Annotated in this window: 109 protein-coding genes and 4 tRNA genes (2 of these 113 only partly in view); 33 read left to right on the plus strand and 80 right to left on the minus strand. The window is 51.7% G+C overall.

Annotated elements, in window-relative coordinates:
- The 4 genes in view from recG to WFK81_RS09805 are tightly spaced (at most 58 nt apart) and all read right to left on the minus strand, a layout consistent with a single transcriptional unit that may run on beyond the window.
- On the minus strand, positions 1–1,231 hold the 5' portion of the coding sequence (gene recG, locus WFK81_RS09790; RefSeq protein ID WP_336786220.1) for an ATP-dependent DNA helicase RecG. Its footprint begins 824 nt before the window's first position; only the first 1,231 of its 2,055 coding nucleotides appear in the window; it begins with the start codon at positions 1,229–1,231; the stop codon falls past the left edge of the window.
- An 11-nt stretch (positions 1,232–1,242) separates the two neighbouring features.
- Complete coding sequence (locus tag WFK81_RS09795; RefSeq protein ID WP_336786221.1) at positions 1,243–2,097, minus strand: DegV family protein; 855 nt, start codon at positions 2,095–2,097, stop codon at positions 1,243–1,245.
- A gap of 24 nt (positions 2,098–2,121) precedes the next feature.
- Positions 2,122–3,921: a DAK2 domain-containing protein gene (locus WFK81_RS09800; protein WP_336786222.1), complete on the minus strand. Its 1,800-nt coding sequence runs from the start codon at positions 3,919–3,921 to the stop codon at positions 2,122–2,124.
- Between the two features lie 58 nt (positions 3,922–3,979).
- Positions 3,980–4,339, minus strand: a complete 360-nt coding sequence (locus WFK81_RS09805; RefSeq protein ID WP_015845316.1) for an Asp23/Gls24 family envelope stress response protein — start codon at positions 4,337–4,339, stop codon at positions 3,980–3,982.
- A gap of 300 nt (positions 4,340–4,639) precedes the next feature.
- Here WFK81_RS09805 and rpmB point away from each other — a divergent pair, with 300 nt between their 5' ends.
- Positions 4,640–4,828, plus strand: coding sequence for a 50S ribosomal protein L28 (gene rpmB / locus WFK81_RS09810; protein ID WP_015845317.1), 189 nt, complete (start codon positions 4,640–4,642; stop codon positions 4,826–4,828).
- A 498-nt stretch (positions 4,829–5,326) separates the two neighbouring features.
- Here the strand turns inward: rpmB and spoVM are convergent, their stop codons facing one another.
- From spoVM to coaBC, 12 genes are all read right to left on the minus strand, one after another.
- Entirely contained in the window at positions 5,327–5,407 is an 81-nt protein-coding gene (spoVM, locus tag WFK81_RS09815) for a stage V sporulation protein SpoVM (protein WP_010345573.1), read from the minus strand.
- A 141-nt stretch (positions 5,408–5,548) separates the two neighbouring features.
- A complete protein-coding gene (locus tag WFK81_RS09820) occupies positions 5,549–5,839 on the minus strand; it encodes a hypothetical protein (protein ID WP_336786223.1) in 291 nt (96 codons plus the stop codon).
- A 5-nt stretch (positions 5,840–5,844) separates the two neighbouring features.
- Positions 5,845–6,489: a ribulose-phosphate 3-epimerase gene (gene rpe, locus WFK81_RS09825; protein ID WP_336786224.1), complete on the minus strand. Its 645-nt coding sequence runs from the start codon at positions 6,487–6,489 to the stop codon at positions 5,845–5,847.
- 5 nt (positions 6,490–6,494) lie between these two features.
- Positions 6,495–7,421, minus strand: coding sequence for a ribosome small subunit-dependent GTPase A (gene rsgA, locus WFK81_RS09830; protein ID WP_336786225.1), 927 nt, complete (start codon positions 7,419–7,421; stop codon positions 6,495–6,497).
- Positions 7,408–9,627, minus strand: coding sequence for a Stk1 family PASTA domain-containing Ser/Thr kinase (gene pknB, locus WFK81_RS09835; RefSeq protein WP_336786226.1), 2,220 nt, complete (start codon positions 9,625–9,627; stop codon positions 7,408–7,410). Before pknB ends, rsgA begins: the two co-directional genes overlap by 14 nt.
- On the minus strand, positions 9,624–10,394 hold the full coding sequence (locus tag WFK81_RS09840; protein WP_336786227.1) for a Stp1/IreP family PP2C-type Ser/Thr phosphatase: 771 nt from the start codon (positions 10,392–10,394) through the stop codon (positions 9,624–9,626). Before WFK81_RS09840 ends, pknB begins: the two co-directional genes overlap by 4 nt.
- A gap of 6 nt (positions 10,395–10,400) precedes the next feature.
- Positions 10,401–11,447 (minus strand): 23S rRNA (adenine(2503)-C(2))-methyltransferase RlmN, encoded by a 1,047-nt coding sequence (gene rlmN / locus WFK81_RS09845; protein WP_132306060.1) that lies wholly within the window; start codon positions 11,445–11,447, stop codon positions 10,401–10,403.
- Positions 11,448–11,545: 98 nt separating this feature from the next.
- A complete protein-coding gene (rsmB, locus tag WFK81_RS09850; protein WP_336786228.1) occupies positions 11,546–13,024 on the minus strand; it encodes a 16S rRNA (cytosine(967)-C(5))-methyltransferase RsmB in 1,479 nt (492 codons plus the stop codon).
- Positions 13,021–13,971, minus strand: coding sequence for a methionyl-tRNA formyltransferase (gene fmt, locus WFK81_RS09855; RefSeq protein ID WP_336786229.1), 951 nt, complete (start codon positions 13,969–13,971; stop codon positions 13,021–13,023). Before fmt ends, rsmB begins: the two co-directional genes overlap by 4 nt.
- Positions 13,972–13,975: 4 nt before the next feature.
- Positions 13,976–14,461, minus strand: coding sequence for a peptide deformylase (gene def, locus WFK81_RS09860; protein WP_127493429.1), 486 nt, complete (start codon positions 14,459–14,461; stop codon positions 13,976–13,978).
- Positions 14,462–14,494: 33 nt separating this feature from the next.
- Positions 14,495–16,996 carry a primosomal protein N' gene (priA, locus tag WFK81_RS09865; RefSeq protein ID WP_336786230.1) on the minus strand — a complete coding sequence of 834 codons (2,502 nt, stop codon included), beginning with the start codon at positions 16,994–16,996 and terminating at the stop codon, positions 14,495–14,497.
- Entirely contained in the window at positions 16,993–18,228 is a 1,236-nt protein-coding gene (gene coaBC / locus WFK81_RS09870; RefSeq protein ID WP_336786231.1) for a bifunctional phosphopantothenoylcysteine decarboxylase/phosphopantothenate--cysteine ligase CoaBC, read from the minus strand. The genes priA and coaBC overlap by 4 nt, the downstream gene beginning before the upstream one ends.
- Positions 18,229–18,434: 206 nt before the next feature.
- Here coaBC and WFK81_RS09875 point away from each other — a divergent pair, with 206 nt between their 5' ends.
- Positions 18,435–19,343, plus strand: coding sequence for a DnaJ domain-containing protein (locus tag WFK81_RS09875; protein WP_336786232.1), 909 nt, complete (start codon positions 18,435–18,437; stop codon positions 19,341–19,343).
- Positions 19,344–19,718: 375 nt separating this feature from the next.
- Here WFK81_RS09875 and WFK81_RS09880 read toward each other — a convergent pair whose 3' ends face one another.
- The 10 genes from WFK81_RS09880 to WFK81_RS09925 all read right to left on the minus strand — a co-directional run bounded on the left by WFK81_RS09880 (position 19,719) and on the right by WFK81_RS09925 (position 30,851).
- Entirely contained in the window at positions 19,719–20,459 is a 741-nt protein-coding gene (locus tag WFK81_RS09880; RefSeq protein WP_336786233.1) for a LutC/YkgG family protein, read from the minus strand.
- Positions 20,452–21,966: a LutB/LldF family L-lactate oxidation iron-sulfur protein gene (locus WFK81_RS09885; protein ID WP_336786234.1), complete on the minus strand. Its 1,515-nt coding sequence runs from the start codon at positions 21,964–21,966 to the stop codon at positions 20,452–20,454. Before WFK81_RS09885 ends, WFK81_RS09880 begins: the two co-directional genes overlap by 8 nt.
- Positions 21,963–22,691: a (Fe-S)-binding protein gene (locus WFK81_RS09890; RefSeq protein ID WP_336786235.1), complete on the minus strand. Its 729-nt coding sequence runs from the start codon at positions 22,689–22,691 to the stop codon at positions 21,963–21,965. The genes WFK81_RS09885 and WFK81_RS09890 overlap by 4 nt, the downstream gene beginning before the upstream one ends.
- A 28-nt stretch (positions 22,692–22,719) precedes the next feature.
- On the minus strand, positions 22,720–23,478 hold the full coding sequence (locus tag WFK81_RS09895) for a DeoR/GlpR family DNA-binding transcription regulator (RefSeq protein WP_336786236.1): 759 nt from the start codon (positions 23,476–23,478) through the stop codon (positions 22,720–22,722).
- Positions 23,479–23,779: 301 nt separating this feature from the next.
- Positions 23,780–23,992 carry a DNA-directed RNA polymerase subunit omega gene (rpoZ, locus tag WFK81_RS09900; protein WP_127493448.1) on the minus strand — a complete coding sequence of 71 codons (213 nt, stop codon included), beginning with the start codon at positions 23,990–23,992 and terminating at the stop codon, positions 23,780–23,782.
- Positions 23,993–24,009: 17 nt separating this feature from the next.
- Complete coding sequence (gene gmk / locus WFK81_RS09905) at positions 24,010–24,627, minus strand: guanylate kinase (protein ID WP_336786463.1); 618 nt, start codon at positions 24,625–24,627, stop codon at positions 24,010–24,012.
- Positions 24,628–24,640: 13 nt separating this feature from the next.
- Complete coding sequence (gene remA / locus WFK81_RS09910) at positions 24,641–24,901, minus strand: extracellular matrix/biofilm regulator RemA (protein ID WP_005548256.1); 261 nt, start codon at positions 24,899–24,901, stop codon at positions 24,641–24,643.
- Positions 24,902–25,216: 315 nt separating this feature from the next.
- Complete coding sequence (locus tag WFK81_RS09915; RefSeq protein WP_336786237.1) at positions 25,217–27,115, minus strand: bifunctional homocysteine S-methyltransferase/methylenetetrahydrofolate reductase; 1,899 nt, start codon at positions 27,113–27,115, stop codon at positions 25,217–25,219.
- 12 nt (positions 27,116–27,127) lie between these two features.
- Positions 27,128–27,961 (minus strand): diaminopimelate epimerase, encoded by an 834-nt coding sequence (gene dapF, locus WFK81_RS09920; RefSeq protein ID WP_336786238.1) that lies wholly within the window; start codon positions 27,959–27,961, stop codon positions 27,128–27,130.
- A gap of 115 nt (positions 27,962–28,076) precedes the next feature.
- Positions 28,077–30,851, minus strand: coding sequence for a calcium-translocating P-type ATPase, SERCA-type (locus WFK81_RS09925; protein ID WP_336786239.1), 2,775 nt, complete (start codon positions 30,849–30,851; stop codon positions 28,077–28,079).
- Between the two features lie 158 nt (positions 30,852–31,009).
- On the opposite strand from WFK81_RS09925, the gene WFK81_RS09930 reads away from it, so the two are divergent.
- Together WFK81_RS09930 and WFK81_RS09935 are read left to right on the plus strand one after the other, a co-directional pair.
- Positions 31,010–32,749: an Rqc2 family fibronectin-binding protein gene (locus WFK81_RS09930; protein ID WP_336786240.1), complete on the plus strand. Its 1,740-nt coding sequence runs from the start codon at positions 31,010–31,012 to the stop codon at positions 32,747–32,749.
- A gap of 437 nt (positions 32,750–33,186) precedes the next feature.
- Positions 33,187–33,771: a C40 family peptidase gene (locus WFK81_RS09935; protein ID WP_336786241.1), complete on the plus strand. Its 585-nt coding sequence runs from the start codon at positions 33,187–33,189 to the stop codon at positions 33,769–33,771.
- A gap of 66 nt (positions 33,772–33,837) precedes the next feature.
- Here the strand turns inward: WFK81_RS09935 and WFK81_RS09940 are convergent, their stop codons facing one another.
- From WFK81_RS09940 to WFK81_RS09980, 9 genes are all read right to left on the minus strand, one after another.
- Entirely contained in the window at positions 33,838–34,698 is an 861-nt protein-coding gene (locus tag WFK81_RS09940) for a PHP domain-containing protein (RefSeq protein WP_336786242.1), read from the minus strand.
- On the minus strand, positions 34,689–35,600 hold the full coding sequence (locus WFK81_RS09945; protein ID WP_336786243.1) for a selenium metabolism-associated LysR family transcriptional regulator: 912 nt from the start codon (positions 35,598–35,600) through the stop codon (positions 34,689–34,691). The genes WFK81_RS09940 and WFK81_RS09945 overlap by 10 nt, the downstream gene beginning before the upstream one ends.
- A gap of 101 nt (positions 35,601–35,701) precedes the next feature.
- A complete protein-coding gene (locus tag WFK81_RS09950) occupies positions 35,702–36,139 on the minus strand; it encodes a hypothetical protein (protein WP_336786244.1) in 438 nt (145 codons plus the stop codon).
- A gap of 261 nt (positions 36,140–36,400) precedes the next feature.
- Positions 36,401–36,664 carry a YlbG family protein gene (locus WFK81_RS09955; RefSeq protein WP_336786464.1) on the minus strand — a complete coding sequence of 88 codons (264 nt, stop codon included), beginning with the start codon at positions 36,662–36,664 and terminating at the stop codon, positions 36,401–36,403.
- A gap of 37 nt (positions 36,665–36,701) precedes the next feature.
- On the minus strand, positions 36,702–37,178 hold the full coding sequence (locus tag WFK81_RS09960; protein ID WP_336786245.1) for a YlbF family regulator: 477 nt from the start codon (positions 37,176–37,178) through the stop codon (positions 36,702–36,704).
- A 73-nt stretch (positions 37,179–37,251) separates the two neighbouring features.
- The gene (locus WFK81_RS09965) at positions 37,252–39,018 is read right to left on the minus strand and encodes a helicase-associated domain-containing protein (RefSeq protein ID WP_336786246.1); all 1,767 of its coding nucleotides are present in this window, start codon (positions 39,016–39,018) and stop codon (positions 37,252–37,254) included.
- 28 nt (positions 39,019–39,046) lie between these two features.
- On the minus strand, positions 39,047–40,711 hold the full coding sequence (locus WFK81_RS09970; RefSeq protein ID WP_336786247.1) for a DNA repair helicase XPB: 1,665 nt from the start codon (positions 40,709–40,711) through the stop codon (positions 39,047–39,049).
- A 124-nt stretch (positions 40,712–40,835) separates the two neighbouring features.
- Positions 40,836–41,258, minus strand: a complete 423-nt coding sequence (locus WFK81_RS09975) for a CBS domain-containing protein (RefSeq protein WP_336786248.1) — start codon at positions 41,256–41,258, stop codon at positions 40,836–40,838.
- A 59-nt stretch (positions 41,259–41,317) separates the two neighbouring features.
- Positions 41,318–42,499, minus strand: a complete 1,182-nt coding sequence (locus tag WFK81_RS09980; protein WP_336786249.1) for a M20 metallopeptidase family protein — start codon at positions 42,497–42,499, stop codon at positions 41,318–41,320.
- A 212-nt stretch (positions 42,500–42,711) separates the two neighbouring features.
- Here WFK81_RS09980 and WFK81_RS09985 point away from each other — a divergent pair, with 212 nt between their 5' ends.
- Positions 42,712–43,056 (plus strand): YugN family protein, encoded by a 345-nt coding sequence (locus tag WFK81_RS09985; RefSeq protein ID WP_336786250.1) that lies wholly within the window; start codon positions 42,712–42,714, stop codon positions 43,054–43,056.
- A gap of 3 nt (positions 43,057–43,059) precedes the next feature.
- Entirely contained in the window at positions 43,060–44,238 is a 1,179-nt protein-coding gene (gene ftsW / locus WFK81_RS09990; protein WP_336786251.1) for a putative lipid II flippase FtsW, read from the plus strand.
- Positions 44,239–44,304: 66 nt separating this feature from the next.
- On the opposite strand, the gene WFK81_RS09995 is transcribed toward ftsW, so the two are convergent.
- Positions 44,305–44,688 (minus strand): Asp23/Gls24 family envelope stress response protein, encoded by a 384-nt coding sequence (locus WFK81_RS09995; RefSeq protein WP_132306115.1) that lies wholly within the window; start codon positions 44,686–44,688, stop codon positions 44,305–44,307.
- A 182-nt stretch (positions 44,689–44,870) separates the two neighbouring features.
- Between WFK81_RS09995 and cax the strand changes: the two genes are divergently transcribed.
- Entirely contained in the window at positions 44,871–45,929 is a 1,059-nt protein-coding gene (cax, locus tag WFK81_RS10000) for a calcium/proton exchanger (RefSeq protein ID WP_336786252.1), read from the plus strand.
- A gap of 33 nt (positions 45,930–45,962) precedes the next feature.
- On the opposite strand, the gene WFK81_RS10005 is transcribed toward cax, so the two are convergent.
- From WFK81_RS10005 to WFK81_RS10025, 5 genes are all read right to left on the minus strand, one after another.
- Positions 45,963–46,250 carry a YlaN family protein gene (locus WFK81_RS10005; protein WP_127493480.1) on the minus strand — a complete coding sequence of 96 codons (288 nt, stop codon included), beginning with the start codon at positions 46,248–46,250 and terminating at the stop codon, positions 45,963–45,965.
- Positions 46,251–46,389: 139 nt separating this feature from the next.
- A complete protein-coding gene (locus tag WFK81_RS10010; RefSeq protein WP_127493482.1) occupies positions 46,390–46,632 on the minus strand; it encodes an HPr family phosphocarrier protein in 243 nt (80 codons plus the stop codon).
- Positions 46,633–46,733: 101 nt separating this feature from the next.
- Positions 46,734–47,849: an aminopeptidase gene (locus WFK81_RS10015; protein WP_336786253.1), complete on the minus strand. Its 1,116-nt coding sequence runs from the start codon at positions 47,847–47,849 to the stop codon at positions 46,734–46,736.
- 76 nt (positions 47,850–47,925) lie between these two features.
- Entirely contained in the window at positions 47,926–48,654 is a 729-nt protein-coding gene (locus WFK81_RS10020) for a hypothetical protein (protein WP_336786254.1), read from the minus strand.
- A gap of 118 nt (positions 48,655–48,772) precedes the next feature.
- Positions 48,773–50,722 carry a sensor domain-containing diguanylate cyclase gene (locus WFK81_RS10025; RefSeq protein ID WP_336786255.1) on the minus strand — a complete coding sequence of 650 codons (1,950 nt, stop codon included), beginning with the start codon at positions 50,720–50,722 and terminating at the stop codon, positions 48,773–48,775.
- A 365-nt stretch (positions 50,723–51,087) separates the two neighbouring features.
- Here WFK81_RS10025 and rpsD point away from each other — a divergent pair, with 365 nt between their 5' ends.
- Positions 51,088–51,687 carry a 30S ribosomal protein S4 gene (gene rpsD / locus WFK81_RS10030; protein WP_336786256.1) on the plus strand — a complete coding sequence of 200 codons (600 nt, stop codon included), beginning with the start codon at positions 51,088–51,090 and terminating at the stop codon, positions 51,685–51,687.
- A gap of 153 nt (positions 51,688–51,840) precedes the next feature.
- Complete coding sequence (locus WFK81_RS10035; RefSeq protein WP_336786257.1) at positions 51,841–52,614, plus strand: methyltransferase domain-containing protein; 774 nt, start codon at positions 51,841–51,843, stop codon at positions 52,612–52,614.
- Positions 52,615–52,704: 90 nt separating this feature from the next.
- On the opposite strand, the gene WFK81_RS10040 is transcribed toward WFK81_RS10035, so the two are convergent.
- Positions 52,705–54,240, minus strand: a complete 1,536-nt coding sequence (locus tag WFK81_RS10040; protein WP_336786258.1) for a flotillin family protein — start codon at positions 54,238–54,240, stop codon at positions 52,705–52,707.
- 28 nt (positions 54,241–54,268) lie between these two features.
- Entirely contained in the window at positions 54,269–54,799 is a 531-nt protein-coding gene (locus WFK81_RS10045; protein ID WP_336786259.1) for an NfeD family protein, read from the minus strand.
- Between the two features lie 442 nt (positions 54,800–55,241).
- Between WFK81_RS10045 and WFK81_RS10050 the strand changes: the two genes are divergently transcribed.
- Complete coding sequence (locus WFK81_RS10050) at positions 55,242–58,337, plus strand: transglycosylase domain-containing protein (RefSeq protein ID WP_336786260.1); 3,096 nt, start codon at positions 55,242–55,244, stop codon at positions 58,335–58,337.
- A 209-nt stretch (positions 58,338–58,546) separates the two neighbouring features.
- On the opposite strand, the gene acsA is transcribed toward WFK81_RS10050, so the two are convergent.
- A complete protein-coding gene (acsA, locus tag WFK81_RS10055) occupies positions 58,547–60,271 on the minus strand; it encodes an acetate--CoA ligase (protein WP_336786261.1) in 1,725 nt (574 codons plus the stop codon).
- A 237-nt stretch (positions 60,272–60,508) separates the two neighbouring features.
- Between acsA and WFK81_RS10060 the strand changes: the two genes are divergently transcribed.
- Complete coding sequence (locus WFK81_RS10060; protein ID WP_336786262.1) at positions 60,509–61,144, plus strand: GNAT family N-acetyltransferase; 636 nt, start codon at positions 60,509–60,511, stop codon at positions 61,142–61,144.
- A 27-nt stretch (positions 61,145–61,171) separates the two neighbouring features.
- Positions 61,172–62,347: an acetoin utilization protein AcuC gene (locus WFK81_RS10065; protein ID WP_336786263.1), complete on the plus strand. Its 1,176-nt coding sequence runs from the start codon at positions 61,172–61,174 to the stop codon at positions 62,345–62,347.
- A gap of 61 nt (positions 62,348–62,408) precedes the next feature.
- On the opposite strand, the gene WFK81_RS10070 is transcribed toward WFK81_RS10065, so the two are convergent.
- From WFK81_RS10070 to WFK81_RS10085, 4 genes are all read right to left on the minus strand, one after another.
- Positions 62,409–63,107, minus strand: a complete 699-nt coding sequence (locus tag WFK81_RS10070) for a 5'-methylthioadenosine/adenosylhomocysteine nucleosidase (protein WP_336786264.1) — start codon at positions 63,105–63,107, stop codon at positions 62,409–62,411.
- Positions 63,107–64,117, minus strand: a complete 1,011-nt coding sequence (ccpA, locus tag WFK81_RS10075; protein ID WP_336786265.1) for a catabolite control protein A — start codon at positions 64,115–64,117, stop codon at positions 63,107–63,109. Before ccpA ends, WFK81_RS10070 begins: the two co-directional genes overlap by 1 nt.
- Before the next feature lie 155 nt (positions 64,118–64,272).
- Positions 64,273–64,686 carry a hypothetical protein gene (locus tag WFK81_RS10080; RefSeq protein ID WP_336786266.1) on the minus strand — a complete coding sequence of 138 codons (414 nt, stop codon included), beginning with the start codon at positions 64,684–64,686 and terminating at the stop codon, positions 64,273–64,275.
- A gap of 116 nt (positions 64,687–64,802) precedes the next feature.
- Positions 64,803–65,219, minus strand: a complete 417-nt coding sequence (locus WFK81_RS10085; protein ID WP_336786267.1) for a VanZ family protein — start codon at positions 65,217–65,219, stop codon at positions 64,803–64,805.
- 56 nt (positions 65,220–65,275) lie between these two features.
- On the opposite strand from WFK81_RS10085, the gene WFK81_RS10090 reads away from it, so the two are divergent.
- Complete coding sequence (locus WFK81_RS10090) at positions 65,276–65,803, plus strand: type 1 glutamine amidotransferase domain-containing protein (RefSeq protein WP_336786268.1); 528 nt, start codon at positions 65,276–65,278, stop codon at positions 65,801–65,803.
- A gap of 34 nt (positions 65,804–65,837) precedes the next feature.
- Here WFK81_RS10090 and ptsP read toward each other — a convergent pair whose 3' ends face one another.
- The 5 genes from ptsP to WFK81_RS10115 all read right to left on the minus strand — a co-directional run bounded on the left by ptsP (position 65,838) and on the right by WFK81_RS10115 (position 72,069).
- Positions 65,838–67,586, minus strand: coding sequence for a phosphoenolpyruvate--protein phosphotransferase (gene ptsP / locus WFK81_RS10095; protein WP_336786269.1), 1,749 nt, complete (start codon positions 67,584–67,586; stop codon positions 65,838–65,840).
- Positions 67,583–69,469 carry a glucose PTS transporter subunit IIA gene (locus WFK81_RS10100; RefSeq protein WP_336786270.1) on the minus strand — a complete coding sequence of 629 codons (1,887 nt, stop codon included), beginning with the start codon at positions 69,467–69,469 and terminating at the stop codon, positions 67,583–67,585. Before WFK81_RS10100 ends, ptsP begins: the two co-directional genes overlap by 4 nt.
- Before the next feature lie 291 nt (positions 69,470–69,760).
- Positions 69,761–70,195, minus strand: coding sequence for a CoA-binding protein (locus WFK81_RS10105; protein ID WP_336786271.1), 435 nt, complete (start codon positions 70,193–70,195; stop codon positions 69,761–69,763).
- A 30-nt stretch (positions 70,196–70,225) separates the two neighbouring features.
- Positions 70,226–71,518 (minus strand): 3-phosphoshikimate 1-carboxyvinyltransferase, encoded by a 1,293-nt coding sequence (aroA, locus tag WFK81_RS10110; protein ID WP_336786272.1) that lies wholly within the window; start codon positions 71,516–71,518, stop codon positions 70,226–70,228.
- A 35-nt stretch (positions 71,519–71,553) separates the two neighbouring features.
- Complete coding sequence (locus tag WFK81_RS10115; protein WP_336786273.1) at positions 71,554–72,069, minus strand: shikimate kinase; 516 nt, start codon at positions 72,067–72,069, stop codon at positions 71,554–71,556.
- 146 nt (positions 72,070–72,215) lie between these two features.
- Here WFK81_RS10115 and WFK81_RS10120 point away from each other — a divergent pair, with 146 nt between their 5' ends.
- On the plus strand, positions 72,216–72,512 hold the full coding sequence (locus tag WFK81_RS10120; RefSeq protein WP_336786274.1) for a hypothetical protein: 297 nt from the start codon (positions 72,216–72,218) through the stop codon (positions 72,510–72,512).
- A gap of 10 nt (positions 72,513–72,522) precedes the next feature.
- Here the strand turns inward: WFK81_RS10120 and gndA are convergent, their stop codons facing one another.
- The 3 genes from gndA to WFK81_RS10135 all read right to left on the minus strand — a co-directional run bounded on the left by gndA (position 72,523) and on the right by WFK81_RS10135 (position 76,700).
- The gene (gene gndA / locus WFK81_RS10125; protein ID WP_248757717.1) at positions 72,523–73,935 is read right to left on the minus strand and encodes an NADP-dependent phosphogluconate dehydrogenase; all 1,413 of its coding nucleotides are present in this window, start codon (positions 73,933–73,935) and stop codon (positions 72,523–72,525) included.
- A gap of 268 nt (positions 73,936–74,203) precedes the next feature.
- Positions 74,204–74,800: a hypothetical protein gene (locus WFK81_RS10130; protein ID WP_336786275.1), complete on the minus strand. Its 597-nt coding sequence runs from the start codon at positions 74,798–74,800 to the stop codon at positions 74,204–74,206.
- A 184-nt stretch (positions 74,801–74,984) separates the two neighbouring features.
- Positions 74,985–76,700 (minus strand): proline--tRNA ligase, encoded by a 1,716-nt coding sequence (locus tag WFK81_RS10135; protein WP_336786276.1) that lies wholly within the window; start codon positions 76,698–76,700, stop codon positions 74,985–74,987.
- Positions 76,701–77,098: 398 nt separating this feature from the next.
- Between WFK81_RS10135 and WFK81_RS10140 the strand changes: the two genes are divergently transcribed.
- Positions 77,099–77,752: a DUF1054 domain-containing protein gene (locus tag WFK81_RS10140; RefSeq protein WP_336786277.1), complete on the plus strand. Its 654-nt coding sequence runs from the start codon at positions 77,099–77,101 to the stop codon at positions 77,750–77,752.
- A gap of 237 nt (positions 77,753–77,989) precedes the next feature.
- Here the strand turns inward: WFK81_RS10140 and WFK81_RS10145 are convergent, their stop codons facing one another.
- Positions 77,990–81,007: an efflux RND transporter permease subunit gene (locus WFK81_RS10145; protein WP_336786278.1), complete on the minus strand. Its 3,018-nt coding sequence runs from the start codon at positions 81,005–81,007 to the stop codon at positions 77,990–77,992.
- Positions 81,008–81,250: 243 nt separating this feature from the next.
- On the opposite strand from WFK81_RS10145, the gene WFK81_RS10150 reads away from it, so the two are divergent.
- From WFK81_RS10150 to WFK81_RS10160, 3 genes are read left to right on the plus strand one after another with little or no spacing between them, the layout of a single operon-like run.
- A complete protein-coding gene (locus tag WFK81_RS10150; protein WP_336786279.1) occupies positions 81,251–81,997 on the plus strand; it encodes an ABC transporter ATP-binding protein in 747 nt (248 codons plus the stop codon).
- Positions 81,994–83,013, plus strand: a complete 1,020-nt coding sequence (locus WFK81_RS10155) for an ABC transporter permease (protein WP_336786280.1) — start codon at positions 81,994–81,996, stop codon at positions 83,011–83,013. Before WFK81_RS10150 ends, WFK81_RS10155 begins: the two co-directional genes overlap by 4 nt.
- Before the next feature lie 55 nt (positions 83,014–83,068).
- Positions 83,069–83,728: a TetR/AcrR family transcriptional regulator gene (locus WFK81_RS10160; protein ID WP_336786281.1), complete on the plus strand. Its 660-nt coding sequence runs from the start codon at positions 83,069–83,071 to the stop codon at positions 83,726–83,728.
- 81 nt (positions 83,729–83,809) lie between these two features.
- On the opposite strand, the gene WFK81_RS10165 is transcribed toward WFK81_RS10160, so the two are convergent.
- Together WFK81_RS10165 and WFK81_RS10170 are read right to left on the minus strand one after the other, a co-directional pair.
- Positions 83,810–84,424, minus strand: a complete 615-nt coding sequence (locus WFK81_RS10165) for a YitT family protein (RefSeq protein WP_336786282.1) — start codon at positions 84,422–84,424, stop codon at positions 83,810–83,812.
- Positions 84,425–84,549: 125 nt separating this feature from the next.
- Positions 84,550–85,734: an MFS transporter gene (locus WFK81_RS10170; RefSeq protein WP_336786283.1), complete on the minus strand. Its 1,185-nt coding sequence runs from the start codon at positions 85,732–85,734 to the stop codon at positions 84,550–84,552.
- A 198-nt stretch (positions 85,735–85,932) separates the two neighbouring features.
- Between WFK81_RS10170 and WFK81_RS10175 the strand changes: the two genes are divergently transcribed.
- Together WFK81_RS10175 and WFK81_RS10180 are read left to right on the plus strand one after the other, a co-directional pair.
- Positions 85,933–87,402 carry an aminotransferase class I/II-fold pyridoxal phosphate-dependent enzyme gene (locus WFK81_RS10175; protein ID WP_336786284.1) on the plus strand — a complete coding sequence of 490 codons (1,470 nt, stop codon included), beginning with the start codon at positions 85,933–85,935 and terminating at the stop codon, positions 87,400–87,402.
- 110 nt (positions 87,403–87,512) lie between these two features.
- Positions 87,513–87,911, plus strand: a complete 399-nt coding sequence (locus WFK81_RS10180; protein WP_336786285.1) for a DUF1885 family protein — start codon at positions 87,513–87,515, stop codon at positions 87,909–87,911.
- Positions 87,912–87,983: 72 nt separating this feature from the next.
- Here the strand turns inward: WFK81_RS10180 and WFK81_RS10185 are convergent, their stop codons facing one another.
- The 3 genes from WFK81_RS10185 to WFK81_RS10195 all read right to left on the minus strand — a co-directional run bounded on the left by WFK81_RS10185 (position 87,984) and on the right by WFK81_RS10195 (position 89,376).
- Positions 87,984–88,304, minus strand: coding sequence for a DUF1292 domain-containing protein (locus WFK81_RS10185; RefSeq protein WP_127493555.1), 321 nt, complete (start codon positions 88,302–88,304; stop codon positions 87,984–87,986).
- Between the two features lie 115 nt (positions 88,305–88,419).
- Complete coding sequence (locus WFK81_RS10190; RefSeq protein ID WP_336786286.1) at positions 88,420–88,989, minus strand: stalk domain-containing protein; 570 nt, start codon at positions 88,987–88,989, stop codon at positions 88,420–88,422.
- A gap of 171 nt (positions 88,990–89,160) precedes the next feature.
- Positions 89,161–89,376: a hypothetical protein gene (locus WFK81_RS10195; protein WP_336786287.1), complete on the minus strand. Its 216-nt coding sequence runs from the start codon at positions 89,374–89,376 to the stop codon at positions 89,161–89,163.
- Positions 89,377–89,503: 127 nt separating this feature from the next.
- Between WFK81_RS10195 and WFK81_RS10200 the strand changes: the two genes are divergently transcribed.
- The gene (locus tag WFK81_RS10200) at positions 89,504–90,241 is read left to right on the plus strand and encodes an MBL fold metallo-hydrolase (RefSeq protein ID WP_442956049.1); all 738 of its coding nucleotides are present in this window, start codon (positions 89,504–89,506) and stop codon (positions 90,239–90,241) included.
- 156 nt (positions 90,242–90,397) lie between these two features.
- Positions 90,398–90,631 (plus strand): DUF3892 domain-containing protein, encoded by a 234-nt coding sequence (locus WFK81_RS10205; protein ID WP_336786288.1) that lies wholly within the window; start codon positions 90,398–90,400, stop codon positions 90,629–90,631.
- A 52-nt stretch (positions 90,632–90,683) separates the two neighbouring features.
- Here WFK81_RS10205 and WFK81_RS10210 read toward each other — a convergent pair whose 3' ends face one another.
- Positions 90,684–90,848, minus strand: coding sequence for a hypothetical protein (locus WFK81_RS10210; RefSeq protein WP_336786289.1), 165 nt, complete (start codon positions 90,846–90,848; stop codon positions 90,684–90,686).
- A gap of 153 nt (positions 90,849–91,001) precedes the next feature.
- Between WFK81_RS10210 and WFK81_RS10215 the strand changes: the two genes are divergently transcribed.
- The 5 genes from WFK81_RS10215 (at position 91,002) to WFK81_RS10235 (ending at position 94,747) form a co-directional block, all read left to right on the plus strand.
- On the plus strand, positions 91,002–91,205 hold the full coding sequence (locus WFK81_RS10215; RefSeq protein WP_336786290.1) for a DUF2524 family protein: 204 nt from the start codon (positions 91,002–91,004) through the stop codon (positions 91,203–91,205).
- A gap of 148 nt (positions 91,206–91,353) precedes the next feature.
- Positions 91,354–92,619, plus strand: coding sequence for a plastocyanin/azurin family copper-binding protein (locus WFK81_RS10220; protein ID WP_336786291.1), 1,266 nt, complete (start codon positions 91,354–91,356; stop codon positions 92,617–92,619).
- 10 nt (positions 92,620–92,629) lie between these two features.
- Positions 92,630–93,331 carry a cupredoxin domain-containing protein gene (locus tag WFK81_RS10225; protein ID WP_336786292.1) on the plus strand — a complete coding sequence of 234 codons (702 nt, stop codon included), beginning with the start codon at positions 92,630–92,632 and terminating at the stop codon, positions 93,329–93,331.
- 109 nt (positions 93,332–93,440) lie between these two features.
- Entirely contained in the window at positions 93,441–94,013 is a 573-nt protein-coding gene (locus WFK81_RS10230; RefSeq protein ID WP_336786293.1) for an RNA polymerase sigma factor, read from the plus strand.
- Entirely contained in the window at positions 94,010–94,747 is a 738-nt protein-coding gene (locus WFK81_RS10235; RefSeq protein WP_336786294.1) for an anti-sigma factor, read from the plus strand. The genes WFK81_RS10230 and WFK81_RS10235 overlap by 4 nt, the downstream gene beginning before the upstream one ends.
- A gap of 55 nt (positions 94,748–94,802) precedes the next feature.
- On the opposite strand, the gene WFK81_RS10240 is transcribed toward WFK81_RS10235, so the two are convergent.
- Both WFK81_RS10240 and WFK81_RS10245 read right to left on the minus strand, forming a co-directional pair.
- Positions 94,803–95,141 (minus strand): cupin domain-containing protein, encoded by a 339-nt coding sequence (locus tag WFK81_RS10240; RefSeq protein WP_336786295.1) that lies wholly within the window; start codon positions 95,139–95,141, stop codon positions 94,803–94,805.
- Positions 95,089–96,267 carry an acyltransferase family protein gene (locus WFK81_RS10245; RefSeq protein WP_336786296.1) on the minus strand — a complete coding sequence of 393 codons (1,179 nt, stop codon included), beginning with the start codon at positions 96,265–96,267 and terminating at the stop codon, positions 95,089–95,091. The genes WFK81_RS10240 and WFK81_RS10245 overlap by 53 nt, the downstream gene beginning before the upstream one ends.
- Before the next feature lie 167 nt (positions 96,268–96,434).
- Between WFK81_RS10245 and WFK81_RS10250 the strand changes: the two genes are divergently transcribed.
- The 5 genes from WFK81_RS10250 (at position 96,435) to WFK81_RS10270 (ending at position 99,578) form a co-directional block, all read left to right on the plus strand.
- Positions 96,435–96,507 (plus strand) — tRNA-Val (locus WFK81_RS10250).
- Positions 96,508–96,688: 181 nt separating this feature from the next.
- Positions 96,689–97,156 (plus strand): CBO0543 family protein, encoded by a 468-nt coding sequence (locus WFK81_RS10255; protein WP_336786297.1) that lies wholly within the window; start codon positions 96,689–96,691, stop codon positions 97,154–97,156.
- An 80-nt stretch (positions 97,157–97,236) separates the two neighbouring features.
- Positions 97,237–97,398 (plus strand): asparagine synthase, encoded by a 162-nt coding sequence (locus WFK81_RS10260; RefSeq protein ID WP_336786298.1) that lies wholly within the window; start codon positions 97,237–97,239, stop codon positions 97,396–97,398.
- Positions 97,399–97,578: 180 nt separating this feature from the next.
- Positions 97,579–98,496 (plus strand): cation diffusion facilitator family transporter, encoded by a 918-nt coding sequence (locus WFK81_RS10265; RefSeq protein WP_336786299.1) that lies wholly within the window; start codon positions 97,579–97,581, stop codon positions 98,494–98,496.
- Between the two features lie 131 nt (positions 98,497–98,627).
- On the plus strand, positions 98,628–99,578 hold the full coding sequence (locus tag WFK81_RS10270; protein WP_336786300.1) for an S-layer homology domain-containing protein: 951 nt from the start codon (positions 98,628–98,630) through the stop codon (positions 99,576–99,578).
- A gap of 68 nt (positions 99,579–99,646) precedes the next feature.
- Here WFK81_RS10270 and WFK81_RS10275 read toward each other — a convergent pair whose 3' ends face one another.
- The 6 genes from WFK81_RS10275 to WFK81_RS10300 all read right to left on the minus strand — a co-directional run bounded on the left by WFK81_RS10275 (position 99,647) and on the right by WFK81_RS10300 (position 101,784).
- Complete coding sequence (locus WFK81_RS10275) at positions 99,647–100,330, minus strand: uracil-DNA glycosylase (RefSeq protein ID WP_336786301.1); 684 nt, start codon at positions 100,328–100,330, stop codon at positions 99,647–99,649.
- 14 nt (positions 100,331–100,344) lie between these two features.
- Entirely contained in the window at positions 100,345–101,022 is a 678-nt protein-coding gene (rnhA, locus tag WFK81_RS10280) for a ribonuclease H (protein WP_336786302.1), read from the minus strand.
- A 145-nt stretch (positions 101,023–101,167) separates the two neighbouring features.
- Positions 101,168–101,256 (minus strand) — tRNA-Leu (locus WFK81_RS10285).
- 22 nt (positions 101,257–101,278) lie between these two features.
- Positions 101,279–101,355, minus strand: a tRNA-Ile gene (locus tag WFK81_RS10290).
- 36 nt (positions 101,356–101,391) lie between these two features.
- Positions 101,392–101,468 (minus strand) — tRNA-Met (locus tag WFK81_RS10295).
- 151 nt (positions 101,469–101,619) lie between these two features.
- Positions 101,620–101,784 (minus strand): hypothetical protein, encoded by a 165-nt coding sequence (locus tag WFK81_RS10300; RefSeq protein ID WP_336786303.1) that lies wholly within the window; start codon positions 101,782–101,784, stop codon positions 101,620–101,622.
- A 183-nt stretch (positions 101,785–101,967) separates the two neighbouring features.
- Between WFK81_RS10300 and WFK81_RS10305 the strand changes: the two genes are divergently transcribed.
- The gene (locus WFK81_RS10305; RefSeq protein WP_336786304.1) at positions 101,968–102,480 is read left to right on the plus strand and encodes a 2'-5' RNA ligase family protein; all 513 of its coding nucleotides are present in this window, start codon (positions 101,968–101,970) and stop codon (positions 102,478–102,480) included.
- Between the two features lie 81 nt (positions 102,481–102,561).
- On the opposite strand, the gene WFK81_RS10310 is transcribed toward WFK81_RS10305, so the two are convergent.
- From WFK81_RS10310 to carB, 9 genes are all read right to left on the minus strand, one after another.
- The gene (locus tag WFK81_RS10310) at positions 102,562–104,103 is read right to left on the minus strand and encodes an ABC transporter substrate-binding protein (RefSeq protein WP_336786305.1); all 1,542 of its coding nucleotides are present in this window, start codon (positions 104,101–104,103) and stop codon (positions 102,562–102,564) included.
- Between the two features lie 7 nt (positions 104,104–104,110).
- The gene (locus WFK81_RS10315; protein ID WP_336786306.1) at positions 104,111–104,995 is read right to left on the minus strand and encodes an ABC transporter ATP-binding protein; all 885 of its coding nucleotides are present in this window, start codon (positions 104,993–104,995) and stop codon (positions 104,111–104,113) included.
- Between the two features lie 6 nt (positions 104,996–105,001).
- Positions 105,002–107,917, minus strand: a complete 2,916-nt coding sequence (locus WFK81_RS10320; RefSeq protein ID WP_336786307.1) for an ABC transporter permease — start codon at positions 107,915–107,917, stop codon at positions 105,002–105,004.
- A gap of 1 nt (position 107,918) precedes the next feature.
- A complete protein-coding gene (locus tag WFK81_RS10325; RefSeq protein ID WP_336786308.1) occupies positions 107,919–108,992 on the minus strand; it encodes an efflux RND transporter periplasmic adaptor subunit in 1,074 nt (357 codons plus the stop codon).
- Positions 108,958–109,689: an ABC transporter ATP-binding protein gene (locus WFK81_RS10330; protein WP_336786309.1), complete on the minus strand. Its 732-nt coding sequence runs from the start codon at positions 109,687–109,689 to the stop codon at positions 108,958–108,960. Before WFK81_RS10330 ends, WFK81_RS10325 begins: the two co-directional genes overlap by 35 nt.
- Before the next feature lie 174 nt (positions 109,690–109,863).
- The gene (locus WFK81_RS10335) at positions 109,864–111,588 is read right to left on the minus strand and encodes a methyl-accepting chemotaxis protein (RefSeq protein WP_336786310.1); all 1,725 of its coding nucleotides are present in this window, start codon (positions 111,586–111,588) and stop codon (positions 109,864–109,866) included.
- Between the two features lie 176 nt (positions 111,589–111,764).
- A complete protein-coding gene (gene pyrE / locus WFK81_RS10340) occupies positions 111,765–112,412 on the minus strand; it encodes an orotate phosphoribosyltransferase (RefSeq protein WP_336772669.1) in 648 nt (215 codons plus the stop codon).
- Positions 112,413–112,415: 3 nt separating this feature from the next.
- On the minus strand, positions 112,416–113,141 hold the full coding sequence (gene pyrF, locus WFK81_RS10345) for an orotidine-5'-phosphate decarboxylase (RefSeq protein WP_336786311.1): 726 nt from the start codon (positions 113,139–113,141) through the stop codon (positions 112,416–112,418).
- 129 nt (positions 113,142–113,270) lie between these two features.
- Positions 113,271–115,343, minus strand: partial view of a carbamoyl-phosphate synthase large subunit gene (gene carB, locus WFK81_RS10350; protein ID WP_336786312.1) — the 3' portion only. The gene runs 1,146 nt beyond the window's last position; the window shows 2,073 of its 3,219 coding nt (coding positions 1,147–3,219); its start codon lies off the right edge, out of view — the gene reads right to left on this strand; it ends in the stop codon at positions 113,271–113,273.

Here is a 115,343-nt window from a genome sequence, read left to right on the forward strand (position 1 = left end):
GCACGTCGGGATTCATCCCTTTGCGGCGCAGAATACTCCGCTGATTCACCCCGAACCGGTGCTGCTCGTCCGTTACAACAAGCCCCAGGCTGCGGAAAAAGACATCGTCTTGAATAAGCGCATGCGTGCCGACCAGAATATCAATCATGCCCATCTGCAGCCCGGCAAGCACGTCGCGGCGCTTCTTCTCGGTCAAGCTGCCCGTCAGGAGAGCGACCTCTATGCCCGTATCCGCAAACAGCTTCTGAAGCGAGCGCAAATGCTGCTCGGCCAGAATCTCCGTCGGCACCATTAGAGCCCCCTGATGCCCGGCTTTGATCGTGCAATACAGCGCTATAGCCGCAACGACCGTTTTGCCGGATCCGACATCCCCTTGCAGCAGGCGGTTCATCGCCGCCGGTTGGCGCATGTCGGCCATAATCTCGTTAACAACCTTCTTCTGGCCGTCCGTCAGCTCGAAAGGAAGCGTAGCCGCAAAGTTGCGAATCGTCTCCCCGTTCACCTGATGAACAATGCCGTCCCCGCGTTTCCGCGTTAAAGAACGGTAAGCCTGCAGCTTCAGTTGAAAAAGAAACAGCTCCTCATAGACCATTCGCCGCCTGGCTTCCAACCCTTCCTTGACCTCACCAGGATCGTGGATCCGCTGTACGGCATCCCGCCTTGCCATAAGCCCGTGGCGTTCCACAAGCTCATGCGGCAGCACTTCCTCGATCATGGAGCCGTACTGAAGGAGTGCCTGCTTGATCGTCTTGCGCATCCAGGCCTGCGTAATCCCTCCGCCCACGGAATAGACCGGTTGAAGCGTGCCTGACTTCACCATGCCGGTAGACTTGTCCGCAAATTCGGATTCCGACACGGTCATCTGCAGGCGCTGCTGCTCCCATTTGCCCGTCAGCATAATTTCTCTGCCCGGGACAAGCTGGCTCTGCAGAAAATGACGGTTGAACCAGACAGCCGTCACCAGCATATGGTTAACCTCGACTTTGCAGGTCAAGCGCGATTTGTTTCTGCCGTACCGCTGCAAAATCCCGTTCCCGCGAATCGTTCCCTGCACCGTCACCTTCTCGCCGTCTTTGATCTCGGCAAGCTCCCGGATGCGGTAATCTTCATATCGAAATGGAAAATAATCCAGCAAATCGGCGACTGTCTGAACGCCAAAGGCGTGAAGCTCTTCTTCCTTCGGAGCGCTCACGCCTTTAATTTGCCGGACCGAATACTGTTCCAGCGTCATTGTTCTCTACCTCACACTCTGCGCATGAACACAGCCATCGTGCCGGGACCCACATGGGTTCCGATTACGGCACCAACGGTTGCGTATTCAACCCCTTGAACGTTGAAGCGAGCCTTGATCAGCTCGAGGAATTCCAAAGCAGCTTCCTTATTCGTGTTCCAGGCGATTGTGACAATAACGGGATCCTGGCCGCAGGCATCGCCAAGCATATCCATAATCCGCGCCATTGCTTTTTTTGTACCGCGCATTTTATCTACGGCATACACCATGCCGTCTTTGTCGAGCGACAGAATCGGCTTAATATTAAGAATAGATCCGATAAGAGCGGAAGCTTTGCCGATCCGTCCTCCTCTTTGCAAATATTCAAGCGTATCCACGAGAAAATACAGCTGGGTTTCCCGCTGCATCCGTTCGATTTCGGCCATAATCGCTTCTTTCGAAGCCCCTTCTCCAGCCATCCTGGCCGCAGCTACAACGCGCATGCCATAGGCGTAAGATGCCGTTTTCGAATCGATAACCGTAATATCCGGATCCCCGTCAATCATCGAGCTGGCGATAACGGCTGACTGGTAAGTCCCGCTGACCGCACCCGACAAGTGAATCGAAATAATGGACGCCCCGGGATCCTCCCGCAAAATGCGTTCGTATACTTCTTGATACTCCATCGGTGATGGCTGGGACGAAGTAGGCATTGCCGGCGATGCCGCTACCTTCTCGAAAAACTGCTCCGTATTAATCGTAACGGCATCATAGTAAGTCTCTTCCCCGAACAGAATTTTCAGCGGAACCATCTCAATGCCAAGCTCTTGCCTCAGCGCGAGTGGAATGTCCGATGCGCTGTCGGTCACGATGCGTATGTTCCCCATACGTCCCCTCCCAACTTATTATGGCTATTCCATAGCGAACAAATAAGGATATAAAGGCTGGCCGCCGGCATGAACCTCAAGCTCGATATCCGGGTATGCCTCTTCGATCCATTCGCATAATTCCGCGGTATCGGATTCTTTCGCATCCTCGCCGGTCAGAATCGTCAGCAGCTCGCCGCCCTCTTCGGCCATAGCCGCCATCAGCAGCTGGCAAGCCTCAAGCAGGGTTGGCTTGGAGGAGACAATCGTCTTCTCCTTAATCCCCATATAGTCGCCTTCTTGAATATCTACGCCGTCGATCGACGTATTCCTTACCGCCTGCGTCACTTGGCCGGATACGACCTGCTCCGCGGCGCTCCTCATCCATGCCGCGTTGCGCTCCGCCGATTCCTCTTCCTTGAAGGCAAGAATCGCGGCCAGGCCCTGCGGAATCGTTTTTGTCGGAATAACGGTCACCTGGCGTCCGCTCAGCTCTGCGGCTTGTTCAGCCGCGAGAATAATGTTGCTGTTGTTAGGCAGCAGATAGATATGCTCTGCCGGCAGCGATTCAATCGCGTTCACGAAATCCTCGGTGCTTGGATTCATGGTTTGCCCCCCGGACAATACGATATCCACCTCGTTGCTGAGGAAAATATTCGCGATGCCTTCGCCAAGCGCAACCGCAACGATGCCAAATGGCGCGAGCTCATGCAGCTGCTCAGGCGCTACCACCTGCGCAGCCGGTCCTGCCAGCAGCTCCGTCGACGAGATGTCGCCGGTCAACGCGTACTCGGGTACCGGCGCAAACGGCTCAGCCGCCGCTTCATGCTCAAGCAGGTCGCGGTGCTGTTCCCGCATATTCAGAATGTGAAAGTCCGTCAGCTCGCCGTAAGCCATTGCAAGGTTTAATACATCGCCAGGCTTGCGGGAGTGGACATGCACTTTGATAATATCGTCGTCGGCAATGACGAGAATCGAATCGCCGTCTTTTTCAAGCGCCTTCTTGAAAGCGTATTCATTAAAAAACGCTGCAGGTTTCCCGCTGATTTTGCGATTAATAAAGAATTCCATATCGTACAGGAACTCGATATCCTCTGTCGCCAGCTTCGATTGCGCGGATGCCGGGGCCGACGGTCTAATAACAGCCGATGCTCTGTTCGCCGCAGCTACTTCTTCCGGTGCCGCCGCTTCGGACGGGAAAGAAAATACCTTCTCCTGAATCGTACCGCTATGCGTCAAATGCTGAACAAAGCCCTCGTAAATAAAGACGAGACCTTGTCCGCCGGAATCAACGACGCCAACCTGCTTTAATACCGGCAGCAGATCCGGCGTGCGCTGAAGCGCTTCATTTGCCTTCGCATGAATCTCTTGCATCAGTTCAACGACATCGCTCGTTCTGCGGGCATACTGAACGGCATGCTTGGCCGCTTCCCTCGCTACCGTAAGAATCGTTCCTTCGACCGGCTTCACGACCGCTTTGTAAGCCATGTCGACGCCGTTTTGGAAGGCGGCGGCAATCTGCAGCGTCCCTGCTTCTTCCAGATTGGAGAGCGATTTGGCAAAGCCGCGGAATAACTGGGACAAAATAACCCCCGAGTTGCCCCTTGCCCCCATCAAAAGTCCTTTGGACAATGCTTCGGCAGCCTTTCCCAAATGGTCGGACGGCTTGTTCCGCAGTTCGCGAACCCCCGAGACAATCGTTAGATTCATGTTCGTACCCGTATCTCCGTCTGGCACCGGAAACACATTTAATGCATTAACCCGGTCTACATTTCTTTCTAAATATTCCGCACCGAGCAGTGCCATGGCGGTAAAATCAGATCCGTTAATGGAGCGCTTACTCAACGACAATTCCCCTTCCTAAAAAGAATTGCAAAAGCAATTCTAACTTCGTAAGCATTGACTACGTAGATACCCTTACGTCTTGAACAAATATATGGACCTGGTCCACTTGAAGACCAATTACATCATTTAGGACGTACTTAACCTTGTTCTGTATATTATGCGCCACTTCGGAAATTTTGGTGCCGTAGCTTACGATAATATGCAATTCGATATGGAGCTGTTCATTCTCCCGGCGCACCTCGACGCCCTTCGACATGTTCTCCCTGCCGAGCAGCTCGGCAATGCCATCCTTAAGCTGTTTGCGGGAAGCCATCCCGACAAGCCCATAACAATCCATGGCTGCAGAGCCTGCAATCACTGCAATGCAGTCATCATTCACAATTATCTGTCCAAGCTCGTTCTTAATCTGCAGTGGTATGGGAATACACTCCTTTACCGTAAATAATATGGACTAAGGATTATTGTACTATAAACCGGTTCATTATAGAAGGGCGCAAGGCAAAAACGATGACAAAATCCATCATTTCATGTACTTTTAAGTTGCTGATACAAAACAATTGTGATACGATAGTCAAGTATGTTTATGTGCAGGCTTGACCCAGTATTTTTTAATACAGCTTGTGCTAACAATGCAGCTAATGGTTCAAAAAGCAAACTCTAAGCGCATGCTTGCAGGAAAGCCCGCTTTCTTGCGGCACAAACTTAAGGAGGTGTACTCATGTCCCGCAAATGTTTCATTACTGGTAAATCGCCTGGTACAGGCAACCATGTATCCCACGCAAACAACAAAAACCGTCGTTCTTGGGGTGTAAACGTGCAAAAGGTTCGCATCTTGGTTGACGGCAAACCGAAACGCGTTTATGTCAGCACACGTGCACTGAAATCCGGCAAAGTAACTCGCGTTTAATTGACGGATTCCAACCGAGCGGTCTAGCGCAAACGGCTGACGCCGTCAATCTGGCGGCGCAGCGAACGTTTCGCTATGAAATATAAGCGTCGTATACTTGTTTATACTTTCTTATATTTAGACAAAAAGCACCTGAGCTCAGGTGCTTTTTCTTTGTTCATTTCTCCGGAATCGACCGCCCTCTGACAACGGAAATGGTGGAGCCGTTTCACTCTCCGGATCGGAACGCCTCCCGCCGCCTCTAAAATGGCGGGACCGTTCTGCCTTGAATTCTAAGGATTATAAGTTAACCTTTATAATCTCGCTTAGAATTCTACGGATCGGAACGCGTTTTGCTGCATATGGACAGCAAAACCGTTCCGCCTTGAATTCTAAGGATTATAAGTTTACCTTTATAATCTTGCTTAGAATTCTACGGATCGGAACGCGTTTTGCTGCGTATGGACAGCAAAACCGTTCCGCCTTGCCCACGATCGTTCGTTAAGCCGTGCATCGGACCTAGTTTTTTTGGAAGGTATTCAATATTGCTTTTACGAATCCGCCCAGAAATTTCGGCAGTTTGATCGTGTAAAATTTCATGCCCATCCCTCCTCAGACACGCTCATCGAAATTGGATGTGTACCAATAATAAACGCAAAAATGGCTACACGAACCTTCGTTCATGTAACCATCCTATGCGATGCTAAGCTGTCCTATTCCAAAGCGCCAGCTAGTATTCTATTAGCCCGCGGGCATCGGATTATCCCGCATATAGACCACGATTGCGATCACCAGGGCCGTAGCAAAATAAACGATTATTGCGGAAACGATAAAGGAAATCCGCGGCCCCCAGGTAGAGAAGCGCTTAAAGCATTTAATGGCGATATACAAAGCCACTAGGGAGCAGACATACTTAATAGGCGAGCTGATGGCCGTAAAAAGCCCCAGCAGAAGGCCTGCTGTTATCGCGTAAAAAGCGATCCAGAACAATTTCTTCCAAATGCTATCCTCTAACTCGAAATCTTCCTCCACACTCGTTACCGAAGCGCGGCAATCGCGGCCGCGCGATCCCTTTCCCCGAATACGGCATTGCCTGCAACAAGCACATTCGCACCGGCTTCTACAACCTGCTTGGCAGTAACGCTGTTAATACCGCCGTCCACTTGCACATGAACATGGCTGAGGCCGCGTTCGTTAAGCATTTTTCGCAGCTGGCGAAGTTTATTGAGCGACTCCTCGATAAAGGCTTGTCCGCCAAAACCAGGGTTAACCGTCATAATGAGAATCAGATCAACGTCCCCCAGAACATGTTCCAGAACCGACAACGGCGTGCTTGGATTAAGCGCAACGCCGGCAGGCAGGCCCAGATCCTTGATCTGCTGGATCGTGCGGTGCAGGTGTACCGTCGCTTCGGCATGAACCGTAATCCGGTCCGCTCCGGCGGCTGCATAGCTCGGAATCGACAGCTCCGGACGTTCGATCATCAGATGCACGTCAAATGGAAGCTTTGTAGCCGGACGTACGGCCGCGATAACCGGAGGACCGAAGGTTAAGTTCGGTACAAAATGCCCGTCCATAACATCGACATGAATCCAATCCGCTCCGGCTTCTTCAGCTGCTTTAATCTCGTCTCCAAGCCGGGCGAAATCCGCCGACAGGATCGATGGTGCGATAATTGCCATATGGTTTAGTACCTCCGCTTTCTCTCTTTCATTTCCGTCATAAACGTCAAATAGTTCTGATGGCGGCTAGGCGCAATCGTGCCCTCCTCCACCGCCTTCAGTACCGCGCAGCCCGGCTCATGCACATGGGTGCAGGCCCGGAATTTGCAGTCCGGCGCAAGCTGGCGCATCTCGCGGAAGCAGTACCCCAGATCCTCGATGCCAAGCTCCGTGAAATCAAGCTGGCTGAAGCCCGGCGTATCCGCCACGTAACCGCCGCCTATCTCGACGAGTTCCACGTGGCGCGTTGTATGCTTGCCCCGGCCAAGTCTGTTGCTGATCTCGTTGGTCTCGAGAGCAAGGCCCGGTACGAGAGCGTTAAGAAGCGAGGATTTGCCCACGCCCGATTGACCCGCAAAGACGGCTACATGCCCTTTAAGGCGGCCATGCAGCTCCTCAACGCCTACGCCTTGGCGCGAGCTTGTGCCGTATACTTCATAGCCTATAGCCGTGTATATCCGGTTCACTGCCGCAGCGGCGGCTATGGCTTCTTCCGTCTCCTCGCCGTCCTGCTCCAAGTCCTGCTTGCTTAAGCAGAGCACCGCTTCAATACCCGAATGCTCGATGTGCACAAGGAATTTGTCAAGCAGCTGCAAATTCAAGGTAGGCTCCGTCACGGAGAAGACAAGGATAGCCAGGTCTACGTTAGCGACAGGCGGCCGGATCAACTCGGAAGAGCGGGGCAGGAGTTCCTCTACCGTGCCCTCGCCGTTCTCCGTTAAACTGTACACCACGTCATCGCCGACTAGCGGCGTTAACCCTCTCTTCTTGAATACGCCGCGAGCACGGCATTGCACCGTTTGCTCCGGCGATTCCGCTTCATGCGGCAATACGTAATAATAACCGCTGAGCGCCTTGACGATTCTTCCCTTGGCTTCACTAGTGCTGCTCATCTGAAGTGCCTCCGTTGTCGTTGCTATCTGTCGGATCCGCGTTTGCCGGCTGATCCGGGTTTTCGGTTTTCTCTGCCGGATCGGTGCTGGTCGCCGTGTCTGTGTTATTACCGTTATTACCGTTATTGCCGTTGCCGGACCCCGGTATCGTGAGCGAAGAGGATTTCGAGCCTTGGGCCAGCTCCTCGTAAGTAATCGTGCGAGTATCCACAAATTGACCGTCCCGGTACACCGTCACTCTGGCTTCCGTATTAGGGGCCAGAATAACCTGGATAGGGAAGGACTGGGTATTTTGAATCTGTCGTTTGCCCCACTCGATATCTTGACCGGTAGCATCGGAATATACAATCCGGATTTCGCTTGTTTTCCCCGCTTCGGCAGGCGATATCGTAACGTTAAACGTATGGGTCTTCGCTTCCTTCGGCGGACCGGAGCTTACGCGGATCGTAACTTTTGATCCTTTAGGCACCGGATCGTTAGGCTTAAACTGATCCTGATCAATGACAAGTCCTTTGCTTTGCGAGTAGCTCGGCTCTTCCAGAATGTCGTCATCTTGCAATACCAGTCCGTTCGACTTCACGATATCCTTCGCTTCGGCAACCGTATGACCGATCAGATTCGGCATTGGAATCGTTTCGCGGCCTTTGCTCACCATAAATTTGACGGTCGCCGTCTTTGGATCAAATTCCGAGCCAAACTCCGGCGTCTGACTTATGATCGTTCCCGGATCCTGATCGCTGAATACTTCCTCCGAAGAAATCTGCTTAACAGGTACGCCGAGCGAGGTCAAATCGTCTTTGGCCTCCTGCAGCTGCTTGCCCTTATAGTCGGCTATTTTCTCCAGCACAGCGCCGTCGCTGACGGACAGCTGAATCCAAGAGCCTTTCTTCACCCGCATATTGGCCTTGTCCTGCGCAAAGACCTCACCGGCAGGCACATCGCCCATAAACTCATGAATAACGGGCTCCTTGACCCTAAGTCCTTTTTCCTCAATCATAGACCGAGCTACGTCCTCCTGCTTGCCAACTACAAAAGGCACGTCCACTTCCGGCACGTCAAGCTTGTTCAATAGAGCAAAGAAGCCCCATATAATCAAGCCTAAAATGACCAAAGTTACCGCTACGATCGTGGTTGGGCGCTTCCAGCCTTTAGGCTTTCCGCTGCCTTTCTCGTCTTTCCATTCCGTTTCCGGCTGACTTGATGCAGCCGCTGCCTTATTCGCCCGTTCAAGGAGAGGAGACGCTTCGACAGGCGGAACAGGCGTTAACTCGTACTGCGGTTCGTACTGCGGCACGGAGGTGAGCATATCGCCCCGTATCGCTGGCATCACCCGAGTCTCGTCGAGATCGCTGCCGCTTGTGAACGTCGCCTTCGGCTCGCCCAAGCGGCTTGGCTTAAGGCAAGTGTCCAGGTCGTGAAGCATTTCGCGGGCAGACTGATAGCGTTCATTCGGGTTTTTGCGCATCGCGCGCAAAATGACGTTTTCGACGCTCTGCGGGATATGAGGATTCACCTTCCTAGGCTCCTCGAACTCCTCCTGCAAATGCTTGAGCGCAACGCTGATCGGGCTTTCTCCGAAGAACGGAAGCTTCCCCGTCAGCATCTGGTAGAGCACAATGCCAAGGGAGTACAGGTCTGACTTCTCCCCCGTACTAATCCCTTTGGCATGCTCGGGCGAGAAATAGTGAACCGAGCCGACAACCGAGCCGGTCTGCGTAATCGTAGAGGAAGTTACGGCACGCGCAATTCCGAAGTCCGTTACCTTCACTCTTCCGTTCTTGCCGATCAAGATGTTATGAGGCTTAATATCGCGATGAATAATATGATTCTGATGGGCGTGCTCCAACGCATCGCAAATCTGCGCGGCAATCCTCACCGCTTCGTCGGCCTGCAGCGGCGCACGCTCATGAATGATTTCGTTAAGATTATGACCTTCGATATATTCCATTACGATGTAGTGGGTATCCTCTTCCTGCCCTACATCGTAAATGCTGACGACATTCGGATGAGACAGCGAGGCAGCCGACTGCGCTTCCCTGCGGAATCTCCGAATAAATTCTTCGTCATGGACGAATTGCTGTCTCAGAATCTTTACTGCGACATTACGGTTTAGCAGAATATCGTGCGCCTTATAGACAAGCGCCATGCCGCCTCCGCCAATTTTCGTTAAAATTTCATAGCGACCACCTAATTGATGTCCGATCACCCGTTGTCACCTCCTCGATAAGCAGCGCTTTCCTCCTGAAGCAGCACGACCGTAACATTGTCGTCTCCTCCGGCTTGCAGCGCCAATTGAATGAGGCGATCCGCTTTATCATCCAATCCCAGCCCTTCCTCACGAACCGTCTGCAGCATCTCATCGTCGCTGACCATATTGGTCAGACCGTCGCTGCACAGCAGCAGAACATCGTTATCGGACAAGGCTGCGGTATAAATATCTACCTCAACTTGCGCGTCCGTACCAACAGCACGCGTAATAACATTGCGGCGCGGGTGGTGCGCCGCTTCCTCCAGGCTGATCTGGCCGGATTTGACCAGTTCGTTGACGAGGGTATGATCCTCCGTCAGTTGCGCAATTCCATCTGCGGTAATAAGATAGGCGCGGCTGTCCCCGATATGCCCGATAATCAATTGCTGTTCCTTGTACAAGGCAGCAACGATTGTCGTTCCCATATTGTAGTACTGCTCGTTGCGCGATGCCATATCGTAGACGACGTCATTAGCCATAACGAGCGCCTGGCGAATCAGCATTTTCCCCTCTTGCATCGATAAATCCGCCTTCGACGCGCTCTTCTCGAGCATGTCTCTGAACGTATTAACCGCCAGCTGGCTCGCTACATCCCCCGCTTGATGACCGCCCATTCCGTCGGCGACAATCGCTAAAGTAATGCCGTTATCCAGCTGTCCTACCCACGAACGATCTTCGTTAATATGACGAATTCGTCCGACATCGCTTCGGTTTGCCGTAATCAACCGTGATCACCTCGTCGTGGACTCCATATGTTTCGCCCTCAATTGGCCGCATGCAGCCGCAATATCATGGCCTTGCTCCCTGCGGATCGTGCAATTGATTTTGTTCTTTTCCAGAATGCGCTGGAATTCGAAAATGTCATTGCGCGGCGTGCGTACATAGTTCCGCTCCGGCACGTGGTTAACCGGGATCAGGTTGACATGGCACAACATGCCTTGAAGCACGTCGGCAAGCTCCTGCGCATGCTCGGCCTGGTCGTTAACGCCCCCGATCAAGGCGTACTCAAACGTGATGCGGCGGCCGGTCTTCGCAATATGGTTGCGGCAGGCTGCCATTACATCCTCAAACGGGAAGCGGCGGTTAACCGGCATCAGCTTGGATCTGAGCTTGTCATTAGGCGCATGGATCGAGATAGCCAGATTGATCTGCGTATTCTCTTCCGTGAATTTATACATGCTTGGTACGATACCGCTTGTCGAAACGGTGATATGGCGCTGGCCGATATTCAGACCCTTCTCATGGATCATAATACGCAGGAAGGTCATCGTGGCGTCATAATTCTCGAATGGTTCGCCGGAACCCATAATAACGATGCTTGATACGCGTTCTCCGGTGGCATCCAGCATCTGCTGGGCCGTTACCACTTGCGCGACAATCTCGCCCGCGGTCAGATTGCGTTTCAGACCGCCAAGCGTCGAGGCGCAGAAGGTGCAGCCGATCCGGCACCCTACCTGCGTCGTTACGCAGATGCTGTTGCCGTAATCATGGCGCATGATAACGGTCTCGATCGCATGGTTGTCATGCAGGCCAAACAGGAATTTGACCGTGCCGTCCTTCGACTCGAATCTTGTAATCTCCGACAGCGTGACGAACTGGAAGGACTCTTCCAGCTTCTCGCGAAGCGGCTTCGGCAGATTGGACATCTCTTCAAAGCTCTTCACGCGCTTAACGTACAGCCAATCGAACAGCTGTCCGCCGCGGAAAGCCGGCTCGCCGTTCTCTTTCATCCAGTCTTGAAGCTGGTCGAGGTTATAGTCATAAATTATTGGTTTCATCTTCTTATTATCACACCTGACTCTGAAATAGCGCGCCCGCAATGCCGGCGCTGATGATTTATTTTACCACAAACGCCCATGCCGAGCCACAAGGGGCCCTACGGGCGTCTGCGAAGACGGGCAATAAAGAAACCGTCGCTGCCGTAGTGATGCGGAAGCAGCTGCGCTTGTCCGTCAAAGGAGCTGTCGACAATGCCTTTCTCGCGCAGCGGCTCCAGAGCCTCTTCCGGCCATTCCGCGTCAAGCCGGAATTCGGGATGCTCCTTCAGGAATGCCGCTACTTGCTCTTCATTCTCGGTGCTCTCAATCGTACAGGTACTGTACACCAGCGTTCCGCCAGGCTTAACCAGCCCTGCCACGGCCCCGAGCAGCCTCCGCTGAATCGCCGCAATCTCGGCGACGTCTCCGGCTGTTTTCGTCCACTTGATTTCCGGTTTGCGGCGAATAACCCCAAAGCCCGAGCATGGCGCATCCAGCAGCACCGCATCCATCGAAGCCGGAGCAAACCGCTCGCCGAGCTTGCCGGCGTCCTCCGTAATCGCCTCGATATTTTGAAGGCCTAGACGTACCGCCTGATCGACAATAAGCTGGCGTTTATGCGGATGAAGGTCGTTGGCATAGACCTTGCCTTTGCCGCTCATCAGCTCCGCCATATGGGTTGTTTTCCCGCCCGGCGCCGCGCAGCAATCCAGCACCTGCATGCCTGCTTGAGGCGCTACGACCTCGGCGACCAGCATGGAGCTCTCATCCTGCATGGTCCAGAGGCCTTCGCGGAAGCCTTCCGTATCGGCGAGGTTGCCGCCGCGGCGCACCACGATACCGGCAGGCGCAAGCTCTGATGCTTCAGCATCGCTTCCCTGTTCGGTCAGCAGGCCCAGCACTTCGTTACGGGAAGCGCGGAGAGGATTGACGCGAACGCTGGCATGCGGCGGCTCATTGCCCGAAGCGCAGATGGCTTCAGCCGTTTCCGCGCCGTAGGCTTTGACCCAGCGTTCAACCAGCCACTCCGGATAAGAATGTCTGACGGAAATTTGCACGACAGGATTCTTGTCCACGATGGCGTCAACCGTCAGTTCCGCACGGTTCCGGTCAATGCTGCGAAGAATGCCGTTCACCATGCCTGAAATTCCTTGATGTCCTCTGCGCTTTGCAATGGTTACCGCCTCGTTCACCGCAGCATGGGCCGGAATACGGTCAAGATACAGCAATTGGTAGGCGCTCATGCGCAATAGCTGATGCACCCAAGGCTCCAGCTTGCGAAGCCCTTTGGCCGCAAATTTGCCAAGCCAATGATCCAGCGTCAGCTGGCGCTGAATCGTTCCGTATACCAGCTCGGTTACAAGAGCAGCGTCCGCGCGCTGCAGCTGTGCTTCCTGCAGGACGCGGTTCAGCTGCAGGTTGCTGTACGCGCCGGTCTCCGCCACCTTCACCAGCGTGTCAAGGGCAAGTTCGCGCGGCGTGCGTACGCGTGCCGGGCGCTGTTCCTTGCCCCCCGCCTGTTGTCCGGGTCCGCGGCCCTTGCTTTTTCCGCCTGGCTTCCGCTTTGGATGCGATTGTAAAGATTCCCGTTCGCTCATGCCTCGTCACCGCCAAATACGGCGCCGGAAGACAGCCGTGCGCCCGGCAGCCAGTCCGCAATCGTCATAACCCGCTTGCCTGCGGGCTGAACTTCAAGCAGGCGAAGCAGCCCCGCGCCGGTTTGTACGTCAATCCCGGAGGTGCTTGCCGCAACTACGGTACCCGGAGCGGCGGATCCGTTACCGGCCTCGCCATTAGGCTTTGCGCATGCCCATACTTTAAACACTTCGCCGTTCAGGTATGTAAAAGCGCCAGCCATCGGAGATAATCCGCGCACCTGGTTGTAAATGCTGCGCGCCGGCTTGCTCCAGTCGATCCGCTCGTCCTCGCGCGTTAAGTTTGGCGCATACGTAGCCAGCTCGTTGTCCTGGGGCTCTGCCTTCAATTCGCCTGCAATTAAGGCAGGAAGCGTGCGTCCCAGCAATTCTGCGCCGGCTGCGCTCAGCTTCTCGAACAACGTACCCGATGTATCCTCGTCCGTGATCGGAACTTCAACCTTGCTGATCATATCGCCGGTATCGAGACCTTCCGCCATATACATAATCGTTACGCCGGTTACCGTCTCGCCGTTAATAATCGAGCGCTGGATCGGAGCACCGCCGCGGTAGCGCGGCAGCAGCGAGCCATGCACGTTAATGCAGCCAAGCGGCGGGATGTCGAGCAGCGCCTTCGGCAAAATTTGCCCGTAAGCGGCCGTAACAATCAGATCCGGCTGAAGCTCGGCAATAGCCGCAACCGCTTCGGGGCTCCGCATCCGCTCCGGCTGAAGAACCGGCAGGCCAAGCGCAAGAGCCGCTTCCTTCAGAGGAGGCGGCGTCAGTACGCGTTTGCGTCCTTTCGGGCGGTCCGGCTGCGACACGGCAGCGACTACGTCGTAGCCCTGCTCGATCAGAAGCCGCAGTGAAGGAACGGCGAATTCCGGCGTTCCCATAAATACGATACGCATTCCTTTACTCGCCGCCTTTTCTTTGTCTTGCCGTAATGTCATATACATTCTGCGCAATATCCGTAAACAGAATGCCATTCAGATGATCGATTTCATGCTGGAAAGCAACCGCAAGGAAGCCGCTTGCCTCTACCGTAAACGGATTGCCTTCCCCGTCCTGCCCGTTTACGACGATACGCTCGTAACGCTTTACGTCTCCGTTCAGGTTTGGGATGCTTAGGCAGCCTTCCGGACCAACCTGCTCGCCTTCTTTTTCCACGATAACGGGGTTAACCATCGAGATCAGACCCGTCTCGTCGCCGATATCCACAACAATAACGCGCTTCGAGATGCCGATCTGCGGAGCCGCAAGCCCTACGCCGTCCGCGTCATACATGGTTTCTGCCATATCCTTCAGAAGCTTTTGAAGATTGGAATTGAATTTCGTTACTTCCTTTGCCGTCTCCCGGAGCACCGGATCGGGTTCTTTCACAATAATACGAATGGCCATGGCCGTTACCTTCCTTTACAATCGTAATCTATTTTATAAAATGACTTGTGGGTCGACATCGATGCTGAACTGCACCTGCTTTGCCGGCGAGCCCTCCACAAAAGGCGCCATCGCATGCCTCAGCAGCGCGGGTACGTCGATGTTTCCACGATATTTTATCACACATTGAAAACGGTAGCGATCTTTCATTCTGGAAATGGGCGAAGCGACGGGCCCAAGAATATCCATCGCCCTCGGCAGACCGCCTTCAAGCGGGCCAAGAACACCCTCTTCCCCCGCTAATCCCCTAAGCCGCTCGGCAAACTGTTCGCTAACCGAAGACAACAGAGGCAGCTGTTCATGCGACATCGTCACCAGCACCAGCCGGCAAAAAGGCGGATAGCCCATCACGCTCCGGTGCTTCAGTTCTTCCCTCACAAATGCGGCATAATCATGATGCTGGGCGGTAAGGATGGCGTAATGCTCGGGAGAATAGGTCTGGATAACAACCTCTCCCGGCAGATGATGGCGCCCGGCGCGTCCGGCTACCTGCGTCAGCAGCTGGAACGTCCGCTCCGCCGACCGGAAGTCAGGCAGATTGAGCGACGTATCCGCGGCTATTACGCCAACCAGCGTAACGTACGGAAAATCGAGCCCCTTCGCGACCATCTGCGTGCCCAGCAGCACATCCGCTTTCCGCTCGCCGAATTGCTTCAGCAGCTTCTCGTGGGCATGCTTCTCGGAGGTTGTATCCACATCCATCCGGATCACCCGGATCCCCGGAAACAGCTTCGCCAGCTCTTCCTCCACCCGCTGCGTCCCCGTCCCGAAGTAGCGGATATGCTCGCTGCCGCAGGAAGGGCATTCCTTCGGCGCCAGCTCGGCATGACCGCAATAATGGCAGCGAAGCGCCCGCGATTTCTGATGGTAGGTGAGCGAAATGTCGCAATGAGGGCAAGCAGCCGTATACCCGCAGGAGCGGCACATCACAAACGTCGAATAGCCCCGCCGGTTAAGCAGCAGCACCGACTGCTCGCCGCGTTCCAGCCTCTCGGCCAGCGCGGCATGCAGCTTCCGGCTGAACATCGACCGGTTGCCGTCCTGCAGCTCGCCGCGCATGTCAATGACTTGAACCGGCGGCATCGGACGGCTGCCGACCCGCTCCGGCATGGGCAGCAGCGCGGATTCTTTACCGGGCGCAGGAGGGCGGCTGGCGGCGGCGAAGGATTCCAGCGACGGCGTCGCGGAGCCAAGCACAACCGCGGCCCCATGCTGCCTTGCGCGCCTTACCGCGACATCCCGGGCATGGTATTTCGGGCTTTCCTCCTGCTTGTAGGAGGATTCATGCTCTTCATCAATAATAATAAGCCCAATCCGTTCGAAAGGTGCAAAGATCGCCGAACGCGCACCAATAGCGACCTGTACGCGGCGGCTCCGGATTTTGCGCCACTCGTCGTAACGCTCGCCGTTCGACAGCCGGCTATGCAGCACGGCGACGGCTTCGCCGAAGCGTCCTTTGAACCGCTCCACCATTTGCGGCGTAAGCGAAATTTCCGGCACCAGCACAATCGCCTGCTTGCCTAATTCCAGACAATGCTGAATCGACTGCATATAGACCTCGGTCTTGCCGCTTCCCGTAACGCCGTGAAGCAGCAACACCTGCGGCTCGCCTCGGCTTACCGTGCCGGCAATCCGCTCATACACGTCCTGCTGTCCGGGCATAAGCGGCAGCGGCTGCGTCCGCTGGAAATCCCGGCCTGCGTACGGATCCCGTTCCTGCTCGACCTCATGAAGACCAAGCAAACCCTTGTCCGCAAGCGCCCGAACGCTGGCGGGCGAACCGCCTGCTTCCGCCAGCAGCGCCTGCAGCGGCATCGCCTCGCCGCGCTCCAGCATAAAGGCGAGCAGCTCCCGCTGCTTCCCTGCACGGGCCGGAAAGTTCTCCAGCGCTTCGCGCGCCGCAGCTTCGTCATCAGGCGGAAACACGGTCAGTACCTTGCGGATCGCCAGACGGTCGCGGATCGAAGTCTGCTCGTGAAGCAGCCCTTCGCGGAGCGCTTCCTTTATCGCCGCAGAATGGTCCGGATACCGCTGCTGAAGCGTCTCCAGCTTAAGCTGCTTCTGCCTGCCGATCCACGTCAGCATCTCCTCCGGCAGCAGCGCCGTCAGACCATAGTCCTCCGCCGAATAATCCGGATCATCGTTCAGGCTGATATACCGCTCCGCTTTCCCTTTCAGCGCGGCCGGAATCATAGCCTGAAGCGCTGTCGTCCAAGAACAGCAATATTTGTCGCTCATCCATTTGGCCAGCTCGATCAGATCGGGCAGCAGCGGCGGAACCGGATCAAGCAGCTCGGATACGGCCTTAAGCTTCATCGGATCCACATCCGCGGTCTCCGCAAGCTCAATAACGAACCCCTGCAGCGTCCTTGGGCCAAAAGGAACGCCTACCCGGCTGCCGACCTCAATCCAGCTCTCCATGCCGGCGGGCACTTTATAATCAAACGGCCGGTCCGTCTGGCGGCTCGGCACGTCTACGATCACTTTGGCAATCATTCTTGGCCCCGACCTCCGTTACGGGCGGCTACCTCCGTAAGGCGCTGGGCCGCAATCGTCAGAATGCGCTGAGCGGTCTCGCGCTTGGACAGCAGCGGCATCGCCTCAATTAATCCGCTTGGTCCGTACAGCTGTACGATATTCGTATCCCCGTTAAAGCCGGCGCCTTCCAGGCTGACATCGTTGCCGACGATCAGATCGGCATTTTTGCGCTTAAGCTTGTCCATGGCATACTTCTCCAACTGCTCCGTCTCCGCCGCAAAACCGATTAAGAGCTGATGGCTCTTCCGCTCGCCTAGCGTCTGCAATATATCCGTCGTTTTCTCGAGTTCCAGCGTTAAGGTATCGCCGGACTTCTTAATCTTCCGGCCATGTCTGGTCACCGGGCGGTAATCCGCTACCGCGGCCGATTTCACCACAATATCCGATTCGTCGAACCGTTCCAGCACGGCATCAAGCATTTGCTGCGCCGATTCTACCCGTACAACCTTTACGCCGGCCGGCGGATCAACGGATGTTCTGCCCGCGATAACCGTAACCTCGGCCCCCATCACCTTGGCGGCCTCCGCGATGGCAAAGCCCATTTTGCCGGAAGAATCATTCGTCAAATAACGGACCGGATCCAGACGCTCCATCGTGCCTCCCGCCGTTACCAGCACGCGCTTGCCCGCAAGCGCTCCATGCTCCTTCGCATTCAGCAGGGAATAAACCGCAATAACAATATCCTCCGGCTCCGCAAGTCGGCCTTTGGCTACGTAACCGCAAGCCAGCTGCCCCGTTCCCGGCTCGACGAACATCACGCCGCGGGATGCCAGGAGCTCCAGGTTGCGGACGACCGCCGGATGCTCGTACATATGCACGTTCATGGCCGGAGCCATCAATATCGGACTTGTTGCTGCGAGCAAGGTTGTGCTCAGCATGTCGTCGGCCAGGCCGTTTGCCGCTTTTCCAATAATATTCGCGGTTGCGGGCGCAATTACGACCAAATCGGCGCGATCCGCCAAATCAATGTGAGTAACGACCGAAGGGTCCTTCTCGTCAAACGTATCGATGTGCACCGGATGGCGGGACAAGGTCTGCAGCGTCAGCGGCGTAATAAACTTAGTTGCCGACTCCGTCATAATGACGTGAACCTCGGCCCCTGCCTGCACAAGCTTGCTGCAGAGCGCCGCGCCTTTATAGGCCGCAATGCCGCCGGTAATGCCTAGTACTATCGTTTTTCCTCTCAACATCCTGTTTCCCCCGATTTATGCTGTTAATCTATGTATTGACCGTTTAAGTGAGACCCATTCGCGCTTTTTCCTATCATACCATAGGTCATCCCAATTTGTAGCCTGCCCCGTTCCCAGATGGAGGAATGGAAATCTTCTATTCAAATCCGTATACTAGAGAGTAGCTATTATTTTTTTCTAATCCTAACAGAGGTGAGAGCAACTCCATGGACGAACTGAAACGAGCTTACGAAACGATGGGTCTTCCTGAAAACGCTTCGAAAGAAGAGGTCGATAAGCGTTATACCACCTTGATGCGACAAGCTCGGGCGAGACAAAGAGAGAACCCGGACGGAACCGACCAGGCTGACTTTGAGGAAGTAAATCGCGCCTACCGGTTTATCCTAGACGAGGACAACCGGAAAGCCAATGAGGCATTCAATCAGCAGGAATACGGCAAGTACAAAAAAATGGCCGGCTCCGCGGAAAAAGTAGACCATTTCTGGCGCTACTACAAGTTCCACGTGCTTGGCGGCATCATTGCCCTCATTCTTGTTATCGTTGGCATTAACAGCTATCTGGACCACCGGGCTGAGCAGGAGCGTCTCGCCAAGCTTCCGCCGGTAGACCTGTCCATCATGTTCCTTGGCGAATACTACATGAGCGACAGTACGGGCAAGCAGACCAAAGAAGCAGATATCGAAGAAGCGCTTCTTAAGCAGTTCCCGGAATTCAAGCGTTTTAAAGTCAACTTCACGTATGCGCCGCTGGATGCGAAGGATCAAATGGACATTGCTTCCCAGCAAAAAGCCATGGTCGTACTCGCGACGGAACGCCCGGACATCTACATTACGGATACGGCCGCGTTTAATTGGGTTGGCCCGCAAGGCGCGTTCATGAATTTGGACTCGCAGACGGCTATCACCAAGCTGCTTAAGCCGGAGGACAGCTTTAAGCAAAAGACGGAAGAGGATCCAACCGAGCATACGTATGGCGTAAAAATTTCCGGCAGCCCAATCATCGGCAATATTCCGATGCAAGCCAAAGACAATTATATCGCCAGCGTTCGCGAAGGTTCCAAAAACACCGAAAAAGCGCTTCAGTTCATCGAAAAATTCCTCGAGACCAAAAAGTAGGATAAGTAAAAAAGAAGGAGCAAGCTCCCAAGGGGTGCTTGCTCCTTTTATGTTTGAAGAAACCGGTTGACCAGATTTGCCCAGAAAAGCCCGTATGCTCATCAGACCGGACGCCATTAGCGCCGCGTCAAGCATACGGGCATTCCTCATGCTACTGCTCCAAAAAGGCTAACGAAACTACGTATCGTTATTTCGCCGAATTTTGGGGCTTTCGTATTCTAGCGAAACTACAGATCGCTATTCGCTGCTTTTTCTCCTCATTTGACCTCGAATAAGCCAAATAGCGTTACTACGTTTCGTTAGAATTCCGAATGCGGTTGTTTTTCGGCAAATAAGGATACTACGTTTCGTTAGAGGGGCGAGTCAACTCGCGTACTAACCAATCAGGAGAGCATAGACGACGCCGGGTCCGTGAACGCCAATCGTCAGGTCATTCTCGATATCGGCCGAACGGCTTGGACCGGAAATAAAGTGAATCCCGGCCGGCAGCTGCTCGCGTCCCGCTTCATCGAAATCGATCAAGATCTCGCCTAGCCGCGTCTTCAAGCGCTCAAGCGGGATCAAAACAAACAATACGGTCGGCAGCAAGCTTACCGAGCGGCCTTTATCCTTCGAGGACAACACGGTTACGGAGCCGGTATACGCGGCTGCATAGTCAGCCATTACAATACCGAAGTCCGATTCCGCCGCGCGCGCTCTCCAGTTCTCCTCCGCCTCGCTGTTCCATACGCGGACTTCCGCCCCGGACGCGGCAAGCGTCTCCTCGAGGCCAAGCCCGTTTAACTCCGGCTGATTTTGCCGGATGACGTATTTGGCGCCAAGCGCTTCCGCCTTCTCCGCGATAAACCGCTTAGCCGCCTCCATGTCGGCAACCCGCTCCACATGCCCGCCGGCTGCCTTGAAGTTCGCCTCGAACCGGTCCACCCGTTCCTCAAGCGGCCATTCGAACGCTTGCCAGAAATCCGGCGCGCCCCGGAACGGATGCTCCGGCGCCGAAGTCAACCGGGAACGTCCCAGCTTCTGGGCGATCCCGTTCATGAACGCCTCCTGCTTCCGCTTCGACTCTTCCGCCAGCTGCTTCAGCCATTCCTCATGGGAATCCGCCTGCTTAGCCATGACTGTTGCCTCCCTTGCTGTCTCTTCCTTGCACAATGGCTTCCATCCTGCTGCGCACGTCGGGAGCAAGCTCCTTCAATTCATGGCGCAGCTCCTGCTCTAGCGTCCCCCATTGGTCGCGGAACGACTTCTTCGGCAGGCTAGGCGTTACCCGGTACGTATTCCAGCCTTTAAGCGGTCCAAGCTTAAGACGAATGCCGCCATCCCGCACAACCAGCTTCTGCCCGAGCTTCCCAAGCTTTACAAGGCCGGCATAACGCTTCGAGCTGCCCATGACGGCGGCAAACCCCTTCATCCCGATCGACTCCGCCGCATTGCCATGCCCTTGCTCCTGCTTGCGCCGGCGCAAATAAATCAGCATCTCGTGAAGCGGAATTTTGACCGGACAAGCTTCGTAGCAGGCGCCGCACAAGCTTGATGCGTTAGCGATATCATCCCACTCCGCTACGTTTTTCTGCAGGGCAGGGGTCAGCACGGCTCCAATAGGACCGCTATAAGTACCGCCGTATGCATGCCCGCCGATGTGACGGTATACCGGACAAGCGTTTAGACAAGCGCCGCAGCGGATACAGTTCAGGAGCTCCTGGAACTCCGGGTCGCCCAGCTGCAAGGATCGTCCGTTATCGACGATAATAATATGCATCTCATCCGGTCCGTCCGCGTCAACTTCGCGTCTTGGACCGGTAATGCCGGACATGTAAACCGTCAGCTTCTGCCCTGTCGCCGATCGCGGCAGCAGAGTAGCCATAACCTCCAGATCCGCCCAGGACGGAATAATCCGTTCCATCCCCATCAGCGTTATCTGCGTCTTCGGAACGGTTGTAACCATCCGCGCGTTTCCTTCGTTCTCGAAAAGCACCATCGAGCCGGTCTCGGCAATCGCGAAATTGCAGCCGGTCATCCCGATATCCGCCTCCAGAAACTTTTCCCGGAGCTTCTTGCGCACAAATCCCGCAAGGATGGACGTATCCGGAGCAAGCGTCTCGCCGGCTTCCCGGGACAGAAGATCAGCCACCTGATAACGGTTCTTGTGAATAGCCGGGATAATAATATGGGAAGGCGTCTCGCCGGCCAGCTGAATGATATACTCGCCAAGATCCGTTTCAATGGCTTCAACGCCAATGGACTCAAGCTCATGATTCAAATGCAGCTCTTCCGTAACCATCGACTTTGATTTTACAACCGACTTCGCCTGCTTGCGCTGCGCAATCTCGAGAGACAGCTTTACCGCTTCTGCTGACGTCTCGGCAAAATGCACGTGCACGCCGTTCGCGCGCGCCTGATCCGCAAACATATTCAAATAGTAATCCAAATGAGCGATCGTATGAAGGCGGATTTGCCGTCCGCGCTCCCGCCAGTCATCCCAATTGCCATGCTCGGCGGAAGCCTGCTTTTTGCCGTTCCGAAGCCGTTCGGTCGTGAACTTGACCGCTTTGCGCAGAAACTCGTCGTTCAATGCCAATTCCGCGCGTTCTTTTACCGTTGAAGCTGTACCAGCCGTACTCATGCCTGCTTCACCCCTTCATACAAGAGCTCTGCCAAATGCATCACCTTTACCGGCTGATTGCGGTACTGCAGGTTGCCGGCAATATTCATCAGACAAGCCAGATCTAGCCCAACCAGCACCTCGGCTTCTGACTCCAGCACATGGTCCACCTTCTCGGTTACCATCGCGCCGGAAATATCGGCCATCTTCACCGCAAACGTGCCGCCAAAGCCGCAGCAGTCCTCCGCGAACGGAAGCGGAACAAGCTCAAGCCCCCGCACATGGCGCATAAGCTCCATCGGCTCCTCTTTAATGCCAAGCAGCCTGCTGCCATGACAGGAAGGATGGTACGTCACTTTATGCGGGAATACCGCGCCAACGTCTTTTACGCCAAGCACTTGAACAAGAAATTGCGTAAATTCGTAGGATTTGCTTTGGAGCTTCAAAGCCCGCTTATACATAACCGGATCCGCTTCAAACAGCTTGGGATAATGATGAATCATGCCCGTACAGGAGCCGGAAGGCGAGATCACGAAGTCGGAGTCTTCGAATGCATCGAGGATCGTCTTTGCGCTCTCCCGCGCTTCCTTCCAATAACCGCTGTTGAAGGCGGGTTGGCCGCAGCAGGTTTGTACCGTTGGAAAATGCAGCTGAATTCCGTACTTGGCCAGCAGTCTGACCATCGCCTCTCCCACTCGGGGATATATCGTGTCGCTAAGACAGGTGATAAATAATGAAACCTTCACCACGTCACCTCACAAACGTATCGATTCGTTAAACCATCGTAACCGGTATTGAACGCTCGGATAGCCCGAATGCAGCATCCTGGGAAAGCCGGCGGTCCGTAATAATGGCGTCAACCTCCGCCAGTTCGCCTACATGGGTAAACGCCTGAACGCCGAACTTGCTGGAATCCGCAAGCAGGATGACCTGCTCCGCAATGCCGAGCATCTTATGTTTAATGCGTGCCTGGAGTTCATTCGATTCGCTGATTCCGCGCTCCAGATGCACGCCCTTGCAGGATAAAAACAGCTTGTTTACATGATAGGTTTCGAGCGACCGTTCCGCGAGCGGCCCTACGTAAGACAAGGAACGCGAGGCCAGTATACCGCCGGTCGAGATCACTTCGATCTTCTCCTTATTGCTTAAGGCGACGGCAACTTTAATCGAATTGGTCAAAACAGTGAGCGGAATATCCGGCAGGATCGATGCCATATACCATGCCGTTGAGCTGGCGTCCAGCAAAATCCGGTCATTCGGCTTGATCAGCTTGACCGCTTCTTCCGCAATACGTCGTTTCTCGTCTGCATGCATAATTTCCCGTTCCGCTACCGGAGTCTCCGGCTGCGTATCCTTCACGCTGACCGCGCCGCCATGGGAGCGGCGAAGCCGCCCCGCCTGTTCCAGGCGGTCCAGATCCCGGCGGATCGTCTCCTCCGTGACCTGACAAAGCTCGCTCAGCTCCGATACCCGGATGCTGCCCCGCTCATTCACCAATCGAACTATCGTTTCGTACCGTTCCGCAACCAGCATAGCCTACCTCTTTCTCTTTCTTCTCAATTTTTCCATACCTATCGATATTTTAAGGCCAAGCTATTGATTATACAACGAAGGATAAGAACCAGAAGGACATGATGCAGGATTAACAGGAATCCCATAACTTGCGAGCCATTTTGTTTTCCCTCCGATTAGATTTGTTTTTGTTTGTTTATATGTTAACATGTTTGTTTATTTTTGAAAACTGTTATTTCAAACAAAAACGGACATGTCCGGAAACGAATAAAACAAAAAAATAGGATGAAGCTGATCAGCTCCATCCTATTTTCCATCAAACCTATTGTTGTTGTTTGTCCGCTGTTTGTTCAACTTGCACGATGTCGTGGAAGATTTCTTCCAGAGCAACACCAACAAATTTGCGGGATTTCGGGTTGCGAAGCTCGGATTTCTCACCGTTACGCAGCATACGCGCGCGTCTCGAAGCCGCAACTACAAGCGAATATTTGCTGTCTACTTTTTTCACCATTTCATCAATCGATGGATACAACATTGTTCTTCACCTCTCGCTCAGACTTTCTCGGTAGCAGCCGGCAGCTCTGCCAAATGGGAATAATACCGGTCTCTGCGGCAATGCTCCGCCACGATAATGCTTTGGATACGATGACATGCGGCATCAATCTCATCGTTAACAACCGCATAATCATAATGACGGATTAAGCTCATTTCTTCAACCGCAACCGACATCCGATTATTGATCGTATCCTGGGTTTCCGTTCCCCTGCCCGTAATGCGGGACTTCAGCTCGTCTAGCGACGGAGGAAGCAGGAAGACAAACACGCCTTCCGGGAACTTCTCTTTCACCTTTAACGCGCCTTGCACTTCAATCTCCAGAATGACGTCCTTGCCGCTGGCAAGCGTACTCTCGACGAAATCGCGCGGAGTGCCGTAGCAGTTGCCCACATACTCGGCATGCTCAAGGAGCGCGTCTTTGGCAATCATCTCCTGGAACTGCTCTCTCGTCTTGAAGAAATAATTAATACCATCGATTTCGCCTTGTCTTGGTTTCCGCGTCGTTGCCGATACGGAATAGACAAGCTCAGGCACCTTTTGGCGCAGAACGGAACATACCGTTCCTTTTCCTACGCCTGAAGGTCCGGACAATACAATCAACAATCCCTTATCCATATGACTCCCCGTGTTATTCGTCGTTATCGTCATCCTTGGTCGACAAGCGATGCGCAACCGTCTCCGGCTGCACCGCCGATAAAATGACATGGTCGCTGTCCGTAATGATGACAGCACGCGTGCGTCTTCCGTAAGTCGCGTCAATCAGCATATGTCTGTCACGTGCTTCTTGAATAATCCGTTTAATCGGTGCCGACTCCGGGCTAACAATTGAAATAATGCGATTGGCCGAAACAATATTGCCGAAGCCGATATTAATAAGTTTAATAGCCAAGTCAGGTTCCCCCTCCGGTCTTCCTCGTGCAACTCCCGTATAAATCATATATTTGTATAAAATGTATTGGACCCTGATGAATTGCTCCACCCTGCCAAATAACGACAGAACCATTGCACTATTGTTGACGAAAAAAGTCCGGAGCATACGTTCCGCGCCGCGTCTCCACGCCTGTTCCCGCTATTCCGGGGACACTGCCTGTCCCTGGAAAGATGCAGCCGGTCAAACAGGCAGCCCGATCCATTGTTATATAGTTTAATGGATTTTGCACAAACGAACAAGAGAAAACAAGAGAAATTGCGAAAACGGACTATTTTATCGTCTTTGCACTCCGGTTTTCGCCCATACGTAGTCCGTCAACTCCACCGCCATTTCGTAGAACATAAACGGTGTCATAAAGTAAATGCCCTTGAAATGACGGACAGCGGCATCAAGCAGCTCCCGGGAGATTCGAACGCCTTCCGCGCGCCCCGCCGCCCCTTCAAGTCCCGCCATCCGCTTCCGTACTTCATCGGATAATTGGATGCCCGGAACCTCGTTGTGCAGGTATTCGGCATTGCGCCCGCTCGCAAGCGGCATAATGCCGATGAACACCGGAACAGGCAAATGCTTTGTCGCTTCCGCGATTTTCTCCATGAGCGCCGGATCATAGACCGGCTGGGTCATGATATAATCCGCGCCGGATGCGATCTTTTTCTCCAGCCGCTGGACGGCCTTGTCCAAATGCTTGACGTTTGGGTTAAACGCCGCTCCAACGACGAAATTGGCCTTCTGCTTAAGCGGCTTGCCCGAGAAGGCGATACCGTCGTTAAGCTGCTTGGTCATTCGGATCATCTCGAAGGAGGTCAGATCGTACACCGAGCTGGAATCGGGCAAATCGCCGAAGCGCGCCGGATCGCCGGTAACCGCCAGCACGTGGTCGATTCCGAGCGCGTCCAGCCCCATCAGATGCGACTGCGTTCCAATCAGGTTGCGGTCCCGGCAGGCAATATGAACGAGCGGACGCAAGCCGATCCGGTCCTTCACCAGCGCGGCGAGCGCCAGGTTGCTCATGCGGGTCACGGCCAGCGAATTGTCCGCCATCGTAATGGCATCCGCTCCGCAGGCTTTAATGGCGGCTGCTCCAGCCATAAATTTCGCGATATCCAGATCGCGCGGAGGATCCAGCTCAACAATAACCGTATGCCTTACTTTTACGGTGTCGACCAGCGATGGTTCCGAAACAATCGGCGTGTCCGCCCGCTCCTCGGAAGCACTCTTCACCACCTCGGCCGTTTCCACCTCTATTACGATAACCTCCGCTTCCGGGAAGTCGGCAGCCGCAACGGCTGCCGCGCCGCTATGCGGGGCATAATCCTTCAAAGCCTTCGCCATCGCCGTAATATGCTCCGGCGTAGTTCCGCAGCATCCGCCAATGATTCGCGCGCCGCGGTCCGCGAATTGAAGAGCGGTCTCGGCAAAATAATCCGGTCCGGCCGAATACTTGTATTTGCCGTCGACATAATCCGGAATACCCGCGTTCGGGAAGATCGACAGCGGCAGCTCTACAGGTCCGCCAATCGAATCCACCGCCCGCATAATTCCGTTTGGGCCGCTCCGGCAGTTGAAACCGACGACATCGGCACCCTCATCCTTCAATATAGTGAAGGCATCCAGCAAGCCGGTGCCGTCCTGCGTGCGTCCGACATCCTCAGCGGCAAATTGGCAAATGACAGGCAGCTGGGTCAGCTTGCGGGCAAGTCCCAGTGCCAGGCGCATTTCGTCAAAATCGTAAAACGTTTCAAACAGAATTCCGTCCACGCCTTCGGCAAGCAAAGCATCCAGTTGACGCTCTAACGCATGGCTCACTTCGGATGTCCGCACATCCTTCAGCTTGCCCGCTCGAATCGAGCCAACGGCGCCAACCACGTAAGCATCCTCGCCGGCCGCGGCTCTCGCAATCCGCACACCGGCACGGTTAATCGCTTCCGTATCCGGCTCCAGGCCGTACTTGGACAGCTTGACCGGATTGGCCGAAAACGTATTGGTCTCGATGACGCGCGCCCCTGCTTCATAGTACCGGCGATGGACGCCTTCAATGACATCCGGACGGGTCATATTCAATTCTTCGTAAGAAACGCCGACAGGGAACCCCATCTGATACAGATAGGTTCCCATCGCGCCGTCCCCGGTCAAGATACGCTGCTTAAGCTTCGTTCTCAAATCGGGCTTCATATTCATTTCTCCCTATTCCCATTCGCCGCGGTATACTTCGGCTGCAGGTCCAGTCATATAAACATGATTATCCGCTTCGTTCCATTCGATCGTCAGGTCTCCGCCTTTGAGCGTTACAACCGCAGTGCGGTCCGTTAAGCCGTTCAGCACGGAGGAGACGACCGTTGCGCATGCGCCGGTACCGCAGGCCAGCGTTGGTCCCGCCCCGCGCTCCCAAACGCGCATTTCCGCATGTTCGCGGGAGGTTACGGTAACGAACTCCACATTGATTTTGCGCGGGAACATCGGATGCGTCTCGAGCTTTGGTCCCCAAGTCGCAAGATCAAAGTTGGCGGCATCCTCCACGTAGATCACGCAGTGCGGGTTGCCCATCGATACGGCCGTGAACCGGAATTCGCGGCCGTCCACTTCAATCGGGTGCTCGATGACGCGTTCTTCGTCAACCGTTGTAGGCACCTGCAGGCCGTTCAGAATCGGCTCGCCCATATCCACGCGAACCTGCTTCACTTTGCCGTCCGCTACTTGCAGTTGAACCGTCTGCGCACCGGCGCCAAGCGTTTCGATCGTTAATTCCTCTTTATCCGTAAGACCGTTGTCGTAAATGTATTTCGCCGCGCAGCGAATCGCGTTGCCGCATTGCTCCGCCTCCGAACCGTCGGAGTTGATGATGCGCATGCGGAAATCCGCCACTTCCGAAGGAAGAATGTATACCAGTCCGTCAGCGCCGATACCGAAAAACCGGTTGCACCGGTTTTTCGCCAGCTCTGCCACGTTATCCGGCAGCTGCCGCTCTCCGGCGATAACGATAAAATCATTCCCCAAACCATGCATTTTTGTAAATTTCATCATGGTGTTCCCCCTTTACTGCAGCCAATGGATAAAATAAGCTATCATTTTTCCTTAGCATACCGCAAAGCAAGGGGAAACGCTATTCATAATTCCGATCATCATTTGTACTTCATTACACGTTTTTGAACGCCATTTTTGCCGGTTTGCTTTTAGGCTTGCTTGTTCCAAGCACGCTGCCGATACCCATCAGGAAGGTTGGAATGCCGGCGGCCACAAAGACCAGGCACCATTCGCGGAAATTGAGCGGCACCGTCTTGAAGATCGGCTGAAGCATCGGAATGTAGAGCACCCCGATCATCAGGATCAAGGACGATAGAACGGCAAGCACCAGGTAACGGTTCTGGAACAGGTTGCGGTGGAAGATGGAACGCGAGCTGCGGCAGTCAAAGACGTGAATGAGCTGGGCCAGTACCAGCGTGGCAAAAGCAACCGTCTGCGCCTTGGTAAGCTGCTCCGCGGCCGTACCCGGAGCAAGCTTGAGCGTAATCCAGAAGGCGCCTAGCGTACATACTCCGATCAAAACGCCGCGGCTGATGATTTTCCATCCAAGCCGTCTTGCAAACACGCTTTCCTTGGCCGAGCGCGGCTTCTGCTGCATCAAATCCTTCTCCGCCTGGTCAACCCCCAGCGCCATTGCCGGCAGACCGTCCGTCACAAGGTTAACCCACAAGATCTGAATCGGTACGAGCGGAAGCGGAAGGCCCGCCATCATCGCCAGGAACATCGTCAGAATCTCGCCAACGTTGGACGCCAGCAGGTAACGGATGAACTTGCGGATGTTCTCATAGATGCTCCGGCCTTCTTCGATGGCCGACACGATCGTCGCAAAGTTGTCGTCGCTTAATACAAGCGCGGATGCTTCCTTGGAGACATCCGTCCCGGTGATGCCCATCGCAATGCCGATATCGGCGGCTTTAATAGCCGGAGCGTCATTAACGCCGTCGCCGGTCATGGCAACGACATGTCCTTTTCTCTGCAGGGATTTGACGATCCGGAGCTTATGCTCCGGCGATACGCGGGCGTAGACATAGACATTGTCGACATGCTTGTCGAGCTGATCGTCCGTCATATTTTCCAGCTGGCTGCCGCTGAGCGCTACGCCTCCGCGCGGCATGATGCCAAGCTGGTGGGCGATCGCTTCGGCGGTTAACTGATGATCGCCCGTTATCATAACCGTCTTGATGCCCGCTCTGCGGCAGGTCGCAATCGCATCGCGCACCTCGCGGCGCGGCGGGTCGATCATGCCGGTGAGGCCCACAAATACAAGCTGGCATTCCACGTCGCTTTCCGTCTCCGTCGGTTCGCCGCTGCGGATATCCCGGTAAGCAAGACCAAGCACGCGCAGAGCGTTTTGGGCCATCTCTTCCGCGGCGTCCGCGCATTTTTTCTTAAGCGTAGCGGTAAAAGGCACAACCTTGCCGTCCCATAACACGTAGCTGCAATGTTCCATCAGCATGTCGGAGGCGCCTTTCGTATACACAACCCGTCCGCCCTGATGCGAGACAAGAACGCTCATCCGCTTCCGTTCGGAATCAAACGGGAATTCCTTTTCCCTCTTATATAAGCCTTCCAGCGATTTTGCGGACATTCCCAGCTTGGCCGACAGTACGGTAAGCGCGCCTTCCGTCGGATCGCCTTTCAGCACCCATTCCTCTTGGGTCTCTTTGCTTTTCCGTTTCTTCGAATCCTGCTGCTCCGCCTGCGTAATGGTCGCGTTATTGCAAAGCGCCGAAATCTGAAGGAGACGCTTCAAGGCAATATCATGCTTCACATCCACCATGGAGCCGTCCTCGAAAGCAGCTCCAACCGGCTCATAACCTTCGCCCGTCACCTGGAGATGCCGTCCGCCCAGCCAAACGTTCGTGACGGTCATTTTGTTTTGCGTCAGCGTGCCGGTCTTGTCGGAGCAGATAACCGAAGTACAGCCTAACGTTTCTACGGAAGGCAGCTTGCGGACAATCGCCTTACGTTTAATCATCCGCTGTACGCCGAGGGCAAGGGCAATCGTAACGATGGCCGGAAGCCCTTCCGGAATAGCCGCTACCGCAAGACTGACTCCGGCAAGGAACATGCCGTAGGCAGGCTGTCCATGCAGAATGCCGGCAACAACAACCATAATCGTAAGTCCGATCGCAACGGCGATTAATATTTTGCCAAGCTGCTCCAGTCTGTGCTGAAGCGGCGTTTCCATCGACTCGGTCTGCTGAATGAGTCCGGCGATTTTCCCCATTTCCGTATCCATGCCGGTCCGGACAACAACTCCTTTGGCTGTTCCTCGGGTAAGCATGGTACCCATAAAGCCCAAATTCCGCTGGTCGCCAAGCGGCAGCTCGTCTTCATGAATCGCGGCGGCATGCTTGCCGACCGGCACCGATTCGCCTGTCAGGGCAGATTCCTCGGCATAGCAGCTATTCGCTTCAACGAGCCGGATATCGGCCGGAATGCGGTCGCCGCTCTCAAGCAGAATAACATCCCCGTTCACCAGCTCTTTGGCTGCAATCATCAGCTGCTGTCCGTCCCGAATAACCTTTGCCGTAGGCGCAGACAGCTCCTTGAGGGCGTTAAGCGACTTCTCCGCACGGAATTCCTGAATGAAGCCGAGTACCGCGTTAATCGCGATAATGGCCACAATCGTCACGGCATCCAAATATTCGCCCAAGAGCCCCGATATGAGAGTAGCGCCCATTAGCACAAGCACCATGAAATCTTTGAATTGATTCAGGAAAAGCACAACCGGGGAAATACGCTCGCCCTCCGCCAGCTCGTTCCGCCCGTTCTTCGACAGCCTGTCTTCTGCTTCCGATGCAGACAGCCCTTGCGCAAGCGAGCTGCCCAGCTTATTCGCCAGTTCGCCCGCTTCCATTTGGTGCCATTTCAATTGTTCCATTGTACGACTCCCTCCCGTATATGCCGAGCGCTCTCGGACAGCCTCTCAAGCCTAAATGTATTCGGACAAACTGCAAAATATCCCACTTAAAAGACTTAAGTTTTTGGTTTAACTATGGCATGATAGAGAAAGACATTGATAAAGGAGATACAACCCTCATGGCCTTAGACGGCATTGTTATTCACGCAGTAGTTGAAGAGCTTCAGCGCTGCATAGGCGCTCGCATTCATAAAATCCACCAGCCGACGGACAATGATCTCGTATTCAGCATCCGCGGCGCCGGGGCGCAGGGCAAGCTGCTCTTGTCCGCCAATCCGACGTATCCGCGCGTTCATTGGACGAATGCTTCTTACGTCAATCCGCTGGAAGCACCGATGTTCTGCATGCTGATGCGCAAATATTGCGAAGGCGCAACCATTGAAGCAGTGAAGCAAATCGGACGGGAACGGATTATTCATATCGACGTCCGGCACCGCGATGAGCTTGGCGATATTTCGCTCAAGACGATCGTTATCGAAATTATGGGACGGCACAGCAACATTATTTTGCTGGATCCCGCAACCGGGACGATTCATGACGGCATCCACCACGTCACGCCGGCCATCAGTACATACCGGATTGTTATGCCGGGCAGCAAATACACCGCCCCGCCCGATCAAGGGAAGACCGATCCGCTTGCCATTGCAAGCGAAAAGGATTTTCTGGCCGCGCTCGGGCAGCATGCGGATGACGGCAATGAAAGCCTGCCGCCCCAGCGGCAGCTTGTTCAGGCGTTTAGCGGACTTAGCCCTCTGCTCGCCAAAGAGATCGTATTCCGCGCGGAGAACGAAAGCAGCAGCCTCTGGAACAGCTTCCAGGCGCTTTTGAGCGATGTCCGGGCACATGTCTACGCGCCAACCATAGCGGTGGATTCCAATGGCAAATCCTACTTCTCCATAACTCCGCTGACCCATGTGCAAGGCTCTTCCGAGCTTTTTGGTTCAATCAGCGAATGCCTGGAAGCCTTCTATGGCGATAAAGCGGAACGGGATACGGTCAAGCAGCGGGCTTTGGACCTCATTCGGTTCGTTCAGAACGAGAAGGTCAAGAACGAGAAGAAGATCGAGAAGCTGAAGGAAACGGTCGAGGAAGCGCAAGACGCGGATAAATACCGCGTGCTGGGCGAGCTGCTCACTGCCTACATGCATCAGATCAACCGCGGAGACACATCCGTCGAGCTCATTAACTTCTATGACGAAGAGCAGGCAACGGTTACGATTGAGCTGGATCCGCAGCTTACGCCGTCGGACAATGCGCAGCGGTATTTCCGCAAATATACGAAGCAGAAGAACAGCATTGCCGTCGTCGAAGAGCAAATGGCGATCGCACAAGGCGAGATATCCTATATGGAAACGCTGCTGCAGCAATTGGATAATGCTTCGCTCGCCGATATCGAAGAGATCAGGGATGAGCTTGTGGAGCAAGGTTATCTTCGCAGCAGAGTGAAACGCGGACCGAAACGGAAAAAGCCGGCGCGTCCGACCTTGATTTGCTACACCTCCTCCGAAGGCGTCAGCATCTATGTCGGAAAGAACAATACGCAGAACGAATACTTAACGAACCGGCTCGCTTCCCCTTCGGATGTATGGCTTCATACGAAGGATATTCCGGGCTCCCATGTCGTGATCCGCGGAGGCGACTTTGGGGATGCCACCTTGGAGGAAGCGGCTATGCTGTCCGGCTATTACAGCCAAGCACGGGAATCAAGCCTGATCCCCGTGGATTATACGTTTATCCGCCATGTCCGCAAGCCAAGCGGAGCTAAACCGGGCTTTGTGATCTATGACCACCAGAAGACCTTGTTTATTACGCCCGATGAGCAGCGAATCAAAGCCATGCCATCCCGCAGCGTGAATTAAGCAAAAAGCAGTCCGTCCTCAACCTGAGGCGGGCTGCTTTTTTTGCATTTTTCTCTCTTAATCCTAAATTAGAAAACTTTAACGAGCATTAGTCGACCGTTAAACCCGATTTGGAATAACGCCCCAGCGCTCGGGATTCGCTAACCTTATTTTCCCTTCTCATGCGTAAATACATAAAAACAGTTGAATTTCATTTGTTTATATTCTTATTTCTTTATGTTTAAACAATTATTTTTATACTTTTTAGCATTTTTTGTTTTAAAGGACAATTAAGGATTTATAAAAAAATATTTATTTTATCCCTTGCCTATGAAATTGGTAACTTTTATCGGCTGACTACCCCGGTAGAAAGTCTTTAGTATTAAGGAGCCAAACAAAACTTGTACTGGCAGCTAATACGCTTTCAAGCACAAAACCAGACAGGGAGGAACTCATACATGAATAAAAAAGGGATTTTCAAAAAAGGGATCATCACTCTGGCAGGCGTTATTGCTTTAACCGGAGCTGTACAAGCCCCTGCATTCGGAGTAACCACTCCTAAAGCCGCAGCGGCAACTTCTACCCAAAGCTCGCAGCTTAGCAAATTGATTACAAAAGGCAAAACCCAGCTTGGCGTAAAATGGCGCTACGGCACGCAGAAAGCCGGTTACGGGTTTGACTGCTCGAACTTTACTTCCTGGGTGTACAAAACCACTCTTGGAATCAATTTCTCCAGCGCTTCCCGCACTCAGCGTTATAGCAGCAGTGTCGGCAAGCAAGTTATCATTGATTCCAAAAATAAATATAAGAACCTGAAGGTCGGAGATCTGCTGTTCTTCAAAAACTCGGCTGACCCTGGTGACGGAACGTTAAATCGTTCTACAAGCGGCGGCGGCGGTCACGTCGGCATTTACGCCGGCGTCGTGAACGGCAAGCATTATGTCCTCCAATGCGGCGGTGGACGAGGTAAGGTAACTTACGAGAAAATGGAAGGCACATGGTTTGCATCTTCGCTGGTTTACGCAAAAAGAATCGTAAATTAACCGGCAGATACAAAAAAAATAGCGGTGCAGGGATCTCTCCCCTTCATCGCTATTTTTCGTGACAATCTATCTATCCTTGCGAAGCTGGTTCAGCACCTCGGCATTAACGCTTCTGCTGCCAATCTCGCCATGGAATACCTCGCCTTGACGCTCCCCGTGGAAATCTGAGCCTCCGGTCATAATCAGTCCGTGTTTCCTTGCGAGCTCCGTGTAACGCTGTTCTTCTTCCGGTCCATGGTCGGAATGGAAAACCTCGATCCCTTGAACGCCCTTCCCGATCAGCTGCTCGACCAGATCATCCCGTCCATACAAGCCCGGATGAGCAATTACGCTGATTCCTTCCGCTTCGCGAATCCATTCGATGGCCTCAAACGGGTGGAGACGCGGAGGATTCACGTATGCGGCGCCGCCTTCACCCAAATACCGGTCAAATGCCTCTTGCATCGTGGCAACGGCGCCTTTTCGGATCAAAAGCTCCGCAATATGCGGCCGGCCAATCGTTTTCCCTTTGCCTTTACCGCCTCCGGCCAGCGACTGCTCGGCGGCAATTTGCCCGACCTCTTGCATCGTAACGGGAATCCCGAGCTGGACTAACCGTTCCACAATCATCTCATTCCGCGTACCGCGTGTCGCCCGCAGCCCGGCTAGGCGTTCCTGCCAAAGCTCGTTGCGCCAGTCCGGGTAATAGGCCAGCATATGAATGTCCCGCCCATCGGCAACGGTGCTAAGCTCTACTCCCGGCACCACGGTAATCCCCAGCTTTTGCCCCGCTTCAAGCGCTTCTTCCACGCCTGCCATCGTGTCATGATCGGTAATCGCAACGGCGGTTAGCCCCGCCGCCTTCGCGCGGGCAACAACAGCGGCAGGCGACAGCGTTCCGTCCGAGGCGGTCGTATGATTGTGCAAATCCGCTTTTCCTACAACCATTGCTGCAAATCCTTCTCTCTTAAAAAAGTGAGGAACGTAACCGCCGATATCGGCAGAAGGGTTGATTTCAAATAAATCGAATAAAACTGCCGTTTGAACCGGGCGTCCTCGATTGGCACCACATGAAGAAGACCCAGCGCTACCTCGTGTTTCACCGACGATTCGGAAATAAACGAGACGCCAAGTCCGGCTTCTACGGCCGACTTGACCGCGCCCGTGCTTCCCAGCTCCATCACAATCTTCAGGTCGGCAGGATCGATTTTTTTCCGTTTCAGCTGCTCCTCCATGACCAGCCTGGTTCCGGAGCCCTGTTCGCGGACGACAAACGGATATTCCGCCACTTCATCTAGCATAACCGTCGGACGTTTCGACAGCGGATGATCCTTCGGAACGATCAGCTTGAGCTCATCGCTCATTACCGCTTCCATCTGCATGTCCGGATGATTAACCGGGGCTTCGATTAATCCGAATGTCAGCTGATGGTTCAAAATTTCTTCGATGATTTGAGCGGTGTTCATCACCTTCATGCTAATCGCGATTTCCGGGAACGTTTGTCCGAACGGACCCAGCAAACGCGGCAAAATATATTCTCCAATCGTCAGGCTGGCCCCAAGCTGGAGTCTGCCCTTGAGCTGCTTGGTAAAGGCCGACATCGCCTGGTCGGTATCGCGGATCAGCTCGATGCTTCTCCTGGCATATGGCATCAGCGCCTTTCCCGCCTCAGTCAAGTCGATCCGTTTGGTAGACCGCTGCAGCAGCTTTGTCCCGAAATAGTCCTCCAGCGATTGCACCTGCATGGTCACGGCCGGCTGAGTCATATGCAGCGACTGAGCGGCGGCAGAGAAGCTGCCCCGTTCCGCTACCGTATAAAAAATATGCAATTGATGAAAATTAAGCGCCATCTGTCCGACCATCCTCTCTTCTTAGCGGTATTATACTACAAAAACAAGCAAAAAAGCGCAGCACCCTTCGAATAGGATGCTGCGCCCGGCGCGTTCTTCGATTATTTCCTTTTTCGGCTGTTTTTCACCAAAGTCATTCTTCTGGAGTGACGAAGCCATGAATAATATGATTTCAAATCCCGCAGTTCGATCGTCTCCGACATACGTCCTAAAAAGGTTACCACAATCATCTTGTGCAGCGGGTTGCCAAGAAGATCAATGTCTGATTCCGATGGGGCAAATTCGGCAACAAACACCAGATCGTCGTCAATCAGGTAAACATCCTCTTCATTCCGGTAATAAGGCTCAATTCGTCCTTGCTTCAGGCATTCCCATAAGAATTCGGCAATATCCTCGTAGCCCGTCTTCTCACTTTCAACCCGATCCACCCACCGGATCCTGGCATGGTTTGTAATAACGATGTCCGCCACTTTCTTATCGCCCAATTCGATATAAAAGGTTTCATAAGTGCTCCATCTTCTAGTCGTTTTGTCCTTCATCGCCACCACACCTCCACCTTGGGAACCAGGTCTTTTTTACCACTTTTATGTATAAGGATATTTTAACCATGATTGTCCGAGATTTCAACATTAAAATAAACTCAGCCCATAAATGTAATTATTTGTAAAACAATATAAAAGAAAGAAGATCGCCGTACAATGGTCTCTCTGTGTACCAGCGATCTTCCCGCAATTTTATTTAATTATAATTAACTTCCCTGCTTGAATTTCATAAATGTTCATGCTTATGAAATTCTAGTTCTACATGCTGTAGAATCTGGTCTTATCCTCGGCATCTTTTGTATATTCTGTCTTTAATTCGTTGCGGTAAGATCGTTCAACCTTGCGCACGAACGGCAGACGGCTTATTGTCTTTACCGCTTCCTCCGCGCGCTCTGCGTTCATATACATCACGACATAATGCATCTTGCGCGACATATAATGAACGGTTCCGTACTTTTCCAGCGTTCTGGCCGCTTTCAGATCGCTCACCCATATGATATAACCTGTCCGTTCCGGTAACAACATCTATTCCCTCCGTCGAGTCGAATCAAGCAAAGGTCTATCCGCAGCCGCCGCTACCGCAGCTGCAGGATCCGCCGCCTCCGCAGCCGCCCGTTTTCCCTTCATTGCTCGGCACCTTAATCGTATCGGATACCGATTCCGCAATCATGCGGGATACGTCATACAACATCGTATCTACAAGCTGCTCAGCCGTCTTGAACCGCTTAACCGCTTCAATCTGGTCCAGCTCCCGCTCGATTTGCTTCACTTTATCCTTAGCTGCATGATAATCCGGATGGAATCTGCCGAACCGCTCGCATTCCGCGAACAGCTCTTTCGCCTTGGCGAATTGCTTGGTCAGCACCTTCACCTGCTCGTCTTCCTGTACAGCTTCTTTCCAATATAGATAATCGGCTACCTCGGCCGATTGGTTAATAAAATCGCCCAGCTCGTAAGCGCACATCAACAGCGACGCCATATCCAGCGAAGAAACGCCGCTTGCACCATCGTAGGGCAGAACTGTGGTCGTTGGCATTTGTTCACCCTCTTTTCTTTTACACTTGCTTAGCATCTATCATATCATATTCATTCAATGAATAGATACAATTTTACACAAATCCACTCACTCCCGGCGCAACCAGCTTCATCCCTTCCCACATTTCCGGAGTCAAGCATACCTCGCGGCATGCCTCCGGTTCACGCAACAGGCCGGTGACAGCCCAGCCGCTCCCGCTCTTTTCCAGCCTCGCAGGGACAAATGCCACAACGTCCTCATTCATCCTTAATTGAACCGGGGCCTGCCAGCTCAAAGCCCTTTCCAGAATCTCAAGGCGCGTGGAGTGATGATAGGACCTTAACTGCTGCATCCAATTTATAGGTACCCGTTCAAGCTCGGGCAGAAACCGCTCTATCCTGAAATCCTCATGATTCATCAGCTCGCAGCCCGCAAATGCCCGTCCGGAACAACGAAGCGGGAACCCGCCTTGTTCTGATTGAAGTTCAAGCGGCAATTCGGGATACGCTTCTTCCGGAGGCTTTATATCCCCTTCCGCCTGTTTTTCCCAGTCCATAAGACTGGTTTCCAACAGTGGCGAGATTGGCACTCTGCCGGAAGCCGCTTGCAAAAAGGCTATAACCGAAGCAGCACTTCGTCCGTGAGTAATCGCCCGTTCCATTGAACCACGCGTTAATTGCCAAACGGATAGCTGATCATCGGTTCTTCTGTCTGCCACAAGCTCCAGCTCCCAACGGATACGGTACGGGCAGCCTGGAGGAACAAGCAAATCGCCGTTAGGTTCCACCATAACAGGCTCAGGCGTGAGTGCCGGACGTTGCTCTACATGCAAGAGAAGCGGTATCATGGTCCACCGGAACATTCTGCTTCCGCCTGCTCGCGCAAGCTCCATCCATCCGAAGCTGCGCAGCAAATCCAAGCAGGCGCCGCGGCTCTGGTCCCACTCCAAGTTGTTTATTTCAAGCATCGGAAACTGGTCTGCAATAACGGCTTCCGAATACCAGGTCCCCGGCTCAAGCCGCGTCAAAAGCGCCATGACATGCCACATCGCAGGCTTTTTCTCCAGAAGCTCAACGAGGCACACTTGAAATAATAAGGCCTCCCGCATATGCCCCCCTTCCGAGAACCAAGCAGCAAGCGTTTCTTCCTTCCACCTTAACCGCTTCCCTTCGTGAGCGAGTACGCCTAACTGCCTGCTAAGCGTCAGTACAAAGGAAACCGCAGGGCCGTAAGGATCGCTTTCCTCCTGCTGCCAGCCGGACTGAAGAAGACCCGAATCCGTAATCGAAACAGCTTGCATAAGCTTTGCGGTTGTTTTCTTCGGCAGAACTCCTTTTGCCGTCAGGCCAAGGCCGCTTAGGGCAAGCTCAGCCCAAACGGCCAGCAGCTGCCTTCCAAAAGGCTTGCCGGCCATATCCTCTTTCCGTTGCTCCCATAAGCCGCTTGTCGTATCTGCCGCAGGCAGATGGCCAAGCGGAAACAAATAGGGATGCCACAGCATAAAGCAATCACTTGGCATCGCATACAGCCGCTCTCCCCAGCCTTGACGAAGAGCAAACACAATGCCGGCGTTCTGCAGCTGAATCAGCCCGTACCGGAATTCGGCTCCCGACAATCCCTCCCGCAATGAAAAAAGCCGTTCCTCCGAGACTGGACCGGCTCCAAAGCAGCTATAAAACGCCCGCAAAACGGCAAAGCTTGCATCATCCATCCGGTCCACCGCTGCTTGAATGGAGCCCCTGTTGGTCACGGCTTCCTCCCAGTTTAATCCGCGCTCTCTTGCTTCAAACCACAAGGGAGACTTCATGAATTGCTGCTTCGCATCGTTTGCCAGCTTCTCCGACCATTGTTGTACAAACATGAAGAATTACCTCCCTTCCCTCATAGAGCTAATGTTTTTCTAGTTCATATTGGTAGCCTTGCTCGACCAGAAACATCTGCCGCCTTGCCGCATATTCCGTTTCGCTGGTGTCATCGGTCACAATGGTATAGAACCAGGCTTCGTTTCGGCCTTCCTTCGGCCTTAGAATACGGCCAATCCGCTGCGCTTCCTCCTGCCTAGAACCATAGCTTCCCGAGATTTGTATGGCTACGGCCGCATCCGGAAGGTCAACCGCAAAATTCGCCACCTTTGACACCGCCAGAACGGGGACATTTCCCGTCTTGAATTGCTCATACAAGCTTTGGCGCTCATGCTGCGGCAATTCCCCGGTAATGACGGGGACCTGAAGAGAATCCGCAATGGAATGAAGCTGATCGAGATACTGCCCGATGATAAGAGTCGGCGTTCCCTCATGCCGCTCCAGAAGCTGGCGAACAACCGGAACTTTGCCCGGGTTCTCCGCTGCAAGACGCAGCCGCGAGCGTTTCTCTGCGGAATGGTACAGCTCGGATATGCCTTGATCCATCGGCACGCGGATTTCCGTGCATTTGACGGATGCGATATGCCCCTCCGATTCGACGGTTTTCCATTGCAGCTCGAACTGCTTCGGCCCAATCAGGGAGAAAACATCCTCTTCACAGCCGTCCTCCCGAACCAGCGTTGCCGTCAGCCCAAGCCTTCTGGTCGCCTGGATATCGGCTGTCATGCGGAATACCGGGGCAGGCAGCAAATGCACTTCGTCGTATATGATGAGTCCCCAGTCCCGCTCCGAAAACAGCTTCATATGGCGAAACGAATCTTTTTTCGACTTGCGGTGGGTCAGAATCTGATACGTTGCAATCGTGACGGGGCGGACCTCCTTCGAAGCCCCCGTGTATTCGCCTACCTCCGAAGGCTGAAGGGTCGTCTTGTCCAGCAGCTCCTCTTTCCATTGTTGTACGCTGGTCGCATTGGAGGTAAGAATAAGCGTAGCGCTGTTCAGCCTTGCCAATGCCGCGATGCCCACAATGGTTTTGCCCGCTCCGCACGGCAGAACAATAACGCCGCTGCCGCCTTGAATCGTTCCTTCTTTATAAAAAAGGTCAACCGCCTGCCGCTGATAGTCCCTCAATCCGAAGGCTTTGCCGCTTTGCGTTACAGGTCTAAGCGACACGGACAAAGCTTCCCCCGTATGATAACCGGCCAAATCGATCACAGGAAAACCAAGCCGGATTAACTCCTGCTTTAGCTGGCCCCTGTATTCGGGATTCACCTCCCAAGAGCCGTTTTTTCCGCGTTCCTTTAGACACTCCGCAATGACTGAATGCCCTGCTAGTTCTTGCAGCAAATCATTATCCCCGAAGAGCAGGAGACGGCTTTCATTTAATTCAAGACGCAGCTTGCCGTACCGCCCCATCAATGTGCGGATATTCGTCTCCAATACGCCCGGGAGGCCATATCTGGCATATTTTTTTAAGGATTCGATTACCGAGGCTGCGTCCATGCCTGTCGATGCGGCATTCCATAAAGATAAAGAGGACATTTTATACGTATGCCAATTTCCCGGACGTTTCACGAGCTCGGCGAACAGAATCAGCTCCCTGCGCGCTTCCGCCGACAATGGATGCTCATAATCGAGCAGCACGGTCATATCCGACTGAATGATTAACGGCCCATCCTGACGTTCCAACATATCTTCTCCCCCCATGGTTATAGCGGTAAGCATTCACCTCCCAGTATGCAAAAATATCCAGTTTTTTATACGAAAAACGGGACTCCTTCGAGGTGCCGCACCCGAAAGAATCCCGTTTATTCATTTAATGTACATGCTCCGATATTTCATTAAGCGCCGCTCCGGCTTCGTGAATGAAGGCGTCGCGAATAGCGAGATCGCCAATCGCAACAACACCTACCAATTGACCGTTCTCAACGACAGGAAGACGGCGTATTTTATGCTTCGCCATTAATTCCGCTGCTTCATCCATCTTCGTATCTGGCGTAATGGTTAGCAGATCGGTTGTCATAACGGTCTCCACTGCCGTGGAGCCGGAATGCTTCTCCGCGTATCCCCGAACGACAAGGTCCCTATCGGTTACAGCGCCAATCAGTTTTGTTCCCTCTACAATAGGAATAAATCCGAAATCATGCTTTTTCATTAAGACGGCAAGCTCGTACAAATTGTCCTTTAAAGTTGCCGTGATACAAGGCGAGGACATAACCTCTTTGATCGATTTGTTCAAGGCAGAAACCTCCTAGGTCTGATTATATCCCTGTTTAGGATATCCCGCCTGAAGTAATGTCATTCCGCCGCAAAATCTTCCGCCATCTGAATAAGCAGCAGGGCGGAGTGAACCATGGCCCGCTCATCGATATCAAATCGCGGATGGTGATGGGCATAGACGACTCCCGTCTCTTCGTTGCCCGCTCCCACAAACATAAAGCAACCCGGCACCTTCTCCAAATAATACGAGAAGTCCTCTGCAACCATCATCGCCTCGGAACGAAGGGTATTCTCGGCTCCAAACAGCTCTCCGGATACCCGGAAGAAACGGTCCGCTTCCTGCTCGTCATTCACGACGGGCGGATAGCCGATACGCATTTGGTAATCGTATTTCGCCCCGTACATGCTGCAGGTATGCTTAATTAGCTGCTCAAGCCTTTCATGCGTAAGCTTTCGGGATTCCTCGTCAAACGTACGGACCGTCCCTTTCATCGCGCAGCGCTCTGCAATGACATTATTGGTCGTTCCGGCCTGGAATGAGCCAATTGTTACAACCGCAGGCTTCAACGGATCAACGTTGCGGCCAACAATGGATTGAACGGCCTGCACAAGAGCCGAGCCAATCACGATTGTATCGACCGTCTTATGCGGCATGCCGCCATGCCCGCCAAGTCCGATAATTTCCAATGTAAATTCGTCTGCGGCAGCCATAAAAGGTCCCGGCTTAGCGGCAGTCTGACCATACGGAATCGGCGACCACAAGTGAACCCCGTATATGGCGTCTACACCGTCCAATGCCCCTTCTTCAATCATGCGGATCGCTCCGCCCGGAGTCTGCTCTTCCGCAGGCTGGAATATTAACCGGCGCTCGCCGGCCAACTCAGCCTTATGCTGCTGGTAGTAACTAGCCACGGCAAGCAGCGCCGACGTGTGTCCGTCATGGCCGCAGGCATGCATCACGCCGGGAACCTTGGACCGGTAGTCGCATTCCTTCTCATCCTGAATCGGAAGTGCGTCGATATCCGCGCGAAGAGCTATGACAGGCCCCGGCAATTCCCCTTTTATCGTAACCAGCAGGCCATGTCCGCCAACGCCTTCGCGCACCTCGCAGCCGAAAGCTTTCAGCTGCTCTGCGATCCAGCGGGAAGTATGTACCTCCTGGAAAGACAGCTCCGGATTCTGGTGGAGATGTCTGCGCCACCGGACCATTTCCGGATAAAGCCGCTGCAGCTGCTCTTTAATATAGCCACTAGTCTTCAAAGGGCACACCTCCTATTTCCATCTATTCTAACAGAACGGCGCGGCGCGGCAAAGAGAAAGCATGGCTGTAGCCGAGAGTAAGTCTTGCGCTGACTGGGGAAACATACTATCATGGGAAAAGATGTACAAATGAGTTTTTGCGCGCTTGCGCAAAACTCGGCTTTGCCAGCCTAAACCTTACATTTTACAAGCAACTATAGGAGGAAATAACGATGATTATTGAAAACTCGGGTCTTAACGGCCTTCAAAGCGATCTGGCTCATCTGGACGAGTCTGCCGAGCAGCTTGGATTTGTACGTTGGCAGTGGGAGTACTATCGCGCTACATACGATCTGAAGCTGGAAGATCAGGCAACAAAATCGGAGTACTTCTTGCGCATCAACACTCGTGCGGTTGAAGGCAAGTTGGAAAATCCTCATGCGGTGCTTACAATCGAACACGTATACATCGGAAAAGCGACTTTCCCTCACGGCATGGAATATGAATCGCCAGTTCCGCAACCAATCATGACGATTGCGAATCAACGTCTTGAAAAGCTGAAACAGCTGCTTGCCTAATCGATGAAGAAGACACAGCAGAATGGCAGTCGTGGCAGACCGGACTTTCTGCTCCTTATTTTAACGCTGCTGCTTGTTGGATTTGGACTCGTCATGGTGTTCAGCGCAAGCTCGAACCTTGCCCTCACAAATCCTAAGTTCAACAATGATGCCTTTTACTTTACGAAGCGGCAGCTGGCATGGGCGGTTCTCGGCATCTTTTCTATGCTTTTCCTGATGAATCTCCCTTACCAGATTTTTAAACGGGGATTTCTACTGTTATTCATTCCCGTCTTGCTTATGCTGATGGTTGTACCGTTTACCGATCCCGTGAATGGCGCAAGAAGCTGGTTTCAAATAGGCTCTCTTGGCATTCAGCCGACCGAGCCCGCTAAGCTTGCTATCATTCTATACCTTGGAGCCCTAATCTCGAAGAAGGGCGAGAAGTTCCGTGATTTCAAGAAAGGACTTGTTCCGGTTATGGTTATCGTCGCCGTTATTTGCGGCCTTATTATGGCCCAGCCGGATTTAGGTTCCTGCATGGTGCTTGCCTCTTGCGCGATGATCATGATTATCGCGGGCGGCGCCAACTTGAAACAAGTAGCCGTTTCAGGCGGCGTTGCCTCAATAGGTGTCGCTATTCTGGCGGCTATCGGGATGGCTACCAATCCTAAAGGATGGGAATACCGGATCGCCCGGTTTACCGCTTATTCAGATCCTCTTGCTGATCAGCAGGGTTCCGGCTTCCAGTTGGTTTCTTCTCTGCAGGCACTTGGACACGGAGGTTTGACGGGAGCTGGCTTCGGGGAAAGCGTGCAAAAGCTGCATTACTTGGACTACCCTTATAATGACTTTATCTTTTCCGTCATTGCCGAGGAGCTGGGATTTATCGGTACAAGCCTGTTCCTCTTGTTCTACTTGCTCTTTCTCTGGCGGGCGCTTATCGTTGCTCTTCGCTGCCCCGATCCCTACGGGACGATTGTTGGAGTCGGGATTGTTGGTCTATTCGGCATTCAGGCCTTCGTTAATGTAGGCGGCGTAACCGGCGCAATACCGCTGACCGGCGTCACGCTGCCGTTTGTCAGTTACGGGGGATCCTCCCTGCTAGTCTGTCTGATGTGTATCGGAGTGCTTCTCAGCATCTCGCGGGAGGCCAACAAGCAGGACAAGCCAGAGCGCACGAAACGTTCTCATCACCATTAAGAAAACTAAAAAAGGCTGAACCCGTTAAAAGTAACGGTTCAGCCTTTTTTATGTAAGCTCCGCATCCTACTTCAAGCGCTGCTGCGGCTCTTCAGACGTTTCCTCTTCTTTGAATGCAACGCCTTCTACTTTCACATTAACTTCCACAACGTTAAGACCGGTCATATTCTCAACAGATTCTCTTACATTCAGCTGCAACTGTCTGCAGACCTCCTGAATCGGAATGCCATAATGAACGATAATGCGAAGATCGATTGCCGCTTCCAGCTGACCTACCTCGACGGATACACCTTTTTGCACGTTTTTACCGCTAAGGCGCTTCGCCAGTCCTTCGGAGATCCCGCCTGACATTCCGGCAATGCCTGGAGTCTCAAGTGCAGCGAGTCCTGCAATCGTTGCCACTACATCGTCTGAAATACGGATAATGCCTGTTTGAAGGTCCTCGTTCATTTTATTCCACTCCTCAATTTGCCATATAACTTCATTGTACTGGATGGCTCAATTTGAAGCAAGAAAGGAAGTATATCTATAATAGACCCATGCAATATTTCTTGGAAAAGTTTACATGGTTGCCTTTTTTCGTTATGATAAATAATGTTTTTTAGACCTATATTATTTAAGAGGTGGATTTGATGAGACAGAAACTGTTTTTCGGCGGATTAATTGTCATGTTTGCCTTGAGCGCCATCGGGCATTTCGCCCATTGGGACATGACGCTTCAATTTATCATTTCCGCTATCGCCGTCGTGTTTGTAGCGGGCTTTCTTGGCAAAGCGACGGAAAGTGTCGCCCATTACGCCGGACAAAGGCTTGGCGGGTTTCTCAACGCAACGTTTGGCAACGCGGCAGAGCTGATCATTGCGATCTTCCTCGTTAAAGAAGGCTTATTTGATACGGTTAAAGCGAGTATTACCGGTTCCATTATTGGCAACCTGCTGCTCGTCCTTGGACTTAGTCTTCTTGCTGGCGGCATTAAATTCAAACAGCAATTTTTCAATAATCAATTGGCCGAGCATAACGCAACGCTGATGATTATGGCTGTTATCGGTTTATTTGTACCGGCTGTCTTTGTTGGCGCCGAGCATTTCACGCTTAATAAGGACCATTTCCTCAGCATCACCGTTGCCTGTATTCTGATCGTTTCTTATCTGCTGTGGCTTGTGTTCTCGATGATCACCCATAAAGATGTTCTTGCGGATAAAGTCATGAATGCCGATCATGGCGAGGAGCCTATGTGGTCGAAAGGCGTATCCGTGATTATGCTCATTGTGGCGACGGTTATGGTGGCTTTCGTCAGCGAATGGCTCGTACATACTCTAGACAGCTTTACCAAAAAATTCGGTTTATCCGAGTTGTTTGTTGGTGCGTTCGTTATTGCGATTATCGGCAATGCGGCAGAACATAGCGCAGCGGTTATGCTGGCCCTCAAAAACAAAATCGGCGCAGCCGTCGAAATCGCCATCGGCAGCAGCTTGCAGATTGCGCTGTTCGTAGCTCCGGTGCTGATTCTAATCAGTGTATTTATGGGTAATACGATGGATATTATTTTCACTCCGATCGAATTAACTGCCATTGGGGTATCCGTCTTTATCGCGAAGTCCGTTTCCCGAGACGGAACAACCAACTGGTATGAAGGCTTCCTGCTTCTCATGGTTTATGTCATACTTGGCGTTGCCTTCTACCTCGTGTGAGAAAACAAAAAAAGAGTAGGCTCCAAACGGAGTCTACTCTTTATTATTTAACGCTTCATACAACTGAGCCAAGTTGCGTTCCAATCGGCTTAACATTTCTTTTCCGCTCTGCTCGGCGATCAATCCCGCGCGCACAGCAAAGTCAATCTCCCGCGAGAATCCATACATTTGCGTGTCCAAAACTTCCTCGTACAGCGGACATTGACGGGTTGTCAAGTTCTCCATCTGAACTTCGATAAGTTTTTCTATTTTACTCGCATCTTCCGTTAGGAGACGAAGCGCTTTTTCATGCAATTGAACCGTGACTTCCGGTGAAGACATCGTTTTCCCCCCTGTGCGTGTACCCGCCGTCGTCTATATCTTTTATATTAGACGAAAAAGAGCTAATACACAAGGACAAAACAAAAAAGCGCTTCTTCTATTCAGAAGAAGAAACGCTTTGTTTGTGACCATATCGGTCTTATTCGCTAATTACCGTTACATTCAAGTTATGTTTTGCGAAAATTTCTGCCATCTTTGCTTTCGCTTCTTCCGCATCAGGACCATGAACATGAAGCTCGTAAGCGTGTCCGCCTACCAGCGTCGTAAACAGTCCAAGAATGCTCTTAACATCGATATATTTGTTGTCGGCTTGCAGAACGATTGAGGAGCGGAATTGGCTAGCCGCTTGAGAAATTTCTACGATAGCTGCATTGTTGGACATGGGGAATCCCTCCAGTTAATTAGTAAAGCTTTCCTTGACATCATGATAACCCGAAATATATCATCCATCAAGAGAAAAGTTCAAAAACGCTTCATTTTCATTTATTTCAAATTTTCGGAATTTAGTCCTTCCAGCTCGGGAAGCACAAATACGCCGTCTTTGCGGATCAATACATCATCGAAATAAATCTCTCCGCCGCCGTATTCCGGACGTTGTATCAACACTAAATCCCAATGAATGGAGGAACGGTTTCCGTTATCCGTTTCTTCGTATGCCTGACCAGGCGTAAAGTGAAGGCTTCCTGCAATTTTCTCATCAAACAATATATCGTTCATCGGATGTAAAATATACGGATTAAAGCCGATTGCGAATTCGCCAATGTACCGTGCGCCTTCATCGCTGTCCAGAATTTCATTCAATTTCTTCGTGTCATTGCTGGTAGCGTTAATGATCTTGCCGTTCTCGAACGTAAACGAGATATTCTGGAACGTTGTACCGGAATAGACGCTAGGCGCATTATAAGTAATGACGCCGTTAACCGATTCCCGGACAGGCGCGGAGAACACTTCGCCGTCTGGGATATTGCGCTGGCCGGAGCATTTTTTGGCACCGATCCCTTTAATGGAGAACGTCAGATCCGTGCCCGGCGAAACGATCCGTACTTTGTCCGTACGGGACATCAATGCCTGAAGCGGATCCTGCGCGCGGTCCATTTTCGCATAATCCAGGTTGCATACATCAAAATAGAAATCCTCGAACGCTTCCGTGCTCATGTTAGCCAGCTGCGCCATCGATGGAGTCGGATAACGGAGAACGACCCACTTCGTCCGTTTAACGCGCTCCTCCATATGTACGGGATGGGTGTATAATTGCTCGTATAAACGCATTTTTTCCTTTGGCACATCAGACAGTTCGTTTACGTTCGAGCCCGAACGCACGCCGATATATCCTTGCATTTGCTCCATGCGTTCAAGATCATGCTTCGCCCAAAGTTCCATTTGCTCCTTGGTTGCATGCGTCAGCATCGTCCGCAGGACAGAGCGGTCGCTGAGCTCCACGAACGGTCTTCCGCCGCGCTTTGTTACTTCTTCAATCAAGCATTTGCCAAGCTCCAGCTCAAGGCCGATCAAGTCGATCAGGACATTATCGCCGGGTTGCACATCAATCGAGTAGCCGGCAAGGTTAGCCGCCAGCTTCTGTAGTCTTGCATCACGCATCTTTCTCAAACCTCCATTACTTATGAGCACTGTTTTAGGAAAAAACAGCCTTCGAACATATTAGCATGTTGCTTGATTATTGAACAGATCCTGTTGTTTTTCCCGCTGCTCCTGTTGTTCCTGTTCCGTTAAAAGGAGTAAAGGTAACGCTGGTATCGCGCTTTTCCTGTTTGTCTTGTCCGGAGAGCGAATAGTGAAAGACGGAATGTTCGTCCAGCTTAGTCGGAACAAGACTATTCCGGTCGATCAACACATCATATTGAGCTTTAACCTGCAGCGTCTTCAGCATTTTGTCCATCTGCTTGCGGGATGCGTTAAATTCTTTCAGCCACGCTTGTTTATATGCCCCTTCTTCCAGCGGTTCTTTGGCAGCCAGCGCATTCATCTCTTCCTGAAGCTGGTCTTTCCAAAGCTTGTTGGCATCCTGATCGTGCAGCTCAATATGCAGGGCAACCTGGTCAGCCGTTGTGGCCGCATCGATAAAGCTTACATTTTTATCCGCATTTTTTACTTTGTTTAGAATCTCAATCGGGCTCCAGGCCAGATCTTCGCCGTCATCGTTTTGGGCATGCAGCTTCGTATGCTCTTCAATATGCCCTTGAAAGGTCCGGGGAGCATAAGCCCAGCCTTCCGCCGAGATTATGGTCGTTTGGCCGGAGAACGCATACTGATCCTTGCCCGCAAGACCGGCTATCGACATGTTAAGCCATTCCTCCGGCTGGCGGCCGGAGGCGGAGCATCCAGTCAAGGAAAGCGCAAGCGCTGCTAGCAGCACGCTAATAAGGGTATGTTTCAAGGTCTTCAATTAACACATCACCTTTCATTGAATCTTTCCGCATAACCTTATCGTCCCTGAACGGACTTCGCCTTATTCGATTCCGTCAAAAAAGAAAAGGACACCCGGGAGGTGTCCTTTGTTACAATCAGTTGGCTTGCCCGATATAAATCCGGTTTCTGCCGTTGTTTTTTGCTTCATATAATGCCATATCCGCACGGTAGAACAATGATTCCACGCTGATTTTTTCATTCTCAAACGTCCATTCGGAGACACCGCAGGATACCGTAACGACCGGTTGAGTCTCGGCTTCCACATGGGTGCGAATCCGTTCGGCGATACGGTATGCCTGTTCCGAACGAATACCCGGCAAATAAACGGCCAATTCCTCCCCGCCCCATCTTGCCGCAATATCTCCCTGCCGGATCGAGCTGCGGATAATGCTGCTGACCTGCACCAGAATCTGATCGCCGACCTGATGGCCAAACGTATCGTTGATTTGTTTGAAATGATCGATATCGACGAGGATCAACGCTCCAAGCGGATCTTTCCTTTGACGGCTTTGAATCTGCTCATTCAAATAATGGCGGGCGTGCAGGCCCGTCAAATTATCCGTGATAACCATTCTCCGAACCTCGGCATGAAGCGATGCATTCGTTATAGCCAGTCCGATATGAGTAGACATGACCTGCAGCAGCTTGTAATTGTCGTAGGAGAAGAAGTTTGCGCTCTTGTGGGCAACCATAATAACGCCGACCACTTCCGAATCGACAAGGATAGGGGTAGCAATAAGCGAGCGTGCGCCCGTATTGTCCATTAGCTTGGAGTTAACAACTCTCGTGTGCCAATAATCCGAAATGATAAGCGGTTCCTTCGTCCGGTGTACGATGCCGCAGAACCCGTATTCGGGCGAGAAATGCTCGCTTGACATGGCAGGGATATTGCTGGCCATCACGACAAATTGATTTTTCTCTTTGTTAAGCTGAAGTACGCAGCAATAATCCGCTTCAAATATGCTAAGAAGCTCAGCTGAAGCAAATTTGAAAATTTCCTTCAGCTTAAGCGATTGGTTAAGCCTCTTCGTAAGCTCGTTAATTAACCTTAGTTCATTAATAAGAAGATTCGACTGCTCGTACAGCTTCGCGTTCTCAAACGCCGTGCCCGCCGTATCGGCCAGCAAAACAAAAGCCGGCAAGTCCGCGTCATCCCAGCTGCTCTCGTTAACCGTTAAGCATAAGACGCCGTAAGTGGCCTGCTTGCCCGTCATCGGTACCGCGAGACGCTTAGTTCCATCCCGATCCTGTTCCGTCACGAGCTTGCCTTCCAGAAACGACTTGGCTACCAGATCATGCGCCGCATTTTTAAATACAAGCGGTTTGACGCGGGTATCCCCGTTTACATGATCCTGCGATAAATACAATTGCGCAACCGAATTCGGATATAATTGCTCCAGGCTGCTGAGCATTTCTGACAATACCGACGTGACGTCGAATTGGTCATACAGCCTTTTGGCCGCCAAAAATAAGGCGTCGCGCCTGCTCGCTTCCTTGTCCGTCCGCTTTTGCTGCAAGAGAAGATCTTTGATATAGAGCTGCTCGAACCTGCGGTAGAAGCATGTCCGGAAATGAAGCGCGCTTAACTGCGCTACGGACTTGGCCTGAGAGCCGATCAAAAAATCTGTTACATAAACTAAGACGCAAAAAGGACGACGATCCGATCGAGTAAGTACGGGAACGGCTGTTGCCTCCAACGTCTGCCTATCTTCCGTCGCGGCTTCGGATGTCATGGTTACAACAGCGGCCTGCCGCGCCGCGGCAAGGAATTCCGCCTGACGATTTATGTCCAATGTTCCTGCGGAACCAATTACATTGCCGTTTAAATCAAATAATACAAACTGCCCGTCTACCGCAGTGGCTTGTTCATCTGAATCCTTGCGCCAGCATGCAAAGCTCTCCTGCAGTAAAGGCAGCAAGTAAGGTTCGTCCGCTACTTGAATATCTTCATTCTCAAACCATATCGTTTGCTTATCTTCTTCAATCCGATGAGCTGCCGCGACAGCTTCATCTAATGCCTGTGGATTTTTATATAGATCCGCCATCGGTAACACCCAGCCCTTCCCTGCATTAAAGGAGACGAGTCTATCAAACTAGCTATTATTTCATATATAATATACTTTATTTTTGAGAATTTTGCACTACTCAAAATTCCAGCTTTTAGGTCTTTTGGACCGCGTTTGCTGCCATTGATGGCAAGTGCTGACGCCTTGACAAAGGCAAGCATTTTCATATATTATCTATAAATGAATGCATGGGCGTACGGTTTTGTGTCACCCTCAGAAATACGTTCGCTGATATACCAGCGGCTGAACTGTTTATCAGGCTTCGAAGATTTCGAGCATAGAGCGTATTCGGCGAAACACAACCCCATCCTCAAAAATACAATTTTGAAGGAGTTACACAACTCATGTCCCGTTATACAGGTCCTAAATTTAAATTAAGCCGCCGTCTTGGTATTTCCCTGAGCGGTACTGGCAAAGAATTGAAACGTCCATTCCCTCCAGGCCAACACGGTCCTAACCAACGCAAAAAGCTTAGCGGTTATGGCGTTCAATTGCAAGAAAAACAAAAACTGCGTCACATGTACGGCTTGAACGAGAAGCAATTCCGCAACTTGTTCGACAAAGCGGCTAAACTGAAAGGTATCTCCGGTGAAAACTTCATGGTCCTTCTCGAAAGCCGCCTGGACAACCTCGTGTTCCGTCTTGGTTTCGCTAACTCCCGTGCAGGCGCACGTCAGTTGGTATCCCACGGTCACGTAACCGTTAACGGCAAAAAAGTCGACATTGCTTCCTACACGGTATCGACTGGCGACGTAATCGGTCTGCGCGAGCGCAGCCGCGGTCTGAAATCGATCAAAGAAGCGATCGAAGCACGTCATCACCTGCCGAACTACCTGGAATTCAACGATACAGCTGTTGAAGGCAAATACGTTCGTCTTCCTGAACGCGCTGAGCTTTCCCAAGAGATCGACGAGAAACAAATCGTCGAGTTCTACAGCCGTTAATCGCTTGACTCGGAAACCCCGGGAGCTTATGCTCTTCGGGGTTTTTACTATTCATTTTATAGGATATACCTATAAAATGAATAGATATTATATATTTCACTTATATGAGTAAAGGAGGTAAAACTAAGGTATAACCGATCGGAGGCGATGAACATGATCAAGCAAGGCACGCAGGCATGGAATCCCGGCACGTACGATAACCAGCTCGGATTTGTATCAAAGCTTGGCAAAGGCATTCTGGACTGGCTGGATCCGCAGCCAGGGGAGAATATTCTGGATTTGGGCTGCGGTACAGGCGATCTGGCCGTTGACATAGCCGCTGTCGGCGCGAAGGTAACCGGTATGGATCAGTCGGAAGCGATGATTGAATCCGCCAGAAGCAAATATCCCGCTATAGCATTCATCGTTGGGGATGGCGAGCAATTCAGCTTCGATGCTCCTTTTGATGCCATTTTCTCGAACGCGGCTCTTCACTGGATGAAAAATGCCCGTGGGGTAATCGAATCCGTCCGGGACGCCTTGAAGAGCGGCGGCCGGTTTGTTGCCGAATTTGGCGGCAAGGGCAATGTGGATGTTTTCGTACAGGCCTTATATGAGGTGATGCCACGATACGGCATTCAGCCGGCTGAACGAAATCCATGGTACTTCCCTTCGATTGGCGAATATGCGAATTTGCTTGAGCAATATGGATTCGAAGTAAGAATCGCCGAGCATTTCGACCGCCCCACTCCCTTGCCGGAAGGCGAGAAAGGGGTTATGCATTGGCTGGACGGATTCGGCGATGCTTTCTTCAGAGGGCTGGATGACGCCGATAGACAGTCGGCCAAACAAGAGGTATACGAGGCAGCTAAGCAGAAGCTGAATGTCGTTAACGGCGTCTATCAAGCCGATTACAGACGTATTCGCATTTCGGCCGTCAAAGGATGAGCCCCTCCTATCCTAGTCCGCTCGAAATTGAGCGTGGTAATAGAAATCCCGGAGAGGATTCAAAGTCCTCTCCGGGATTTTTATGTTTCGTTATTCTTTTCTCTCAACAGGCTCAGCAGGCTGCGGAATTTGTACGGGTGCCTCGGCAGCTGCTGCGGCAGTCTGAGTTAAAGTACCGGATACCCGGGACGTTAAGCTTTTCATGAGAGAGTTAACATCAATCCCGGATACGTTTTTCAGCATCTCCGGCGCTGTCGCCATCAGGCTGGTCACATAATTGCTGACGCGGGCCGCCCCTTCGCCATGGCCGGTATCTACAACCGTCAGCTTGTCGATGCCTTTAATCGGCTCCGCCACTTTGCCCGCAAGCTCAGGCAGCATCTTCACGATGATATCGAGAACGGCAGCTTCGCCAAAGCTTTCGAACGCTTGAGCAAGCTTTTCCTTCGCTTCCGCCTCGGCAAGACCGCGCAGGCGGATAACCTCGGCTTCGGCCGTACCTTTCGCCCGCTCCGCATCGGCGATCGCAAGACCGTCCAGACGCTTTTGTTCGGCAAGCGCCTTTGCCTCGGATTCGATTCGGTATTGCACCGCATCCGCTTCGCGAAGCTTTTTGGTTTTATCCGCTTCGGCCGCTTGTTCAACGGCATAACGGTCGGCTTCGGCTTTTTTCTTCACTTCCGCGTCATATTGCTTCTCGCGGCGCAAAATTTCCTTCGCTTCCAGATCAATCTCGCGTTCCTTCCGAACGAGTTCGACCTTCATCTGCTCTTCTACTACGCTTTGCTTTGCGCGCGCTTCCTGAATGGAATAAGCCTGATCCGCTTCCGCTTTCGCCATATCCTGCTCGCGTTTGAAGGAAGCTACCTTCAGCTCCTTCTCCTTAGCGGCTTCGGCGATATTCGTATCGCGCAGAAGTTCGGCCTTTTGCCCTTCTTCCTCGGCAAGCGCCTTCTTGATCCGGGAATCTCTCACCGCTTCCGCTTCCGCAATATCCGCATCTCGTTTTACTGCGGCAATACGCGGTTTACCGAGGGCATCCAAATATCCGTGCTTATCCCGCAAATCCTTGATAGTAAAGGAAACGATCTGCAGGCCCATCTTTTTTAAATCTTTGGCTGCGACGCCTTGCACCTCTTGCGCGAATTTGTCGCGGTTCCGGTATACCTCTTCTACCGTCATCGTACCGAGAATAGCCCGGAGATGACCTTCCAGCACCTCTTGCGCTTCGCTCTTCAGCGCCTCGGTTGGTTTGCCCATGAACTGCTCGGCTGCGGTCGCCACATCCTCAACGATACCGCCGATTTTGATAATCGCGACACCGTCCGCCATAACAGGCACGCCTTGTTCCGTATACACTTCCGGAGTAGAGACGTCCAGCTTGTGGGAGAGCAGCGACAGAAACTCTGCCTTCTGGAAGATCGGAAGGATAAAGGCGCCTCCGCCGCGGACGATTTTAATTTTACGGCCGGATTCATCCGTGCTTACATTCCGGCTTCCTAAGAAAGAACCCGTTACGATCATCGCTTCATCCGGGCTAACGGTACGGTAGCGCGCCCAAAAGGCAATACCGAGGATTACGAATACGGCAACTACAATTGAAGGAATAACAAGATACTCTGGCATGAACTTTCTCCTCTCAGCTTAGCTCTTTTTAGTAAGGGTCCAGCTTGGATACGTACAGCGTATTTTCTTTTACTTCCACAATAACGACCCGTGAACCGCCTGGAATGGCATCACCGTCAAAGCTGGCGGCAATCTGGTTGGTATGTCCCGCGCCCGCTTTAACCAGCACCTCGCCATAGCCCTTTGATGGGATGGCCGTAATCACTTCGGCGATCTTGCCGTTCAGGTCCTTTTCCGAGAGCGCAATCGAATTCTCGCTTTCGCTCATCGGCTTCACGTACAGGAAATAACCGCTGCCGCCAATGACCGCACCTCCCGCAAGAGCTAGAATAAATACGGCGGCAAGCCCTAGCGACGTGTAATGCGCCAGCAGCAGCCCGGCACCGCCAAATGCGGTAATTCCGCCAACCAAGGTTGTCGGATTAAGCCACGGATGACCGTCAAGCGACAAGAAATCAAGGATGCCGCCAAGCGCGTGGCCGATCAAATCCCCAAGCAAAGCACTAATGACGGCATATAAAGCTCCGCCAATGAGACATCCCCAAAATACCGCCTCCAACTTCCTCCTCCTCTCACAGCAACCATATGCTGTTAATTCATACGCATATACCCCCGCTTTTGTTTCGCAAAAATGGGAGTTTTCTAATCGTAATCTTCATTTTCCTAATTATCCCAAGCATTGCAGCGTAATTATTCAATGACGCCATACAACTTTTCCTGCCTTTCAACGTCTATATAGGCGGTATGGAATTGCTTGCGGCACCGTATTCAGAGAGCACGCTGCCGAAATCAAACATTTGGGCAATATAACAATACATGAAGTGCCCTCAAGCACGGTATTGCCGCTCCTCAATAACAACTGATCGACATTATTCGCAAGCATTTTCATGCCAATCCACGCAACTACCACAGGGCAAAAGGGAAGTCAATCATGCTAGTGCTCCAAATAAACGTTCTGTGTTATAATAGGTTCTGGTCATTTAGAGGGGGAATTTGTACATATGCAAGAAGAAGATCGCAAATCGCCGCCCCGCAGGAGCGGATGGCGTACTTTCGGAATCATATCATTGATGACTGTCAAATGGCTCGTTTATTTCGGCATTTTTATCGGTTTGTTGACCGGCGGGGCAGTCACCGGTTATGTCGCCTCGCTTGTAAAGGACGAAGTTGTACGCCCTCGCACATTAATTGAGGAGAAGGTAAACGAAAATTCCATTACAGGATATGTGTATTTCAATGACGATACGCTCGTTGGACAGCTGCGGACCGAAGAGGACCGCACGCCAATCGAATACGATGATCTGCCCAAGCAGGTAATCGATGCCGTTCTTGCTATTGAAGATAACAACTTCATGCACCATAAAGGTGTCGACATCAGCGGCCTTGGACGGGCCGTCAAGCAGAAGCTGTTGAATGAAGACACGCAGACCGGCGGCAGTACGCTGACCCAGCAGCTGGCCCGGCGTGTATTCCTCAGTCTGGACAAGACGGACAGCCGCAAGGTAAAAGAGATGTTCCTTGCCCTGCGGATGGAACGTTATTTAACCAAAGGCGAGATTCTCGCCGCGTATTTGAACAAGGTGCCCTTCGGTAACGGATCCAGCGGTTATAATCTATACGGTATTAAATCGGCAGCCCGGGGTCTCTTCAACATCACCGACCTTAATCAATTAAATATTGCGCAAGCCGCTTATCTCGCCGGCCTGCCGCAGCGTCCTTCCGCCTATACCGCGTTCACGAGCAAAGGGCAATTCGATGAGGAAGGCTTCCAGCTTGCTATGGAACGCCAAGGCATCGTACTGTCGCAGATGCTGAAGTTCGGCCGGATTACGAAACAGCAATATGACGAAGCAAAAGCTTTCGACATTCGCTCTTCCCTTGCTCCGCCGTCGGAGAAGGCTTATACCACCTATCCTTACTTGATGCTGGAAGCGGAGCGCCAAGCAGCTGAGATCCTGGTCCTTCAGGAAAATCCAAAGCTTACGCAGGCAGATCTGAGGAAAAAAGAAAACTCCGCGCTTGTGGAAGATGCCCGTCAGCGTCTCCTTAACGGCGGTTACCATGTCTATACAACGATAGACAAGGACATCTATAAGATCATGCACGATATTGCCGCGGATCCTAAGAATTTCTCCGCATTCAGCAAGGAGAAAGGCTTGGAGCAAACCGCAGCGGTTATGATCGACCACAAAACGGGAGCAATTCTTAGCATGCTGGAAGGCCGCGACTTCTACGAGGAGCAAATGAACTTCGCAACTCAAATGACGCGTCAGCCTGGCTCGGCAATGAAAACAATCGCAGCCTATTTGCCGGCCATCGACAAAGGACTTATTCAGCCTGCAAGCATTGTCGATGATGCTCCTGTTGTACTCAAGGACGGACAAAAAGGCTTCCATATTCCGAAAAACTCGACGAACAGGTACCTTGGTCTCGTAACGGCGCGCGAAGCTCTAAACCGCTCGCTTAACCTGCCCGCTATCAAGATCTTCCTGGATGATGTAACGATTAAAGGCGCATGGAATTTCGCCCGCGAGCTTGGCATTACGACCTTGCAGCCGCAGGACGACAACGCGCAGACGGGCGTTATCGGCGGCCTTAGCATCGGGGTTTCGGTCGAGGAGCTTACCAATGCTTATGGCGCTATTCCGAACAAAGGCGTCTTTAACGATGCTTACATGATTTCGAAAATTACGGATTCGCAAGGAAAACCGGTTTATGAGCATAAAGCCGCTCCAAAACAGGTATTCTCGCCGCAAACGGCATTTTTGGTTACCGACATGCTGAAGACGGTCGTATCGAGCGGCCAAGGCACGGCTCATTCCTTGACATCCGACTTCAAGCAATACGGCAAAATTCCGATCGCAGGCAAGACCGGTACAACGCAAAGCTACGGCGACGTATGGTTTATGGGCTTCACCCCGGATGTTACCCTTGGCGTATGGGCCGGTTATGAAGAACAAATTCATACGTTATCCGACCCTGGCAAGAAGCGAGCACGCTCGATCTGGGCGCTTATGATGAACGAGATTACGAAGGCTAAACCTGAGCTCTTCCCGACCAAGGAATTCGAACGTCCTTCCGGCCTTGTGAAAGCTACGGTATCCAGCGCAAGCGGCAAGCTTCCAAGCCAGCTTACGAAGGAATCCGGCATGCTTGTAACAGACTGGTTCAATCAGAAGTATTTACCGAAGGAAACCGATGACGCGTTAGTGAAAATGGCCTATATTCCGTTCAACGGCGTCAACTATGTACCTAATCCTGCCACACCGCAAGATATGGTCCGCGAACGAATCGTTATTAAGCGGAAGAAACCGCTTGATGAATTAATGGATGAGATCAAGGCAGCGCAAGAGAAGCTTCCTGCAAGCAGCAGAAAGCCGCTCGAATCCTATCTGCCGGCCGATGCCGACACCAATGCGCCTTCCAAAGCGGACCCGCGCGTAGATGACGGCAACGCGCCAAATGCTCCAAGCAACGTGAGGCTTCAATCCATCGGCTCGGGAGTCGTCATGCTGACCTTTACAGGCGGCACCGAAAAGGATATTGTCGGATACCGGGTTTACCAGTCCGTAAATGGACAGCCGGCACAGAAGGTTGGCGATTCCATTCTGGTAGGCGATGAGCTCAAAGCAAAAGTGAACGTAGCGGGTAACCAAGGCTACAGCTTCTACGTGACAGCGGTAGACGTGGCGGGCAAGGAATCAGCGCCAAGCCAGGTTGTCACATTCGGTAAAGGACCTATCAATACCGAGATCCCGGGACTTCCAGGCTTGCCTGGAGACGGTAACAACAACGGCGGGAACGGGGGAACGGAACATCCGGACCTGGCACCTCCTACCTCTCCAACGGGCTTAGCCGCAGCACCAACCGATTTGAGCGTTCTGCTTACATGGAACGCTAATGCGGATGCGGAATACGTTACGACCTATCATGTATTCTTTAGTGCGAATAATGACGGCAAGTTTGTTGAAGCAGGCAAAACCAAAAGTCCAAGCTTTGAATATGCTTCACCTTTAACAACCGGTACTTTCTATGTTATTGCGGAAAATGACACCGGCAAATCCCCGCCTTCTCAGCAAGTAAAAGTGGGGAAATAACGAAGCAGATTGAACAAAACATTAAATGATGACTTCGCATTTGAATGTTCTTCCGATCGCTGTTGTACCCGGATTCCTTGAACAAGTTTACGATGTGGGAATCCGGAGTACAAAGGCGAGTCTCCAGAATCATTCAAACTGCTCCGTTAAAGAAAAGGACAGAAAAAAGCGCCGCGGATTAATTCCGTGGCGCTTTTTTATATATGGGATTAGTCCTCGATTGTGGACAGGTCGCCTGTAGGGAGGTTAAGCTCCCAAGCTTTGAGGACGCGGCGCATGATTTTGCCGCTGCGCGTCTTAGGCAGTTTGTCTTTGAACTCGATTTCGCGCGGCGCGGCATGAGCCGACAATCCGACTTTTACGAATTGCGAAATCTCGGCCTTCAGCTCATCCGAAGCCGTATAGCCCTCACGAAGCGCGATAAACGCTTTTATAATCTCGCCGCGCATGGGATCCGGCTTGCCGATTACACCCGCTTCAGCGACCGCTGGATGCTCCACAAGCTTGCTTTCCACTTCAAACGGACCTACCCGCTCTCCAGCCGTATTGATAACATCATCAATCCGGCCCTGGAACCAGAAGTAACCGTCCTCATCCATATAAGCGGAGTCTCCGGAAATGTACCAGCCCTGAATGCGGAAATACTCTTCGTATTTCGCTGGATTGTTCCAAATTTTCCGCATCATCGAAGGCCATGGCGTTTGAACCGCCAGGTTACCCATGCGATACGGCGGAAGCTCATTGCCTTGATCGTCGATAATCGCTGCTTTGACGCCTGGCAGCGGTTTCCCCATCGAACCCGGCTTTATATCCATGGACGGATAGTTACAGATCAGCTGAGCGCCGGTTTCCGTCATCCACCAAGTATCATGGATGCGTTGATTGTAAACCTTCATTCCCCAGCGCACAACCTCCGGATTAAGCGGCTCGCCAACGCTGAGCACGTGACGCAGGCTCGACAGATCAAAGGAGCTCACCAGGTCGTCCCCCGCTCCCATTAGCATGCGGAACGCGGTTGGAGCACTATACCATACCGTTACGCCGTATTTCTGAATCGTGCCGTACCAGTCGCTTGGACTGAAACGTCCGCCGCGAATAACGTTAGTCGCTCCGTTCAGCCATGGCGCGAAAACGCCGTAAGAGGTTCCCGTAACCCAGCCCGGGTCTGCCGTACACCAGTAAATATCGCCTTCCTTCAGATCAAGTACGATTTTACCCGTGTAGTAATGCTGAATCATCGCATTCTGGACGTGGTAGACCCCTTTAGGCTTGCCGGTAGAACCGGAAGTGTAATGGAGAATGAGGCCATCCTCGCGGCCCAGCCATTCGATCTCGGCTTCTTCAGAAGCTTGCGCCATCTCCGCGCTGAAATCGACAATAGCATCGTCCGTTGTTACGTTGTCACCGAAGACAAAAATATGTTTCAAATTAGGCAGCTCGTCGCGTTTAATACGCGGAAGAAGAGCCGGTGTTGTAATAATGGCCGTTGCTTCGCTGTCCTGCAAACGGTCTTTGACAGCCGTCTCCATAAACGCTTCGAACAATGGGCCGACAACGGCCCCTACCTTAAGGACGCCCAATACGCCAAAATACAATTCCGGCGTGCGCGGCATAAAGATGAATACCCGTTCTCCCTTGCCGATGCCGTATTTCCGCAAGACGTTCGCGAACCGGTTCGACTGCTTGCTCATTTGTTCATACGTATAAGATTCATCGCGTGTGCTGTCGCTGTAGTAAAGAGCAATATTTGCGCCTTTACCGGACTCCACATGACGGTCAATGGCTTCGTACGCCATGTTTACTTTCCCTGTCTCATGCCAGCTGAATTGGCTTTCAATCTCTTCCCAACTAAAATCATTCGTTGCTTGTTCGTAATTCTTAAGATTTGGATTTGTTGCCACTGCTGGAATTCGTTCTTGATGCAAGTTGATCATTCTATCACTCTCCCATCAAATCTGTTAAACATTAACCGCAAAGAATACGCTTTCAAATACTAGCCGGATCTTGCAGGCAAACAAGCCGTCTATCAATCGCATCTTTTCCGGTTACTAAACCGCCACAACAATTATAGCATAATGGCTTTCCATTCGACTATGCTTTTCATTTTCCCCGATGTTTGCTATAACCTTAAATATAAGGAAGCTCACGGCCTCGGAAAGGAGATACCGTAATTGGAGCATCGCAAACTGTATCAAAGGCAGCAGATAGAATTGCAGGACGGCCGAACCTGCATCATTGAAGGTCCCGTCTCTCCGGAGTCCTTGCAAACACTCGCCATGCATGCCGATCTGGACGCGTTCCGGCGGCCGAAGGACCAGCATGAAGCGCTGGTTGAGATCGCCGGCCTTGAAGAAGGGCGGATTATTCTAGCCCGCGTAGACGAGCTCATTGTTGGCTATGTCACTTTTCATTACCCGGACGAGCTGGAACGCTGGTATGAAGCGGGCATGCCGGATTTAGTTGAACTGGGAGCCATAGAAGTAGCGGATCAATACCGGTCCTACGGGCTTGGCAAAAAAATGATTCAATTGGCTTTTGCGGATGGGCAGCTTGAAAATATGATCGTCTTTACAACCGAATATTACTGGCATTGGGATTTGGAAGGAACAAAGCTGAGCGTATGGGAGTACCGGGGCATTATGGAGAAGCTGATGAAATCCGTCGGCATGGTCTGGTATGCAACCGACGATCCGGAGATTTGCTCACATCCCGCTAATTGCTTGATGGTACGCATTGGCAAAGAAGTACCGCAGGAGTCCGAAGAGCAGTTCGACCGAATTCGCTTCAGGCAGCGATTCATGTATTAGCGTGTTTTATATTTGGGAGGTTAAGAAGTGACTAACGCTATTTTCGTTCATCATTCTGACAGTACCCGTTATCAATTTGGGGAGCAGCACCCTTTCAGCCCGTTTCGTATTGCACTAACGCTTGATTTGCTGCATGCCGCTGGAGCGCTGCATCAAGATCAAATGAACTCCCCTTCCGCGACGGCAGATGAGGAGCTCCTTGCGCTAGTCCATAGGGCGGATTACATAAACGCCGTCCGGCAGCTTAGCATGGACAATCCTGCCGAGGGAGCGGCTGCAACCGCGGGAAAATATGGTCTGGATACCGAGGACACGCCTTTTTTTCCGGGCATGCATAACGCAGCGGCAACTATCACAGCCGGTTCCGTGCATGCCGCCGAGCTCGTGATGAGCGGTCAAGCGGAACATGCCTACCATATGGCTGGCGGACTTCACCACGCCTTCCCTGACCGCGGCGCGGGCTTCTGCGTCTATAACGACGCAGCCGTTGCCATTCAATACATACGACAAAATTATGGCGTACGTGTCCTCTATATCGATACGGATGTCCATCATGGGGACGGAGTGCAATGGAGCTTTTATCATGATCCGGATGTCTGCACCTACTCCATTCATGAAACCGGCAAATTCCTGTTCCCCGGAACCGGATTCGTCCATGAGAAAGGAGCGGACGCCGGTTACGGAGCCTGCTACAACGTGCCGATGGAGCCTTATACGGAGGATGACTCCTGGCTGGAATGCTTTCGCAGCTCCATAACAAAAATCGCAGAAGCGTTCAAGCCCGATATTATCGTCAGCCAGCATGGCTGTGATGCGCATGCTTACGACCCTTTATCGCATATTCACTGCAGCATGCGGATCTATCAGGAAATGCCTGTGATCATTCACGAGCTTGCCCATAAGCATACAGAGGGGCGCTGGGTTGCTCTCGGAGGAGGCGGTTATGACTGGTGGCGGGTCGTGCCTAGAGCCTGGTCGCTTGTCTGGCTAACGATGACGGATCATCCGATCGCAGAAAGGCTCAAGCACCATGAGGACGTTCCACTGCCACAAGCCTGGCTGGATAAATGGTCCTCCTCGAGTCCTGATCCCCTGCCAGTCAGCTGGCTGGATGATCTGAGTCAGGTCCTGCCTATTCCGCGGAGAACCGAGATAGAGGTTAAAAACCGCCAGACCGTTGCTATTGCCATCCAAGATTTATGAGATAACCCCTATCAAACACGAAAAACGTCCGTACCGGAAGGTACGGACGTTCATGTTGGCATTAAATATGCTGGATCATGTCATCAATAATCGCATAGGAATTGTTGGCTGCCGTTACCGTAAACTCGGCATAATTCACATGTGCCGAACCGTCGGCTTTATCCGACATCGAACGGATAACAACATACGGCACCTCGTTCAAATCACACACATGAGCGACTGAAGCGCCTTCCATCTCCGCGCAAGCGCCCTGCATGTTCTCATACAGCTCGCGAACCGTATCGCGGCTTGCGATGAACTGATCGCCCGACAATACCTTACCAATCAGGCTACGCCCCTCAAACAGACGCTCGCTGGCTTCCGTTGCAAGCTTCACAAGCCGTTCATCGGCCGTGAACTCCGAACGCTCCTGATAAGGAATAACCCCTTTCGCGAACCCGAGCGGCGTAACATCCATGTCATGCTGTACGCAGCTGGACGAGACCACGATATCGCCGATATTGAGACGCGGATCAAGCGCCCCTGCTACGCCGGTGAACAACACGCTGTCAACGCCCAGATCAATTAGAATCTGCGTGCAGACAGCCGCGTTAACTTTTCCTACACCGGATTTGCAGAACACAACCGTCTTCCCATGAAGCTGACCTTCATAGTAGGTAATGCCAGCTTTCGTAACGCTGTTTGTTACGTTAACATTTTGATGCAGCAGCTCGATCTCTTCGACCATTGCACCAATAATACCGATTTTATTAAAAGCCATTATGCTTGCAAACCTCCAACGGATTGCCGAACAACAATTTCATGCGGCAAAATTACTTTTGCGTGCTCAACAACTTCCTTCTTCATCAGCTTCGTGAGCAGACGCATCGATACCGCGCCGATATCATACATCGGCTGGGCTACAGCGGTCAGCTGCGGACGAACCATTGAGGCCATGCGTGTATTGTCAACACTGATAACCGAGACATCGTCAGGCACTTTCAGACCGGAGTCTTGAATGCAATGAATGGCGCCGATAGCCATCTCATCCGTTGCGGCAAACACGGCAGTAGGACGCTCAGACAGATCAATGAAATATTTCATTGCTTCTACGCCGGATTCGTAACGGTAGTTGCCCGTGCGAACGAGCGTTTCATCATAAGTAATTCCGGAGTCTTCAAGCGCACGCTTGTACCCTTGGAAGCGGGCATAACCATTGGCCGGATCCTGCAGCGTACCGCTGATCATCGCAATGCGCTTATGACCTTCTTGAATCAGCTTGCGCACGGCGTCATAAGCCGCTTCTTCATGGTTAATGTCAACAGAAGGAATTTGACCATTCTCATCCGTTGTTGCGCAAAGGACGATTGGTACATTCGCTGTCTTAAACGCCTGCATATGCTCTTCCGTTACGGCGCCGCCCATAAAGAGCAGCCCGTCCACTTGCTTCTCCAGAAGCGTGTTGATTACGCGGATTTCTTTATCCTTCTTCTTGTCCGCATTACACAGAATAATATTATAATGGTACATATTCGCAATATCTTCGATACCGCGCGCAACCTCGGCGAAATTCGCATTCGAAATATCCGGAATGACAACGCCGACCGTAGTCGTTTTCTTGCTGGCCAAGCCCCGAGCAACCGCATTCGGACGATACCCGAGTCGTTCAATAGCCTCGTACACCTTTTTGCGCGTTGCCGGCTTCACGTTCGGATTGTTGTTCACAACCCGAGAAACCGTAGCCATCGATACTCCTGCTTCTCTTGCTACATCATAAATGGTAACCGTCACGGTACTTCTCTCCAATATCTCAAATTTTATTTACGTTCGCTGCATATTAAGGTAATCATACGACAAAATATTACTTTTCGCAATGTTAGCGCATGCACCGGCGATAATCGCGTACTTCATCATGCAGCGAATGGAGAGTGATATTCCCGTATGGCTTATGTATGCATAGACCGTCTGCTAAGTTGAGATAGCCTTTTGTTAATATCAGCAATCCATTCCTCGTCATGAAGCGATTGCGCAATCAGATGCAGGTCAAGCAGGTTGTTGATGCGCTCTTGCGTCAGCCGTTCGAGATGATACGGGTCCGGCTGATTTTTATCTTCACTTGCTTCTACGAGCAGGTCTGCCCATTCGTTGCATTCATTAAACAAAAACGTTTGCTTAGGCGGCTCCTGACCGAGCTTTGCGATGAGTCCGGTCAGATCCGGTTTCACATCGGGAAGTACTTCGCTGCGGCTGCATACCGAGCATGAATAGATCGGAACATTGTCGATTTCGACTTTCCCCGAATAGATCACTGTACGCAGTTTCATCTTCATGATGTCACCGCAATGACACCTTTTCTGCACTTTGGTCCACTCCCTTTACGCGCTTCTCTTCCGTTCCTCTTTTTCTATTCCGAGATGCGTAAAGGATTCGACCTTTTCTGCATAAAATCCTGCTTATCCGCACTATGTAATTTTTACTATGGGGCGACTTTCCGCCAACGCTTCTTCAAGAATGGAATCGATACCAGCACGACCCAAATGGCCGCTCCAATCATATCGTTCCGGATATCCATCGCATCGGGCATCCTGCCGCCAACGAAGGATTGATGGTATTCATCCGTCACTCCGTACAGACCGCATCCGATAATTATCGACAGCTTGTAGAGGAAACGGTCGCCCTTTTTTCCAAGGCCGTAGTCGAAAGCTGCAGCCAATATAAAATAAGCAATGAAATGTCCCCAGTCGAAGCTCGCCATATGCGGGAAAAACTTACGGAAAAACGGCAGCATCGTATTCATCTCGTCGCCTGTGCGGGAGGAAAATCCGAAAATAACCGCCATCCATATCACGGCCGGCGCAAATCGCAGAATCCGGCGTCTACTCGTTTGATTCATGCGTTCTCCTTCGTTACAATGAAATATGAAATAATAAATACGGGAGGAAATCCATGATGTCATTACATAATAAAACCGTTATTTGTCTGCTTGACGACGAGTTTGAAGATCTCGAGCTTTGGTATCCGGTATATCGAGTCCGCGAAGCCGGAGCTACCGTCCTGTATGCCGGCCCGGAAAAGGGCAAGAAGCACATCGGAAAATACGGCGTTCCCGCTGTCGCCGACCTCTCCTTCGACGAAGTAAACAGCGCCGATATTGCCGGCCTGCTCGTTCCAGGCGGCTGGGCACCGGACAAGCTGCGCCGTTATCCAAAGGTGCTTCAGCTTGTTCAGGAGCTTGACGCGGCAGGCAAACCAATCGGCCAAATCTGTCACGCAGGCTGGGTTCTCATCTCGGCCAAAATCCTGCAGGGGCGCAAAGTCACTTCCACGCCTGGCATTCGCGACGACATGGAAAACGCCGGCGCCGAATGGTTCGACGAAGCGGTCGTGGTAGACGGTAACCTGATTTCCGCACGCCGTCCACCGGATCTGCCTCCTTATGCGAAAGCGTTTGTTGATGCCTTGGAGCAGCAGGCTTAATCGCAAACAGCCTTAAGACAAAAGGAGCCGCCCGCTAAATCGCGGAGGCTGCCCCTTTCTCGTCAACGGCATCCATAAATTGCTTCAGCTTCTGATGAATGTCCGCGCTCATGCGGCACTCGAGCAGCTGCGGCAGAAGAGAGCGGCTGTCTTCCTGCGTTGTGCAGAGCAGCCGTTCTTTCACTTGCAGAATGGAATGAGAGGACATGCTTAATTCGTCTACATCAAGACCGAGCCAGATCGGCAGAGCACGCAGATCTCCTGCCAGCTCGCCGCAGACCCCAACCTTGATATGATTCCGCTTGGCTGCTTCAACCGTTTGTTTCAGCATTCGCAGCACCGCGGGGTGGAACGGTTCATACATATAACTGATTTCTTCGTTCATCCGGTCGACGGCCAACGTAAACTGGACAAGGTCGTTCGTTCCGATGCTGAAGAAATCAACCTCCTGCGCAAGCAGATCGGCCAGCATAACGGCAGCGGGCACTTCAACCATAATGCCCACCTGGATGCCCGGATCGTAAGAAATCCCTTCTCTCTCCAGCTCCTGCTTGGCTTCCGCCAATACCTGGTTGGCTGCTCTTACTTCCTCAACCGATGAAATTAGAGGGTACATCACCTTCACCTGTCCAAAGCTGCTTGCACGCAAAATCGCTCTAAGCTGGGTCTTGAACAGGTCTTTGCGATCCAGCGAGATCCGAATGGCCCGGTATCCAAGAAACGGATTATCCTCTTCCGGGATATTGAAGTAATCAAGCTGCTTATCTCCGCCGATATCCAGCGTCCGGATAATAAGCGGCTCGCCTGCCAGCTTTTCGGCGACATTTTTATAGACCTCGAACTGCTCCTCTTCCTTGGGAAACCGATTCCGGTCCATGTACAGAAACTCCGTGCGGAACAATCCAACGCCGTGCGCCCCGCTGGACAACGCGACTTCCAGTTCCTTTAAGGAGCTGATATTAGCGGCCAGGCCAAGCACCTTGCCGTCCGGGGTGACCGATTGATGACCAGCGAGGACGCTTAAGCGCTGTCTCGCCTCCGCCTGTCTGGTTTGAAGCTCGGAGTAATGCTGAATCAGCGCGTCATCCGGTTCAATGAACAGGAGACCCTCCGTACCGTCAATAATAAGAGATTGCCCAGTCTGAATCGGCTCCTCCAGCTTTGCCTCAACCCCTACGACCAGAGGAACGCCAAGAGCGCGGGCCATAATGGCGGAATGAGAGGTCGAGCTTCCGGCAAGCGTTACAATGCCAAGCACGTTGTTCGGGTTAATATGGGCCAGCTGGGAAGGCGAAAGCTCCCGTGCAATCAGAATAAAAGGCTGGGTATCGGATGGGAGCGTAATCTCCGGAGCGCCAAGCAGATGCTTGAGCAGGCGGTTTCCGACATCCTTGATATCGAGAGCGCGCTCCTTCATATACTCGTCATCGAGCAGATCGAACATCGTGACAAAATGATCGATGGCTTCCTTCACCGCAACCTCCGCGGCCTTGTACTGGCGCTGGATAATCCCCTGAATCTCGTTCATAAACACCGGATCGTCCAAAATCGCCAAATGCGCATCGAAAATTTGCGTCTCGTCGGAACCTACCACTTCCCTAAGCTCATCCTTGATTTGTTCGATCTCATGCTTGGATGTGCGTATTCCCTCGTAGACCCGCTCGAATTCCCTCGCAAAATCGGCAACATCGACACGCTGCTCGGGAAATTCCCACTCCCAGTTCGGCAGCACAAACGATTTCCCGATCGCAATGCCGGCCGAAGCGCCTATTCCTTGTATCATGGTTTTTCCCCTCCACCATTTCTCTCTTTAAGAACAACGGACAAAACCGAAGACTGCCCCTTCTTCACTGCTTTAAACGGCGCGAAGCGCCAGGAATGAACAAGATCCGAATTGGTAATAACCATCGGCGTAGCAAGAGATTTGCTTTCCTTGCGGACGCGCTGCAGATCAAAGCGCACGAGCATATCGCCAGGCATAACTTCTTGTCCTTCCTCAACAACCGCTTTGAAATACGATTTTCCGGTGAGCTTGGAAGTATCGATTCCGATATGCAGCAGAACCTCAAGCCCTTCCTGCGTGCGAATGCCTACGGCATGCATCGTTGGGTACACGATCATAACGGTGCCTTTTACGGGCGATACAAGCTCACCCTTCTCGGGAAAGAAGGCAACGCCTTGTCCAACCAGCTTGCCTGCGAATATCGGATCGGGAACATCCTCAAGCGGAATCATCCGTCCTTGTACAGGCGAACTGAACAGCACCTGCTCCTGGTCACGCTGAATGGCCTTTAGCATCTCTGCCCGGATTAATTCCGAATACGTACCAAATACGACCTGGACGTTACCGCCGCCAAGCCTAAGCACCCCTGCTGCCCCCAAATTTCTTAAAGCATTATTGTCAAGCAGCTTCTCATTGGCCACCTTGAGACGAAGCCTTGTAATACAGGATTCCATCTGCACGATGTTATCCTTGCCGCCGATCGCTTGCAGAATAAGCGGCGCGCGGTACGGAATGTCGCCTGCCCATTCGTCGAGCTGCGAGCCTTCCTCACGTCCCGGAGTAGGAATCCGAAACCGGTTGATTGCCCATCGAAACACGACGTAATACACAAGTCCAACTACAATCCCGATCGGGATCAACAGCCAGCCTCTGGTAGCCAGATGTTCGTTAATAATGTAGTCGATGACGCCGCCGGAAAAAGAAAACCCGTGCCGAATTCCCAATTCATAGGTGACCCACATAATAATGCCCGACAAAATCGCATGCACCACAAACAAATACGGCGCAACAAACAAGAAGGCGAACTCGACAGGCTCCGTAACCCCTGTCAGAAAAGAGGCCAGAGACGCATAAAGGAACGTCTTTCGGATTTTTGGCTTCAAATCTTCCCTGGCCTCATGAATGATGGCAAAGGCTATAGCCGGCAAAGCAAACATGACGATAGGATACATGCCGGCCATAAAGGCCCCGGCAGTCGGGTCGCCTGCGAAAAACCGCGGCAGATCCCCGTATACCATCGATCCGTCCGCCGTCTCGTAGCCTCCCACCTGGAACCAGAACACATGGCTGAGCAGATGATGCAGACCAAAAACGACAAGAATCCGGTACAAGAATCCGAACAGAAACACGCCAAACCCGCCGCCGGAAGCGACGATATCTCCTAGTCCCTCCAGCATGCGCTGAATCAAAGGCGCAACGCCGATCATGGCCATGGACAAGATTACGGTTACAACGCTGACGAATAAAGGCACAAACCGCGGCCCCCCGAAAAACTGTATGTATTCCGGTAAGCGCAGGTTCTTAAAACGTTCGTAACTGAAGCCGGATATCATGCCTATAATGGAGCCTACAAACACGGTTGGCTCGATATGCGGATCGGCCGTTCCGGTTACCCCAACATAAATGACCATACCCGCGAGCGCAGCCATGCCGGCTGCCAAAGCGTTGCCCGTTAGACCCAGCGATACGCCAAGCGCAAAGATATAAGGAAGAAACGTAAAGATCGCATGGCCTGCCGCCTGCAGATAGTCCGCGGCATTGGGAATTCCAAGAAGATCCCATGGCAGCTGGCTAAGAAATAAAAAGATTGCCGCAGCGGGAAGTACGATCATAGGCAGCATAAAAGCCCGTCCAAGCTGCTGAAACCTTCCTAGAAAATTCAATTCGTCACCTCCTGAAAAGAATTGCGAAGCAATTCTTACTACGTAAGCATGAACTTAAAGAATTATCGCGTCGTTTGCGATAATTCTTACTTCGTAAGCATGGACTTAAAGAATTGCGAAGCAATTCTTACTTCGTAAGCATGGACTTAAAGAATTAACGCGTTGTGTGCGGTAATTCTTTTGACCTGATCCATTTCTCTATAACGATGGTAAGGCGTTCAAGCTTTTTTGTCAAAGCAAAGACGGGCCTTGATGGCCCGCCGATGTAAGGTATAACGCAAAAGGCACTGTTTAGGTTGTGTGCTTCCCATGCGGCAGAAGAATGGAATCCTCCACCTTGATGCAGCGGTCCATAATGACCTGAAGTCCGCCTTCGGATGCAATTCTCGCGGTCTCGTCATTTGCGATGCCGAGCTGCAGCCAGAGGGTCTTCGCACCGATAGCCACGGCTTCTTCCGCGATAGGCGGCGTATGTTCCGGACGGCGGAAGACGTTCACGATATCAACAGGCTCAGGAATATCTTTGAGAGAAGCATAACTGTTCTCGCCAAGAATAGTCTCGGCAGCGGGATTTACCGGAATGATGCGGTAGCCCTTCTTTTGCATCGCCTCCGCTACCATGTAGGATACGCGGTCCGGCTTGTCGGACAATCCCACTACGGCAACCGTGTTGCTCGCTTGCAGAATTTCCTTGATTTCATCTCGGGTCGGATTTTCAAATGCCATAATCAGCGCCTCGCTTTCATCCTTTTTTATTTATTCTACCCATTCTACGTTTGCGCCTAACGCTTTCAAATGATCGAAATAAATCGGATAGGACTTGGCAACATGGTGCGCGTCGCGGATCCGGATCGGATTTTTGGCGCGCAGGCCAACGACGGTAAGCGCCATAATAACGCGATGATCGTAATGGGCATTAATCTCCACGCCGCCTTCAACGCCTTCCGGACGGCCGTGTACGATAATCTCGGCTTGGCGTTCTTCTACGTTAGCGCCGGCTTTGCGCAGCTCGTTCAAGTAGTCCGTAATGCGGTCGCATTCCTTGTAACGAAGATTCTCAACGTCATAGAAGCGCGAGGTTCCTTCGGCAAAGACTGCCGCGGCAACCATAGCGAGCACCGCATCGGTTGCTTTGTCGCCGTCGAACTCGACCGCTTTCAGCTTGCCGTTGCCTTTAACATGAACAATCCCGTTCTCGTGAGTAAGCGGCACTTCCATCATGCGGAGCACGTCAACAACCGCGCGCTCGCCTTGCTTGCTGTTCTCAGCCAAACGGTGAACGATGACGTCCGAGTTCGTTACCGCAGCCGCGGCAAGAATCGCCGCCGAACCCGGGTAGTCGCCTTGAACGACATAGTTCTTTGCTTCATATTTTTGGTTGCCCGGTACGCGGTAGTGCATGAGATCTTCGCTAGCGTGGATCACGATGCCAGCCTGTTCGAGCACTTCAAGCGTCTGGCCCACAACAACCTTGGATTTCAGATCATGCAGCACTTCGATTTCGCTGTCTTCCTCCAGAAGTGGAGTAAGGAACAGGAGCGCGCTTAAGAATTGCGAGCTGACATTGCCCGATACCTGGATTTTGCCGCCTTTTGGCTTTCCGCCTTGAATGCGGATTGGCAGCTTGCCTTCGTTATGTTCAATCTTTACGCCCATTTGGCCAAGCGCATCGATCAGATCGTTATGTGGACGTTTGCCCAAGGAATCCGGATAACGGTTAATGAAAGTAACATCCGGGCACAGTGAAGCAATGGCCATCAAGAAACGCAGAACCGCGCCGGCATTGCCTACATCAAGTTGATCTACGGCTTTCGGATTTTTGCCAAAGCCCGTAATGACGATTTTCTCGTCGTCCTCTTCTACGATTGCACCCAAATCGCGGATACAACGGCGCATCGCGTCGCTGTCCTCGCTATGAGCGGGGTAATAGATCGTGCTTGTGCCATCCGCAAGCGCAGCGACAAGCAGGTAGCGAGTCGTATAGTTTTTAGAGGAAAGCGCTTGAATTTCCCCTTGGAGTGTTGGAGTAGGTGTAACGATTACGTCCATTATGCAGCAATTCTCCTTTTTATTAGAGTGGTTCGTTATTTCTCCTGCCATGCCTTCAATATCATTTCGGCCGCTTCCTGCGGCGTTAATGACGTTGTATCCAAACGGAGATGCGCAAAATCATAAGCGTTCTTGCGCTGCTCCATAATCCGGTGAACGTTAGCCGCAATATCGCCCTGCAGCAGCGGACGGGCCGTATCGGATTTCACCCGATCGATAATATGCTCCGCGTCTGCCGTAAGAGCGACTACAAATCCGTGCTTCAGCATGGCTTCCCGGTTCCGCTCCATCAGCACGCAGCCCCCGCCGGTCGCAATAACGGAGCTTTCCTCCGCTTCCAACAGCGATGCAAGCACTTTGCTCTCGATATCGCGGAAGCCCGCTTCGCCCAGGGTCTCGAACAGATTCGAGATCGTCCCTTCGCGCTCTACGATCACTTCATCCGAATCGTAACGGGACCAGCCAAGCTGCTCTGCAAGCAAACGGCTGACGGTGGATTTGCCCGTTCCCATAAAGCCTACCAATACAATTTTGCTTGTGCGTTGCTCCAATGCAAGAACTCCCCTATCGTCTTTTCCCCTACATACATGCTTTTCCACAACATCATATCATTTTTTATCTGGTATAGGGTATAAAAATGTTGCATATGCCGTATGGATGATAATGATGCATATTTCATAAATAGGAGTGAAAAGGCATGACCACTGAATCGAATTTGCCCGATAGCCGTCTGACCAACGACCGTATTGACCGTATCTTGAGCCCAGATCACCCGCTCTGCCGCGAGGACGTGGTCTGGATGCTTGAATATATTAAAAAAAAGGTGGCTGACGGGGACCCTGCACTCAGGGACCTTTCGCAGCCACGCTTATTGAAAAACTTTCATTATTTCGCCGAAGCTTCCATGCTGCTTATCCGCCGCAAGCATTACTCCGAACAGGAGGCTACCCGCCTGCGGAATTGCCTCATCGAAGCTTCATACGGGCTAAAATAATCGAACCGGATTAGGAATTCATCCAGTTGTAGTGGAACGTGCCTTCTTTGTCCAGACGTTTGAAGGTATGCGCACCGAAGTAGTCGCGTTGCGCTTGCAAAAGGTTTGCAGGCAGACGCTCTGAACGGTAGCTGTCGAAGTACGACAATGCGCTTGCGAATGCTGGCACCGGTACGCCGTTAGCTACGGCTGTGCCAACCACTTCGCGCCATGCGCCTTGGTACGAATCAACGACACCTTGGAAGTAAGGATCAAGAAGCAGGTTGCTCAGGTTAGGATCGCGGTCATAAGCGTCCATGATGTTTTGCAGGAAGCGCGCGCGGATGATGCAGCCGGCACGGAAGATTTTTGCGATGTCGCCATAACGCAGGTTCCAGTCGTATTCTTCGGAAGCTGCGCGCATTTGAGCGAAGCCTTGTGCGTACGAGCAGATTTTCGAAGCGAAGAGAGCTTTGCGAACCGACTCGATGAAGGCTACTTTGTCGCCTTCGAAAGGTTTTTTCTCAGGACCGTTCAATACTTTGCTAGCTGCGATGCGCTCGTCTTTCATAGCGGACAGGAAGCGAGTAAATACGGATTCCGTGATGATCGACAGCGGCACGCCCAAGTCGAGGGAGCTTTGGCTCGTCCATTTACCGGTGCCTTTTTGGCCGGCGGAGTCGAGGATCACGTCAACCATTGGCTTGCCAGTCTCAGGATCGTATTTGGAGAAGATGTCGGCCGTAATCTCGATCAGGTAGGAGTCGAGCTCGCCTTTGTTCCACTCCGTGAAGATGCTGTGAAGCTCTTCAGCGTTCAGGTCCAGCGTGTTTTTCAGCAGGTCGTAAGCTTCGCAGATAAGCTGCATGTCGCCGTACTCGATGCCGTTGTGAACCATTTTTACATAGTGGCCCGCACCGTCCGGACCGATATATGTGCAGCAAGCGTCGTCGCCGACTTTTGCCGAGATAGCTGTAAGGATAGGCTCAACCAGCTTGTAAGCCGATTCTTGGCCGCCTGGCATGATGGAAGGGCCTTTCAGCGCGCCTTCTTCACCGCCGGATACGCCAGTACCGATGAAGCGGATGCCTTGCTCTTCAAGAGCTTTGCTGCGGCGAACCGTGTCAGGGAAATAAGCGTTGCCTCCGTCGATGATGATGTCGCCTTTGTCCAGATGCGGAACAAGAGCGTCGATTGTTGCGTCAGTACCTGCGCCTGCTTGTACCATGATCAGTATTTTGCGAGGAGATTCGAGCGATTGCACGAACTCTTCAACTGTGTATGCAGGAACAAGGTTTTTGCCTGCGGATTCTTTGATCAATTCATCTGTTTTCTCACGGGAACGGTTGTACACCGATACAGTGAAACCTCTGCTCTCAATGTTCAGGGCAAGGTTTTTACCCATGACTGCGAGGCCGATAACGCCAATTTGCTGTTTAGCCATTTGGTTCTTCCATCCTTTTCTTTATAATATGGTGGTCTTCAATAGTCTTATATTACTCCTTTTGCAAGGAGATGAAAACCATTTGCGCGGAATTTGTCGGCAATCGTCCATTAGTTTTCCTGACCGCTTTAGAAAGTTTACCTTATATTGCGAAGAAATGCTAACCAGAAAATGAGAAATCCGGCGCGTACAAAAAAACGAATCAATCAAATGATTCGCCAGGAACCATCCGTTGATTCGTTTTTCGAAAAAAAATATTTATGAGACCTCAAAGCTCCAGCTGCAGCATTTCCGAACGGAGCAGCGCCAGCTTTTCCTTCGACTCGGCAATAGCTTCCGCATTATTCTCCTGAAGGGCGTCGAAAAGTACCGTCAGTTCGTAATCCAGTTCATAACGCAGCACCACCGCGCGTTCTTCGGCACGCTTGGATTGGAAGGCTTTGATCATTTCCTCTATAGTTACGAATGGCTTCTTTTGATAAATAATCCGATGTTCCATTCCGGACACCTCCACAAGTCGTATTATTTCACCAAACATGATGTTCTCAATGACGATCTGACGATCTTTGATCCGCTTGACTATCGCATGTCCACGTGTGTCATTAATAAGCTTTTCAAGCAACTCCGACAGCTTCTCGTCCTTAATGGTGTAATCCCCAACGATCTTGTAACGGTTCTTCATCCGCTGAAACCTTAACTTCACGAGCTTACGACCTGTTCGAATTGAAATGAGGAACTGCCCCTCCGTCTCGCTCCAATACAAGGAGTACCCTTCCTGAATGAGATCACGGATGAGGTTTTGGATTTGCCGGCGGTCAAAACGCAGCTCCAAATTGCAATATTCGACTTCGTAGCTCTTATTCACGGCAATCCCTCCTTTCAAGCATTTGACGAAATAGTCTGACAATTTGGTCTTACTTCTATCTTATACTCCATCTTATGATCTGGCAACTTGGATTATTGACTAATTTTAAAGGATTGGCCGTCCAATTCGAAAAAAGGGCAGTCAAGCCGTCCATTTCGGAGGCCTGACCGCCTCGCGGGGTTTATTAGGATCCGAAATAATCTCTTACAAGCGTCAACGCTTCCTCTATCGTCGCCTGCACGGACTCCTTTTGGTCTCTGTACTTCAGTTCTATCGTTCCGTCAGCGGCCTGTCTTCCGACGACAATCCGGACCGGGATGCCGATCAGATCGGAATCCTTGAACTTCACGCCCGGACGCTCGTCGCGGTCATCCAGCAGCACCTCAAAGCCGGCGGACATAAGCTCGCCGTAAAGCTTGCCGGCTACATTCATTTGCTGCTCGTCTTTCGAGGATATAGGCACGACGTGAACTTGATAAGGCGCCAGCTCAAGCGGCCAGAGAATCCCCTGCTCGTCATGATGCTGTTCTACAACCGCGGACATGACGCGGGATATTCCGATTCCGTAGCATCCCATTATGATGGGCTTCTCCGATCCCATAGCGTCAAGATAATTAGCCTGCATGACTTCGCTGTACTTGTTCCCAAGCTTGAATACTTGCCCAACCTCAATCCCCCGGAACATGCGGAGCTTCCCTTCCGCGCAATTCGGACAACTATCCCCCGGCACGGCATTGCGTACGTCGCCCAGCCGGGTAATCTCAAAATGCACGCCGGGACGGACATCTTTCCAGTGATAGTCCGTTTCATTTGCGCCTGCAATGGCGGAATCCGTATCCGCAGCGGAGTAATCAACGATAACCGGAATGCTTAATCCGATTGGTCCGGCAAAGCCAATTGCCGCGCCTGTCAATCTCTCCGTCGTCTCCTGATCGGCAAGCTCCAGCTTATCCGCCCGCAGCAAGCCTGCGAGCTTAATCTCGTTGACTTCATGATCGCCTCGGACGATTACCGCGACAGGGTTGCCGCCCGCTAGGAACAGCAGCGTCTTCAGCATCTTATCCGCGGAAGTACCCAGCGCCTGAACAAGCTCCTCGATTTTTCTGACATTCGGAGTATGGATTTTCTCCGGCACAGGGTAAGCAGCTGAGTCTCCTGTACTTACAGCCGTCTCAGGGATTCTATAGCCCGCTTTCTCGAGATTCGCCGCATATTGACAGTGGTCGCAGGCCGCGATCGTATCCTCGCCGATATCGGCAAGCGCCATAAATTCGTGGGTGCCGCCTTCTCCGCCTATGGTACCCGCATCCGCTTCCACCGGACGGAAATGCAGCCCGCAGCGAGAAAATATCCGGTGATAGGCATCATACATCTTTTGATAGCTGTCATGAAGCCCTTCCCAGTCGGCATCGAAGGAGTAGGCATCCTTCATCATAAATTCCCTGCCGCGAAGCAAGCCGTAACGAGGTCTCTTCTCGTCCCGGAATTTGGTCTGGATCTGATACAACGTAACCGGCAGCTGACGGTAAGAGCTGACTTCCCCGCGCACCAGATCCGTAATGACTTCCTCATGAGTCGGACCAAGCGCGAATTCACGGTCATGCCTGTCCTTCAGCCGGACCAGCTCGGGACCGTATTTCTCGTAGCGCCCGGATTGCCGCCATAGATCGGCGGGCTGCATCGCGGGCATAAACACCTCCTGGCAGCCGGCGTTGTCCATTTCCTCCCGAATAATCGCCTCCAGCTTGCGCAGCACCCGCCGGCCCGTTGGCAAATACGTATAAATTCCGGCAGCAAGCTGCCTGATTAGGCCTGCTCGCAGCATCAGCCGATGGCTGATTGCTTCCGCTTCGGAAGGCGCTTCGCGCAAGGTTGGCAATAACAGTTGACTTTGACGCATCGTTCTCACTCCTGACTATAGGTATAAAAAAGAGCACATTCGCAAGGGACGAATGTGCTCGTGGTACCACCCTTTGTTAACCGGGGCAGCAATGCTGCCGGCTCTCTAATAGATAACGGGATTCTCATCCCGGCAAAGACCGATTTGGAAAAGGCAGCCTTTGCAGCTCACAAGGCAGGATGAGTCTTAAGCGTTCATGGAAGCCTCGCAGCGGTGGGCTTCCTCTCTGAAATGAACATTGGCTTAATGCTCGACCTTGATCAAAGCTGTTGGAATATTTAGATAAATTTACAACATGCGTACTTCCGCGTCAAGATGGTCCTAGATGCGCGGATAGGAACAAACGTGCTATAATCAAGCTTAATTATCGGCTTTCATTACGAGGAGAGATCAAATAGATGACCACAACCCCAACAACCGGCACCTTTGCGGGCTTTGAGCAAAAGGATTTTGACACGTTTCTGATCGAAGGACTGGAGCAGCGCATGGCTGCCATTGAGGAGCGAATTCGTCCGAAGTTCCGCTATCTGGGCGAAAAGCTTGCCGGCGACATTGCGGTGCATGCAGGCGACGAAATGTACTTGCATATCGCCAAGCATGCCCGCCGGACCGTGAATCCGCCCAAGGATACCTGGCTTGCCATCTGCAACAATAAACGCGGTTACAAAGCGCATCCTCATTTCCAGCTTGGCTTGTTCGACGACCATCTGTTTCTGTGGTTTGCCCTTATTTATGAGGCTCCTAATAAGTCCAAAATCGCTTCCATCTATCTGGACCATCTGGACGAAGTAATCGCGGCTGTACCTTCGGATTACGCGATTTCGCTCGACCATATGAAGAAGGAGTCCAAGGCCGTAAGCGAAATGAGCAAGCAGGACTGGATCAACGCCCTTACCCGCCTTCGCGACGTGCAAAAAGCCGAGCTGCTGATCGGCCGCCATCTTCCTGCCGGCGATCCTCTTCTTCACGATGGGGACGCGCTGTACAAGCTTGCTCAGGATACCTATGAAACGTTGATGCCTTTGTATCGTTTGGCTGCTAAGTTGGGTTAAAGGGGCAGACTGCGCATTTGAATGTTCTTCCGATCGCCATTGCTCAGGGATTCCTTTGACTAGATTGAACAAGGTTGGAATCCCTTCACAAAAACGAACGCTAACGCTTCTCCAGAATCATTCAAACGCTCCGCTTGCCAATTAACCTGAAAAATAGCAAAAAAACGATACAAAGGCTTTGGGGAGAACAGAAAAGCTGTGCGGAATTGAACTCCGCACAGCTTTTTTTGATTGGGATTAGACCGCTGTAACCGTTTTGGCAGCTTGTGCTTTAGCACGGCGCTGCTTGCGGGAAGCGCGGAAGAAGAACAATTCGTACATGCAAGGAACAACGATCAGCGTCAGAAGCGTGGCCGCAGCCAGACCGCCGATCACGACGATCGCTAGACTCTGCGATACGATACTGCCCGATTCGCTGGCTCCGAATACAAGCGGAAGCATAGCGCAAATCGTTGCGACAGCCGTCATGATGATCGGACGCATCCGGGTCGTTGCCGCTTCTACAAGCGCATCGCGGATCGACATCGTTTCTTCGTTTTGCTTCACGCGGTCTATGAGAACGATCGCGTTCGTCACAACGATGCCTATCAGCATCAACGCGCCAAACATCGCCGTAAAGTCAGGCGTAACGCCGGAGATCAAGAGGCCTACGACTGCGCCAATCGCCGCAAGCGGCAAGGAGAACATAATGGCGAGCGGAGCGCGCAACGTTTTGAACGTCAAAACCATGATCAAGTACACGATGCCGATCGAGATGAGCGCCGTCATGCCAATGTCTGCAAAATCGCTTGCCTGGTCAGCCGATGCGCCGCCAACCTTCAGTTCAACGCCATTCGGAAGCTGCAGCTTATCTGCGGCTTTCTTAATATCCGCGCCTACAACCGATAGCTTCTGCGGATCCGCATCAGCCGTAATCCGTACATAGACTTTGCCTTCCTTATGGTAATACAAGCTAGGTTCTTCCGTGCGGACCAGCTTCGCTACGCTTGATACCGGAACCACGCCGGATTCTGTAGCAATGGTTAGATTCTTAAGAGCCGCTTCGGTATCCGGATTGATAACCGGCTGCACAACGACTGAGGTGTCGCGTCCGTCTACCTTGATGCTGCCAACCGGCACCGGATTGAGGATGCTCTGCAGCTGCGTCGAAACTTCCTGGCCTTTCGCTTTTTCCGGGTCCACCTGGAACGTATACACCGGCTTTTTCTCTTCCTGGTTGCTTTGTACTTTAAGAACGCCTTTAATTGGCTTGATTGCGGCAATCAACTGATCCGCTGTTTGCGTCAGCTTCTCGGGATCATCGCCCGTAACGTCAACGAAGACTTGCGAGCCTCCGCCGCCCATCATCAAATCCGTCGTATTTACTGAAAGCTCGGCATCGCTGAAATTCGTTTTTTGCTTCTTCACTTCATCCATAAATACTTCGGCGTCCACGCCTTTCTTCAAATCAACCATATACGTAACAAGCGTCGGCGAGGATACCGAACCGAATTGCGCATTTTCAGAGCTGTTGCCAAGCTGCATGATGACCCATTCCACGCTTTTGCTGTCCTTCAGGAAATTCTCGAGCTGCGTGCCGCCCTGCTCAACCTTCTCGGACGGCGTATCGCTCGGATACTGCAAGGAAATGTTCAAATTCTCCGCGCTGGAGGAGTCAAGCGCACCCTTCGGCATCATCGCGTAAGAGCCGATAGAGCCTACGAACAGAAGCAAGGCGATAAGAAGAGTCACCCATTTGTGCTTCAGATTCCAACGGATAAACGATGCAAATTTCTCGGAGCCTTTATGCGGCTTTTCCTTCGTGCCCCGAAGCAGAATCGCGCTGAGCAGCGGCACAACCGTTAAGGCAACTAGCAGCGAAGATAAGAGCGAATACGCTACGGTCAACGCGAACGGCAGCAGGAAGGCCTGCAGGGAACCTCGGAGAAGACCCATCGGAAGGAATACCGCAACCGTAACCAGCGTAGAAGAGGTAATCGCTGTTGCGACTTCTTTTGTTGCATCGGTAATTACGGTAACCGAGAATGGCTCCTTTTGCAGCCTGCGGTAGATGTTCTCGATAACAACGATACTGTCGTCAACGAGACGTCCAACCGCTACAGCCACACCGCCAAGCGTAATGATATTAAGGGTTACGCCGGACAGATCAAGCAGGTACAGCGTGATGCCAAGCGACAACGGAATGGATACGATTGTAACCAGCGTCGCGCGGAAATTACGCATGAAGAGCAGGATGATGATTGTTGCAAACAATGCACCCATCAGTACTTCGCGAAGCATGCTGTTTACCGAATGAGTAACCGATTCGGCCGTGCTGAGCAGAACAACCGCGTCAACGCCTTTTACATCCTTGTTCAGACGCTCGACCGTTTTCTCGACGTTTTTGCCCGTAGATACGGCGTTGGCATTAGCCGACTTCGATACCGTGAACAAAATCGCGTCCTTGCCGTTCATCCGGCTGATGCTCTCCTGCTCTTTCGCCTGCTCAACCTTCGCGACATCGGACAGCTTCACGCCAGGCGCAACCGGAAGATTGCGAAGCGTATCGATGCCGGTTACTTCGTCATAAACATTAATGTTGCCGGCTGCGCCGTCCACGTTGCGTTCGCCGATCGAAGCGGATACGCCGCGTCCTTGCAGCACGCCGAGCAGGGATTGCACCGGAAGTCCTTTTTGCGCCAGCTTATCCGTATCGGGAGTAATGTGGATCGATGGCGTCGACCTGCCGTTTACGCTGATCTGACCCGCTCCCTCAGACTTCTGCAATTCCGTATTGACCAGCTTGATCTTGGCATCCTTCTCCTGCTCGCTTAGACCTTCGTCAAACGTAACCACGATCCAGGAGATCGGAATCATCGACGTATTAAACTGTACGACAAAAGGTTTCATGACGCCTTGCGGAAGCTGTACCTGATCAACGGATCGCTCAATCTCTGCTTTAGCTTCCTTCATATTCGTATTGGAATCGAAATTTACGTTAACCTGGGCATAACCGTTCCCCGAAGTCGAGAACATATCGGTCTTGCCTTTCGTGAACATAACCGCTTCTTCGAGCGGATTGGTCACTTGCTGCTCCATCGATTTGGCGTCCATGCCTGGCCCGATGACGGTCACCATCACTTGCGGGTTATCCGCTTCCGGCAGGAACTCCATTGGCAGCTTCAAATAACTGATGACCCCAACCGTCAATGCCATAACGACGATCAGGATAACGGCCGCCTTGTTGCGGAACGACCATTCGGTTAACTTATTCATTACAACTACTCCTTCTCCCTATTCGGATTTCTCTTTTATGTGTTTTTGACATTTCTAAGCATACCTGCATTGAAAATAATGTAAAAACGTCTCGAGACGGTATTTGCTCTCGCCTCTGGTCGGAGCGCTTCTACGACTTAGGTCCAGTATAAAAAAATGAGCAAGTACTCACTTTACAGTTGGGCTGACGGTATTTATACTGAAAGTGAGTATTCACTCACTTCATTCAAAGAGGTGTTTCTATTGACGAAATCAGCGGAAAAGCCTGCTATTGCCGTCTCCGGAATCACGAGACGGTTTGGGGATCGGAAGGTATTGGACGATATTAACCTCACCGTTCCTCGCGGGGAGCTATTTGGACTTTTGGGACCTTCGGGGTCAGGGAAAACAACGCTAATCAAGCTCATAACCGGCATTGACCGGGCCGACGCCGGTCAGGTTGAATTGTTCGGCGAGTTCATGCCGCAGCTCAGGATGCTTCAAGCCATAGGCTATATGGCGCAGTCCGATGCTCTTTATCAGGAGCTGACCGGCAAGGAAAACATGGCCTTTTACGGTTCGCTCTACGGGCTGTCCGGCAAAGCTCTTGCTTCCCGAATTCAGTCCGCTGCAGCATTAGTGAACTTGACGGAATATTTGGATAAACCGGCAAGCGTTTATTCCGGCGGCATGAAACGCCGCCTGTCGCTTGCCATTGCCCTGCTGCATGAGCCTCAGCTTCTTGTGCTTGACGAGCCGACGGTTGGTGTCGATCCCGTACTCCGGCAATCCATCTGGGATGAGCTGCGTGCCCTGACGCAGCAAGGCGTAACGATTATCGTTACCACTCACGTCATGGACGAAGCCGAGAAATGCGACCGTTTGGCACTTATCCGCGACGGTAAATTAATTGCGCTGGACACTCCCGAAGCTATTATCGAGCAAGCCGGAGTCCATACGATCGAAGAAGCATTTATCGCCCTTGGCAGCCGTAAGGAGGCACAAGCATGAGAATTCGCGCGCTGGTTGTTCGCATTATCCGCCAGTTCGTCCGGGACAAACGGACATTGGCCTTGTTGTTCCTCGCTCCGCTGCTCATCCTGAGCTTAACGAAACTTGTTTTTGACGGCAGAACCGTGTCGCCCGAAATCGGCTTGATTGGACCCGCAAGCGCTTTTGCCGTCCAGCTGGAAGAGCAGAATGCCAGCATTACCGTCTACGAAACCGTCGAAGCGGCAGATAAAGCCCTTCATAACGGAGAGCTAGATGCCCTTGTCCAAGTTAAGGACGGCAAGCCGGACATTACGCTGGAAGGAAGCGATCCGTCGGTAAGCCGCAGCACGCAGCTTCTCATGCAAAAGGCGCTTCAGAGCAATGTTCAAGAGCTTGCTCCAACGGTGCACTATTTGTACGGAGGACCGGATATGGCCTCCTTTGATTCGTTTGGCCCTGTACTCATCGGCTTCTTTTCTTTTTTCTTTGTCTTCCTGCTGGCGGGAGTATCCTTCCTGCGCGAACGTACAAGCGGCACGCTGGAAAGGCTGCTGGCGACGCCAATCCGCAGATCGGAGATTGTGCTCGGCTACTTGGCGGGCTTTGGCATCTTCACGCTGCTTCAGGCTTCCCTCATCGCCTGGTTCTCCGTACAGGTGCTTGGCATGTCGATGGCGGGCCATATCGTCAATATGCTGCTCATTAATCTGCTGCTGTCATTAACCGCCTTAACGCTTGGCACATTATTGTCTTCGTTTGCCAGCAGCGAATTTCAAATCATTCAGTTCATTCCGATTATCATCGTGCCTCAGGCATTTTTCTCCGGTCTATTTAATCTGGATGCCATGAATCCCGTTCTGCAAAAGCTAAGCTATATCATGCCGTTGTACTACGGAGCGGATGCCATGCGGGGTATAATGATCCGCGGGGAAGGTATTTCGGATATCCAGCTGGATATCTACGTGCTGGCAGGCCTTTCGATCCTGTTCGCCCTTCTCAACGTTGCGGCGTTAAAGAAGCAACGCGTCATGTAGGCATGTTTCTTTTTCTGCTATAATGAGAGGAATGGGTAAAAAGGGAGTGTCTGGCATGAGCGAGCCGATTGAAGAATGGCTGGATGAGCTGAACAAGCTTGGCGACGAGAAATCGATGACCGATAAGCAGCTGAAGATCGTCAGGGCTGCTTCCGAAATATTTGCGGAGAAGGGTTTTGCCGCTTCATCCACGAGCGAGATCGCACAACGCGCGGGAGTTGCGGAGGGGACGATTTTCCGGCATTACAAAACAAAAAAAGAATTGCTTGTCTCCATCGTGGCGCCGGTGATGGCAAAGCTTGTCGCTCCGTTCGTGATGAGGGAGTTCTATAAAGTGCTGGACGGCAAATACGACAGCTACGACCAGATGCTGCGCGCGATTCTCGAGAATAGGCTGGCTTTTCTTGATAAGCATTTAAACGTGCTTAAAATTTTCATCCAGGAAATTCCGTTCCATCCCGAACTGCAGGAACAATTCGAGAAGCTGATCCTCGCGAAGGTGTTCGAGAAGATTACGCCCAATATCCGCAGGTTCCAGGAAGAAGGCAGTCTTGTGAACTGGTCCCCTTATACGATTATAAGACTTACGGTCTCCTCCCTCGTGGGTTATGCCGCCATACGAATGGTTTACGGCAAACGGGAAGGCAGCAATTGGGATGATGAGCAGGAACGGGAAGCGACCATCGCTTTTATTATGAAAGGGTTAGCCCCTTAAAGGATTCGATCCAAAAAGCCGAAGGCAAGGCAGGAATCCCCTCTTTCAAGAGAGCGGCTTCCCGCCTTGCCTTCGGCTTTATTAATGATGCTTGAATTGATGATTATGAGGCAAATTCCACGTGCAGAGACTTGTCGCCACTCCCCCTGCCGCAACCGTTATGAGTGATAGCAGAAACGTATCTTCCGGCAGCAGAATGGCTCCCGTCCCGATAATGATAAAATCCGTTAGAAAAATAATAACCCCAACGTTTAGCGGGATATAGCGGGACAAGAAATGAGCCAGCAGATCCGTCCCTCCCGTTGAGGTGCCGTTTCTAAGCATGATTCCAAGGCCTGTCCCGATGCAAAAGCCGCCAAGCACCGCGCGCGTAAAAGGAGTCCATTCAATGTAATAGAGAAAATGGAAACGGTACGGGCTAAGCAAATCAATGACATAGCTGGATAACAGCAGGCCGTTCAGGCTCTGGTAGATCATGCTCCGGCTTTGAAACCAAACAAGGGCAAATATCGGGATACTGCAAAACAGCATAGTCAGACCAACCTGAATATGTAGCAGATAATTGACAATGAGGGCAATTCCTATCAATCCCCCATCCAATATCATTAACGGAACAAGAAAAAAATTAATTCCGACCGATATAAGCAGGCTTCCCATAATAATGGCCGCCCACCTGCGCCAAGACAGTATCCCCATTCTTCCCTTCACCTCTTTTTGCTCTACCTCATTTATATGCCGATCTTGTACATGCCATTCTTTGGAAAACAATAAAAAAAGCCGGCTCCTCATCCATTCATGAGAAGCCGGCTTTTCGCCGCAATCTATTCCTGTGCTGCAGCAGAACCCGCCGTATTATCCATTCTGCGGAACTGCGCGAGCAGGATCAGTGCCAAGAGACATAGGATGCCGCCGGATACGTACGGCAGACGCAAATCGAGCGTAAACAAGAACGACCCAACAAGCGGTCCAAGAATTCGTCCGAGGCTGTCCATCGAAGAGCTGAGGCCGGAGGCAACGCCTTGCCCCACCTTTGTCTTCTGGGTAATCAACGAGGTTACGCACGGACGGATCAGCGAGTTGCCGATGCCAAATACGGCAAGCGACAAGGTAGCCCACCACAAGGAATGGGCAGCCAGCAGCAGGAAGAAACCAATCGCCGAAATAATCAGGCCAAGCGCAATGTATTGAGGCTCCTGCCCCCTCTTGATTCTGCGCCGGACAACGCCGCCTTGCACAAGCGCGCCAACAAAGCCGCAGACGAAGAACAGCATGCCTACCTGAACCGGCGTTACGTCAAAACGCTGAATGCCGAAGAACTGCAGCGTTGCTTCCATGCCGGCGAGAGTAAACGTAACGAAGAACGCGAGCACATACAAAAACTTGAGCGGCCCGGTAAATGCCGACCAGCGGGATTCCCGCTTCTCGCCCGATGCTCTTCGTTTCTCTGGCGGCAACGATTCCTTCAGCTTGGTTATTGCGAAAAACAAAGTAATTAATGCCATGACCGAAGCCGCGTAAAAAGGCGCTTCAAGCGAAACCTGACTGAGCAGACCGCCTACGCCGGGACCAATCGTAAAGCCGAAGCCAATCGACATCCCGACAAGCCCCATTCCTTTTGTACGCTGCTCCGGCGGCGTAATATCCGCTACGTAAGCAACGATAACCGATGTGACCGCTCCGGAGAACAAGCCCCCGAGAATACGGGAGAGATACATCATGGTCAAGTTGTCGGAAGATAAGCCAAACAAGAAAAAGCTGATCGCAAACCCGGTCACGCCGATAATAATAATCGGCCTCCGGCCGATCCGGTCGGATAAGCCTCCCCAATATGGAGAGAGTATGAACGATACGGCTGAGTAAAGCGCAAGCATTAAACCCGTATGATGCTCGGCATTACCCGGGCTGACGGCTTTAATCATTTCAGGCATAACAGGAATAATAATCCCAAACCCGATGAAGGTGGTCATTAGAATAGCCATTACTATTAGAAGTCGTTTATCTCGCATTTAGTCTTCACCCCATCCCTTATCGTAACATATCAAGCTGGCAATAGTTATGAACAAATGGAGAACAATACGTGCCCAGCTGCGGAATGCCCGGCTGCATCGATAAAATGTTGCTTGCATTCCGACTTGTTTTTGCTATACTCAACTTTGTTTGTACATTAGACATTTGACGACAGTCGAAAGGCAGGGACGAAAGCGATGGATCATAACAAAACCCCGCTCTTCAGCGCACTCCGCCGCCATGCGGAGAACGATCCGGTACAATTTCATATTCCGGGGCATAAGAAAGGTCTCGGCAGCGATACTGAGTTTCGCGAATTTATCGGCGACAACGCCTTGTCGATCGATCTTATAAATATTGCTCCGCTTGATGATTTGCATCAGCCAACCGGCGTTATTGAAGAAGCGCAAAAACTTGCCGCCGACGCGTTTGGCGCCGATTACACGTATTTCTCCGTTCAAGGCACCAGCGGCGCAATCATTACGATGATACTGACCGTCTGCAGCCCGGGCGACAAAATTATCGTACCGCGCAACATTCACAAATCGGTAATGGCCGCCATTATTTTCGCCGGCGCGCGTCCGGTATTTATCTCGCCCGCGCGCGATTCGAATCTCGGGATCGACCACGGCATTACGACCCGCTCGGTGAAGCGAGCGCTTGACCGCCATCCGGATGCCAAAGCCGTTCTGGTCATTAATCCGACCTATTTCGGCATTTGCGCGAATCTGAAGGAAATTGTGGACCTCGTTCACAGCTATGATATTCCGGTACTTGTTGACGAAGCCCATGGCGTGCTTATTCATTTCCATGAGAAGCTTCCGATGTCCGCCATGCAGGCCGGTGCCGATATGGCAGCTACAAGCGTACATAAGCTTGGCGGCTCCATGACGCAAAGCTCGGTGCTGAACGTACGCAAAGGTCGGATTAACCCGTTCCGCATCCAGACGATCCTGAGTATGCTGACGACCACTTCGACATCCTATATTTTGCTCGCATCGCTCGACACTTCCCGCCGCAATCTGGCGATTAACGGACATGAAATCGCGGAACGCGCGATTGAACTCGCCCAATATGCCCGCGAGCAGATTAATCAGATCCCTGGCCTTTATTGCTTTGGCGAAGATATTCTGGGCGACGAAGCAACCTATGATTATGATCCAACCAAGGTTACGGTCCATGTGCGCCATCTTGGCGTAACCGGGTACGAGGTTGAGAACTGGCTCCGCGATCACTACAACGTAGAGATCGAGATGAGCGATATGTATAACATTCTTTGCCTTGTGACGCCCGGAGATACCTCCGAGTCGATCGATAAATTGCTGCAAGCGCTCCGCGGTTTGTCCGAAACGTACCATGAAGGCGCCGAAGCCCGCGAGCTTGTTGTCAAAATTCCGGATATCCCGCAGCTGTCCCTTACGCCGCGCGACGCTTTCTATGGCGAGACCGAGATCGTGCCGTTCAAGGAATCGGCCGGACGGATTATCGCCGAATTTATTTACGTCTATCCGCCGGGCATTCCGATTCTGCTGCCGGGTGAAGTCATCTCGCAGAAGAACATCGACTATATCGTGGATCATGTTGAGGTTGGCCTGCCTGTCAAAGGGCCGGAAGACCGCAGCATTCAGTTCGTTAAAGTTATCGTAGAAGAAAACGCGATCTTCTAAGCCAAAAGCCAACAGCAGCGCCTTTAAGCGATGCTGTTGGCTTTTTCGTATGATTCCACTTATTGTAAACCTTCAGAGTGCCATGCTATGATGAGATGGGGGTGGGATAAATGAGTCAAAGCGCATTTATTAAGCTTGTTCAAGGATCTGCCGTTAATGAACTTCCGCTCGATGAACTGAAGGAGAAGCTTTTGCATTACCGGGAACAGACCGCTTTAACCGGAACGCAGCTTGACTGGGATTATGCAAACGCGGCTTTTCCGTATACGATCGAATCGAAGCAGGATGACCGATGGTTTTACTTGCAAGGCACCAATCCCGGGTACAAATATATTGTGTTTGGCAATGGAGCCGAGGGCCCTTCCACCATTCAAGTCGTCCTTCCCGACGGGTCCACCCATGGCGACAAGGCAAAAGCCAACGAGTTATGCAAGTATTTGGCCAAACAGCTGCTTGCCGAACTTACGATGTTTAACGGCCGCACGATTTATTACAACCCGCGCAAATAGAATACATACCGAAAAAACACCCGTCTATCCGGGCTTTATGAGCCACTTGGATAAGACGGGTGTTTTCGGTCATTAACCTTCTTTGTTCTCGTTCTCGGTACGCGCGATTTCTTCGTAGATCGCAGTCACGCGGTCCCACTCTGCATCGTCCTCGATACCAACGAGGAATGCTTCGTCGTTCTCTTCTTCGATACGGAAGATAACGCCGTCAGCCTCCGGATCGTTGCGATCCAGCAATACGGCGTATACGTTATTCTCCGATTCAAATGTATAGACCATGACCATTTCACGCTCTTGGCCTTCGTCGTCTGTCACGATGAACACATGTTCATCATGTTCATGATCATGTCCGCAGCCGCAGTCTTCGCCATGCTGATGTTGATGCTCGCTCATGGAATTACCCCATTTCAGTTATTTATGCATACTTACGTATCGTACCATGCAGAGGAACGCCGGTCAAACAAAAGACGCCCTGCCGCAGCGCAGAGCGTCTTACTACCAGCATGTTCTACTGGGAAGTGATGAGTTTCTCCGATACAACCGTCCAATCATCGGAAGGCGATGTCTTCAAATAGAATCGTACCGCATATTTGCCGGCGTATTCGAAGTTGTATTTGATATCCTCCGTCCGGTACCAGAAATTATCCTTCGTGATGCTTACATTTTGGGATTGAATAACCTTCTCGGTTCCATACGGGTCCGTAATCGACACTTTCACAGCAGAGATATCCGTCTTAAGGTTGTCGATTTGGGAGAAGACGTTAAACGTATATTTGTTGCCTTTGTCCACGTTGCCAAAGATGACTTTATCCTGGAACAGTATCATATGGACATTAGGCTTGTTAATTGTGGCTTTCTTGCTCTGATTATCCCAGTCAACAAGCGCATTCAGGCTGTTTCCCATCTGGCGAAGAGGCAAGTAGGTTTTGCCGTCCACAATAATGCCGCCGTCATCCAGCTCACTGCCGTTAACAATGACGCGTACTTTCTGGGATGCTGAATCGGCAAAAATGAGCGTACCTCCGAATACCGACAAAATAGCGAGCAGAATAGCTACTTTTTTGAATCTGACTTTCATTGCTGTTAACCCTCCCTCCATCCGGTTTGTCTGGATGTTTGGTTATACTCGGGTTTTGGCCCAAAGTTGCGCCCAGCAAAAAAAGTTTTTAAGCCCGACAGTTCAAGGCTGAACCTGTCAAAAGCTGTTGAATCATGCGCTTGCCCAGGAAATACTTTTGTATTTCCCTGCTTAGCTGTAAGTGCGGGTCAAGACGCAAGGCACGCCCTTCCCCACCGCTCCGGGCTCCTGCATTCGCTTCCAATAACGCATCCCACGCTCGCATGGCGTTTTGCACACCGCGCAAGTGTCGGACAATACAAGCTTGTAATAGTACTGCTTCCTTTCACTTGACGACTTTTTCTTCTTCGCAACTTTGCCTTTGCCCTTTGCCGCTGCTGCACTCATCTCTTTCAATCCTCCCGCCAATTTTGCTTCTGCATTATATGTAGGCTGACGGCATTATGCATCTGTTGTTTGTCAACAACTTGCGTTATTTGATACAGTGGATACAAACCTTGAAATGGGAGGCGTTCTGAGCTTGCAAATCCAAATGCTTGGCACCGGCGGTGCTTTCGCGAAAAAATATTCGAATAATAACGCTTTAATTGAAGTTGATGGCTTCAAGCTGCTTGTGGACTGCGGCATTACGCTGCCCCGGTCGCTTCACGATGCCGGCTACTCTTTTGATGATCTCGATGCGGTGCTGATCAGCCATATGCATGCCGACCATGTCGGCGGGCTGGAGGAATACGCGTTCCAGATGATGTTCCGTTATGGCCGAAAGCCTGTCCTGTATATTGCCGATACGCTTGTTGAACCATTATGGGAGCAGACGCTTCGCGGAGGTCTGACACAGGAGCCGCTTAACGCGCTGTCCGATTTCTTTGACGTTCGACCTATCAAGGAAGGCGAAACGCGCGAAATCCATCCCGGGATTCATGTGAAGCTGATCCGGACGGATCATATCGCGGGCAAGCTAAGCTATTCCTTCCTCTTTAACGGGACGTTTTTTTATTCCGCGGATATGAAGTTTGACGGCGGATTGCTGAAGGAATTGACCGCAAATGGGGTAACAACGATCTTCCACGACTGCCAGCTGATCTCTCCGGGAGTTGTTCATGCGAGTCTGGACGAGCTGCTGACGCTGCCTGAGGACATTCAGGAGAAGGTGTGGCTGATGCATTATAACGACAATATGGAAGAGTTCATTGGACGCACCGGGAAAATGCGTTTCGTGGAAGAGCTCGCAATTTACGAAATTCAAAAATAACAAGCAGACATCCACCGCGCTACTGGCGCTGCAGACATCCGCTCTTGCTGTAGCTTATGCAAACGGATGGAGTCCGGTCAAAGAATTGTTGTGCTTACAGGCGCATGCATGCATTTTGCCGATTCGATCCATACTATTATCGGGAGGATGATAAATATGGATCACACACAAGAAGAAGTAGTTGCCGTACGCAAGAACGGAGACGGCGATATTGTTGAGCTGCAGTTAACGTCTGGCAAGGTCGTCGATTATAAAACCGCTCAAACGATGGTTAAAAATAATGAAATTGCGGGATTAAACGTTTTTAAAGGCCGCGACCATGAAGATCATCTCCGCTCTAACGCGGATGGCCGCAAGGACAATAATCTCGACAATCTGCCAACCTTCTAAAACCGGAAAATCGGCTGCCGCAATCGCGGACAGCCGATTTTTTCTTATCCTATCATTTTTTCTTCGTTTCAGGAGGCAGCTTTCTGCGCCATACATGTGTCTGATCGTAAGAAAAGGAGTCTTTGACGACAAACCTTGCCACACAAGCGCTAACCGTACCCACGATGCCAAACAAGCCTAGAAGCCATACGGCCATATAGGCATATTCCTGTGCCAAACGATACCGCCTCCTATTAGTTTTGCAAATGCTTTCTATACAGGTATGTACGGCCGGAATCTAATATGCTAATTTTGTCACAAGTTTGAATCATAATTCCTGATCCGGAACATACTAAATAGCGGGCAATCGCTTCTACAATACAGAGGGAGAGTGACTTCTGCCATGACTTCAGATTTGAACAGCAGCTATGATTGCGCAAATGCTTCTACCGATTTGCCTAATCTTATTTCACAGCTTGACTCGTTAAGAAACGGTTCCGCTTCCACAGCCGAGCAACAGGAAGAAATAAACCGGCTCGAGAATCAGATTCGGTTCATTCAGAACAAATGCGATATACCGCATAGTAATCATTAATAACGAGACACGAAAGGTCCATGCTGATACGCATGGACCTTCCCCTTTTTTATAAACTCCGCAAATAATTTCAATTCCCGTCAAACCGCTTTTTCATTTCCTTCGTTACCTCCTATAAGAGACCATTATTCTTTAAGGAGGAATTAACATGACCGCCAAAAAATTAACGATGTTTATGTTTGCCGCCGTACTCTTAACCGGTCTGCTGTCGTCTGTCATTGGAGCTTCGGCGGCGGAGCCGCCATCCGCGCCTGCTTCCGTAACAACCGATGCCGATACCGCCGCGAAGCTTGGACTGCTGCTGGGTGACGGCAGAGGCGTTAACGACGCCTACCTCGCCAAACAGACTACCCGCATGCAGGCAGCCATCATCTCTTTGCGCCTGAACGGCCATTTGAAGGAAGCAATGGCGGCTACTAGTGCTTCTACTTTTAAAGACGCAGACAAAGCAGGCAAATCCAACGTTCCGATTCTCGCTTATTTGAAGCAGCATCCCGAACTGGGCTGGGCCGGCAACCCCGACGGTACCTTCCACCCGAACGATCCCGTCAGCGCGCAGCAGCTGTACAAAGTTCTTCTCGAAAATATCGGCTTCCGTTCCGGCTCCGAGTTCGCTTACGCGGATACGTTGACCTTTGCGGCTTCCAAAGGAATGGCATCCATTGCGGCAGCCAGCCCGCTGACCAACGCGCATCTTGCCACAGCGCTTATCGAGGCCTTAACGGTACAAACCCCGCAAGGGCAATCCTTTTTCAGCAACCTCCAGCAGAAAGGCGTACTCCCGCAATCCGCAGCACTTCCTCAAGGGAAAAGAGTTCAACTGCGAAGCCATCAAGAGCTGGGTACTTATCTGACCGACAATAATGGCATGACCTTATACTATTTCACGAAGGATGCCGAGAATATCAATGCTTGCGGGGGGCAATGCCTCGTTAACTGGCCTGTGTTTACATCGGGCGAGCTGCAGATTCCCGCTTTCCTGAATAAAGCCGACTTCTCGAGCATCACCCGTGCCGACGGCACGAAGCAATGGACTTACAAGGGCTACCCGCTCTATTACTTTATCAAGGATACACAGCCGGGTGATGTATTTGGCCAGGACGTAAATCAGGTATGGTTTGTTATTAATCCGTCTGCCTTCAAAGGCATGACCCCGGAAGCCAAAACCTACCGGATCGATATTAAACAGTTCTCTTTCGGCACGGAACCTCTGACCGTTGAAGCCGGCTCCAAGATAACGTTCACCAACTACGATGAGATGGAGCATAACGCGGTAGCCGTCGATGGCAGCTTTAAAGTTCCCGTGCTCAAAACAGGAGAGTCCTATACGATTACTCTTGATAAACCGGGTACCTACAATTACTATTGCGAGCTGCACAAGTCGTTTATGACCGGTGAGATTATTGTGAAATGAGGGATATACCATGAAGTTTATAACTAGCAAAAGCTTGCTGCTCTTGTTGTCCGGGCTATTGTTTGCGATTTTATTGGCAGCTTGCGGCAGCTCAACCGATAAGGCGGCCTCCGCTCCCCCTCCATCGCAGGAGGCAGCGACCGTCACGCCTAGCCCTACCCCGGAAGCATCCATGTCTAGCGAAGAGCATGAAGATATGCAGCATGAATCAGCCGCCCATACGGAATCTCCATCTCCGTCTGCAGCTCCGGAAGCATCGGCAACGGCCAAACCGCAAGCAACGGTGATGACGACTGCGACGGCTGCACCAAAACCGAAGCCTTCGATTTCCCCCTCCCATGATGATCATCGTGGCGGGCGCTCTAACGATGATGATGATTCCAAGGCATCTCCTGCCGGCGAGGATCATCCAAAAAGCTCGCCTGCAGCTAATGCATCGGATACGGATGATGGCGGCAAGGAATATGTCGTTGAAATTACGAATTTCGCCTTCTCCCCTGCCAAGCTGGAAATAAAGCCGGGAGACCGCGTTAAATTTATTAATAGAGACGAAATCAAGCATAGCGCGACAGCCGACGACAGTTCTTTTGACACCGGACTGCTAGCGGAGAATGAAGCCAAAACCGTTACCTTTGATAAAACAGGCGAGTTCGCTTATCACTGTATGCCGCATCCGGGCATGCAGGCCACGATTAGCGTCTCGGACAAATAGAAGGAATGAAGGGATAACCATACCTGGTTGTCCCTATTTCCTTTCGTATTGCGCAGCTGTAAACACTTGATAGAATAGAATTATATTATCCTCTTGGAGGTACCATCGTATGCGGGAGCTTACGGATCATCAATTGATGCTGCTCATTCAGAGCAAGCAGAGCGAGGCGCTTTCCGTTTTATATGACCGTTACTCGTCTCTCGTTTATTCCTTCGCCTGGAAAACCTTAAAGGACGAGGGTGTTGCAAAAGAAATCGTCCAGGCCGTATTTATGAGGTTATGGACAACCAAATCCGTCTATGATCCCGAGCAAGGCAGGTTCTCCAGCTGGCTGCTGACCATTACCCGCAATATTACGACCGACTGGCTGCGCAAAAGACGGAGAGACACGGCTCCCCTTGTTCAGGTCGAACCGGAGCAGCTGGCTAAAATCCCGGATGAGGCTTCCGCTACGCCGGAAACGGCTGCCGTTAACAGCGCGATGAAGGACCAAATCCGCAGCGCCTATCGCGATTTATCCGCCCAGCAGATCCATTTGCTTGAGCATTTCTATTGGCAGGGCTACAGCATCAGCGAGCTTGCAGCTATATATAACCAGCCCATAGGAACGGTAAAGAATCGTCTGCATCAGACGCTAAAAATATTACGCAGGCATCTCGTGGCCGAAGGAGAGCAATCATGAAGCAGCAAAATGTGACGGTTTGCCATAATGCCCTAGACTATATTTCAGGTGCTTGTTCCGATAAGGAAAAGAGAGCTTTTGAACGTCATCTTCCAAGCTGCCCGGCCTGCCAATCCGACCTTGAAGAGCTCCGTCTCGTATGGGAATCTCTCCCTTCCGATATGGAGCTGATCGAACCGCCAGCTGACTTGAAGCAGCAGGTCATGGACGCCGCGCTGGCCTCTGTTCAACCGCAACCGGCAAAACGTTCCTTCAGGAAGCTAACCTGGGGAGCTGCTGCCGCAGCCGTACTTGCCGTATTGGTTGCCGGCACGGCATGGAATGTGGAGCTGTACCGCAGCCGAAACGGACCGGACGTTATCCCTATCGAACAGGCGTTGTCCGTATCCGCCTCCCAGATCAATCAGCTTATATCGTTAAAGCCCGTATCGGATGAAGTCGCTTCGTCCTACGCCGTCGCCTGTATTGTGGATAACGGAAGCAACAAGCAATTTGTCGTCTATGTATTTGGCGCGCCGGCTTCCAAGGACAGCTCCGTCTATCAGGTATGGCTTAACCATGCCGGGCAAAAGGACAGCGCAGGCACTTTCCGGGTTGATGACAAAGGTATCGGAGTACTCGCGATGCCTATATCCGGCGATACGCTTGCTTTTGACTCCATTGGCATTACGCTTGAGCCTGACGACCACGGCAACCAGCCTCGGGGAACAAGATTGTACAGCTCGATCTCCTGATGAATAAAAACCGCCATCCGTACGGTCGGGTACGAATGGCGGTTTTTTTACTCGATTAGGAAGGATATCTGTCTCCCCTGGTTGTAGGCTCCGAAATGACAAGAAACTGAATGTCGAGATCCGATTTGTTGAACATCTGGTGCGGAGTACGCGGGGCTACGTGAATCCCTTCGTGCGCTTCCAGCTCAAAGGTCTCGCCGGCAATCTCAATCGTTGCCGTTCCTTCAAGAACAAAGAAAAACTGCTGGGACTTCTCGTGGTAATGGCGCGTTTCCGCCGTATGCGGCGGCATTTTCTCATGGATGATGCTCAAATCCTGCTGTTTCAGCAGATGCCAGCCGTCACATTGGTCCCCCCATATGTAGTGTTCCGCGTTTTGTCTGCTTGTCTTCATATCGGTCTCTCCTTGTTGTCCAGTCTCGCCCAAGCTTCATTGAAGGCTGCTCCAACAACCGGTATGATGCATAAGCTCCGCTTAATGAGGTTATTAATACGATTATTTCAATGGCCCATATTGGCATAATATTATTAAGCATATAAATAAAAGTCAATAATAAAACGGCATGGAGCAAATAAAGCGAATAAGAGATTTTACCCAAGAATGCGATTGGCCTCCAATGAAGAATTTGCGAAATTCCCTTTAGAGATAAGGCGCATATGAGAAGCAAGACGACTCCAATCGTAATACCCCAGTCAGCGGCCAGACTCAACCATGCCCCATCAATTCCTATCAGCTTCCCTATAACCGCATCGCTAATTCCGGCATAGGTATAAAAAAACAATCCCCCTGCAAGCATTGCAAGCTTTATTCTCCGAGAAAAGCCGCTTATACGGAGAAGTATGCCTTCTCTATTCTTGGCAAGGCATGCGCCCACTATAAACATTCCGATGTAATGAAGCGTGTACAAATAATTCGTTGAAATCGGATTCTGGTTAGCCAGCTGAATTAAAAGATTCCCCAGATATGAGATGAGGGATAAAGCTAACGCTAATCCCAGATTTGTTCTCCATCCAGAGCGAATAACCACAATCATCACCAGCGGGAATATAAGCGAGATCCGCATCTCCTGCGTTAATGACCAGACAACCGGATTAATGGCCGTCTCCATATACTCGGGAACAAGCAGCAAATGACGTATGACCGTATTGAAGGTTAATGGCTCCGTCCACCATTCAAGCCGTAGAGCACTGAAGCTTTTATCCGGATCGTAGACAAGCTTATAGAGCAAAATGCTGATCAACATAATGATCAGAAAAGGAATATAGATCCGGCAAGTTCGTTTAATTATGTAAGAGGAGTACGAAAATCTTTTATTGCCGTAAAAGGGCAACGATAATACGAAGCCGCTTAGCACAAAGAAAAAAATAACGGCCTCATGGCCCGCCTTTAAGATTCGAAGCGGCGTATAATTCAGTATATCAATCCACGATACAGCATTTAAAATAATAATGAAGTGACTAAACACCACGGTTAAGGCAGCTAATCCTCTCAAGGAGTCGAGCTCCTCATATCGCCTCATTTTCATCCTCCTATTTGTACAATCCTTTATGTTACAAAATGTATCACAAAAGTTTAAAAGATGGAAGCTGTATCCTGAATTAATTGATTAAAAGGCTGTTAAATTTATGCTTCAATTGTGTTGACATTCATTTTGGATGCTGATATATTAATATTCATCACTCACATGATCTGTTAGCTCAGCTGGGAGAGCACTATCTTGACAGGGTAGGGGTCAGTGGTTCGAGCCCACTACAGATCATACATCTAAAAAGCCGCAAAGCCTTGATAACTCAAGGGTTTGCGGCTTTTTCTATTTCTTAATGGCTGTTTATCCTCTAGCGTAACTGGAAACAATAACAGGCATTAGCCGCGAATATAGATTTACTCAACTTATTGAGCTACTGGTCCTTCAATTCTGCAAATTTGGAGTTTAAAAAACCATGGATATGATCATTCTTTACTCGGTTTGCATCATCATAGTAATTCTGTTGATTATCTTTATTAGAAAGAAAAATTTGATCGAAGCTCAAATTAGTTTTTTATTTATGCAGGTTCCAACCTGGTTATTTGGTTCCTTGGTTGTTAAAGGGGGATTAATCGAATATCCCGTTGGATTACTTAGCGTTGTGTATAAAGCAAGCTTCACCTTCGAGTTTTTTGTATTTCCTTCCATAAGCGCCATCTTTAATGTTCATTTCCCAAAAGGGAAACCCTGGTATTACAAGACGGGTTACATCCTTATATTCCCTGCAGTTATGACCTTAATAGAAGTCTACCTTGAAAAAAACACGGAATTGATCAAATACTTAAATTGGACATGGTATATGAGCTTCATCTCGATCACCTTAACTCTTTTATTGTCTTATTGGTACTACCTTTGGTTTTTTAGTAAAGTGACAAAAGCTTAGCTTGGGCGAGCTTCATGAATTTTCTGCCTGAAATCGCACAAACTATATTGTCTTGCAAAACAACCGAAGGAGTGGATATCATGCGTGAAGGTTTGATTCCTGCCGTTCTCGGAACTGTCGTGTCGGCCTCTGGTGCGTCCCTGATAAGAAAAAGCAAGTATAAGCTTGTAGGTACCGGCGTTCTCGGATTTGGCCTGGCCCATATGGTGCTTGGCGCCATTGACCTGATTGAGCACCGTTAGTTTTGCAGGACAAGCAGGGAGGGAGCCCTTGGCTCCCTCCCTTTCCGCTGACTTTTTAACTGCGCCTAAAAATCTTGACCCGTTGCAACACTGTTTCTCTAGACCCACACGACCTTCATCATATATGATAAGGGTCGTTGTTTTTTTGCGTGGTTAGGAAATTACTGGAGGTTGTAAAGAGTGAGCGATTTAAACGTATCAAGTACAAAAGTTTCCTCGAATGTCTTTGCCATCTGGATCAGCTTATTCAGCAATCTGATTCTGACGGGCATTAAACTAATTGTAGGCCTTATGTTCAAAAGCCAGGTTCTAATTGCCGACGGTGTACATAACGCCGGCGACGTCATTGCGTCGATGGCTGCCTTGGGCGCGGCAAAGGTTGCGCAAAAGCCTGCGGACGAGGACCATCCATACGGTCATGGCAAAAGCGAGCTGATCGGATCCGCGATGGTTGCGATTATTATGGTGGTCGCCGCTTTATTTATCGCCTATCATTCCTTTGAATCCTTTTTCCACCCTGCGGCCGCGGCAAGCATGGTCGCGTTTGTTGCCGCAGTCGTCTCCCTCTTCTGGAAGCTGTGGCTATACATTTATTGCATGCGTATCAGCAAGCAGACGAGCAGTAAAAGTCTGGAGGCTACCGCTTTCGATCATCTGGCCGATGTTTATGCGTCGCTTGCTGCCGTTATCGGCATCGGGGCTGCTATCATCGGGGAAAGAAACGACATCGCCTTCCTAAGCTACGGCGATGCGGCTGCGGGGATTGTGGTTGCCTACTTCGTATTGAAGCTTGCTTATCACATGGGGAAAGAAGCGGTAGACGTATTGATGGAAAAAACCGTGTCTCCGGAAATGCTTCAGGACTACGAGCGTCTTGTCTCCACTATCCCGGAGGTGAAGCGGATTGACAGAATCCGGGCGAGAGAATTTGGCCAATATGTCATGATTGACGTCCGCGTCGGCATTCCCGGAGAGCTTACCATTCAGCAGGGTCATGATGTCTCCCGAAAAATAAAACAAATCATTCTTGACCATCACAAGGATGTGGAAGAAGTCCTGATCCATTTGAATCCGTGGTATAAGGATAATTCGAAATAGCCCTACTCTAAAGACCTGCAAAGGTCTTTATTATTTTTCGTATCACTCTTCTCTTTTTGGTGCAACAATACCAATATGGAACTCGTTATTATAGATGCTATAGCAAATTTCAAACAAGAGGAGAGTCGATGATGAAACTAAAAGCAGTTCTATTGTTAGCCATGTCCATGCTGCTTGTATTTACTCTGGGACAAACCGTTTTCGCCTTCAGTGATACTGGCAAAGATGCGAATAAATCAAAGATTGAGTCCCTGGAAAAACAAGGGGTTATTAAAGGCGAAAAGGGCAATAAATTCAACTCCAACGGCAAGCTGACCTATGCTGCCGGCATTTCGATGATCGTCAAAGCTTTTGACCTCAATATCGACAACATTCGTTTCATTAAGAAGCCTGAAGTGGCCGATTATTATCCGAATCTGAAGAACGGCTCATGGTATGCGGATGCGTTTATCATTGCCCAATACAATGGCCTGGAAGTACCTAAGAACGTAAAAGCCAACGATGAAATGACACGCGAGCAGTTCGCCCATCATCTCTTCAAGGCTATTACGAAAAAAGGCGATTTCGCCTTTATCGAACTGTACATGACGATTAACGACGAAAAGGATGTTAACAAGGATTATATGAACAGCATCCAAAAGCTGCTCATTTCCAAAATCGCAACGCTGGATAAGAAAAACAATTTCTATCCGAAACAAAAAATTACGCGCGGCGTGGCTGCAGGCTGGTTGTACGACGGTGTCGAGTTCGTAAAGAAGACGCCAACAATCCCGGCAGTACCTGCTCCGCAGCCGATTCAAGATCTTAAACTGACCGTAACTTCGGTGACCAAGGATATCAACAAAGTAACCGTGTCCGGTCAAGCGCCTCATCCCGGCTATGGCCTGCGCATTACATCGATCTCCTTCGTTGATGGTCAAGCGATTATCAAGGCAGAGACGGTTCAACCGGATCCGAACAAAATGTACCCGCAAGTGATTACGGAAGTTAGCGCAACCACTTATGTAGACGCGGTTTACAAGCCTGTATTGGCTTCCACGAAGGCCGATACATCCGTAAGCAGCTTGGCTTCAGCTAGCTAATATCCATCAAAGGAAAAGCCTCCAGGTCATCTCACATGATGGCGCTGGAGGCTTTTTGCGTATTCATATTATTCGGGCTGGGCAGGCAGTCTCCAGTCAATCTCCGGACTGCCAATACTTCGAAGGTGTTCGTTCACTCTCGAGAACGGGCGGCTGCCAAAAAAGCCTCTCCGCGCCGCCAGCGGGCTTGGATGCGCCGAGCTGATCACTGGATGCTTCCCGGTATCAATAAAGGCCGCTTTATCCTGGGCATGCTTGCCCCATAAAATAAACACAACCGGTTCTTCCCGTTCATTCAGCTTGCGTATAATCCGGTCGGTGAACCGCTCCCAGCCCAGCTTCTGATGCGAATTGGGCTGACCCTCCTCGACGGTGAGAACCGTGTTAAGTAGCAATACTCCTTGCTTGGCCCAAGACACAAGCGAGCCATGCTGCGGAATCGGACAACCGATATCCTGCTGCAGCTCTTTATAAATATTTCTCAAAGAAGGCGGTATAGCAATCCCCTCTTGTACCGAGAAGCTAAGCCCATGCGCCTGACCAGGGCCATGATAAGGATCTTGACCGATAATGACAACTCTCGTCTGTTCATAGGGAGTATACCGCAGGGCATTAAAAACATGCTCGGCCTTCGGATATACGGTCTTCGTTTCATAGAGCCCCCCAAGCTGCTCTGCCATCTGCTTGAAGTAAGGCTCGTCCAGCTCGCTTTTCAATACCTCTGCCCAGTCATTGTTCAGCTGAAAATCCATCTGTCTATTCCCCTTTATTTCCTCCCGAAATCTGCGCGGATTTCTCCCCATTCTTCCGTATTCCATTTCACGACTTTATTGCTGTACGTATTATTTCGAAGCCAGTCGAGCGCCCAGTCGGCCAGCTCCCAGATCTGCTTCGTTGAAGCATCCCTCACAAGACTTGAAGCAATCTTCTTGTTCCGCAGCCAGCTTAATGCCGTTCTTGAGTCGCTGTAGACGGTTTGGTTGCTTCCTTGCTTCTTGAGATAATCAAGCGCGTGAACAACCGCAATAAACTCGCCAAGATTATTGGTGCCATTCGGTATAGGGCCCACATAGAACAAGATATCGCCTGTTTGCGTATCCACGCCTTTATATTCTACCGGCCCGGGATTGCCCCGTGTGCCAACGTCAACGGAGATGCTGTTATAATCAATCTCCTGTTCCTCCGCAGCCGCAGCGGCCGGTTTGGAGGCGTAAAAGGCAGGTTTGCTTTTTGCCGGCGAAGCCGCAGACGTTGACGCCCCTTTCCCCTGGCCCCAATGGTTTTTCCAGCCTTCCTTATACGCTGCTTCCGCCTTATCTCTCGATTCAAAAGATTTATATTTCGCTTCCGGATACCCATTCACCTGCGCTTGGCACTCCGGCCAACTCTTGTACACGCCCGGCTGCTTGCCTACCCAGACGACATAATGTTTGCTCCCAGCCATCCATGAACCACCTTTGCTTCAACATTGTCTTCCTATTGTAATGGATTCGCGGACAATCATCCATAGTCAAGTAAAAACCCCTTTCAACGACCATAAGGTCAATCGAAAGGGGTTTATCTTATAATTCCTATGTAGTTCTGAAAAATGGTGCCGAGGACGGGAATCGAACCCGTACGGTGGTCACCCACCGCAGGATTTTAAGTCCTGTGCGTCTGCCAGTTCCGCCACCCCGGCATTTTTGTCTTGATGCTTCAAATGGTGGGCCCTGAGGGACTCGAACCCACGACCAATCGGTTATGAGCCGACCGCTCTAACCAACTGAGCTAAGGGCCCTCGATAAACGTCAGAAACACGTTTCGGTCGAGTGGTTGGTTGCGGGGGCAGGATTTGAACCTGCGGCCTTCGGGTTATGAGCCCGACGAGCTACCGAGCTGCTCCACCCCGCGATATCCATTTGTTAAAGTCATCAATTTGAAATGGCGACATGGATTAATATACTATACTCCTATATGCAGAGTCAAGCATTTATTTCTCATCTAGGAAAAAAAATGAACATTTTTTATTTGAGCATATCGCTGCGCCCTCTGCAACATATGCTTAAATAAGAAAGCGTACCCCATAACGTCCTTTTCTCGAACGGAAAACCTCGATCTCCTGCGGGCATTCGTAGCCGTAAACCCACCAGTCATTTTCCATCCTTCTTACAAGACAGCCAGCCTGAAATTTGGTTTCGTATAACCGCACCCAATATATCCATTTCATAACGGATCCCTCCTCGCGATATATAATGCCCAAATTCGGTGAAATCAAGCAAATCGGGTATAATCAAAATATCGAGCGGCTTCGCCGTCTTTAGAAGAAGCAGCATACGTTTCGCGAGTGTAAAATATGCACAGGATAAAGATAACCTATCCTTCTAATAATCGAATAAAGGAGCTGATGAGTATGCTTTACGGTATTGCGGTATTCCCTTCACAAGCTGTACAGGACTTCGCCAACAGCTGGCGTATTCGACATGATCCGCATTATTCGATCATTCCGCCGCATATGACGGTCCGGGATAAAGAAGAGCTCTCCGATGCTCAATTGCCGGCTATTAGCGAGCATCTGGACGCCGTTGCTTCTCAAACCAAGCCTTTTCGGGTCCGGTTCAACCGCGTTTCCTCGTTCTATCCTGCAAGTCATGTGCTGTATTTGGCGCTGGAGGATCCAACGCCAATGATCAAGCTGCACGAAGCCGTCTGCAGCGGGCCGCTGCATGTTCCGGCTCCTAACTTCGTCTATACTCCTCATGTGACGATCGGGCAAAATATGCCGCCTGATGAGCTTCATGATCTCTACGGCAATCTTCGGATGTCGGCCGTTGACCTGACCTCGACGATTGACCAATTGCATCTGCTTCGCAAGACCGCAAGCGGTATGTGGCATATTGACAAAACCTTTGATCTGCAAGGATAGGGTGAGGTATGAATGCTCCGTTGCTTTAAAAGAAAAAAAGTGGCTGTGCCAGTATAGTTCTGGCACGGCCACTTTTCTATATTAACCTGCCGGTACGGCTTCCACGGCCGTATCATCAAGCGGCTTAACGATTGGACCACCGCCGCCGCCTTCACCGTTACCGCCGTTCGGATTCGTTTTTAACTTCTCGAGGACGGCGTTTCCTTTTGTCTCCCATTCCTGGAGCGCTTCCTTCGCCGAAATATCCCCTTTGATCACCTTTTGGAACAATTCGTAACCAGGAGATTGCGCTTCCCAGATACCCGGCTTCTCGCGCATCAGCTTCTCCGTATCGGTAGATTGCGGAGGAACCGGCTTCAGCGTCGTAAACGCGTTGATGTTATAGTTTAGTCCGTTTTTCGGTTTCAGGAATTCTTTGCGCGCAACCAGCTCATACGAGCTGCGAGATTTCAGCTCCGCCCAATCCTTGCTGTTCGTAAATTGCACGAAATCCCAAGCGTCGTCAGGGTTTTGCGCTTTCGCGTTGATACCCATCAGCTGGCTGAAGTAGATATTGCCCCCGATGCCGGGTTTGGAGGTTTGAGTCGGCATCGTCACGACATCCCAGTCAAACGGCGTGAAGTTTTTAATCTTCGATGCATTGTTCATCGCATTGCTGATCTCATTAATGTAGCCGTATTCCGCGACTGTCATGGCTACTTTTCCGTTCAGGAACATATCGCTGCCAAGCGGGTTGTAAGAACCTGGATTATCTCCCGAAACTTTTGTCTGCCAAGCGCTCATATCTTCCTGGCTAGGAGAGATTTTTTGTTTGTAGAGATTGGCCACCGCATTCCATGCGGATTCCCACTGCTCGTTGTTTACGAGCATTTTCTCGCCTTTGTCATCCCACATCTTAAGCTGCAACGGAGCCGCGTAGGTCTGCACATCGCTGAATCCGTCGCCTGCCCAACGGTTAATGGAGAGACCAAACTTACGGTCCGCGCCTTCGCCGTTAGCTACGCGCGATGCCAAGTTGATGACTTCATCCCACGTCATGTTGTCCGTTGGAACATCGATGCCTTGGTCAGCGAACAATTTCTTGTTGTAGTACAAGGCGGATGAGCTGAAAGTAGGCGTCAAAGCATAAATATTGCCGCTGTCGTCTGCCGATTTGATGCCGTCGATAACGGTTGGCACATAGTCGGTCAGGTCAAATTTGCTCTTCTGGATAAGCGGATCCAGCTGCTGAAGCAAATTGTCTTGGATGAGGCGGCGCAGCATGCTGTAATCCAAAATAACAACGTCAACCGGATTGTCGCCGGTCAGCATTTCTTTCATTTTCTCGAAAGGATCCGGCTGTTTTGTGATGCCGTTTGGATCCGGCGTATCGTATCGTTGATCGTTGTAATCAATCGCGCTGACGATTTCGAAATCGATGTTCTTGTGCATCATTTCATACGTATCGGTATATTGCTGGCGGACGTACGATTCATTATCCGTTCCTCCGTACAAAACGCCAAGACGAAGCACATGCTTCTCCGCCGTGCTCTCGGAGCCTTTGCTGCAGGCCGCAAGCAAAGATGTTGACATAATTAGTGATAAGGACAAGAAAGTAACTTTAGACGCCCATTTCCTCTTCATTCGGTTTCTAACCCCCCAGTGATTTCGGCGGTGTAATAATAATCCGCTCGCCGTCAAATTCCATCGATGCCTTGTCTTTAATGTTTAGTGCGCTCAAATATTCTTTCGGTACCTGCAGTCGGCCGACGCGATCCACGACAACATAAGCCTCATGAACGGCTTGTAGTCCCTTCTCCTCCTGCTCTTCCTCACCTCCACCGGGAATCATATTCGGATTGCGTTTCAGAAATTCCGTGCTCGTTAATCCGTCGCGGATGGCAACGACACGGTCCACCTTGCCGGCAAGCGTAAGATCGTGGGTAACAATTACAATCGTTACCCCAAGCTCCTTGTTGAGCTTTCGGAATATCCCCATAATGAGATCCGATGTTGCTGTATCTACGGAACCGGTAGGTTCATCGGCAAGCAAAAGCTTAGGACGGTTGCACAGCGAAATCGCGATAGCGACACGCTGCTGCTCACCGCCGGAGAGCTGATGCAGCTTGTTATGCATCCTCTCTTTGAGACCAACCCATTCAAGCAGCTGCTTGGCGTAAGCCCTGTCTACCTTGCCGGAGAGCATCATCGGCATTTCGACGTTTTCCAGTGCCGTCAGATACGGCAGCAGGTTGCGGGCATTATTTTGCCAGATAAAACCGACGGTTTCGCGCTTGTATTTCACCAGATCGTCTTCGGTAATTTTGAGCAGATCCCATGGCCCGACATGGACGGATCCGGCGGAAGGGCGGTCAAGCCCGCCCAATATATTCAGCAAGGTCGATTTGCCGCTTCCGCTATTGCCGATGATAGCCATTAGCTCTCCGTCTTCGACCTTCAGGTTCAGGCCTTGCAGAGCGACGACCTCCAGATCGTCGCTTTTGTAAATTTTGACGAGTCCTTCGCAAGTAATCATGAATGTTTACCGCTCCTCTCCCATTTTGACTGCTTGATGCACGCGCAGTCTGCGGATATGCAGGAAGAGCAGCACTGCTCCCGTCACCATCATAAATCCAACAACCGCGTAAAGCTGATTCGTATCCTGCGAGTCGAAGACAACCCGGAAAGGAGGAACCGTATCCGCCACATTCTCTGCGGTCTGCAGGAACGGAAGGAAGATAAGACTCGTAATCTTGCCGATCAGAATGCCTAACCCGATAGAGAGCCCCGCCGTGAACAGCTGCTCAAGCAGCAGCATGCCGGTCAGCTGTCTTCTGGAAAGTCCCATGGCCCGAAGTACGCCGAATTGCACGACCCGGCCGGATAAATTAAAGAACCAATACAGCACGTATCCGGTTAAGGTAACAATAACGGATACGAGGAAGCCGAGACTCAGAATCCCGAATACGCCGCCTCTTGTCGGAAGCTTCGATTGGGTAATCAGCTCCGAGCGCACATCCTTGATGTTGGCGATATCGATGCCTGCCTTCTGCAGCTCCTCTACAATCGGTGCCACTTTGGCATCCGGCTTCATCTTGAGCCATACCTCGTAAGGCATCATCGGCAGCTGGTCATAGATATAATCCAGATTCGTGATAACAAACGGCGATTGATCTGGATATTGCGTCGGCCAGTAAGGAAGAATGCCTACCACAACGAAATCCAGCATGCCTTCCGAGAAGCCGACGGAGATGAGATCTCCCGTCTTAAGCTGATATTTCTGTGCAACATTAGAAGGAATAAGCGCCGCTTGCTCGTACATGCCTAAATAATTCAAATAGTTATAAGGATGGACCGGGAACAAGTCGCTGCGGAACCATGCGACCTTTGCAAAGTCCACATTGTCAATCCCCATAATGCTGCCCTGCCCGATCGACCGTCCCGATACAACCACATTGCCCTTGGTCTGTAGAACGCGGGCAGCAGCTTCAACGCCTTCCAGCTTGCGGAAGATTTCAAACGGCGGTTCATTGTACAAAATTCGTGTTGGTACCGGCTGCTGACCGCCTCCGCCACCACCGCCGCCTCCGCCGCCGTTACCGCCTCCACCTCCGCCGGATCCGCCGCCGTTGCCGCCGCTTCCTCCGCCGTTGTTCCCACCGTTGTTCCCGCCGTTTGGCCGCAGCACCTCGACTGTTCCTTCCCATACCGTCTGAACGGTAACATCCGTACCGTATTTGTATAACGTGCGTTCGGTGGAGTTAAGATCGATAGTCCGCGCCGCGGAAGCGTTGTAGACGCCAAGGCCAAGCGTCAGAATAAGCAAAATCATCAGCGGATAATAACCTTTGGATGAGCGCGATAATTGTGTCAGCGTTAAATATAGCGGTACCGGAAGGAACTTGCGTCCCAGCCAGTTAAACAGCTTCAGCAGCCACGGGAACAACCGCAGGCAGAAGAGGCCCAGCGCAAAGATGGATAATGCCGGAACAAAGAACAAGAACGGTTGAACGTTTAGCTGATCGGTTGTCATGCCGGTCTGGAAGGACAACATCTGGCGTTCATTAAACATGTACCAGCCGTATCCGGCCACTCCCAGCAATACGACATCGAGGAACCAGCGCTGCCACAACGGACCGCGGTCCGAACGGGCCAGCTCTCTCTTATAGCTGACAATAGAGGAGCGAGCATAGATAACCGCCGGAATGACGGTAGAAAGCACGGCCAGCAAGACAGCCGCTGCCCCGGCTATCATTGCTTCTATAGAGAAGCCTACCGGGATCGATTTCCGGTTAACGAAGGACAGGAAGCCGTCCGCGGAGCCTATGCTTTTCGCCATAAACCAGCCTATAAACGGTCCCGCTACAATGGCCAGACCGCCAAGCAGCAGGCCCTCGAGCAAATAAATCCATATAATCTGCCTCGTTCCCGCTCCCCTGCTTCGCAGAACGGCTATATCGCTGCGCTGCTTGTCAAGCGATTGGCGGGCATTCATCGCTATAAAGTAGAACACCATCGCCAGCATCGGAGCTGCCAGCGTGAAGAGAAGCGTCTGAAGCTGCAAGCTTTGCTTCTTGAATTCGGTCAGCGTTGAGGCGAAGGAAATTTCCACTTTTGCGCCTTTGAGCTTCTGGTACAAGTCGATGTTGAGCCGGTCCAGCGTCCGTCCAAGCGGCGACAGCTGGCTGGTCTTGATTTGGGAAAGATCAAACGCATAGTACCAGCTTGCATTGTTCACCGGGATACCTGCCTTCTGAATCAGGGATCCCATAAACTCGTCTTCGCTGATCTGCAGCGTATTCATCATGCCTTCCAGCCCCTGATACCAGTATGGATCGGTCTGATTCAGCGGCTTAACAACGCCTACGATCTTGACGCGAAGGGTCATATCCAATCCGCCGTATACGGGATATTCGAGAATATCGCCGACATGGAGATCGTTGCGGTACATCCCTTCCTCCAACATGACCGCTTCGAGAACGTCATCCTCGCCTTCCGTATTTTTGAACCATCGGCCTTGCGTAATTTCGGTTTTCTCTTCAAGGTCCGCCATCGTCATAATCGTCATTTGGCGGATACGGCTTGCGTCAACCTTGGACGGATCCTCCGGCACAACCTCGGCGCCCCGAATGGAATAGCTGGACAGATTTGTCTGATAAGGGAAGCCGATAAGACCCGGAACATCTTCTTTAATGAAGCGTTCCAATTCCTTTAATGCCGCAGGATTCGTCTTCTCGCCGCCCGGCACCTGATAGCGCATTAACAGCGAGCCTGCGGGGAGTCCGTCGCTTTTCTCCTGCAGTGACTGGGCAACAACGCGCTTTAACGCGCCGTCCGCGTACATCGGAATACTCGTTGCAAATGCAACGGCCATAATTAAACCAGCTAAAGTGCTTAACGTCAGCCAGCGGGTATTCCACATTTTGCGGAACAAAAATCGGAATAATGGAATCCCCATGCTATTTACCTACAACTTTCTGGCCTGGCGTAAGTCCTTTAATAATTTCGATCTGCGTTGCCGTTTGCTGGCCAACCTCGACGTCCACCTCCTGCTTCCCTTCCGCGTCTACGACCTGAACATAGGTTCTAGAGCCGATCGTACGAAGGGTGGATGGCGGAATAACGACGACGTTTTCCTTCCTTTTCGTGATAACGTTAATGGATAATGGCGTACCGCGGCTAATCGTTTTAGGCAAATCCTTCACTTCGATTATCATAAAATCTTCCGGACGTTCTCTCTCCGGCTGCTGGCCTCCGCCGCCGTTGCCTCCACCGTTGTTCGAATCGGAGGCTGTTACCGGGAGCGCCTTAACCGTTCCCTTGAATTGCCCGGCATTGTTGATATCCACAACGACCGGCATGCCTGCCGCAATCTTGGCTTGTTCGTCCTTCGTCAGCTTGGCTGCCGGCACAAGCAGGCTTGTATCCGCAATAACGGCTATCGGGTCATACGCTTTGATCAGATCGCCCTTCTGTACGTTCAGCGTTACGACCGTTCCGCTAAACGGCGCGGTCAAGACCGCACGGCTGATTTGCTCTTCCAGGTCTGCAAGAGCCTGCTTCTTCTCCTCGAAAGCGATCGACTTCTCCTCGAATTCGATCGGATCCATCTCGTCCTTGCCTTGAAGCGCTTCTTTCATCGCCGTCTCTTCCCTGCGGAACGCCAGCTTCTGGTTGCGTAGATCCTTCTGCATCAGCTCGACGTCGAGCACGCCAATCGTCTGGCCCGCCTTCACCTGATCGCCGGCTTTAATGTTCAGCTCCTTCAGGCGCATGCCGTCCAGCGTAAAATAAAGCGTCTCTTCCTGCTGCGAGATCATCTTCCCGATAACCTGCACCTTCGTCTCCAAAGTAGCCGTCGTCACTTCGTATTCCGGCTTCTTCGAGATTTGAGGCGGTGCGATGGACGGCAGCACCTCCTCTTCCGGTTCATTCGGCAGCAGGGAGCAGCCGCTGGTCATCAAGACCGAAGCCGCAATCATCACAGCCGCGGAACGCTTATATAAATTTCCCGTCCACCATTTCATAGACATGATCGGCAACCTCCAAAATTGTAGGATCGTGTGTTGTCATGCAAATCGTAACTTGTTCCGTGCGAATGATATTTTGAAAGACCGCCATAATCTGTGCGGACATATTCGAGTCGAGCTCGGCGGTTGGTTCATCCGCCAGCAGGAGAATAGGCTTATGCGCAATGGCTTTCGCGATTGCCACGCGCTGCTGCTCGCCCCCGGACAGCTCGAACGGACGGTGATGCATCCTTTTCTCGAGACCTACCAGCTCGAGGCAATAAGCGACCCGCTCCTTCCACTCTGACCGGGGTGTTCCGGCCATCCGGAGCGACAGCTCTACGTTCTCCCAAGCCGACAGCAAGGGCATTAACGCAAACGCCTGAAAAATAAATCCCATTTCCTTGCGCCGGATCAACGTGCGCTCGGTGTCGTTTAATTTGTGAAACGGCTTGCCGTTAAACCAGATCTCGCCTTTGCTTGGCGTATCCAGCCCCCCGAGGCAATTCAGCAGCGTTGTTTTCCCGGAACCCGAACGGCCCCGGAGCATAACAAGCTGACCCGGTTTCAGTTCCATATGGAGTCCCTTCAGAACGCGCAGCGGCGCTCCTCCGGCCTGAAATGTCCTTTCTACGTCTACAACCGACAGCAACCTGTTGTTATGTAATTCATTGACCTGCTGCCCTCCATCTTGTCGTTCTTCCTCTTCTGTTGCCGCCATGAACGGATGCGATACCTCCCCTATTGCTCTTTCATAATTCTCATCTTAAACGTTAGACGTTGCGGGTTCAGAAAAAGTTCCAAACGGAAGAAAAATCTTCAAAAAATAAAAAAGCATCGTACATATTGCCGCCAAATCGGACATATATACGATGCTTTTGCTAACTTTTTACGGCTAATTCACTTTAAAATAGTTCACTTCTCTGTTCAGCTCCCGTGCAACCCCATCCAATTGACTTGCCGCAGTAGCAATACTCTCCATGAGGGCTAGCTGCTCTTCGGTTGCCGCGGCGACGCTTTCGGTCCGTTCCAGGTTAGCCGCAGCCGAAGACGCCGCTTGATCCATTGAGGCATTAACCTCCTCGGAGCTCGCCGACATCTGCTCGGTAATGGCCGAATTCTCCTGCAGTTGACCGGCCATCGTATCAATGGCTGCCACGATAACGGACAAACTGTTCTGAAGCTCTTCCACCCGGCTGTTGCCGCGCTGCACTTCCTCCAGCGTCCGGGCCATATAGCCGGAAGCGCCCGCAATCTCGCCTCTTGTCTCGCCTACCAGCTGATGAATGCTGTCCGCGGATTCCAGGGAGCTTGCCGCCAGCTTGCGAATCTCGCCCGCAACAACCGCGAAGCCGCGGCCCTGCTCGCCCGCTCTAGCCGCTTCAATGGAGGCGTTCAGCGATAAAATATTCGTCTGGTTCGCAAAGGCGGTAATGTTCTCGGCTATCGAGCCAATCTGCTGGGACCGTTGCTCCAAGGTTCCAATCATTCCCGCGAGCTGACCGATCACTTCCTTGATTTCGCCCATCTGTTCGATCAGGCGCCCAAGCGCCTCCTGTCCTTGACCCGCTTCACCGGCCGTTAATGCCGATTGTTCGGCCGCAGCAGCCGTATTTTCTGCCAAACGCTGAATGCCGATAGACATCTCGTCAATCGCCTTCGCCGTTTCTTCGGCGCTGCGTGCCTGCACCTCCGTCCCGCTCGTCACCTCTTGAATGTTCGCCGCTACATGCTGCGAGGCAGAAGAGGATTCCTGCGACACAATATTAAGCTGGCTCGTGGAGGCAGCGACATGCTTGGCATTTGTTGAAATAGACGTGATAAGCCGTTTCAGCACGCCAATCATTTCATCTACCGAGCGTAAGCTGTCGCCAAGCTCATCCTTGCTGTATTTGACGTTCCGTTCCGCGGTCAAATCCCCTTCCGCCACCAGCTTTGTCCGTATCTTCACGGCGGATACCGTCTTCATGACGCTGCGGATCAAGTAGAAAATAAGCGCCGCCAGCAAAAGGGTTGCAGCCGCCATACCGATGTAATTGCCCGTTTTCGTTGACGCCAGCTGCTGCTTACTGTCCGTAATTTGCTGCTTGGCATAGCTGTCCAGTAAATTAAATATATCATCCACGCCTGACCGGGCTTTCTCGAATTGTTGATGGATTTCTGCATCCTTTGCAGTTGCCGTACCGGCTTGAACTTCGCTCTTGACAACCGTTGCCCATGCGCTGAAATTCGCATCAAAATCCTGAATCAGCTGTCCAATCGTCGCTCCGTCCTCATTTTGCAGATCAAGCAGATGCTTTGCCTCAAATATTGATTTCGCTTCATTTACCCGGTCTTCTGCTTGCTTCAGATTCTCGGCAAGCACATCGTTCCAAACCTTCTTATCCTCTTCCTTTAAATCGCCAAAAGCTAAATATTGATAAGCGGAATAAGCTTGATACAAATCACGATCCGCATTCAAGATAAGCGATGTAGAACGGGCAGATACGCCGTATACTTCATCGGACATCGTTTTATTCACCCGCACCAGCTCCGTCAGCGAATAAATCCCCGAGAAGACATAGAAAAAAAGCGGTAATGCTCCGATTAAAGCCATTTTCCATCGTAAATTGAATCTCATCTGCACGACTCCCCATTTCATCCATCTCAAATATAACGACCTAATAAGATATCGGTAAAAAATGAGGGGTTCGCAATAACTGCTGCAAACAATTTAATAAATTTATGTCGAATTTATTGAAAACAAAAAAGAGCAAATCCCTTTCGGGAATTGCTCTTCGCTCGAACAGTCGGCTCTTACTTGCCGAAAGCTTCCGGATTTGCGCGCCATGCCTGGAGCGTTGCGATATCCTCGCTTTGCACTTTGCCGATTTCAACAGCCGCTTCAATCAGAGCGCTGTAGTTGGACAGCGTTTCAAGCGGCATATTTTCCGCCGCAAATGCGTTTGAAGCCTTTTCGAACTGGTAAGTGAAGATCGCCAGAACGGATAATACCTCCGCGCCTGCCTCGCGAACCGCAAGGCCGGCTTTCAGCGAGCTCCCGCCGGTCGAGATGAGGTCCTCGATAACGACAACCTTTTGACCAGGGTTGATTCGTCCTTCGATCTGATTTTGTTTGCCGTGGCCTTTTGCTTTATCGCGGATGTAAGCCATAGGAAGGTTCAGCTTTTGAGCCACCCATGCCGCATGCGGGATGCCCGCGGTAGAAGTTCCGGCGATGACTTCGGCATCCGGGTAACGCTCGCGGATTACGGTAGCGAAACCTTCCGCAATCATGTCGCGGATTTCAGGATAGGTCATAGTCAGACGGTTATCGCAGTAGATTGGCGATTTCAAACCGGATGTCCAAGTAAAAGGATCATTCGGGCGAAGCGCCACCGCTTCGATCTCCAGCAGTTTTGTTGCGATTGCGCGCGGCAATTCCGTTAAAGTTACGTTCGTCATGGCTTAGATCAGCTCCTCGATAATTGATTCCAATGCTTCACGCGGGCTAGCCGCTGCCGTAATCGGACGTCCGATTACCATATAATCCGTTCCTTGCTGCAAGGCTTCGCGAGGCGTCATAATGCGGGACTGGTCGTTTGTAGCCGCCCAAGTCGGGCGAATGCCGGGCGTTACGGTCTGGAATGCCGTACCGCATGCGGCCTTAATGACTTCCACTTCAAGCGGTGATGCCACAACGCCGTTCAGGCCAGCGCGTTTCGCCAGCTCCGCGTAACGGACTACCGCCTGTTCCACCGTGCCAGCGATTCCGATCTCTTCGTTTAATACCTGTACATTGGTGCTGGTGAGCTGCGTTACCGCAATAATTGCCGGTCTTGCTTGGCCGCTCGCGAGCGCGGCTTCCGCGCCTTCCACAGCCGCTTCCATCATCGCCGCACCGCCGGCTGCATGCACGTTAAACATGTCCACGCCTAGCTTTGTGACGCTGTTCGAACCGCCTTTTACCGTATTCGGAATGTCATGCATCTTCACGTCCAGAAAGACGCGGTAGCCGCGTTTCTTCAATTCTTCTACGAACGACGGACCCGCCGCGTAAAAGAGCTGCATGCCAACCTTCATATAACACGGGATGCCTTCCAGCTCGCCAAGCAAGCGCTCGGCCGAAGCCGCATCCGCATAATCAAGGGCAACCATGACTTTGCCCGCCGCTTGTTCTCTCGTTAAACCCATCGCAATCAAAGTCTCCTTTCGCTTCCGAGGCCGAAATAAACGGCCATCCGCCGGCCTCGGGGCAGAAGCCCGTTTAGAAGCTTCCGCCGCCGAAAGCAACCGGCGCTGGCCGTGCTTTCATGTATTCAATTACTTCTGCAGCACCGGCATAGGGCGCGAGGAGAAGTTGATCGACTCGAGCATACGCAGCAATGCGCGTACGGTATCAAGCGATGTCATACATACAACTCCGTTCTCTACCGCTTCACGGCGGATACGGAAGCCGTCACGCTCAGGCGTTTTGCCTTTGGTCAGCGTGTTGATCACGAATTGCGCTTCGCCTTCGCGGATCAGGTCAAGAATGTTAGGAGCGCCTTCGCTCAGCTTGTTCACGCGTCTTACGCGCATGCCTGCTTGTTCGAGCGTATCGGCAGTACCGCCGGTAGCGATGATTTTGTAGCCCAGGTCGTAGAAGCCGCGAAGCAGTTCCGTTGCTTCTTCTTTATCTTTATCCGACACCGTTGCGATAATCGAACCGGACATCGGGATTTTCATGCCAGCGCCGATAAGGCCTTTGTACAGGGCTTTTGCGTATTGCTCGTCGCGGCCCATAACTTCGCCCGTCGATTTCATCTCCGGAGTCAGGGTTGGGTCAACGCGGCGCAGCTTCGCGAAGGAGAATACCGGTACTTTAACCGATACGTAGTTGTCTTCGCGCCACAGGCCGTCTACATAACCGAGATCGGCAAGCTTAGTGCCAAGGATTGCTTTTGTTGCCAGGTTCGCCATCGGCAGATCCGTTACTTTGCTCAGGAACGGTACCGTACGGGACGAACGCGGGTTAACTTCGATGACGTATACTTTTTCGTTGTGGATAACGAATTGGATATTTACAAGGCCAACAACTTTAAGTGCTTTAGCGATTTTGACCGTGATGTCCACGATTTGGTTCTTAATGTCGTCCGAAAGCGATTGCGGAGGATATACCGCGATCGAGTCGCCGGAGTGAACGCCTGCGCGCTCGATATGCTCCATGATGCCAGGGATCAGAACGGTTTCGCCGTCGCAGATCGCGTCAACCTCCGCTTCTTTGCCCAGCATGTAACGGTCGATCAGAACCGGATGCTCCGGATTGATTTTTACCGCTACTTCCATGTAGCTCAGAAGCTCTTCGTCGGAGTATACGATTTCCATCGCGCGGCCGCCAAGTACGTAGGACGGACGAACGAGAACCGGATAGCCGAGTTTTTGAGCGGTTTCTACCGCTTGGTCAACCGAAGTTACCGTGCTGCCTTCAGGCTGGGCAATGCTCAGGTCGCGAAGCAGCTTCTCGAATTTCTTGCGGTCTTCCGCCGTGTCGATGCTCTCGAGGCTCGAGCCCAAGATGCGCACGCCGGCTTTCGTCAGCGGAGCAGCCAGGTTGATAGCCGTTTGGCCGCCGAACTGTACGATTACGCCGATCGGCTTCTCTTGCTCGATAACGTTCATTACGTCCTCGAAGAACAATGGCTCGAAGTACAGACGGTCCGAAGTACTGAAGTCCGTCGATACCGTCTCCGGGTTATTGTTGATGATAACGGCTTCGTAGCCGGCCTTTTGAATCGCCCATACCGCGTGTACCGTCGAGTAGTCGAACTCGATGCCTTGACCGATACGGATTGGACCGGAGCCAAGCACGAGTACCTTCTCTTTCGACGATTCCGTTACTTCGTTCTCTGTTTCGTAAGTCGAGTAGTAGTAAGGCGTCGAAGCTTCAAATTCAGCCGCGCAGGTATCTACCATTTTGTAGACTGGCGTGAAGCCAAGCTCTTTGCGGAACGCACGAATATCATGCTCATTGGTATGGCTGCCGTTCGGGAAGCCTTCCTTGCGGATTTCCGCGATCGAACGGTCGGAGAAGCCTTTGCGTTTCGCTTCGTACAGCGTTTCGCGGGACAAAGCAACCTCGCGGCGGATTTGATCCTCGAATTCAACGATGCCTTGGATCTTATCCAGGAACCACCAGTCGATCTTCGTAATATCCTGCACGTCTTGCAGCTTGTAACCGCGGCGGAATGCTTCCGCTACGAGGAACATGCGCTCGTCGTCCGGCTTAGCCAGGCGGGTCTGCAGTACGGCGTCATCCAGCGTTGCCGCTTCTTTCAGGTGAATGCGGTGTGTGCCGATTTCCAGGGAACGAACCGCTTTGTGCATCGACTCTTCGAAAGTACGGCCGATTGCCAT

It is taken from the genome of Paenibacillus sp. MMO-177, assembly GCF_037147795.1.
Taxonomy (GTDB): Bacteria; Bacillota; Bacilli; order Paenibacillales; family Paenibacillaceae; genus Pristimantibacillus.

Excerpts from the sequence above, each read along its gene's own strand:
- WFK81_RS09795 (WP_336786221.1), bottom strand. The coding sequence starts at position 2,097 with ATGGGGAACATACGCATCGTGACCGACAGCGCATCGGACATTCCACTC.
- rpmB (WP_015845317.1), top strand. The coding sequence starts at position 4,640 with ATGTCCCGCAAATGTTTCATTACTGGTAAATCGCCTGGTACAGGCAAC.
- spoVM (WP_010345573.1), bottom strand. The coding sequence starts at position 5,407 with ATGAAATTTTACACGATCAAACTGCCGAAATTTCTGGGCGGATTCGTA.
- rpe (WP_336786224.1), bottom strand. The coding sequence starts at position 6,489 with ATGGCAATTATCGCACCATCGATCCTGTCGGCGGATTTCGCCCGGCTT.
- rsgA (WP_336786225.1), bottom strand. The coding sequence starts at position 7,421 with ATGAGCAGCACTAGTGAAGCCAAGGGAAGAATCGTCAAGGCGCTCAGC.
- rlmN (WP_132306060.1), bottom strand. The coding sequence starts at position 11,447 with ATGAAACCAATAATTTATGACTATAACCTCGACCAGCTTCAAGACTGG.
- rsmB (WP_336786228.1), bottom strand. The coding sequence starts at position 13,024 with ATGAGCGAACGGGAATCTTTACAATCGCATCCAAAGCGGAAGCCAGGC.
- fmt (WP_336786229.1), bottom strand. The coding sequence starts at position 13,971 with ATGCGTATCGTATTTATGGGAACGCCGGAATTCGCCGTTCCTTCACTG.
- def (WP_127493429.1), bottom strand. The coding sequence starts at position 14,461 with ATGGCCATTCGTATTATTGTGAAAGAACCCGATCCGGTGCTCCGGGAG.
- priA (WP_336786230.1), bottom strand. The coding sequence starts at position 16,996 with ATGATTGCCAAAGTGATCGTAGACGTGCCGAGCCGCCAGACGGACCGG.
- coaBC (WP_336786231.1), bottom strand. The coding sequence starts at position 18,228 with ATGTTGAGAGGAAAAACGATAGTACTAGGCATTACCGGCGGCATTGCG.
- WFK81_RS09875 (WP_336786232.1), top strand. The coding sequence starts at position 18,435 with ATGGACGAACTGAAACGAGCTTACGAAACGATGGGTCTTCCTGAAAAC.
- WFK81_RS09880 (WP_336786233.1), bottom strand. The coding sequence starts at position 20,459 with ATGGCTAAGCAGGCGGATTCCCATGAGGAATGGCTGAAGCAGCTGGCG.
- WFK81_RS09885 (WP_336786234.1), bottom strand. The coding sequence starts at position 21,966 with ATGAGTACGGCTGGTACAGCTTCAACGGTAAAAGAACGCGCGGAATTG.
- WFK81_RS09895 (WP_336786236.1), bottom strand. The coding sequence starts at position 23,478 with ATGCTGGTTGCGGAACGGTACGAAACGATAGTTCGATTGGTGAATGAG.
- rpoZ (WP_127493448.1), bottom strand. The coding sequence starts at position 23,992 with ATGTTGTATCCATCGATTGATGAAATGGTGAAAAAAGTAGACAGCAAA.
- gmk (WP_336786463.1), bottom strand. The coding sequence starts at position 24,627 with ATGGATAAGGGATTGTTGATTGTATTGTCCGGACCTTCAGGCGTAGGA.
- WFK81_RS09915 (WP_336786237.1), bottom strand. The coding sequence starts at position 27,115 with ATGAAGCCCGATTTGAGAACGAAGCTTAAGCAGCGTATCTTGACCGGG.
- dapF (WP_336786238.1), bottom strand. The coding sequence starts at position 27,961 with ATGAAATTTACAAAAATGCATGGTTTGGGGAATGATTTTATCGTTATC.
- WFK81_RS09925 (WP_336786239.1), bottom strand. The coding sequence starts at position 30,851 with ATGGAACAATTGAAATGGCACCAAATGGAAGCGGGCGAACTGGCGAAT.
- WFK81_RS09930 (WP_336786240.1), top strand. The coding sequence starts at position 31,010 with ATGGCCTTAGACGGCATTGTTATTCACGCAGTAGTTGAAGAGCTTCAG.
- WFK81_RS09935 (WP_336786241.1), top strand. The coding sequence starts at position 33,187 with ATGAATAAAAAAGGGATTTTCAAAAAAGGGATCATCACTCTGGCAGGC.
- WFK81_RS09940 (WP_336786242.1), bottom strand. The coding sequence starts at position 34,698 with ATGGTTGTAGGAAAAGCGGATTTGCACAATCATACGACCGCCTCGGAC.
- WFK81_RS09945 (WP_336786243.1), bottom strand. The coding sequence starts at position 35,600 with ATGGCGCTTAATTTTCATCAATTGCATATTTTTTATACGGTAGCGGAA.
- WFK81_RS09950 (WP_336786244.1), bottom strand. The coding sequence starts at position 36,139 with ATGAAGGACAAAACGACTAGAAGATGGAGCACTTATGAAACCTTTTAT.
- WFK81_RS09960 (WP_336786245.1), bottom strand. The coding sequence starts at position 37,178 with ATGCCAACGACCACAGTTCTGCCCTACGATGGTGCAAGCGGCGTTTCT.
- WFK81_RS09965 (WP_336786246.1), bottom strand. The coding sequence starts at position 39,018 with ATGTTTGTACAACAATGGTCGGAGAAGCTGGCAAACGATGCGAAGCAG.
- WFK81_RS09970 (WP_336786247.1), bottom strand. The coding sequence starts at position 40,711 with ATGTTGGAACGTCAGGATGGGCCGTTAATCATTCAGTCGGATATGACC.
- WFK81_RS09985 (WP_336786250.1), top strand. The coding sequence starts at position 42,712 with ATGATTATTGAAAACTCGGGTCTTAACGGCCTTCAAAGCGATCTGGCT.
- ftsW (WP_336786251.1), top strand. The coding sequence starts at position 43,060 with ATGAAGAAGACACAGCAGAATGGCAGTCGTGGCAGACCGGACTTTCTG.
- WFK81_RS09995 (WP_132306115.1), bottom strand. The coding sequence starts at position 44,688 with ATGAACGAGGACCTTCAAACAGGCATTATCCGTATTTCAGACGATGTA.
- cax (WP_336786252.1), top strand. The coding sequence starts at position 44,871 with ATGAGACAGAAACTGTTTTTCGGCGGATTAATTGTCATGTTTGCCTTG.
- WFK81_RS10005 (WP_127493480.1), bottom strand. The coding sequence starts at position 46,250 with ATGTCTTCACCGGAAGTCACGGTTCAATTGCATGAAAAAGCGCTTCGT.
- WFK81_RS10010 (WP_127493482.1), bottom strand. The coding sequence starts at position 46,632 with ATGTCCAACAATGCAGCTATCGTAGAAATTTCTCAAGCGGCTAGCCAA.
- WFK81_RS10015 (WP_336786253.1), bottom strand. The coding sequence starts at position 47,849 with ATGCGTGATGCAAGACTACAGAAGCTGGCGGCTAACCTTGCCGGCTAC.
- WFK81_RS10025 (WP_336786255.1), bottom strand. The coding sequence starts at position 50,722 with ATGGCGGATCTATATAAAAATCCACAGGCATTAGATGAAGCTGTCGCG.
- rpsD (WP_336786256.1), top strand. The coding sequence starts at position 51,088 with ATGTCCCGTTATACAGGTCCTAAATTTAAATTAAGCCGCCGTCTTGGT.
- WFK81_RS10035 (WP_336786257.1), top strand. The coding sequence starts at position 51,841 with ATGATCAAGCAAGGCACGCAGGCATGGAATCCCGGCACGTACGATAAC.
- WFK81_RS10040 (WP_336786258.1), bottom strand. The coding sequence starts at position 54,240 with ATGCCAGAGTATCTTGTTATTCCTTCAATTGTAGTTGCCGTATTCGTA.
- WFK81_RS10050 (WP_336786260.1), top strand. The coding sequence starts at position 55,242 with ATGCAAGAAGAAGATCGCAAATCGCCGCCCCGCAGGAGCGGATGGCGT.
- acsA (WP_336786261.1), bottom strand. The coding sequence starts at position 60,271 with ATGATCAACTTGCATCAAGAACGAATTCCAGCAGTGGCAACAAATCCA.
- WFK81_RS10070 (WP_336786264.1), bottom strand. The coding sequence starts at position 63,107 with ATGGCTTTTAATAAAATCGGTATTATTGGTGCAATGGTCGAAGAGATC.
- WFK81_RS10085 (WP_336786267.1), bottom strand. The coding sequence starts at position 65,219 with ATGAATCAAACGAGTAGACGCCGGATTCTGCGATTTGCGCCGGCCGTG.
- WFK81_RS10090 (WP_336786268.1), top strand. The coding sequence starts at position 65,276 with ATGTCATTACATAATAAAACCGTTATTTGTCTGCTTGACGACGAGTTT.
- ptsP (WP_336786269.1), bottom strand. The coding sequence starts at position 67,586 with ATGATACAAGGAATAGGCGCTTCGGCCGGCATTGCGATCGGGAAATCG.
- WFK81_RS10105 (WP_336786271.1), bottom strand. The coding sequence starts at position 70,195 with ATGGCATTTGAAAATCCGACCCGAGATGAAATCAAGGAAATTCTGCAA.
- aroA (WP_336786272.1), bottom strand. The coding sequence starts at position 71,518 with ATGGACGTAATCGTTACACCTACTCCAACACTCCAAGGGGAAATTCAA.
- WFK81_RS10120 (WP_336786274.1), top strand. The coding sequence starts at position 72,216 with ATGACCACTGAATCGAATTTGCCCGATAGCCGTCTGACCAACGACCGT.
- gndA (WP_248757717.1), bottom strand. The coding sequence starts at position 73,935 with ATGGCTAAACAGCAAATTGGCGTTATCGGCCTCGCAGTCATGGGTAAA.
- WFK81_RS10135 (WP_336786276.1), bottom strand. The coding sequence starts at position 76,700 with ATGCGTCAAAGTCAACTGTTATTGCCAACCTTGCGCGAAGCGCCTTCC.
- WFK81_RS10140 (WP_336786277.1), top strand. The coding sequence starts at position 77,099 with ATGACCACAACCCCAACAACCGGCACCTTTGCGGGCTTTGAGCAAAAG.
- WFK81_RS10145 (WP_336786278.1), bottom strand. The coding sequence starts at position 81,007 with ATGAATAAGTTAACCGAATGGTCGTTCCGCAACAAGGCGGCCGTTATC.
- WFK81_RS10155 (WP_336786280.1), top strand. The coding sequence starts at position 81,994 with ATGAGAATTCGCGCGCTGGTTGTTCGCATTATCCGCCAGTTCGTCCGG.
- WFK81_RS10160 (WP_336786281.1), top strand. The coding sequence starts at position 83,069 with ATGAGCGAGCCGATTGAAGAATGGCTGGATGAGCTGAACAAGCTTGGC.
- WFK81_RS10165 (WP_336786282.1), bottom strand. The coding sequence starts at position 84,424 with ATGGGGATACTGTCTTGGCGCAGGTGGGCGGCCATTATTATGGGAAGC.
- WFK81_RS10170 (WP_336786283.1), bottom strand. The coding sequence starts at position 85,734 with ATGCGAGATAAACGACTTCTAATAGTAATGGCTATTCTAATGACCACC.
- WFK81_RS10175 (WP_336786284.1), top strand. The coding sequence starts at position 85,933 with ATGGATCATAACAAAACCCCGCTCTTCAGCGCACTCCGCCGCCATGCG.
- WFK81_RS10180 (WP_336786285.1), top strand. The coding sequence starts at position 87,513 with ATGAGTCAAAGCGCATTTATTAAGCTTGTTCAAGGATCTGCCGTTAAT.
- WFK81_RS10185 (WP_127493555.1), bottom strand. The coding sequence starts at position 88,304 with ATGAGCGAGCATCAACATCAGCATGGCGAAGACTGCGGCTGCGGACAT.
- WFK81_RS10190 (WP_336786286.1), bottom strand. The coding sequence starts at position 88,989 with ATGAAAGTCAGATTCAAAAAAGTAGCTATTCTGCTCGCTATTTTGTCG.
- WFK81_RS10195 (WP_336786287.1), bottom strand. The coding sequence starts at position 89,376 with ATGAGTGCAGCAGCGGCAAAGGGCAAAGGCAAAGTTGCGAAGAAGAAA.
- WFK81_RS10205 (WP_336786288.1), top strand. The coding sequence starts at position 90,398 with ATGGATCACACACAAGAAGAAGTAGTTGCCGTACGCAAGAACGGAGAC.
- WFK81_RS10220 (WP_336786291.1), top strand. The coding sequence starts at position 91,354 with ATGACCGCCAAAAAATTAACGATGTTTATGTTTGCCGCCGTACTCTTA.
- WFK81_RS10225 (WP_336786292.1), top strand. The coding sequence starts at position 92,630 with ATGAAGTTTATAACTAGCAAAAGCTTGCTGCTCTTGTTGTCCGGGCTA.
- WFK81_RS10230 (WP_336786293.1), top strand. The coding sequence starts at position 93,441 with ATGCGGGAGCTTACGGATCATCAATTGATGCTGCTCATTCAGAGCAAG.
- WFK81_RS10235 (WP_336786294.1), top strand. The coding sequence starts at position 94,010 with ATGAAGCAGCAAAATGTGACGGTTTGCCATAATGCCCTAGACTATATT.
- WFK81_RS10240 (WP_336786295.1), bottom strand. The coding sequence starts at position 95,141 with ATGAAGACAAGCAGACAAAACGCGGAACACTACATATGGGGGGACCAA.
- WFK81_RS10245 (WP_336786296.1), bottom strand. The coding sequence starts at position 96,267 with ATGAGGCGATATGAGGAGCTCGACTCCTTGAGAGGATTAGCTGCCTTA.
- WFK81_RS10255 (WP_336786297.1), top strand. The coding sequence starts at position 96,689 with ATGGATATGATCATTCTTTACTCGGTTTGCATCATCATAGTAATTCTG.
- WFK81_RS10260 (WP_336786298.1), top strand. The coding sequence starts at position 97,237 with ATGCGTGAAGGTTTGATTCCTGCCGTTCTCGGAACTGTCGTGTCGGCC.
- WFK81_RS10270 (WP_336786300.1), top strand. The coding sequence starts at position 98,628 with ATGAAACTAAAAGCAGTTCTATTGTTAGCCATGTCCATGCTGCTTGTA.
- WFK81_RS10275 (WP_336786301.1), bottom strand. The coding sequence starts at position 100,330 with ATGGATTTTCAGCTGAACAATGACTGGGCAGAGGTATTGAAAAGCGAG.
- rnhA (WP_336786302.1), bottom strand. The coding sequence starts at position 101,022 with ATGGCTGGGAGCAAACATTATGTCGTCTGGGTAGGCAAGCAGCCGGGC.
- WFK81_RS10300 (WP_336786303.1), bottom strand. The coding sequence starts at position 101,784 with ATGAAATGGATATATTGGGTGCGGTTATACGAAACCAAATTTCAGGCT.
- WFK81_RS10305 (WP_336786304.1), top strand. The coding sequence starts at position 101,968 with ATGCTTTACGGTATTGCGGTATTCCCTTCACAAGCTGTACAGGACTTC.
- WFK81_RS10310 (WP_336786305.1), bottom strand. The coding sequence starts at position 104,103 with ATGAAGAGGAAATGGGCGTCTAAAGTTACTTTCTTGTCCTTATCACTA.
- WFK81_RS10315 (WP_336786306.1), bottom strand. The coding sequence starts at position 104,995 with ATGATTACTTGCGAAGGACTCGTCAAAATTTACAAAAGCGACGATCTG.
- WFK81_RS10320 (WP_336786307.1), bottom strand. The coding sequence starts at position 107,917 with ATGGGGATTCCATTATTCCGATTTTTGTTCCGCAAAATGTGGAATACC.
- WFK81_RS10325 (WP_336786308.1), bottom strand. The coding sequence starts at position 108,992 with ATGTCTATGAAATGGTGGACGGGAAATTTATATAAGCGTTCCGCGGCT.
- WFK81_RS10330 (WP_336786309.1), bottom strand. The coding sequence starts at position 109,689 with ATGGCGGCAACAGAAGAGGAAGAACGACAAGATGGAGGGCAGCAGGTC.
- WFK81_RS10335 (WP_336786310.1), bottom strand. The coding sequence starts at position 111,588 with ATGAGATTCAATTTACGATGGAAAATGGCTTTAATCGGAGCATTACCG.
- pyrE (WP_336772669.1), bottom strand. The coding sequence starts at position 112,412 with ATGACGAACGTAACTTTAACGGAATTGCCGCGCGCAATCGCAACAAAA.
- pyrF (WP_336786311.1), bottom strand. The coding sequence starts at position 113,141 with ATGGGTTTAACGAGAGAACAAGCGGCGGGCAAAGTCATGGTTGCCCTT.